The sequence below is a fragment of the Pararhizobium sp. LjRoot255 genome, from assembly GCF_964252905.1.
In the GTDB taxonomy this organism is placed as follows: Bacteria; Pseudomonadota; Alphaproteobacteria; order Rhizobiales; family Rhizobiaceae; genus Pararhizobium.
Window position 1 is genome coordinate 389,383 of record NZ_CAXUPQ020000001.1, and the last position, 109,793, is coordinate 499,175.

General features: G+C 62.2%; 117 protein-coding genes and 2 tRNA genes (2 of these 119 only partly in view). 57 read left to right on the top strand and 62 right to left on the bottom strand.

The genetic code is table 11. The features are described from left to right. Window positions 1–109, bottom strand: partial view of a PAQR family membrane homeostasis protein TrhA gene (gene trhA / locus ACSQ2W_RS01990; protein WP_436084731.1) — the 5' portion only. It extends 551 nt beyond the left edge of the window; 109 of the gene's 660 nt are visible here — the first part of the coding sequence; it begins with the start codon at window positions 107–109; the stop codon falls past the left edge of the window. Between the two features lie 489 nt (window positions 110–598). Here trhA and ACSQ2W_RS01995 point away from each other — a divergent pair, with 489 nt between their 5' ends. Both ACSQ2W_RS01995 and ACSQ2W_RS02000 read left to right on the top strand, forming a co-directional pair. Continuing rightward, entirely contained in the window at window positions 599–1,207 is a 609-nt protein-coding gene (locus tag ACSQ2W_RS01995; protein ID WP_436084732.1) for a DUF1801 domain-containing protein, read from the top strand. 181 nt (window positions 1,208–1,388) lie between these two features. Then, entirely contained in the window at window positions 1,389–1,850 is a 462-nt protein-coding gene (locus ACSQ2W_RS02000) for a DUF1801 domain-containing protein (protein WP_436084733.1), read from the top strand. Between the two features lie 85 nt (window positions 1,851–1,935). Here the strand turns inward: ACSQ2W_RS02000 and ACSQ2W_RS02005 are convergent, their stop codons facing one another. Beyond that, a complete protein-coding gene (locus ACSQ2W_RS02005) occupies window positions 1,936–2,358 on the bottom strand; it encodes a universal stress protein (RefSeq protein WP_436084734.1) in 423 nt (140 codons plus the stop codon). A gap of 440 nt (window positions 2,359–2,798) precedes the next feature. Here ACSQ2W_RS02005 and ACSQ2W_RS02010 point away from each other — a divergent pair, with 440 nt between their 5' ends. Then, window positions 2,799–3,668, top strand: coding sequence for a VOC family protein (locus tag ACSQ2W_RS02010; protein ID WP_436087650.1), 870 nt, complete (start codon window positions 2,799–2,801; stop codon window positions 3,666–3,668). 281 nt (window positions 3,669–3,949) lie between these two features. Here the strand turns inward: ACSQ2W_RS02010 and ACSQ2W_RS02015 are convergent, their stop codons facing one another. The 5 genes from ACSQ2W_RS02015 to ACSQ2W_RS02035 form a co-directional block, all read right to left on the bottom strand. Continuing rightward, on the bottom strand, window positions 3,950–5,212 hold the full coding sequence (locus ACSQ2W_RS02015; RefSeq protein WP_436084735.1) for an RNA polymerase sigma factor: 1,263 nt from the start codon (window positions 5,210–5,212) through the stop codon (window positions 3,950–3,952). A gap of 178 nt (window positions 5,213–5,390) precedes the next feature. Beyond that, window positions 5,391–5,813 (bottom strand): YciI family protein, encoded by a 423-nt coding sequence (locus ACSQ2W_RS02020; protein ID WP_436084736.1) that lies wholly within the window; start codon window positions 5,811–5,813, stop codon window positions 5,391–5,393. A gap of 233 nt (window positions 5,814–6,046) precedes the next feature. After that, window positions 6,047–6,781: a methyltransferase family protein gene (locus ACSQ2W_RS02025; protein ID WP_436084737.1), complete on the bottom strand. Its 735-nt coding sequence runs from the start codon at window positions 6,779–6,781 to the stop codon at window positions 6,047–6,049. Window positions 6,782–6,792: 11 nt separating this feature from the next. Next, a complete protein-coding gene (gene cmoA, locus ACSQ2W_RS02030; protein WP_436084738.1) occupies window positions 6,793–7,554 on the bottom strand; it encodes a carboxy-S-adenosyl-L-methionine synthase CmoA in 762 nt (253 codons plus the stop codon). Between the two features lie 196 nt (window positions 7,555–7,750). Then, window positions 7,751–9,664, bottom strand: a complete 1,914-nt coding sequence (locus tag ACSQ2W_RS02035) for a methyl-accepting chemotaxis protein (RefSeq protein WP_436084739.1) — start codon at window positions 9,662–9,664, stop codon at window positions 7,751–7,753. A 458-nt stretch (window positions 9,665–10,122) separates the two neighbouring features. Between ACSQ2W_RS02035 and ACSQ2W_RS02040 the strand changes: the two genes are divergently transcribed. Next, a complete protein-coding gene (locus ACSQ2W_RS02040; RefSeq protein WP_436084740.1) occupies window positions 10,123–12,216 on the top strand; it encodes a S9 family peptidase in 2,094 nt (697 codons plus the stop codon). Window positions 12,217–12,283: 67 nt separating this feature from the next. Beyond that, window positions 12,284–12,487 (top strand): hypothetical protein, encoded by a 204-nt coding sequence (locus ACSQ2W_RS02045; protein WP_436084741.1) that lies wholly within the window; start codon window positions 12,284–12,286, stop codon window positions 12,485–12,487. A 34-nt stretch (window positions 12,488–12,521) separates the two neighbouring features. On the opposite strand, the gene ACSQ2W_RS02050 is transcribed toward ACSQ2W_RS02045, so the two are convergent. Beyond that, on the bottom strand, window positions 12,522–12,785 hold the full coding sequence (locus ACSQ2W_RS02050; protein ID WP_436084742.1) for a ribbon-helix-helix domain-containing protein: 264 nt from the start codon (window positions 12,783–12,785) through the stop codon (window positions 12,522–12,524). A 225-nt stretch (window positions 12,786–13,010) separates the two neighbouring features. Here ACSQ2W_RS02050 and ACSQ2W_RS02055 point away from each other — a divergent pair, with 225 nt between their 5' ends. The 3 genes from ACSQ2W_RS02055 (at window position 13,011) to ACSQ2W_RS02065 (ending at window position 16,820) form a co-directional block, all read left to right on the top strand. Continuing rightward, on the top strand, window positions 13,011–13,538 hold the full coding sequence (locus tag ACSQ2W_RS02055) for a DUF1697 domain-containing protein (RefSeq protein WP_436084743.1): 528 nt from the start codon (window positions 13,011–13,013) through the stop codon (window positions 13,536–13,538). Between the two features lie 209 nt (window positions 13,539–13,747). After that, a complete protein-coding gene (locus tag ACSQ2W_RS02060) occupies window positions 13,748–15,070 on the top strand; it encodes a pilus assembly protein TadG-related protein (protein WP_436084744.1) in 1,323 nt (440 codons plus the stop codon). A 238-nt stretch (window positions 15,071–15,308) separates the two neighbouring features. Then, window positions 15,309–16,820, top strand: coding sequence for a protein adenylyltransferase SelO (locus ACSQ2W_RS02065; protein ID WP_436084745.1), 1,512 nt, complete (start codon window positions 15,309–15,311; stop codon window positions 16,818–16,820). 16 nt (window positions 16,821–16,836) lie between these two features. On the opposite strand, the gene ACSQ2W_RS02070 is transcribed toward ACSQ2W_RS02065, so the two are convergent. The 3 genes from ACSQ2W_RS02070 to bla all read right to left on the bottom strand — a co-directional run bounded on the left by ACSQ2W_RS02070 (window position 16,837) and on the right by bla (window position 18,573). Beyond that, complete coding sequence (locus ACSQ2W_RS02070; protein WP_436084746.1) at window positions 16,837–17,076, bottom strand: hypothetical protein; 240 nt, start codon at window positions 17,074–17,076, stop codon at window positions 16,837–16,839. A 134-nt stretch (window positions 17,077–17,210) separates the two neighbouring features. After that, entirely contained in the window at window positions 17,211–17,501 is a 291-nt protein-coding gene (locus tag ACSQ2W_RS02075; protein WP_436084747.1) for a DUF3175 domain-containing protein, read from the bottom strand. Between the two features lie 166 nt (window positions 17,502–17,667). Continuing rightward, entirely contained in the window at window positions 17,668–18,573 is a 906-nt protein-coding gene (gene bla / locus ACSQ2W_RS02080) for a class A beta-lactamase (protein WP_436084748.1), read from the bottom strand. 379 nt (window positions 18,574–18,952) lie between these two features. Between bla and ACSQ2W_RS02085 the strand changes: the two genes are divergently transcribed. From ACSQ2W_RS02085 to ACSQ2W_RS02095, 3 genes are all read left to right on the top strand, one after another. Next, window positions 18,953–19,456, top strand: coding sequence for an N-acetyltransferase family protein (locus ACSQ2W_RS02085; protein ID WP_436084749.1), 504 nt, complete (start codon window positions 18,953–18,955; stop codon window positions 19,454–19,456). 123 nt (window positions 19,457–19,579) lie between these two features. Further along, window positions 19,580–19,750, top strand: a complete 171-nt coding sequence (locus tag ACSQ2W_RS02090; RefSeq protein ID WP_436087651.1) for a type II toxin-antitoxin system HicA family toxin — start codon at window positions 19,580–19,582, stop codon at window positions 19,748–19,750. 4 nt (window positions 19,751–19,754) lie between these two features. Beyond that, the gene (locus ACSQ2W_RS02095) at window positions 19,755–20,159 is read left to right on the top strand and encodes a type II toxin-antitoxin system HicB family antitoxin (protein ID WP_436084750.1); all 405 of its coding nucleotides are present in this window, start codon (window positions 19,755–19,757) and stop codon (window positions 20,157–20,159) included. Between the two features lie 72 nt (window positions 20,160–20,231). Here the strand turns inward: ACSQ2W_RS02095 and ACSQ2W_RS02100 are convergent, their stop codons facing one another. The 5 genes from ACSQ2W_RS02100 to ACSQ2W_RS02120 form a co-directional block, all read right to left on the bottom strand. Further along, a complete protein-coding gene (locus ACSQ2W_RS02100; RefSeq protein ID WP_436084751.1) occupies window positions 20,232–20,570 on the bottom strand; it encodes a type II toxin-antitoxin system HicB family antitoxin in 339 nt (112 codons plus the stop codon). Further along, entirely contained in the window at window positions 20,567–20,821 is a 255-nt protein-coding gene (locus ACSQ2W_RS02105) for a type II toxin-antitoxin system HicA family toxin (RefSeq protein WP_436084752.1), read from the bottom strand. Before ACSQ2W_RS02105 ends, ACSQ2W_RS02100 begins: the two co-directional genes overlap by 4 nt. A 39-nt stretch (window positions 20,822–20,860) precedes the next feature. Then, on the bottom strand, window positions 20,861–21,778 hold the full coding sequence (locus ACSQ2W_RS02110; protein ID WP_436084753.1) for a c-type cytochrome: 918 nt from the start codon (window positions 21,776–21,778) through the stop codon (window positions 20,861–20,863). 101 nt (window positions 21,779–21,879) lie between these two features. Further along, window positions 21,880–22,323 carry a c-type cytochrome gene (locus ACSQ2W_RS02115; protein ID WP_436084754.1) on the bottom strand — a complete coding sequence of 148 codons (444 nt, stop codon included), beginning with the start codon at window positions 22,321–22,323 and terminating at the stop codon, window positions 21,880–21,882. Between the two features lie 184 nt (window positions 22,324–22,507). Continuing rightward, window positions 22,508–23,146: a LysE family translocator gene (locus ACSQ2W_RS02120; RefSeq protein ID WP_436084755.1), complete on the bottom strand. Its 639-nt coding sequence runs from the start codon at window positions 23,144–23,146 to the stop codon at window positions 22,508–22,510. A 131-nt stretch (window positions 23,147–23,277) separates the two neighbouring features. Between ACSQ2W_RS02120 and ACSQ2W_RS02125 the strand changes: the two genes are divergently transcribed. Next, window positions 23,278–24,003: a helix-turn-helix transcriptional regulator gene (locus tag ACSQ2W_RS02125; protein ID WP_436087652.1), complete on the top strand. Its 726-nt coding sequence runs from the start codon at window positions 23,278–23,280 to the stop codon at window positions 24,001–24,003. 194 nt (window positions 24,004–24,197) lie between these two features. Continuing rightward, window positions 24,198–24,482: a GIY-YIG nuclease family protein gene (locus ACSQ2W_RS02130; protein WP_436084756.1), complete on the top strand. Its 285-nt coding sequence runs from the start codon at window positions 24,198–24,200 to the stop codon at window positions 24,480–24,482. A gap of 472 nt (window positions 24,483–24,954) precedes the next feature. Here the strand turns inward: ACSQ2W_RS02130 and otnK are convergent, their stop codons facing one another. The 4 genes from otnK to ACSQ2W_RS02150 form a co-directional block, all read right to left on the bottom strand. Beyond that, entirely contained in the window at window positions 24,955–26,235 is a 1,281-nt protein-coding gene (gene otnK, locus ACSQ2W_RS02135) for a 3-oxo-tetronate kinase (RefSeq protein ID WP_436084757.1), read from the bottom strand. Window positions 26,236–26,238: 3 nt separating this feature from the next. Continuing rightward, the gene (gene otnI / locus ACSQ2W_RS02140) at window positions 26,239–27,015 is read right to left on the bottom strand and encodes a 2-oxo-tetronate isomerase (protein WP_436084758.1); all 777 of its coding nucleotides are present in this window, start codon (window positions 27,013–27,015) and stop codon (window positions 26,239–26,241) included. Window positions 27,016–27,028: 13 nt separating this feature from the next. Continuing rightward, on the bottom strand, window positions 27,029–27,973 hold the full coding sequence (gene ltnD / locus ACSQ2W_RS02145) for an L-threonate dehydrogenase (protein ID WP_436084759.1): 945 nt from the start codon (window positions 27,971–27,973) through the stop codon (window positions 27,029–27,031). 68 nt (window positions 27,974–28,041) lie between these two features. Next, a complete protein-coding gene (locus tag ACSQ2W_RS02150) occupies window positions 28,042–29,358 on the bottom strand; it encodes an MFS transporter (RefSeq protein ID WP_436084760.1) in 1,317 nt (438 codons plus the stop codon). A 242-nt stretch (window positions 29,359–29,600) separates the two neighbouring features. Here ACSQ2W_RS02150 and ACSQ2W_RS02155 point away from each other — a divergent pair, with 242 nt between their 5' ends. Continuing rightward, complete coding sequence (locus tag ACSQ2W_RS02155) at window positions 29,601–30,599, top strand: LacI family DNA-binding transcriptional regulator (protein ID WP_436084761.1); 999 nt, start codon at window positions 29,601–29,603, stop codon at window positions 30,597–30,599. Window positions 30,600–30,719: 120 nt separating this feature from the next. Continuing rightward, the gene (otnC, locus tag ACSQ2W_RS02160; protein WP_436084762.1) at window positions 30,720–31,388 is read left to right on the top strand and encodes a 3-oxo-tetronate 4-phosphate decarboxylase; all 669 of its coding nucleotides are present in this window, start codon (window positions 30,720–30,722) and stop codon (window positions 31,386–31,388) included. Window positions 31,389–31,588: 200 nt separating this feature from the next. On the opposite strand, the gene ACSQ2W_RS02165 is transcribed toward otnC, so the two are convergent. The 11 genes from ACSQ2W_RS02165 to ACSQ2W_RS02215 form a co-directional block, all read right to left on the bottom strand. After that, the gene (locus ACSQ2W_RS02165) at window positions 31,589–32,488 is read right to left on the bottom strand and encodes a carbohydrate ABC transporter permease (RefSeq protein WP_037124318.1); all 900 of its coding nucleotides are present in this window, start codon (window positions 32,486–32,488) and stop codon (window positions 31,589–31,591) included. A 9-nt stretch (window positions 32,489–32,497) separates the two neighbouring features. Then, a complete protein-coding gene (locus ACSQ2W_RS02170) occupies window positions 32,498–33,430 on the bottom strand; it encodes a carbohydrate ABC transporter permease (RefSeq protein WP_436084763.1) in 933 nt (310 codons plus the stop codon). Window positions 33,431–33,523: 93 nt separating this feature from the next. Next, the gene (locus ACSQ2W_RS02175; protein WP_436084764.1) at window positions 33,524–34,840 is read right to left on the bottom strand and encodes an ABC transporter substrate-binding protein; all 1,317 of its coding nucleotides are present in this window, start codon (window positions 34,838–34,840) and stop codon (window positions 33,524–33,526) included. 158 nt (window positions 34,841–34,998) lie between these two features. Beyond that, on the bottom strand, window positions 34,999–36,066 hold the full coding sequence (locus ACSQ2W_RS02180; protein ID WP_436084765.1) for an ABC transporter ATP-binding protein: 1,068 nt from the start codon (window positions 36,064–36,066) through the stop codon (window positions 34,999–35,001). 101 nt (window positions 36,067–36,167) lie between these two features. Beyond that, complete coding sequence (locus tag ACSQ2W_RS02185; RefSeq protein WP_436084766.1) at window positions 36,168–36,944, bottom strand: SDR family oxidoreductase; 777 nt, start codon at window positions 36,942–36,944, stop codon at window positions 36,168–36,170. A gap of 1 nt (window position 36,945) precedes the next feature. After that, the gene (gene denD, locus ACSQ2W_RS02190) at window positions 36,946–37,929 is read right to left on the bottom strand and encodes a D-erythronate dehydrogenase (protein ID WP_436084767.1); all 984 of its coding nucleotides are present in this window, start codon (window positions 37,927–37,929) and stop codon (window positions 36,946–36,948) included. 183 nt (window positions 37,930–38,112) lie between these two features. Next, entirely contained in the window at window positions 38,113–38,841 is a 729-nt protein-coding gene (locus ACSQ2W_RS02195) for a FadR/GntR family transcriptional regulator (RefSeq protein ID WP_436084768.1), read from the bottom strand. 407 nt (window positions 38,842–39,248) lie between these two features. Beyond that, entirely contained in the window at window positions 39,249–40,691 is a 1,443-nt protein-coding gene (locus ACSQ2W_RS02200; RefSeq protein WP_436084769.1) for a coniferyl aldehyde dehydrogenase, read from the bottom strand. Between the two features lie 21 nt (window positions 40,692–40,712). Further along, on the bottom strand, window positions 40,713–41,816 hold the full coding sequence (locus ACSQ2W_RS02205) for an NAD(P)-dependent alcohol dehydrogenase (protein ID WP_436084770.1): 1,104 nt from the start codon (window positions 41,814–41,816) through the stop codon (window positions 40,713–40,715). Window positions 41,817–41,874: 58 nt separating this feature from the next. After that, a complete protein-coding gene (locus ACSQ2W_RS02210; RefSeq protein WP_436084771.1) occupies window positions 41,875–42,699 on the bottom strand; it encodes a p-hydroxycinnamoyl CoA hydratase/lyase in 825 nt (274 codons plus the stop codon). A 42-nt stretch (window positions 42,700–42,741) separates the two neighbouring features. Further along, window positions 42,742–44,328 carry an AMP-binding protein gene (locus ACSQ2W_RS02215; RefSeq protein ID WP_436084772.1) on the bottom strand — a complete coding sequence of 529 codons (1,587 nt, stop codon included), beginning with the start codon at window positions 44,326–44,328 and terminating at the stop codon, window positions 42,742–42,744. 191 nt (window positions 44,329–44,519) lie between these two features. On the opposite strand from ACSQ2W_RS02215, the gene ACSQ2W_RS02220 reads away from it, so the two are divergent. Then, on the top strand, window positions 44,520–45,002 hold the full coding sequence (locus ACSQ2W_RS02220; RefSeq protein ID WP_436084773.1) for a MarR family winged helix-turn-helix transcriptional regulator: 483 nt from the start codon (window positions 44,520–44,522) through the stop codon (window positions 45,000–45,002). 213 nt (window positions 45,003–45,215) lie between these two features. Here the strand turns inward: ACSQ2W_RS02220 and ACSQ2W_RS02225 are convergent, their stop codons facing one another. Then, window positions 45,216–45,692, bottom strand: coding sequence for an Lrp/AsnC family transcriptional regulator (locus tag ACSQ2W_RS02225; protein ID WP_436084774.1), 477 nt, complete (start codon window positions 45,690–45,692; stop codon window positions 45,216–45,218). A 40-nt stretch (window positions 45,693–45,732) separates the two neighbouring features. Between ACSQ2W_RS02225 and ACSQ2W_RS02230 the strand changes: the two genes are divergently transcribed. Further along, window positions 45,733–46,395 (top strand): RBBP9/YdeN family alpha/beta hydrolase, encoded by a 663-nt coding sequence (locus ACSQ2W_RS02230; RefSeq protein ID WP_436084775.1) that lies wholly within the window; start codon window positions 45,733–45,735, stop codon window positions 46,393–46,395. Between the two features lie 58 nt (window positions 46,396–46,453). Here the strand turns inward: ACSQ2W_RS02230 and ACSQ2W_RS02235 are convergent, their stop codons facing one another. Then, complete coding sequence (locus tag ACSQ2W_RS02235; RefSeq protein ID WP_436084776.1) at window positions 46,454–47,053, bottom strand: superoxide dismutase; 600 nt, start codon at window positions 47,051–47,053, stop codon at window positions 46,454–46,456. 258 nt (window positions 47,054–47,311) lie between these two features. Between ACSQ2W_RS02235 and ACSQ2W_RS02240 the strand changes: the two genes are divergently transcribed. Together ACSQ2W_RS02240 and ACSQ2W_RS02245 are read left to right on the top strand one after the other, a co-directional pair. Beyond that, the gene (locus ACSQ2W_RS02240; RefSeq protein ID WP_436084777.1) at window positions 47,312–48,202 is read left to right on the top strand and encodes a dihydrodipicolinate synthase family protein; all 891 of its coding nucleotides are present in this window, start codon (window positions 47,312–47,314) and stop codon (window positions 48,200–48,202) included. Between the two features lie 222 nt (window positions 48,203–48,424). After that, the gene (locus ACSQ2W_RS02245; protein ID WP_436084778.1) at window positions 48,425–48,925 is read left to right on the top strand and encodes a hypothetical protein; all 501 of its coding nucleotides are present in this window, start codon (window positions 48,425–48,427) and stop codon (window positions 48,923–48,925) included. Window positions 48,926–48,953: 28 nt separating this feature from the next. On the opposite strand, the gene ACSQ2W_RS02250 is transcribed toward ACSQ2W_RS02245, so the two are convergent. Next, the gene (locus ACSQ2W_RS02250; RefSeq protein WP_436084779.1) at window positions 48,954–49,844 is read right to left on the bottom strand and encodes a branched-chain amino acid aminotransferase; all 891 of its coding nucleotides are present in this window, start codon (window positions 49,842–49,844) and stop codon (window positions 48,954–48,956) included. Between the two features lie 150 nt (window positions 49,845–49,994). Between ACSQ2W_RS02250 and ACSQ2W_RS02255 the strand changes: the two genes are divergently transcribed. The 3 genes from ACSQ2W_RS02255 to ACSQ2W_RS02265 all read left to right on the top strand — a co-directional run bounded on the left by ACSQ2W_RS02255 (window position 49,995) and on the right by ACSQ2W_RS02265 (window position 51,607). Beyond that, the gene (locus ACSQ2W_RS02255; RefSeq protein WP_436084780.1) at window positions 49,995–51,035 is read left to right on the top strand and encodes a zinc-dependent alcohol dehydrogenase family protein; all 1,041 of its coding nucleotides are present in this window, start codon (window positions 49,995–49,997) and stop codon (window positions 51,033–51,035) included. Between the two features lie 137 nt (window positions 51,036–51,172). Continuing rightward, window positions 51,173–51,340: a Thivi_2564 family membrane protein gene (locus tag ACSQ2W_RS02260; protein WP_436084781.1), complete on the top strand. Its 168-nt coding sequence runs from the start codon at window positions 51,173–51,175 to the stop codon at window positions 51,338–51,340. Between the two features lie 57 nt (window positions 51,341–51,397). Further along, complete coding sequence (locus ACSQ2W_RS02265; protein ID WP_436084782.1) at window positions 51,398–51,607, top strand: hypothetical protein; 210 nt, start codon at window positions 51,398–51,400, stop codon at window positions 51,605–51,607. A gap of 489 nt (window positions 51,608–52,096) precedes the next feature. Here the strand turns inward: ACSQ2W_RS02265 and ACSQ2W_RS02270 are convergent, their stop codons facing one another. Beyond that, complete coding sequence (locus ACSQ2W_RS02270; protein ID WP_436084783.1) at window positions 52,097–52,465, bottom strand: VanZ family protein; 369 nt, start codon at window positions 52,463–52,465, stop codon at window positions 52,097–52,099. A 261-nt stretch (window positions 52,466–52,726) separates the two neighbouring features. Between ACSQ2W_RS02270 and ACSQ2W_RS02275 the strand changes: the two genes are divergently transcribed. The 4 genes from ACSQ2W_RS02275 to ACSQ2W_RS02290 all read left to right on the top strand — a co-directional run bounded on the left by ACSQ2W_RS02275 (window position 52,727) and on the right by ACSQ2W_RS02290 (window position 57,068). Further along, on the top strand, window positions 52,727–53,302 hold the full coding sequence (locus tag ACSQ2W_RS02275; protein ID WP_436084784.1) for a phosphatase: 576 nt from the start codon (window positions 52,727–52,729) through the stop codon (window positions 53,300–53,302). Window positions 53,303–53,481: 179 nt separating this feature from the next. Further along, complete coding sequence (locus ACSQ2W_RS02280) at window positions 53,482–54,132, top strand: haloacid dehalogenase type II (protein ID WP_436084785.1); 651 nt, start codon at window positions 53,482–53,484, stop codon at window positions 54,130–54,132. Between the two features lie 98 nt (window positions 54,133–54,230). Then, window positions 54,231–54,998, top strand: a complete 768-nt coding sequence (gene tam / locus ACSQ2W_RS02285) for a trans-aconitate 2-methyltransferase (RefSeq protein WP_436084786.1) — start codon at window positions 54,231–54,233, stop codon at window positions 54,996–54,998. A gap of 108 nt (window positions 54,999–55,106) precedes the next feature. Continuing rightward, window positions 55,107–57,068, top strand: a complete 1,962-nt coding sequence (locus ACSQ2W_RS02290; protein WP_436084787.1) for an elongation factor G — start codon at window positions 55,107–55,109, stop codon at window positions 57,066–57,068. A gap of 13 nt (window positions 57,069–57,081) precedes the next feature. On the opposite strand, the gene ACSQ2W_RS02295 is transcribed toward ACSQ2W_RS02290, so the two are convergent. Next, the gene (locus ACSQ2W_RS02295) at window positions 57,082–57,807 is read right to left on the bottom strand and encodes a gamma-glutamylcyclotransferase (RefSeq protein WP_436087653.1); all 726 of its coding nucleotides are present in this window, start codon (window positions 57,805–57,807) and stop codon (window positions 57,082–57,084) included. A 242-nt stretch (window positions 57,808–58,049) separates the two neighbouring features. Between ACSQ2W_RS02295 and ACSQ2W_RS02300 the strand changes: the two genes are divergently transcribed. Further along, a complete protein-coding gene (locus ACSQ2W_RS02300; protein WP_436084788.1) occupies window positions 58,050–58,541 on the top strand; it encodes a histidine kinase in 492 nt (163 codons plus the stop codon). 41 nt (window positions 58,542–58,582) lie between these two features. Here the strand turns inward: ACSQ2W_RS02300 and ACSQ2W_RS02305 are convergent, their stop codons facing one another. Further along, window positions 58,583–59,476 carry a LysR family transcriptional regulator gene (locus ACSQ2W_RS02305; RefSeq protein ID WP_436087654.1) on the bottom strand — a complete coding sequence of 298 codons (894 nt, stop codon included), beginning with the start codon at window positions 59,474–59,476 and terminating at the stop codon, window positions 58,583–58,585. A gap of 167 nt (window positions 59,477–59,643) precedes the next feature. Between ACSQ2W_RS02305 and ACSQ2W_RS02310 the strand changes: the two genes are divergently transcribed. After that, the gene (locus ACSQ2W_RS02310) at window positions 59,644–60,840 is read left to right on the top strand and encodes an MFS transporter (RefSeq protein ID WP_436084789.1); all 1,197 of its coding nucleotides are present in this window, start codon (window positions 59,644–59,646) and stop codon (window positions 60,838–60,840) included. Between the two features lie 102 nt (window positions 60,841–60,942). Beyond that, window positions 60,943–61,779: an aldo/keto reductase gene (locus tag ACSQ2W_RS02315; protein ID WP_436084790.1), complete on the top strand. Its 837-nt coding sequence runs from the start codon at window positions 60,943–60,945 to the stop codon at window positions 61,777–61,779. 53 nt (window positions 61,780–61,832) lie between these two features. Here ACSQ2W_RS02315 and ACSQ2W_RS02320 read toward each other — a convergent pair whose 3' ends face one another. Beyond that, a complete protein-coding gene (locus ACSQ2W_RS02320) occupies window positions 61,833–62,435 on the bottom strand; it encodes a cysteine hydrolase family protein (protein WP_436084791.1) in 603 nt (200 codons plus the stop codon). An 86-nt stretch (window positions 62,436–62,521) separates the two neighbouring features. Between ACSQ2W_RS02320 and ACSQ2W_RS02325 the strand changes: the two genes are divergently transcribed. Further along, complete coding sequence (locus ACSQ2W_RS02325) at window positions 62,522–63,382, top strand: LysR family transcriptional regulator (protein WP_436084792.1); 861 nt, start codon at window positions 62,522–62,524, stop codon at window positions 63,380–63,382. Between the two features lie 80 nt (window positions 63,383–63,462). Here ACSQ2W_RS02325 and ACSQ2W_RS02330 read toward each other — a convergent pair whose 3' ends face one another. Beyond that, complete coding sequence (locus tag ACSQ2W_RS02330; RefSeq protein ID WP_436084793.1) at window positions 63,463–63,861, bottom strand: hypothetical protein; 399 nt, start codon at window positions 63,859–63,861, stop codon at window positions 63,463–63,465. A 289-nt stretch (window positions 63,862–64,150) separates the two neighbouring features. Between ACSQ2W_RS02330 and ACSQ2W_RS02335 the strand changes: the two genes are divergently transcribed. Further along, window positions 64,151–65,698, top strand: a complete 1,548-nt coding sequence (locus ACSQ2W_RS02335) for a helicase HerA-like C-terminal domain-containing protein (protein ID WP_436084794.1) — start codon at window positions 64,151–64,153, stop codon at window positions 65,696–65,698. Between the two features lie 141 nt (window positions 65,699–65,839). Here ACSQ2W_RS02335 and ACSQ2W_RS02340 read toward each other — a convergent pair whose 3' ends face one another. Beyond that, on the bottom strand, window positions 65,840–66,262 hold the full coding sequence (locus tag ACSQ2W_RS02340; protein WP_436084795.1) for an organic hydroperoxide resistance protein: 423 nt from the start codon (window positions 66,260–66,262) through the stop codon (window positions 65,840–65,842). A 136-nt stretch (window positions 66,263–66,398) separates the two neighbouring features. Here ACSQ2W_RS02340 and ACSQ2W_RS02345 point away from each other — a divergent pair, with 136 nt between their 5' ends. Then, window positions 66,399–66,878 (top strand): MarR family winged helix-turn-helix transcriptional regulator, encoded by a 480-nt coding sequence (locus ACSQ2W_RS02345; protein ID WP_436084796.1) that lies wholly within the window; start codon window positions 66,399–66,401, stop codon window positions 66,876–66,878. Between the two features lie 98 nt (window positions 66,879–66,976). Here the strand turns inward: ACSQ2W_RS02345 and ACSQ2W_RS02350 are convergent, their stop codons facing one another. Together ACSQ2W_RS02350 and ACSQ2W_RS02355 are read right to left on the bottom strand one after the other, a co-directional pair. Next, window positions 66,977–67,762, bottom strand: coding sequence for a L,D-transpeptidase family protein (locus tag ACSQ2W_RS02350; protein ID WP_436084797.1), 786 nt, complete (start codon window positions 67,760–67,762; stop codon window positions 66,977–66,979). Window positions 67,763–67,967: 205 nt separating this feature from the next. Next, window positions 67,968–70,271, bottom strand: a complete 2,304-nt coding sequence (locus ACSQ2W_RS02355) for a sensor domain-containing protein (RefSeq protein WP_436084798.1) — start codon at window positions 70,269–70,271, stop codon at window positions 67,968–67,970. A 228-nt stretch (window positions 70,272–70,499) separates the two neighbouring features. Here ACSQ2W_RS02355 and ACSQ2W_RS02360 point away from each other — a divergent pair, with 228 nt between their 5' ends. Then, on the top strand, window positions 70,500–71,870 hold the full coding sequence (locus ACSQ2W_RS02360) for a TIGR03808 family TAT-translocated repetitive protein (protein ID WP_436084799.1): 1,371 nt from the start codon (window positions 70,500–70,502) through the stop codon (window positions 71,868–71,870). A 99-nt stretch (window positions 71,871–71,969) separates the two neighbouring features. Further along, window positions 71,970–72,635: a glutathione S-transferase family protein gene (locus tag ACSQ2W_RS02365; protein WP_436087655.1), complete on the top strand. Its 666-nt coding sequence runs from the start codon at window positions 71,970–71,972 to the stop codon at window positions 72,633–72,635. 15 nt (window positions 72,636–72,650) lie between these two features. Here the strand turns inward: ACSQ2W_RS02365 and ACSQ2W_RS02370 are convergent, their stop codons facing one another. Beyond that, window positions 72,651–73,553 (bottom strand): LysR substrate-binding domain-containing protein, encoded by a 903-nt coding sequence (locus ACSQ2W_RS02370; RefSeq protein ID WP_436084800.1) that lies wholly within the window; start codon window positions 73,551–73,553, stop codon window positions 72,651–72,653. A 92-nt stretch (window positions 73,554–73,645) separates the two neighbouring features. On the opposite strand from ACSQ2W_RS02370, the gene ACSQ2W_RS02375 reads away from it, so the two are divergent. Next, window positions 73,646–73,843 carry a hypothetical protein gene (locus ACSQ2W_RS02375; RefSeq protein ID WP_436084801.1) on the top strand — a complete coding sequence of 66 codons (198 nt, stop codon included), beginning with the start codon at window positions 73,646–73,648 and terminating at the stop codon, window positions 73,841–73,843. 54 nt (window positions 73,844–73,897) lie between these two features. Beyond that, complete coding sequence (locus ACSQ2W_RS02380; RefSeq protein WP_436087656.1) at window positions 73,898–74,251, top strand: MmcQ/YjbR family DNA-binding protein; 354 nt, start codon at window positions 73,898–73,900, stop codon at window positions 74,249–74,251. 120 nt (window positions 74,252–74,371) lie between these two features. Here ACSQ2W_RS02380 and ACSQ2W_RS02385 read toward each other — a convergent pair whose 3' ends face one another. Together ACSQ2W_RS02385 and ACSQ2W_RS02390 are read right to left on the bottom strand one after the other, a co-directional pair. Continuing rightward, window positions 74,372–74,992: a glutathione S-transferase family protein gene (locus tag ACSQ2W_RS02385; protein ID WP_436084802.1), complete on the bottom strand. Its 621-nt coding sequence runs from the start codon at window positions 74,990–74,992 to the stop codon at window positions 74,372–74,374. Between the two features lie 91 nt (window positions 74,993–75,083). Then, a complete protein-coding gene (locus ACSQ2W_RS02390; RefSeq protein ID WP_436084803.1) occupies window positions 75,084–75,455 on the bottom strand; it encodes a DUF4406 domain-containing protein in 372 nt (123 codons plus the stop codon). Window positions 75,456–75,554: 99 nt separating this feature from the next. Between ACSQ2W_RS02390 and ACSQ2W_RS02395 the strand changes: the two genes are divergently transcribed. Beyond that, window positions 75,555–76,307: a DeoR/GlpR family DNA-binding transcription regulator gene (locus tag ACSQ2W_RS02395; RefSeq protein WP_436084804.1), complete on the top strand. Its 753-nt coding sequence runs from the start codon at window positions 75,555–75,557 to the stop codon at window positions 76,305–76,307. Window positions 76,308–76,328: 21 nt separating this feature from the next. Here the strand turns inward: ACSQ2W_RS02395 and ACSQ2W_RS02400 are convergent, their stop codons facing one another. Continuing rightward, on the bottom strand, window positions 76,329–76,799 hold the full coding sequence (locus ACSQ2W_RS02400) for a GNAT family N-acetyltransferase (protein WP_436084805.1): 471 nt from the start codon (window positions 76,797–76,799) through the stop codon (window positions 76,329–76,331). Between the two features lie 47 nt (window positions 76,800–76,846). Beyond that, window positions 76,847–77,854, bottom strand: a complete 1,008-nt coding sequence (locus ACSQ2W_RS02405; protein ID WP_436084806.1) for an asparaginase — start codon at window positions 77,852–77,854, stop codon at window positions 76,847–76,849. Between the two features lie 77 nt (window positions 77,855–77,931). On the opposite strand from ACSQ2W_RS02405, the gene ACSQ2W_RS02410 reads away from it, so the two are divergent. Next, window positions 77,932–78,669 (top strand): DUF3750 domain-containing protein, encoded by a 738-nt coding sequence (locus ACSQ2W_RS02410; RefSeq protein WP_436084807.1) that lies wholly within the window; start codon window positions 77,932–77,934, stop codon window positions 78,667–78,669. A gap of 279 nt (window positions 78,670–78,948) precedes the next feature. On the opposite strand, the gene ACSQ2W_RS02415 is transcribed toward ACSQ2W_RS02410, so the two are convergent. From ACSQ2W_RS02415 to choX, 3 genes are all read right to left on the bottom strand, one after another. Next, on the bottom strand, window positions 78,949–79,947 hold the full coding sequence (locus ACSQ2W_RS02415; protein WP_436084808.1) for an NAD(P)H-quinone oxidoreductase: 999 nt from the start codon (window positions 79,945–79,947) through the stop codon (window positions 78,949–78,951). A gap of 68 nt (window positions 79,948–80,015) precedes the next feature. Next, window positions 80,016–80,846, bottom strand: a complete 831-nt coding sequence (locus tag ACSQ2W_RS02420) for an alpha/beta fold hydrolase (protein WP_436084809.1) — start codon at window positions 80,844–80,846, stop codon at window positions 80,016–80,018. Beyond that, on the bottom strand, window positions 80,843–81,745 hold the full coding sequence (gene choX, locus ACSQ2W_RS02425) for a choline ABC transporter substrate-binding protein (protein ID WP_436087657.1): 903 nt from the start codon (window positions 81,743–81,745) through the stop codon (window positions 80,843–80,845). Before choX ends, ACSQ2W_RS02420 begins: the two co-directional genes overlap by 4 nt. 135 nt (window positions 81,746–81,880) lie before the next feature. On the opposite strand from choX, the gene betI (ACSQ2W_RS02430) reads away from it, so the two are divergent. Both betI (ACSQ2W_RS02430) and ACSQ2W_RS02435 read left to right on the top strand, forming a co-directional pair. After that, complete coding sequence (betI, locus tag ACSQ2W_RS02430; RefSeq protein WP_436084810.1) at window positions 81,881–82,468, top strand: choline-binding transcriptional repressor BetI; 588 nt, start codon at window positions 81,881–81,883, stop codon at window positions 82,466–82,468. A gap of 224 nt (window positions 82,469–82,692) precedes the next feature. Then, complete coding sequence (locus ACSQ2W_RS02435; RefSeq protein ID WP_436084811.1) at window positions 82,693–82,950, top strand: DUF1344 domain-containing protein; 258 nt, start codon at window positions 82,693–82,695, stop codon at window positions 82,948–82,950. A 220-nt stretch (window positions 82,951–83,170) separates the two neighbouring features. Here the strand turns inward: ACSQ2W_RS02435 and ACSQ2W_RS02440 are convergent, their stop codons facing one another. Continuing rightward, window positions 83,171–84,973, bottom strand: coding sequence for a GGDEF domain-containing protein (locus tag ACSQ2W_RS02440; protein WP_436084812.1), 1,803 nt, complete (start codon window positions 84,971–84,973; stop codon window positions 83,171–83,173). 159 nt (window positions 84,974–85,132) lie between these two features. Continuing rightward, the gene (locus tag ACSQ2W_RS02445) at window positions 85,133–85,681 is read right to left on the bottom strand and encodes an HdeD family acid-resistance protein (RefSeq protein ID WP_436084813.1); all 549 of its coding nucleotides are present in this window, start codon (window positions 85,679–85,681) and stop codon (window positions 85,133–85,135) included. Between the two features lie 144 nt (window positions 85,682–85,825). Between ACSQ2W_RS02445 and betI (ACSQ2W_RS02450) the strand changes: the two genes are divergently transcribed. The 4 genes from betI (ACSQ2W_RS02450) (at window position 85,826) to betA (ending at window position 91,331) form a co-directional block, all read left to right on the top strand. Next, window positions 85,826–86,428: a transcriptional regulator BetI gene (gene betI, locus ACSQ2W_RS02450; protein ID WP_436084814.1), complete on the top strand. Its 603-nt coding sequence runs from the start codon at window positions 85,826–85,828 to the stop codon at window positions 86,426–86,428. Continuing rightward, window positions 86,425–87,963 carry a choline-sulfatase gene (gene betC, locus ACSQ2W_RS02455; protein ID WP_436084815.1) on the top strand — a complete coding sequence of 513 codons (1,539 nt, stop codon included), beginning with the start codon at window positions 86,425–86,427 and terminating at the stop codon, window positions 87,961–87,963. Before betI (ACSQ2W_RS02450) ends, betC begins: the two co-directional genes overlap by 4 nt. Window position 87,964: 1 nt before the next feature. Beyond that, window positions 87,965–89,428 (top strand): betaine-aldehyde dehydrogenase, encoded by a 1,464-nt coding sequence (gene betB / locus ACSQ2W_RS02460; RefSeq protein WP_436084816.1) that lies wholly within the window; start codon window positions 87,965–87,967, stop codon window positions 89,426–89,428. 250 nt (window positions 89,429–89,678) lie between these two features. Next, complete coding sequence (betA, locus tag ACSQ2W_RS02465) at window positions 89,679–91,331, top strand: choline dehydrogenase (protein WP_436084817.1); 1,653 nt, start codon at window positions 89,679–89,681, stop codon at window positions 91,329–91,331. A 133-nt stretch (window positions 91,332–91,464) separates the two neighbouring features. Here betA and ACSQ2W_RS02470 read toward each other — a convergent pair whose 3' ends face one another. Both ACSQ2W_RS02470 and ACSQ2W_RS02475 read right to left on the bottom strand, forming a co-directional pair. Next, entirely contained in the window at window positions 91,465–91,944 is a 480-nt protein-coding gene (locus ACSQ2W_RS02470) for a DUF2214 domain-containing protein (RefSeq protein WP_436084818.1), read from the bottom strand. Next, window positions 91,944–92,330 (bottom strand): DUF6152 family protein, encoded by a 387-nt coding sequence (locus ACSQ2W_RS02475; RefSeq protein WP_436084819.1) that lies wholly within the window; start codon window positions 92,328–92,330, stop codon window positions 91,944–91,946. Before ACSQ2W_RS02475 ends, ACSQ2W_RS02470 begins: the two co-directional genes overlap by 1 nt. Window positions 92,331–92,639: 309 nt before the next feature. On the opposite strand from ACSQ2W_RS02475, the gene ACSQ2W_RS02480 reads away from it, so the two are divergent. Genes ACSQ2W_RS02480 through cysN form a run of 3 tightly spaced genes read left to right on the top strand, consistent with a single transcriptional unit; the run spans window position 92,640 to window position 95,927 of the window. Beyond that, window positions 92,640–93,425 carry a phosphoadenylyl-sulfate reductase gene (locus tag ACSQ2W_RS02480; protein ID WP_436084820.1) on the top strand — a complete coding sequence of 262 codons (786 nt, stop codon included), beginning with the start codon at window positions 92,640–92,642 and terminating at the stop codon, window positions 93,423–93,425. 40 nt (window positions 93,426–93,465) lie between these two features. Beyond that, window positions 93,466–94,419, top strand: a complete 954-nt coding sequence (cysD, locus tag ACSQ2W_RS02485) for a sulfate adenylyltransferase subunit CysD (RefSeq protein WP_436084821.1) — start codon at window positions 93,466–93,468, stop codon at window positions 94,417–94,419. Continuing rightward, window positions 94,419–95,927 (top strand): sulfate adenylyltransferase subunit CysN, encoded by a 1,509-nt coding sequence (cysN, locus tag ACSQ2W_RS02490; RefSeq protein WP_436084822.1) that lies wholly within the window; start codon window positions 94,419–94,421, stop codon window positions 95,925–95,927. Before cysD ends, cysN begins: the two co-directional genes overlap by 1 nt. A 185-nt stretch (window positions 95,928–96,112) precedes the next feature. Here cysN and ACSQ2W_RS02495 read toward each other — a convergent pair whose 3' ends face one another. From ACSQ2W_RS02495 to ACSQ2W_RS02510, 4 genes are all read right to left on the bottom strand, one after another. Next, complete coding sequence (locus tag ACSQ2W_RS02495; RefSeq protein WP_436084823.1) at window positions 96,113–96,373, bottom strand: hypothetical protein; 261 nt, start codon at window positions 96,371–96,373, stop codon at window positions 96,113–96,115. Window positions 96,374–96,431: 58 nt separating this feature from the next. Next, on the bottom strand, window positions 96,432–96,911 hold the full coding sequence (locus ACSQ2W_RS02500) for a DUF2938 domain-containing protein (protein WP_436084824.1): 480 nt from the start codon (window positions 96,909–96,911) through the stop codon (window positions 96,432–96,434). Window positions 96,912–97,387: 476 nt separating this feature from the next. Next, complete coding sequence (locus ACSQ2W_RS02505) at window positions 97,388–97,534, bottom strand: hypothetical protein (RefSeq protein ID WP_436084825.1); 147 nt, start codon at window positions 97,532–97,534, stop codon at window positions 97,388–97,390. 23 nt (window positions 97,535–97,557) lie between these two features. Continuing rightward, window positions 97,558–97,634 (bottom strand) — tRNA-Pro (locus ACSQ2W_RS02510). Window positions 97,635–98,062: 428 nt separating this feature from the next. On the opposite strand from ACSQ2W_RS02510, the gene ACSQ2W_RS02515 reads away from it, so the two are divergent. The 3 genes from ACSQ2W_RS02515 (at window position 98,063) to ACSQ2W_RS02525 (ending at window position 99,759) form a co-directional block, all read left to right on the top strand. Further along, on the top strand, window positions 98,063–98,473 hold the full coding sequence (locus tag ACSQ2W_RS02515; protein WP_436084826.1) for a hypothetical protein: 411 nt from the start codon (window positions 98,063–98,065) through the stop codon (window positions 98,471–98,473). A 155-nt stretch (window positions 98,474–98,628) separates the two neighbouring features. Then, entirely contained in the window at window positions 98,629–99,294 is a 666-nt protein-coding gene (locus ACSQ2W_RS02520; RefSeq protein WP_436084827.1) for a dihydrofolate reductase family protein, read from the top strand. Window positions 99,295–99,435: 141 nt separating this feature from the next. Further along, a complete protein-coding gene (locus tag ACSQ2W_RS02525; RefSeq protein WP_436084828.1) occupies window positions 99,436–99,759 on the top strand; it encodes a sunset domain-containing protein in 324 nt (107 codons plus the stop codon). Window positions 99,760–99,833: 74 nt separating this feature from the next. Here ACSQ2W_RS02525 and ACSQ2W_RS02530 read toward each other — a convergent pair. Further along, a tRNA-Gln gene (locus ACSQ2W_RS02530) sits at window positions 99,834–99,907 on the bottom strand. A 370-nt stretch (window positions 99,908–100,277) separates the two neighbouring features. On the opposite strand from ACSQ2W_RS02530, the gene ACSQ2W_RS02535 reads away from it, so the two are divergent. From ACSQ2W_RS02535 to ACSQ2W_RS02550, 4 genes are read left to right on the top strand one after another with little or no spacing between them, the layout of a single operon-like run. Further along, entirely contained in the window at window positions 100,278–100,574 is a 297-nt protein-coding gene (locus ACSQ2W_RS02535; protein ID WP_436082215.1) for a cupin domain-containing protein, read from the top strand. Window positions 100,575–100,585: 11 nt separating this feature from the next. Further along, on the top strand, window positions 100,586–101,524 hold the full coding sequence (locus ACSQ2W_RS02540) for an MBL fold metallo-hydrolase (protein WP_436084829.1): 939 nt from the start codon (window positions 100,586–100,588) through the stop codon (window positions 101,522–101,524). Window positions 101,525–101,526: 2 nt separating this feature from the next. Further along, a complete protein-coding gene (locus ACSQ2W_RS02545; RefSeq protein ID WP_436087658.1) occupies window positions 101,527–101,979 on the top strand; it encodes a thiol-disulfide oxidoreductase DCC family protein in 453 nt (150 codons plus the stop codon). After that, window positions 101,976–103,658 (top strand): DUF4166 domain-containing protein, encoded by a 1,683-nt coding sequence (locus ACSQ2W_RS02550; RefSeq protein ID WP_436084830.1) that lies wholly within the window; start codon window positions 101,976–101,978, stop codon window positions 103,656–103,658. The genes ACSQ2W_RS02545 and ACSQ2W_RS02550 overlap by 4 nt, the downstream gene beginning before the upstream one ends. 15 nt (window positions 103,659–103,673) lie before the next feature. Here ACSQ2W_RS02550 and ACSQ2W_RS02555 read toward each other — a convergent pair whose 3' ends face one another. Beyond that, entirely contained in the window at window positions 103,674–104,582 is a 909-nt protein-coding gene (locus ACSQ2W_RS02555) for a DUF1499 domain-containing protein (protein WP_436084831.1), read from the bottom strand. Window positions 104,583–104,931: 349 nt separating this feature from the next. Between ACSQ2W_RS02555 and ACSQ2W_RS02560 the strand changes: the two genes are divergently transcribed. The 3 genes from ACSQ2W_RS02560 (at window position 104,932) to ACSQ2W_RS02570 (ending at window position 106,572) form a co-directional block, all read left to right on the top strand. Beyond that, entirely contained in the window at window positions 104,932–105,321 is a 390-nt protein-coding gene (locus ACSQ2W_RS02560; protein ID WP_436084832.1) for a hypothetical protein, read from the top strand. A gap of 60 nt (window positions 105,322–105,381) precedes the next feature. Then, complete coding sequence (locus ACSQ2W_RS02565; RefSeq protein ID WP_436084833.1) at window positions 105,382–105,615, top strand: hypothetical protein; 234 nt, start codon at window positions 105,382–105,384, stop codon at window positions 105,613–105,615. A gap of 114 nt (window positions 105,616–105,729) precedes the next feature. Continuing rightward, window positions 105,730–106,572: an alpha/beta fold hydrolase gene (locus ACSQ2W_RS02570; RefSeq protein WP_436084834.1), complete on the top strand. Its 843-nt coding sequence runs from the start codon at window positions 105,730–105,732 to the stop codon at window positions 106,570–106,572. A 51-nt stretch (window positions 106,573–106,623) separates the two neighbouring features. Here ACSQ2W_RS02570 and ppdK read toward each other — a convergent pair whose 3' ends face one another. Together ppdK and ACSQ2W_RS02580 are read right to left on the bottom strand one after the other, a co-directional pair. Next, window positions 106,624–109,290, bottom strand: a complete 2,667-nt coding sequence (gene ppdK, locus ACSQ2W_RS02575) for a pyruvate, phosphate dikinase (protein ID WP_436084835.1) — start codon at window positions 109,288–109,290, stop codon at window positions 106,624–106,626. Window positions 109,291–109,424: 134 nt separating this feature from the next. After that, window positions 109,425–109,793, bottom strand: partial view of a diguanylate cyclase domain-containing protein gene (locus ACSQ2W_RS02580; RefSeq protein WP_436084836.1) — the 3' portion only. It continues 1,263 nt past the right edge of the window; 369 of the gene's 1,632 nt are visible here — the last part of the coding sequence; the start codon falls outside the window, past its right edge; it ends in the stop codon at window positions 109,425–109,427.

Sequence of the window (109,793 nt, forward strand, 5' to 3'; positions counted from 1 at the left end):
TCATCGCCGTGACGCCGATCAGCGCAAAAGCAAGGCCGATCCCATGGACGACGCCATCGGCTATCAGCTCGGAGCGATCATAGTTCCAGTTGACGCCCTTGATTTCCACAGAGCCCCTCGACACTTCATTGCAATTCGGCTTCACGATGCTGCCAACAAATGCCCACCATGGTTCGCAGCACCATACCGCCACGACACGAGCGCGGCAGCCATACAATTTGACACACGCAGGCGAGCCAAAAAAGGGCAGGAAAGATCAATCTTTGCAACAGATCGACTTCTTGGCGACGAGCACGCGCGTTGTTCCCCTGGAAACTTGCGAAAGCATCGCTTTTCAGAGAATGAAACCCGCAAAGGCGTTCGGGGAGACCATGCATGGCATTGAAACGGCATATCGTACATCCAGGCCCCTTGCCTGCCGCCACGCCGCTTGCTGCCGCGCTTACCCTGCCGTTTCCTGCTCTTGCCCAGATCGATCCGAACGACGTAGCTATGCGACGCCGCCGCAGAATATCCGGACCTGCACACCGACAGAATGGTCGACATCACTAAAAATCAAGTATTTGATTATTATCCGTCTATCAGCGGAGTGAACGTAATGGCCAACAAAACGTCCAAGAAGTCGGCGAAGGTCGCGATGAAGGCCAGCGCCAAGCGGGTTGCTGCGGAGGCGCCCAAGCCCGAGAGGTCAGTCGCCAAGTCATCAGCCCGCAAGCCCACCAAGGCCGCGACGAAGGAGCTGCCGGCGCACCATGCAGTGCCCAAAGCCACCGCAACCAAGAGCAAGAGCCCCGCGGTGGCCGCGAAGCCGACCCTCCTCGCAGGCGGCAACCCTCAGATCGCGAAGGCCGACGGCGACGCCCCCGTGCAGGCCTACATCGCGGCCATGCCGGGCTGGAAAAGCGACGTCGGGCGCCGCCTCGACGCGCTCATCGTGCGCACCGTCTCCGGCGTGCGCAAGGCAGTCAAATGGAACTCGCCCTTCTATGGCGTCGAGGGCCAGGGCTGGTTCCTCAGCCTTCATTGCTTCACGAAATACGTCAAGGTGGCGTTCTTCCGCGGCACGTCGCTGCGTCCTCTCCCTCCCGGCGAGTCCAAGCACAAGGACGTGCGCTACCTCGACATCCATGAGGACGACCAGATCGACGAGGATCAGTTCGCCGCTTGGGTGAAGCAAGCCAGCCAACTGCCCGGCGAACGCATGTGAGCGGGAAGTCGCGAGGTGCATGCGTGGCGTGGGACCTGGTGCGTGCCCGGGGTCGAAGTACCCGAAATCGAGACGAGACCCAACATGATAAGCTGGTTCGACAAAGACCCTGATGGAAACGAGATGCGATGGTACCAAGTGCTGACTAACGATACTCAGTGACGGGCGCGCGACAACAACCATGATGGAAGCGACAACAGCCATGAGCGAACCGAAGGAAGCGAAAGGAGGCGATTCGCCCTCCCAGCTGATAGATGCGAGAATCAAGGAACTGAGTGATTGGCGGGGCGAGACGCTCGCTCGGGTCCGAATTCTCATCAAGCAGGCCGACCCCGACGTGGTCGAGGAGTGGAAGTGGCGAGGGGTTCCGGTGTGGTCGCACGCCGGGATGATCTGCACCGGTGAAACCTACAAGACCGCCGTGAAGCTGACCTTCGCCAAGGGCGCTTCGCTGGAGGACCCTTCAGGCCTCTTCAACTCCAGCCTCGAAGGCAACACCAGACGTGCCATCGATTTCCATGAGGGCGACAAGATTGACGAAAAGGCGTTGAAGGCGCTCATTCGCGCCGCCGTGGCGCTGAACACGTCGGTGCGATCTGCCACTCGCCCCGTCCGCTCTCAGAGGGGGCCGAAGAGCGCTTGAAAAGCGCCGGGAATGACTGCAAAGAGCCGGACGCGCAGCCGCTGGCGGCGACCGGCCGCACCTTCGCTGCCGTCACGTTTTCGTCTCAGCGATCGATCAGCACCGCGCATTTGCAATGGCTGGCGACGCGGCTTGCGGTGGAGCCGATGAAATAGTCGATCAGCCCCGGCCGGTGCGAGGCGATGATCACCAGGTCGCCCTCCATCTCTTCCGCAAAGGCGTTGATGATGCCGGCGGCGCCGCCGACGCGGATTTCGACGCGGCCCTTGACGCCATGTTTCCGCTTGAGATCGGTCAGCGTCTGGGCCGCATGCTTGCGCGATGCCTCGATCATTTCCAGCGGAAAGTCGACAATCATGTAGCCCTGCGCATAGGCATTCAGATCCTCGACCACATTCAGCAGGATGATTTCGCCGCCCTCGTCGAGCAGCGACTTGGCGCGCTCCAGGACCTTCTCACCGTGCTCCAGCTGGTCCATGGCAATCGGGACGATGATTCTCGAATACATGACTGTCTCCTCGGGTTCGCCGCGCCGGCAGAGAGGCAAGACGTCCTGCCTCATGGCCGCTGTTTTCACCAACCCTCGCTGCCTGGTGCGGATAGATAGAATATAGGTGTGAGTGGGAAAAAGTCACAACTACAGCGCCGCGCGTCAAGTATGACGCGCAAACGGCGCTGTAGCTCTTTAAAGTTGCTGCATAATTTGATCCTTAAATCGATTCCGATTTAAGGAATTATGCAGTAGCCATGCGGTCGCAGGCGATTGTCAACAGGCTGAGAACGGTACTTCCCCAATCCGCCCCCTTTCGTGCACGCCGCGCGCGCGCCATATAGTTCTGCAAGAGTTTCAAACGGGACGCGCCCATGGCCAGCTTCGACAGACGCACCTTCATGAAGTTGTCGGCGACAGCGCTGGCAACGGGAACGGCCTCAGCCAAGGCAGAAAGCATGACGATGACAGAGCACGCCTTAACACACGCCGTGCGCATGCCGGCCTATATCGATCACTCGCATCTGGTGGTGCGCGACTTGGCCATGGTGTCGTCGTGGTATCAACAGATCATGGGCCTGACGCCGATGGAAAAGACGGCGAGCGGCGAGACGCTCGGCGTTGCCGGACGGCCGCTTCTGACGCTGACGACCGAAGGCAATGCCGCCGTTGCGCCGCGCAACGCGCCCGGCCTCTTCCACACCGCCTTCCTCGTTCCGGATCGCACCGAGCTTGGCCGCTGGCTCGCCCATGTCGCCCACAACAACGTGCCGCTGCAGGGCGCGTCGGATCATCTGGTGAGCGAGGCGATCTATCTCGGCGACCCCGAAGGCAACGGCATCGAGGTCTATCGCGACCGCCCCCGCGAGGAATGGAACTATATCGAGGACGGCATGGTGAAAATGGCGACGCTGCCGCTCGACCTGCAGGCACTCTACGACGCGGCGCCGAAGGACAAATGGGAGGGCATGGCGGATGGGACGGCGATCGGCCATATCCACCTGCAGGTGTCGGACATTCCGCAGGCCAACGCCTTCTTCCGCGACGTGCTCGGGCTCGACCTGATGGCCACCTATCCCGGCGCCAGCTTCTTCGCCTCCGGCGAGTATCACCACCATGTCGGCGCCAACATCTGGAATTCGCGCGGTGCTCCGAAGCGGCAGGGCAACATGACCGGCCTTGCCGACTACACCGTGCATTTCAACGATCCGGCCAAGCTGCAGGCGGCAGTCGCCAAGCTCGACGAGTTGGAAATCCCGGTGACGCGCAACGGCGCCACCGTCTCGCTGATCGACCCGTGGGGCATCGGGCTGAAGCTGGTGGGGTAGCCTCAAGGCTGGAGCACGATGCCGAAAGTGTAAGCGCCTTGTCCAGCCACAAAATGCTCACCCGCGTCCGACGTCGCAGCATTCCAAGGCCGTCCAGATTCAGGATCCATCCGGCAGGACGGCACGACAATTATGAGCCCCAGGTCAGAGGTGAGCCGTGTCGCAGTTGGCGAGGGAATGGGGGACGAGAGGACGTTGGACATCCTGCCACCAAACGCCCCTTCGGGTTCGGCATCTCGTGCGATCCAGAACGTGTGGCGGACGGCGCATAGGCGTTGAGGTCAGCCGCCGCAGGCCGCCGCCCGTGCTAGCAGGAAGGCTCGTTCGCGTTCATTGCGGGTGAGCGCGGCCGCGCGCGCGAACTCTGCCCTGGCTTCGGTCAGCCGGCCCGCCCGGAACAGGAAGTCCCCCTTGGCTGCCGGCAGCGGGGCATAGTCGCGCAGGGTCCCCGCCTGCTCGATCGCCTTCACGAGCGCCAGACCTGCCTCCGGCCCGAAGGCCATGCTGTGGGCCACGGCCCGATTGAGATCGACGACCGGTGACGGCATCACCTCAAGCAGCGTGTCGTAGAGCGCGGCGATCCTCTGCCAGTCGGTCTCCTCAGCCTTGCGCGCCCTTGCGTGGCAGGCAGCGAGTGCTGCCTGCAGGGCGTAGGGTCCGCCCGCACCGCCGAGCGCTTCGGCACGCGCCAATGCAGCGAAACCCCGGCGGATCAGGAGCTGGTCCCAGCGGGTGCGGTTCTGTTGGGTCAGCGGAACGAGCGATCCGTCCGGCGCAATTCGGGCGCTGAGACGCGAGGCCTGGATTTCCATCAGCGCGAGGAGACCGAAAACCTCGGGCTCACCGGGCGCCAGCCCGGCGAGGATGCGGCCAAGGCGCTGGGCCTCGGCGCACAGGGCCGGACGGATCAGGTCCTCGCCGGCGGTGGCCGCATAGCCTTCGTTGAAGATCAGGTAGATCACCTCGAGCACCGAGGCGAGGCGTTCCCTTCGGTCCGGCCCGCGCGGCACTTCATAGGCCAGGCCGGCCTTGCCGAGCGTCTTCTTGGCCCGGACAATGCGCTGGGCGATGGTCGCTTCGCTGGAGAGGAAGGCGCGGGCGATCTCGTCCGTCGTCAGCCCGCCGATCAGGCGCAGCGTCAACGCCGCGCGCGCCTCGGGCGACAGCATCGGGTGGCAGGCGGTGAAGATCAGGCCCAGCAGTTCGTCGCCAAGATCGTCATCCATGGCAGCCTCGATATCCGCGACGGGATCGACACTTTCGCCCTCAAGGCCCCGGCCGATCTCGGCATGCTTGCGCGCCAACATTTTCTTGCGGCGGAACCCGTCGATGGCGCGGCGCTTGGCAGCGGCCATCAGCCAGGCGCCTGGATTTCTCGGAACCCCGGTCTTCGGCCATTCAGAGAGGGCGGCCACGAGGGCGTCCTGCGCCAGGTCTTCGGCCAAACCGACGTCCCGCACCATTCGGGCCAGGCCCGCGATGAGCCTGGCCTGTTCGATCCGGAAGACCGTCTCGATCGTCTGATGGGTTTCGGTCGCCGCCATGTTTCCCGCTTACGGGAGATGCGAGGGCGGCGTCAAGCGGCGGCGGCGACGGAGGCGGCGCGGCGTTAGAGCATGATGCCGAAAAGTGTAAGCGGCTTTCGGACGACATCATGCTCTACTTCTTCGATTCTAGAGCGGATTCAGATTTCAGGTCGATTCGACCTAAAATCATCCCGCTCTAATGGCCGGCCAGCTTCTCGCGCTGACGCTCCTCCTGTTCGGCGAGCTCCGGCGTCAGCGCATCGCCGAAGTCGGCGGCCTCGAACACCTGGCGGATCTCGAGTTCGCTCGGGCCCGGCATCGGATTGGGGCAACGCTTCGCCCATTCCACCGCCTCGGCCATGTCCTTCACTTCCCAGATCCAGAAGCCGGCGACCAGTTCGCGGGTCTCGGCGAAAGGCCCGTCAATAACGGTGCGGCCGGGGCCGTCGAACGCCACGCGCTTGCCTTTCGAGGAAGGATGCAGCCCCTCGCCCGCTAGCATGACGCCAGCATTGATCAGTTCCTCGTTGAACTTGCCCATCGCCTCAAGAAGTTCAGTCGAGGGCATGATTCCCGCTTCGCTCTCCTTCGTCGCTTTCACCATAACTATAACACGCATCGTCTTTCTCCTCTGGTTGACGGAGGCCATATCGACCTTCCTGCTCCTACGACGAACGAGTGTCGGGAAAATCGACATGCCGGTGAAATTTTTTTCGAGAAAAGTAGCGACGCAGCGGCAATGGGCTGCAGCCGGCGTCAAGGATCATTGCCCTCAGGGAAGGAATGCGGCTGCCGATGGCGCGGTCGGGCTCCAGTCCACGGAAGCCCGAACGTCTCCATTCAAACCGTTTTCTATTCGCTGAAGACCCCGCGTTTCTTCAGCTGACTGATGAATGCGGTGGCGATGCCGGTCAGAACAATGAGTGTTGCGAGGATGGACACATAACGGGCATCGGGGATCGGAACCGAGCCGGCAACGTGCTCGTAAATTTCCGCCAGCAGCAAGGTGATCAGTGCGGCCGATGCGGTTGAATAATCCTTGGCAATAACCCGCTTGAAATTGAAGTCCATGCCCTCGGTGGCCTGGGAAAATTTGCCGAAGCGCGGCAGCCAACGCGGGACATCGGCGCAGTAGACCTTGTAGCCTTCCCCGAATTTCCCCTTAAGGAACGCCTCTTCGGCGTAGACGATGCACTGGTACATGAAACCGAACAACAGGATACCGATGACAGTCACCACCGGGTCGCCATGCAGAAGGAAGACCGCGCTGTAGATCAGGACGTTGCCGACATACAACGGATTGCGGCAGATGCCGAACATGCCTTCGGTGACAAGATTTTTGGCGTAGACCTTCTTGTTCAGGCCGCCCCGCTGAATGTAGGCATAGCCGATAACGATCGCGCGGAACGCCAGCCCGGAAAATGCGATAAGCCATGCGACCATGTCCTTGGCATTTTCGAGCTGCTTGCTGCCAAACATTTCCGTTTCCGGCGCGGCGGAGAGAAACAGCCCGACGATAATGACGGGGAATAGCTGGTTTCGATACCGGAACAGAAAGTTGCCGATGGAGATCATCAAGGATTTCATTTTTTTCTCAGCTATTTGACCGCGATGATGCCGCAGAAATTGTACCAGCGGAAAAACACCTCGACGTGCTTGAACCCTGTTTCCCTGAGAAGCTGGATATTCTCTTCCAGTCGATAGGGGATGAGAACATTTTCCAGCGCTTCCCGTTTCTTGGATATCTCGATCTCCGAATATCCGTTTCGCCGCTTGAAATCGTAATAATGCTGGATGAACAGGCGATTGAAGGTCGTGTCTTCGCTCGTCAGCTTTTCGATCAGGACCACGCAGCCCTGTTCGTTCAAGCCGGAGTAGATCATCCTCATCATTCGCTCGCGGTAGAGTGGACGAATGAACTGAAGTGTCAGCAGCATCGTAACGACGCTGGCATTCTCCATATAAAGGCCCTTGTGCAAATCGGCCGTCTGCAGCTCGATCGGCCTTTGCGTCCCGGTCTGGGCGATCTTCTGCCGTGCCTTCTCAAGCATATCGGGGGCGTTGTCGACGCCAATGAACTTGACACTGGGATCCAGAACGGGATCGAGGGCCAGCAGCGTGGTCGCAGTCGAGCAGCCGATATCGTACAAGCGGGTATTGGGACTGGCAAAATCCAGCGCCAGTTCGCAGACCATCCGCTGCATTTCTTCGTAGTGCGGCACCGAGCGGCTGACCATGTCGTCAAACACGTCAGCCACCTTGGCATTGAAGGAAAAATCGCCGACCGGCGGCTCGTCCTGACCGAAGACAGTGTCCCTCCGCTCGGTCTCAAGGACAATATGCAGTGCTTTCTTCGTCATGTTGTCCACTCTCTCCCGACAGGCCCGGCACGGCCGCCTGGCCGCACAGATGACGGAGAGGAAACCACAAAGCTGACACCCACCTGAACGGCGAGCCTGAAGGGACGAGGGCCAATGAAACGATCCAGCATGCGAAAACGGCCGCCTGTCGTTCGACAAGCGGCCGCTTCCGGTTGTTTCAGCTGTGAGTGGCCGCTCAGGCCGCGTAGCGGGTACGCAGCTGCGAATGCGACACGCGGCTTGCTTCCTCCAGCTTGAAGCGGGCAAGCAGGGTCTGGAGCTGGCGGCTCTCGTCGGCGAGCGTCTCGCTGGCGGCCGTCGTCTCCTCGACCATGGCGGCGTTCTTCTGCGTCATCTGGTCCATGTGGTTGACCGAGGTGTTGATTTCGGCAAGCGCGGTTGCCTGTTCGCGCGCCGCGGTCGCGATGCTGTCCACATGGTCGTTGACGCGCAGGACGAGCTTCTCGATTTCCAGCAGGGCATCGCCCGTTGCCCGCACCAGCGAGACGCCGCCCTCGACTTCCGAGGCAGACGCGCTGATCAGCGTCTTGATTTCCTTGGCGGCATTGGCGGAGCGTTGCGCCAGTTCGCGCACTTCCTGGGCGACGACGGCAAAACCGCGTCCGGCTTCACCGGCGCGAGCCGCCTCGACACCGGCGTTGAGGGCAAGCAGGTTGGTCTGGAAGGCGATCTCGTCGATGACGCCGATGATCTGGCTGATCCGGCTCGACGAACCCTCGATGCGGCTCATGGCGCTGACGGCGCTGCGGACGATCTCGCCCGACTTGCCGGCGCTCTCCTTGGTTTCGCGCACCATGTCGCGGGCTTCGTTGGCGCGCGACGAGGAGGCGCGGACGGTCGCGGTGATCTCGTCCAATGCCGCGGCGGTTTCCTCAAGCGCTGCGGCCTGCTGCTCGGTGCGCTTGGAGAGGTCGTTGGCGGCCGAGCTCAGTTCGGCGGAACTTTCCTTGATCGTGCCGGCAGCCCCGCGCACATTTTGCATGGTCAGGCGCAACGTCACCATCGTCGTATTGACGTTCTGCTGCAGCTCGGCGAAGGCGCCGTGGAACTGCCCTTCCATGTTCTGCGACAGATCGGCGTCGGCAAGAGCGGCGATGACCCGGCGCACTTCGGCGACGGCGTTGTCGATACTGTCGACCAGTTCGTTGACGCTGCCTGCGAAGCGGTTGAGATCGTCGTTCTGGTAGTCCTTGCCGATACGGCCGGTGAAATCGCCGGCGACCGCTGCGGCAACCACGGCGCTGATGCTCGACTGCAGATCGCTGCTGAGCGCATGAAGTGCTGCCTCCTGCGCCTTCATGTCGCGCATCGCCAGCGCGTTGCGGCGGAAGACTTCGACGGCGCGCGCCATTTCGCCGATCTCGTCCTTGCGGCCGGCATCCGTGCCGGTGCTGTCGAGGTTGCCTTCGGCAAGGCGGCTCATGGCGGCCGTCAGGCTGCGCACAGGTGCGGCGATCCCCCGGCGGGCAACGAGCAGGCTGACCACCGCACCAAAGACGATGCAGGCCGCGGCCGACGCTACGGCGATGACGAGTGCGAGCGACGAGGACTTGAGAGCGTCGGCGCGGGCCGTGGCGAGCGCTTCGCCCGAATAGGTGCTGTATTCCTTGACCGCGCTGGTGACGGTCTTTTGGGCGGCGAGCGCCTTGTCGAGCCCCGCCTTGATCGCAGCACCATCCTGGCTGTCCTTTTCGGCCACATCCACCATGGCGCGGATTTCGCCGAAGTAAGTTTCGAGCGTCGAGCGGATCGTCTGCAGTTGCTTGAGTTCGGTTTGGTCGGCGGTCGCTTCGATCTTCGGCAGGCGCTCGAGCATTTCGTTGGAGCGCTTCTCCGTTTCCGCGCGGAAATCGGCCGCCTTTTCAGGCTGGGCGGCGAGCTGGTAGGTCATGCGGCTGATGGCGATGATATCGACGCGCAGGTCCATCGCCTCGCGGGCAACTTCCTCTTTCTCGCCGACCGACACGATGGCCTGCTCCAGCGCTGAAATACCCTTCGCGCCGACGAAGGCGATGACCAGCGACGAGAGCCCCATGACGAACACGACGAGGCCGATCTTCTGGAGAATGGAGAGATTGCGAAAGGTCATGACTGAACTCCGGCAGGGCGAACGCCCGCAAGCTGAACGAAAAAGGGAGGTTCAAGGCATGATGCCTCTGACAGAGCGCACGGGGAAACGACATCGCGCCTGAGGCGCAATCTGAAGGAATTGCGCTAACGTACGGTTAAAGCTTTCCTATGTGAATTGCGGCCGACAACCGCAAACGGCCACAATATACGACAGCCTGGGGCATACCCCTCTGTGACTTCGTGACATCTCCCGCTCAACTGCAGGGCAATTGCATTGGACTCCCTCTTCTCCCCCGCGGGGAGAAGAGGCAGCAAGCCGTAAATCCATATGTGATAGCCCCGCCCTCAACCGGGGGAGATCGGCGCAAGGAGGCCGCCCATGCCGATCTCTGCAACAGCGCGCGCTTTTTCCTTGAACCTTGCGCACCCGGCCTCTATCTCCGGTGTACACCCCTCGCATTTTTCCCGGAGTCATCCTTGTCCATATTCAAGAATCTGCCCGCCGCTCCCGTTGCTTCAAAAAAACCGGTGACCGATACCCGCCATGGCATCACCCGCACGGACGACTATGGGTGGCTGCGCGCCGACAACTGGCAGGCGATGTTCAAGGATCCCTCGATCCTCGACCCGGAAATCCGCAAGCACCTGGAGGACGAGAACGCCTATATGAAGGCGGCGATGGCCGATACCGAAGCGCTGCAGAAGACGCTGTTTGCCGAGATGAAGGGCCGCATCAAGGAAGACGACAGTTCCGTGCCGATGAAGGACGGACCGTTTGCCTATGGCACCTTCTTCGTCACCGGCGGCGAGCAACCCCGTTATTTCCGCATCCCCCGCGATGGCGGCGAACGGACGGTCCTTCTCGACGGCGACAAGGAGGGCGACGGCAAGGCCTATTTTCGCCTCGCCGGCATCGACCACTCGACCGACCACAGCCGCGGCCTCTGGGGCTATGACGACAAGGGCTCGGAATATTACACGCTGCGCGTCCGCGACCTCTCAACGGGCGAGGACATGGCCGACGTCATCGAAAACACCGGCGGCGGCGGCGCCTGGGCGCCGGATGGCAAGAGCTTCTTCTATACCGTGCTTGACGATAACCACCGGCCGTCAAAGATCTTTCATCACATCATCGGCACGCCGCAGAGCGACGACCGCCTGGTCTACGAGGAGGAGGATCCTGGCTTCTTCATGGGCGTCGGCGGCTCGATGCTCGACGATTTCATCTACATCGACATCCACGACCACGAAACCAGCGAATACTGGCTGCTGCCGACCTCCGACCTGACGGGCAAGCCGCATCTGGTATCGGCGCGCGAAACCGGGCTCGAATATTCGCTGACCGAGGGCGGCGACGTCTTCTACATCCTGACCAACGCCGACGGTGCCAAGGATTTCAAGATCATGCAGACGCCGGTTGACAAACCTGGCCGCGAAAACTGGACCGACGTCGTACCGCACACGTCGGGCCGGTTGATCCTCTCGCACATGGCCTTTGCCCGCCATCTCGTCTGGCTGGAGCGGGAAAACGGCCTGCCGCAGATCAAGATCCGCGACCGCAGGAGCGGTGAGGAACACGCCATCGCCTTCGCAGAGGAAGCCTATTCGCTCGGGCTTTCCGGTGCCGGCGAATACGACACCGATGTCATCCGCTTCTCCTATTCGTCGATGACGACGCCGAGCCAGCTCTACGACTACAACATGGCGACGCGCGAGCGCACGCTCCTGAAGACGCAGGAGGTGCCGTCCGGCCACAATGCGGAGGACTACGTCACCCGCCGCGTCATGGCGCCGTCATGGGACGGCGTCGAAGTTCCGGTCACCCTGCTCTATCGCAAGGACGTGGCCCTCGACGGCTCGGCGCCCTGCCTGCTGTATGGCTATGGCGCCTATGGCATCAGCATCCCGGCAGGCTTCAACACCAATTGCCTGTCGCTCGTCGATCGCGGCTTCGTCTTTGCCATCGCCCATATCCGCGGCGGCAAGGACAAGGGCTTCCAGTGGTACGAAGACGGCAAGATGGGCAAGAAGACCAACACCTTCAAGGACTTCATCGCGGCGGCCGACTATCTGAATCAACAGAAGTTCACCTCCTACACAAACATCGTTGCCGAAGGCGGCTCGGCCGGCGGCATGCTGATGGGCGCCATCGCCAACATGGCGCCGGAGAAGTTCAAGGGCATCATCGCCGCCGTCCCCTTCGTCGACGTCTTGAACACCATGCTCGACGACACGCTGCCACTCACTCCGCCGGAATGGCCGGAATGGGGCAACCCGATCGAGAGCAAGACGGCCTATGAGCGCATGGCGGCCTACAGCCCTTATGACAACGTTTCGGCCAGGCCCTACCCGGCCATCCTGGCGCTCGGCGGCCTCACCGATCCGCGCGTTACCTATTGGGAGCCGGCCAAATGGGTGGCCAAGCTGCGCGAAAAGACGACCGGCTCCCAGCCGATCCTGATGAAGACCAACATGGACGCCGGCCACGGCGGCGCGTCGGGACGATTCCAGCGGCTGGAGGAGATCGCGTTCGAATATGCCTTTGCGATCAAGGTGGCGGGGAAGATGTAGGCGTCCGCATCAAGGCCTCATAGTCCCGGCTTCCCGACAGAATGTTCGTGATGCGGATGGTCTCCTTTTGAACGACGTAGAGCATGACGATACGACGCTCGAAGACAGCCATCCGCAATCCCGGCCAGATGTCAGGACGCTCCACATGGGCAAGTGGCGCGATACCGATCTCTTCGCATTTCCTTCGGATGCGTCGCACATAGTTCAGCGCGGTGTCACTACTGCCGCTTTTTTCCAGAACTACGAGAAGATCATGCGCAAATCCGCCTGAGCGGTTTTTCTGAAAACCACTTTGTGCGGTTTCATCAATGGCGATGTTCTTCGGCTAGTTTTTCCAGCCAATCATCCATCTCGTCCATACTGATGTCCGCAGAGCCATCCCCCAGCGACCCGGCAATTTTCGATCGGATCGATACCAGCCTGAGCTCATCGTCACTTTCACGTTGAAGCAACAGTTCCACGGCCTCCTGCAGCACATCACTGGTGGAGGCATAGCCGCCAGCCTTCACCCGGCTCTCAATAGAGTCCACCATCTCGGACGGCAATGATATCTTCAATATCTCGTTCATGGCCGATCTCCAAACCCGACAGTCAAAGTAAGGCGAGCGTGGCAAGTTGGCAATTCTTCAGCAGCAATTTCGGGAACGGATTGCGGCAGCTTGTGAGCAGACCGAGGCCGCATCCGGCAGTACGGCCTGATCAAAAAGCACCGCCTGGGGCCTGCGCTGCTTGATTGGCAAGGGCGCCTCTCCGCATTAATCTGCACCCGACATAGTAATGGAAAGAGAGAACACATGCCCGTCCACATCGCCCTTCTGCGCGCCGTCAATGTCGGCGGAACCGGCAAATTGGCGATGAGCGACCTCAAAGCGCTTTGTGAGAAGGTCGGCTTCTCGGACGTCAAAACCTATATCCAGAGTGGCAATGTGCTCTTCCGCTCGGACCTTCCGGCGGCTGAGGCGGCCAAGATTCTCGATGCGGCGCTCGCCAAATTCCTGGGCAAGGCGCCGGGCGTGATGGTGCGCAGCCGCAGCCAACTGGAAATGATCGCGAAGAACAATCCCTTTCCGGATGCCAAACCGAACTACCTGATGGTCAACTTCCTGCCGGAGAAGGCGCCTGCGGATGCGCTCGACAAACTCGTCGCGCCGGATGGCGAGGAGGTGCACGTGGCGGGCCGCGAGATCTACGTGCATTACCCGAACGGCTCCGGCCGCTCGAAACTGAAACTGCCGGCGCTGAAGCACGCAACATCGCGCAATCTCAACACGGTGCGAACACTGGCGGAACTTGCAACGGAGATGGAAGGCGCCGGCGGCTGAGAGACGATGTTGTCCCGGCGCCCGGCTCTCAGGCGCTGCGGACCAGATGGGAAATTGCAGCGCCTGCCCGGCAACAGACGATGGAAGGCGAAATCCGCAAAGAAGCGTTTGCGAAAACCCTTAAAATCTTAATTGTTTCTTTCATCTTTCTAACATTAGAGATCGGTAACATTCCCTCTTAATTGCCAGTCCATATAGAGGGGGTAGCTATGCGGCGGCCGTTCAAAGCGTACATCGATCATTTCCTTGGTGACGAATCGGGTAATTTTGCCACGCTGACTGCTATTGCATTCGTTCCGGTCATCGGAGCCGCTGCTGTGGTGATTGATCTTGGAGCCGCCTACGTCGAAGCGGCGAAACTGCAAGCGGCGCTGGACAGCGCGGCCCTTTCGGCAGTCCGGTCCTTCGGGGAAGGTTCCAGCGAAGACGAAACGACCAAGGAAGCAAGTGACATCTTCTTTGGCAATTTCACTGTTCCGGCGAATTCCGAGCCGCTGCCCGAGGAAGACGGCTTGTCGAGTTTCAGCCTGACGCTCGCTCACAGCGCCTTTGAGGATACGGCAACCGCGGCCTACGGTTTCAACTACAAACCCATGTTCCTGGAGCGGCTTCCCTTCGAAATCAGCAAACGCGCCATTGCCGCCCGGGTGCCTGGAATAGAAGCATGCATCCTTGCCCTGCACCCGACCCGATACAGGTCATTCGAGGTCAGCGGCAGCGCGGATATCGATATGAGCGGCTGTACCATCACGGCAAACTCCACCGACGCACAGGCGATCTATGTCGGCGGCTCGGGCAAGCTGAAAGCCGAGTGCCTTTATTCTGCCGGCGGCATATCGATCGATCCCGATGCGGTGCAACTGGCCTGTGCGGAACCGCATGAGAAATCGTCAAGGGTTCCGGATCCCTTCAAGTACAAGAAACTGCCGCCGGCCAGTTCGTGGACCAGTCTCTCGGGCTGCGGCCAGAATTTCGTCGGCGGCGGTGGCGGCAATGGAAATTGCAACGGCACGGGACGGACCCCGAACGGAAACACTGCCGGTTATGTCGTCACCTTGAAGCCGGGAACCTATGGCAGCCTTGACCTCAAGGGCAAGATAAATCTCGAGCCAGGCTCCTACATCATCGATGGCGGCTCCCTGCAATTGACCAGCCAATCGGTGGTGACCGGTCACGGTGTCACGTTTTTCCTGATGAACGGCGCCAGTCTCCTCATTCACGGCGGCGCCACATTCGATATCTCGCCATCGCTCTTGGGAGACTGGGCCGGATTTTCGATCGTGGCAGAGCATGGAAACACGGAATCAGCCGTGATCAACGGCAACAGCTCGTCCTCGCTGACCGGGATCGTCTACATGCCGGACACGCAGGAGATCCAGTATTCCGGAAACGGCGCCACGGGCGGAGAGTGCATTCGCCTGGTCGCACAGGAGATCACCCTGACCGGAAACAGCTATTTTAAGATGGATTGCGACCCGGAGCTGGCAAATACCACAATCAACAACCCGGGTGCGATCCGCCTCGTGCAATGACAAAGACGCGGCAATGCCGGCCTCTCGGCATCGAGGGGCCGGACCGCACGCTCGGCGTGACGCCGACACGCAAGCCCTGAACAATCAGGTACACGCGGCATGACCCATCGAACAGCGGCGGAAAACAAGGCCTTGCAATGCAAGCCCGCACGCACGATATCCGGCTCACCAACCGTCAGCGGATGGGATATCATCGGCAGCCGCTGACCGAGACGGTATTCGGTGGAGATCAGGAAGCATGGACCATAGCCAACCGAAATCCGAGAGAACCGCCGCGATTGCACCGATCCCCTTCGACAACAGCTATGCGCGGCTGCCGGAGCGGTTTTTCGCGCGCGTCCATCCGACGCCGGTGGTGGAACCGTGGCTGATCAAGTTCAACCGGCCGCTGGCTGAAGAGCTTGGCCTTGATGCGGATGCGCTGGAGCGCGATGGAGCTGCGATCTTTTCCGGCAACAGTGTTCCCGAAGGCGCCGAGCCGCTGGGCATGGCCTATGCCGGTCACCAGTTCGGCCAGTTCGTACCGCTGCTCGGCGACGGGCGGGCGATCCTGCTCGGCGAGGTGATCGACAAGAACGGCGTGCGCCGCGACATCCAGCTCAAGGGTGCCGGCAAGACGCCCTATTCACGCCGCGGCGACGGACGCGCGGCGCTCGGACCGGTGCTGCGGGAATATATCGTCAGCGAGGCGATGCATGCGCTCGGCATTCCGGCAACCCGGGCGCTGGCGGCCGTCGTCACCGGCGAGCCGGTCTATCGCGAGCGGGTGCTGCCTGGTGCTATCTTCACCCGCGTCGCGGCAAGCCATATCCGCGTCGGCACCTTCCAGTTTTTCGCCGCGCGCGGTGACGCCGAAGGCGTCAGGACGCTGGCCGACTATGTGATCGACCGGCACTATCCGGAGATCAAGGGACAGGAGCGCCCCTATCTGGCGCTGCTTGAGACCGTCGCCGAGCGGCAGGCTTCGCTGATTGCCCGCTGGCTGCATATCGGCTTCATCCATGGGGTGATGAACACCGACAATTGCGCCGTCTCCGGCGAGACGGTCGATTTCGGCCCCTGCGCCTTTCTCGACGCCTATGATCCGGCCAAGGTGTTCTCCTCGATCGACCAGGGCGGGCGCTATGCCTATGCCAGCCAGCCGGCGATCGGCCAATGGAACCTGGCGCGGCTGGCCGAAACGCTGTTGCCGCTGTTCGACCCGGACGCTTCCGAGGCCGTCAATCTCGCCAATGACGTGATCGCCGGTTATGGCCCACGCTTCCAGACCCATTGGCTCACCGGCATGAAGGCCAAGATCGGCCTGACGCAAGACGAAGATGGCGACCTCGATCTCGTCCAGGGCCTGCTGTCGCTGATGAAGGAGGGACAGGCGGATTTCACCCTGACCTTCCGGCGGCTTGCCGACGCGGCCGAAAGCGAAGCGCCACAGGAGGCGTTTACAATGAGCTTCAGCGACCCGGCGGCAGTAACGCCCTGGCTTGCCGACTGGCGCGCCCGGCTGGCGCGCGAGGCGCAGACGTCGCAACAACGGGCACAGGCGATGCGGCTGGTCAATCCGGCCTATATTCCGCGTAACCATCGGATCGAGCAGGCCATCCGCGCTGCCGAGGACGAAGGCGATTTCTCGCTGTTCGAGGCGCTGTTGAAGGTCCTTGCGAAGCCCTACGAGGATCAGCAGGGCTTTTCAGCCTATGCCGCGCCGCCAACGCCCTCCGAGGAAGTGGTGAGGACGTTCTGCGGCACGTGATGCCCATGTGGAAAGCCTATTCCCAGTCCGTGCTTCCGGTTGCCGCGCAGCCATAGGGCGGCAGACGATCGCGGAAATTCGCCTTCAACTGGGCGCATCCCCATTTGCGCAAGGGTTCCGGCATGCGGCTGTTCAGCTCGATGCCGACTTCGTCCAGCGGGTCGCTGGTATTGGTGACATAGATCCACCAGCGCCCGCCGATCACCGCGACAACGGCAACAACTGCAACCAAAAGCACAAACAGCAATCTCTTCATATCAGCCTCGTTGTGAATCACGATGCCGACGATTTACTGCATAACTTTCAAAATCGGAATCGATTTAAGGCGTTATGCGGCTGTTTCAAAGTGCTACAGCATCCTTTACACCTCATACGGCGCGGCGCTGCAGCCTATTTCGGATCGCGGCCAAAATCCTTCCGCAATTCGCCCTTGGCGTCTTCCAGAACCTTCTTCTGCTTCTTCGGCAAGTTCTTGCCGGCCCGGTTGATGTAGAAATTCAGCATCGACATGGCGGATCGAAACGGGTTCGATTTGCGCCGGTCGCTCTCCTCGGCCGAATGCTTCAGGGATCGCGCGATTTCTTCGGGATCATGCGACCGGAACACGTCCTTTTCCAGATCCAGGGCGTTGCTGGTCTCGGTCACGTGCCTGGACCATTTCTTCTGCTTTTTTTTCGGCATTGTCCGCTCCTTCGATCGTTTCGAAGAAAACCGGCAAGCGCCCTGGCTTGTTCCATCGATGCCCATGGTACACGGCAGTATGAGACCCCTCTGTCACTTCGTGACATCTCGGAGATGTTCGCCGGTTTACGAGACGGGCGCGGGAGAAATATCCCCGGCTGGTCCGTCACGCCATGGCGGCGATCAACTTGCCGACCTCGGCGAAGACCGGCTCGAGTTTCTTCACCGGCTTCGTCGCTTCGGCGATATAGACGGACGCCAGGATCGTGTGCCCCTCGCGCGGCCGCATGAAGCCGACATCGCCCGCTTCCCCATGGCCGCTGGTGCCGGTTTTCTCGCCGATCGTCCAGTTGGCGGGAAGCCCCGCCCTCAGCCGCCGGTCGCCCGTCCTGTTGGCGACGAGCCAGGCGGCGAACTGGTCGCGGGATGGCGGCGAAAGCACGTCTTCGAGCAGCAGTTTTCCAAGCGTGCGCATCATCGCAACCGGCGTCGTCGTATCGCGTGGATCGCCCGGCTTCGCCTCGTTGAGGGCGGGTTCGGTCCGGTCGAGCCGCGTCGTTCCGTCGCCGATCGACCGCAGCCAGGCTGTCAACCCGTCCGGTCCGCCGAAACTCGCCAGAATGAGGTTGGCGGCGGCATTGTCGCTGTAAGTGACGGCGGCGTCGCAGAGCTCGCCGACCGTCATTGCGTCGCCGACGTGTTTTTCGGCGACCGGCGAGTGGGCGTGGAGGTCGGTCTTCGCAACGGTAACGCGCCGGGCGAGCGTCTCCTCACCCTTGTCGACGCGTGCCAGCACGAAGGCGGCGGCCAGCGCCTTGAAGGTCGAGCACATGGCAAAGCGCTCGTCCTGGCGATGACCGAAGGAGGTGTTGCTCTTCGTATCGAGGATGCAAACGCCAAGACGGCCGCCGGTACGCTTTTCCAGCGCCGCAAGCTGCTTGTCGATATCGTTTCCCGCGGAAAAGGCAGGACCGGCAACAAGGCCGGCGCCAAGACCGGCACCAAGGCCAGCCATGGGCAGAAGCAGACCGGAACCGATGATGAAGGAGCGACGTTTGAGCGTGAATGGCATGCGGTGGGTTCTCCCAGGAATGGACGTGACTGCGACAGTAACCACTTGATAAGAATGACGAATATTAGCCATTCATCAGTAGTTGGCGCTGTCGCCGTTGATGACCGGTAAGCAGCGAATGTGGCTGCTCTTTGCTGGAAAGATGGCGCATGCCGATCTTGTTTCGACCATAAAAATTAACAGCGGCACGATTTCCGGTTGACAAAAATGCGGAAAAGACGAAATTGCCCGCCATGATCAGAACCGCAAACATCGCCCGTTGGTATTTTACGCTGCTCCCATAGGTGCGGCTGACTGATCTCGTTCAACAAGCCGCCATCAGGCGGCTTTTGTTTTTGGACGGCACCTGATGGCGGGAAAGCCATTCAGGAGCCTTAAAATGCTGCAGACCGCCATCCCGACACATCATGCCCATCCGGCCACGCGCGCGCCGATGGTGACGATCCGCGCCGTCAGGAGCCGCGACCTTACCGCGCTCAGCGAAATGATCGCCGAGCTTGCCGCCCATCACGGCGACGCCGCTGCCGTCACCCCGGAAAATCTGGAACGCGACCTGTTCGGCCGCATGCCGTGGATCACCGCGCTGGTCGCCGAAGCCGCGGGCGAACTCATCGGTTACGCCATCCTCGTGCCGCTCTACCGCGCCCAGCAGGGCGCGCGCGGCATGGAACTGCACCAGCTCTACGTCCGCCCGGCCCACCGCGGCACCGGCATCGGCCGCCATCTCGTCGCAAAGGCCCGCGAGCATGCCCGCATGGCAGGCGCCACCTACCTCTCCGTCAGCGCCGCCACCGGCAATTTCCAGGCGCACCGCTTCTACGAATCGGAGAATTTCACACCCGGCCCGGTGACCGGCATGCGCTATCTGCAGACGCTGGCGTGAGGGAGCGAAAGCCGGCATGCGGTTCTCGGAGCAACATCTTCCGCCGCTCGCTCCCAGGAATAACAGCGCTGATTTATACACATCGATGTGTATAAAATCAGCGCCTGCTGAGCTCCCGATGTTATCACCGCGCTGAGAAAAGACGGCGGGTTCGAGGTGGCGAGAAAAGGCAGCCATGTCCAGTTCAAGCATGCGGACAAGCCGGGTCGCGTAACGGTTCCTCATCCCAAGCGCGACATTCCTGTCGGAACGCGCAAAAGCATCGAAAAGCAAGCCGGCCTAAAACTGAGGTAGCTCCATGCGTCATTACATCGGACTGATCCATAAGGATACTGACAGCGACTACGGCGTCTCTTTCCCCGATTTTCCAGGCGTGATCTCGGCGGGGACCGATCTTGACGATGCCCGACGCATGGCGGAGGAAGCGCTGACATTGCATCTCGAAGGCCTCATCGAGGACGGGGGTGCGATTGTGGAACCCTCCAGCCTTGAAACCGTGATGGCTGACCCGGACAATAGGAAATGTGTTGCCATTCTCGTCGGGTTCAAGACAGACACGAAGAAGGCGGTGCGCGTGAACGTGACGCTGCCGGAAGACGTTCTACGACAAATCGACCGTTTCGCAGAGGCGAACGGGCTGACGCGATCAGGGTTCATCGCGCGCGCGGCGCTTCACGAGATCAACCGCAGCGACGCAGCCTGACGGGAACCGGGCATGTCCCCGGCTGCAAAGCCATTGCGAAATTTTAAGGCGACGACACCGTCAAAAGCCGGCTCAAGCCGCTTTCGACGCGGCCTTTGCCAATACCTCCGCCGCCCACTGGTTGAGGCTTTTGCCGGAGAGTTCCGCCGCCTTGGCTGCCTGGGCATGCACTTCCGGATCGACCCGGAACATCATCTTGCCGGAATAGGGCTTCTGCGGGTTCTTGCCGATCTTCGCACAGGTTTCGACATAGTCGTCCACCGCCTCATGAAACGCAGCCTTCAGGTCTGCCACCGTGTCAGCGTGAAAACCGATGCCATCGGTGATGCCCGCAAGCTTTCCGAAGAAAATCTCGTCCTCAGCGTCATATTCGATACGGGCTGCATAGCCCTTGTAGGACATAATATTCATGGCTTTACTCCTATACGAAGCAGCAAGTCCCGCGCCGCGCGCACGTGATAGCGCTTGGCTTCCTTCGCTGGATGCGGACGGTGAAAACTCTCCACCTCAGTAGCGAAGGAAAATCTTACACGCGACCCGTTGCCCTCGATGACGGTACATCCGACAGCGACAAGAAGGCTTTCGATGTCTGCCCAGTCGATCGTTCCGGATACCGGTTCCTTGAAGATCGTGGCAAGCGTCTTCCTGTGCTTGCTGTTCATGCTATCACTTTAATGAACGATAGCAGAAAATGCAAGCATCTACTGCCGCGCCGGCACCGCCTTCAGATACGCCGCGATCGCCTCGCGGTCGCCTGCCGGCAGTCTGGCGATGTTCTTCTGCACCTCGACCATCGAGCCGCCGACCGAATCGAAATCGGGCGTGAAGCCGGTTTCGAGGTAGTTGACGATATCGCTCTCGCTCCATCCGCCGATGCTCTTCGAGCCGGGCGTGATGTTGGGAATGCGGCCTTGACCTTCCGGGTTTGGCGCACCGGCCAGCCACCGGTCGGCCTCGAAGCCGCCGAGGGCATTGCGCGGGGTGTGGCATTCGCCGCAATGGCCGGGGCCTTCAACCAGATACTGGCCGCGGGCGAGCTTCGGATTGCCGGTGTCGACCGTCACCCGCGGCTTGTCGGTGAAGAACAGGAGTTTCCAGCCGCCGAGGACCACGCGGATATCGTAAGGAAACGGCAGTTCGTGCGGTGGCGCAATATTGGCGCTCTTCGGCAGGGTCTTCATGAAACCCCAGAGGTCGTTGATGTCCTTGTGCGGCAGCCGGGCATAGGAGCCATAGGGAAAGGACGGATAGAGATGTTCGCCGTTCCTGCCGACGCCGCGTGTCATCGCATTGCCGAAATCGGCGAGCGTCCAGCTGCCGATGCCGGCGGTTTCGTCCGGGGAGATATTGGGAACATGGAAGGTGCCGAACGGGCTCTTCAGCGGCAGCCCGCCTGCAAGCACCAGCCTGGCATCGCCTTCCGACTTCGGCACTGCATGGCAACTGGTGCACCCGCCCGCCCAGAAGACCTGTTCGCCATTGGCAAGATCCGGTTCGCCGAGGCTTTCCCAATGGGCGGCCGGCCAGGGCTCGGGTTTCATCAGGAACCAGGCGACACCACCGGTCATCGCGCCGAACAGCACCACCGCCGATACCAGTCTGCGAACCTGTGCGCCCATAAACCCCGCCCCCTGCTTTATCCGGAAAACACATTTGGCGCGCCAGACTCAGGCCCGGCGCGCCAAAGGATTATATATTGTGGGGGACGCGACCCGCCGCCTCATTTCTTGAGGCGATAGGTCTCGTGACAGTCGCCGCAATTCTTGCCGATAGCGCCGAGCGCTGCGCCGACAGCGGCCTGGTCGGCGGGAAGCTGCGCGAGTGTCGCATCGACATCCGTGCCAAGCTTGGCGGCCTTGGCCTTGAAGTCCGCCATGTTTTCCCAGATCTTCGGGCTGGCTTCCGATTCCATTCCGGTTTCCGATCCGTCCGGGAACTGATCGGCGAAGGCCTTGACGTTTTTGCTGATCGTTTCCAGCGACGCCGTGACCACGGCGCCGTCATAGGGTTTTTCCCCCTTGGCGATGGCGACAAGCGCGCCCATCGACCGGCCGACCCCCTTCATCAGCCCCTGGCGGACCTCCTGCGGCTCGCCAGCCGCCATGACGGCAGTCATTCCACAGCCCGCCATGGCAAGGGCAACAAATACGGTTCTCAGCTTCATGTCATTCTCCCGGTCCGACGAAGCCGCGGCAGGTCCTGGCGCGGCCAATCCTATCAATGCGCCGGCATGATTGCATTTTGCGTTCCCGAAGGAAGTAACATTTTTTTGAGACCGAGTTTACGACGGGCTGCAACAGATTGAATTAACAGGAGTTTTTTACTCAAGATTTCCGCGCGGCACCTCCCTATGCCGCGGACGTCCAGCCCTGCCAGGCGGTCAGAGCCGCCACGACGATCAGCACCAGACCAACCGATTTGCCGACTAGCGCCGTCGCGCGCGGGCTGGCGACCAGCATGTCGCGGCTGCGCCCGGCAGCAAGTGCAAGGCTGCCATAGACCGCCAGTTGGGTGACCGAGATCATGATCGCCATGATCAGCGCCTGCGACCACAAAGGACCGAACTGCGGTTTCAGAAACTGCGGATAGACGGCCAGCATGAACAGGTAGGCCTTGGGATTGAGAATGCTCGTCAATGCCCCGCGGCAAAAACTCGTCCAGCGCGACAGCCGGGCGCCCGGCTCGACCGAGCCGATGGCGATACTGCTTCTCACGAGAGACAAGCCGATCCAGGCGATATAGGCGGCACCGAGCAGGAGCAGCACGTTGAAAAGTTGCGGCACCATATGCAGGAGCAGGCCGACGCCGAGCGCCGCGTAGAGCGTATGGAAGACACCGCCTGCCATGATGCCCGCCGTCGCCGTCAGGCCCGACGCCCGGCCGCCCGTCAGCGCATTGGCCATGACGAAAACCATGTCCATGCCGGGAACAATGATGATACCGAAAAGAAGGGTGAAGAAGAGGCAGAGATTTTCCGCATAGGTCATGTCAGTTGTCCGTCTATCAAGAGATGTGAGCGATTGGCGCAGTGTTTGTTTTTCAAGCACTTGCGGACGTGCTATAGCGTCACCCAACTGACAGGGTTCTGTCAGGAGCGTTTCGTGGCATGAGGAAAACCATGCGCAAGGCATCGCGACTGTTCGAGATCATCCAGATCCTGCGGCTGGCAACGAAGCCGGTGACCGCGGCACAAATCGCCGAGAACCTCGAAGTCACCGTCCGCTCGATCTACCGCGACATCGCAGCGCTTCAGGCGATGCGGGTGCCGATCGAGGGCGGGCGCGGCATCGGCTATATCTTGAGGCCCGGCTTCGACCTGCCGCCACTGATGTTTTCGATCGAGGAGACGGAGGCGATCGTGCTGGCGCTGGCGCTTCTGGAGCGCACCGGCGACGAGGAACTCAAGGACGCTGCCAAACGCGTCAACCAGAAGATCGCCGGCGCCATGCCCGCGCCGCTCAGGCAAGCCATGCGCTCCAACGCGCTGCATGCCTGGGGCACGATTGCGCCGCCGCCCTCGGGGCTCGACCTCGCGATGGTGCGCCGGGCAATCCGCGACGAGCAGAAACTGCGCATCGACTATCGCGACGAATTCGGAAGGCCAAGCCAGCGCACCATCCGGCCGCTGGCGCTGATCTATTATTCCGCGACCGCCGTAGTGGTCGCCTGGTGCGATTTGCGCACCGACATCCGCAATTTCCGGGCCGACCGGGTGGAACGTTGCGCGGCGACGGATAGTTATTTTCGCGGCGAAGGCGACGGCTTGCGCGATCTGTGGATCAGGGGATGGCAGGTGAACAGTGCGGCGCCAATGGAGTTGGATGCCGCGGGATCAGAGGCTTGATAGACCGCCCGTGGGGTGGGATGGACCCCTCGGGTCAAGCCCGAGAATGACGACTTTTGCGGCGTCTCAGGTCCGGGGACGACCACTGGGGGGATCTAGCCAATAGCATCCTACCACTGGAGTGGCCTCGGCCCGCACCCCCTCCGTCATCCTCGGGCTTGACCCGAGGATCCACTCCCAAGCATCATCAGCGCATGGCGGGCTACGTCTACATCGTCACCAACCACAAGCGAGGAACGCTTTACATCGGCGTGACCTCCGATCTCGAACGCCGCATCTTCGAGCATCGTGAAGGCACGACGCCCGGATTCACCGCCAAATATGGCTGCAGGCAACTCGTCTGGTATGAAGAGCACGGATCGATTGGTACTGCGATCCAGCGGGAGAAGTCGCTCAAGCGATGGTATCGGCAGTGGAAGATCGAATTGATCGAGGCGATGAATCCGGACTGGCGGGATTTGTATTATGAGCTTTGGTAGGCTTGAGGATGGATCCTCGGGTCATCCCCGGGTTAAACCCGAGGACGAGGATGACGACCTTGAGGAGGGCGATGGGCCCTGACATTGGGGAGGGCGATGGGCACTCCTGACATTGGGGCATGGCGCGATCTGTATCGAGAGCTTTGGTAGGCTTGGGGATGGATCCTCGGGTCAAGCCCGAGGATGACGACCTTGAGTAATGACGGGCCGGAAGCCTTCGGGGTAAAATCAATAGAAAACGTCCGACCACCGGAGTTACTAAGTTTTCTGCGCCAAACCCCTCCCCTCCGTCATCCTCGGGCTTGACCCGAGGATCCATCTCCCCAGATGCCCCGGAGAATTTGCGTCGGCAGCGATTGCGTCTGGATCCTCGGGTCAAGCCCGAGGATGACGAGCAAGAGGCAGCAGCGACCTTCTCAAGCCGGATGAGAATGCCCTCAGACCGCTGCGGAGTGCCCGGCTGCCTCTCCTGTCAGTGCATCATCGCCAGCGCTGCGGTGAAGAAATCCTCGCCGCCGAAGTTTCCGGATTTCAGCGCCAGGAGCATGTCGCCCTGTGCATTGCCGACCGTGCGCAGCACCGGCACGCCCGGCGCGATCTCCGGGCCGATCAGGAAGGCGGGGATGGCGAGCCTGTCGACCGCGGCACCGGAGGTTTCGCCACCGGCAACAACCAGGCGGCGCACGCCTCTTGCCACCAGTTCGGCGGCGAGGACCGACGTCGCCGTTTCGATCGCGTGGCCCGAAGCCTCACGACCATATTGCGATTGCAGCCGCGACACGGTTTCCGGCGACGCGCTCGCGGCGACGGCGACGGGCCCGGCGGAAATGCGATCTCCGGCCCAGGAAATCGCCGCGGAAATCTCGTCCGGGCCGGCAAGCAGTTTTTCCGGGTCGAGCCGCAGGACGGGCATCGAGCGTTCGGCGACTTCGAGCTGCCGCAGCGTCGCCCTGGAGCAACTACCGGCAACGATCGCCGAAAGCCCGCCGACGGGGCGAATGGCGTCGGCCGTTTTTGCGGCTCCGGAAGGTACCTGGCCGGAGCGGACGAGCGCGCGGGCAAGGCCGAGGCCGAGGCCCGATGCGCCGGTGGATACCGGCGTTTCGAGCGCGATCTCGCCGAGCGTTTCAAGATCCCGTTCGAAGATCGCATCGGCGATGGCCGCGGTGACGCCGGTCGTGCGCAGGGTATCGAGCCTCGCCTTGACGGCGTCGGGTCCGGCCGCGACGGCACCAAGATCGACAAGCCCGATGGCGCCACGCGATTGTCGGGCGAGAACCCGCACCAGATTGGCGTCATGCATCGGGTTGAGGGGATGATCCTTGAGCGGACTTTCGTTCAGCGGCTGTCCGCCGACGAAGAGATGGCCGAAATAGACGGTGCGTCCCGTTTCCGGAAAGGCGGGCGTCACCAGCACCAGACCGCCGCCGGCAGCAGCGCTCAGAGCCTCCGTCACCGGACCGATATTGCCGGCATCGGTGGAATCGAACGTCGAGCAGACCTTGTAAAGCACATGGGCCGCGCCGCGCTCGCGCAGCCATCGGTCGGCTTGCGTCGCCGCAGCCACGGCGTCGGCGGCCGCAACCGAGCGGATTTTCAAGGAGACGACGACCGCGTCGACATCAGGCAACGCCAGGGACGAATCGAGAATGCCGACCGTCTGCACGGTGCGAAGGCCGTTCCTCGTCAGCGTGTTGGCAAGGTCTGACGCGCCGGTGTAATCGTCGGCAATCGATCCAAGCAGAATGGTCATCAGCTAGCTCCGTGCAAAAGGTCTGAACCAGTCGAGGCCGTCCAGCGTGTGGCCCCGGGGGATGTATTCGCAGCCGACAAAGCCGCCGTAACCGAGCCTGTCGATTTCCTCAAACAGATAGGGATAGTTCAACTCCTCCCCATCCGGCTCGTTGCGTGACGGCACGCTGGCAATCTGGATATGGCCGGTGATCGGCATGAGGCGGCGCAAGGCCATCGTTATGTCGCCATGGATGATCTGGCGGTGATAGATGTCGAACTGGAGCTTCAGGTTGGGCAGGCCGAGTTCCGCGATCAGCCGCTCGGCGGCGCCGAAATCATTGAGGAAATATCCCGGCATGTTTCGGCCGTTGATCGGCTCAAGCAGAAGGTCGATGCCTTTTTCCGCAAGCCGCCCGGCGGTGTAGGCGACGGAGCGGCGGTAAGATGAGGCGGCGTCCTGGTCGTGAGGATCGGCAAGACCCGCCATCAGATGCAATCGCTTCACACCCGTCGCTGCCGCATAGTCCAGCGCCCGTTCCACGTCCGACTTCAAACCGTCGAACCGTCCGGGAAGCGCCGCGATGCCGCGCTCGCCGGCTGCCCAGTCGCCCGGCGGCAGGTTGAACAAGGCCTGCTGCAGATTGTTGCGGGCAAGCCGTTCGGCGATTGCCTCGGGTGCGGCTTCGTAGGGAAAGAGATATTCGACGGCGGCAAAGCCGGCATCGGCCGCGGCGTCGAAGCGGTCGAGAAACGCCCATTCGTTGAACATCATCGTCAGGTTGGCGGCGAAAACCGGCATGGTGGCGTTCCTTTTACAGGCTCTGCGGCTCTTCGGCCGCACCGGGCAATGCTGCGCCCGAGAGCTGGGCGTAGAGGCGCGCGAGCGAGGAATCGTCATCACGGCCCATGCCGGCACCCGAGGCGGCGAGATACATCTGCAGGGCCGCGGCCGCCAGTGGCACCGGATAGCGCTCGGAGCGGGCCATGTCCTGGACAATGCCAAGGTCCTTGACGAAAATCTCGATGCTGCTGAGCGGAGTATAGTCTCCGGCCAGCACATGCGGCACGCGGTTTTCGAACATCCACGAATTGCCGGCCGAGGCGGTGATCACCTCATAGACCTTGTCGAGATCGAGGCCCTGCTTTGCAGCAAAGGTTATGGCCTCGCAGGCGGCCGCGATGTGCACCCCGGCGAGAAGCTGGTTGATCATCTTGAAGGCGGCACCGGTCCCCGCCGCGTCGCCGAGCTCGTAGACCTTGCCGGCCATGGCGTCGAGACCCGGACGGGCCGTGTCGAACGCCTGTCTGGAGCCGGATGCCATGATCGTCAGTGCGCCGCTCGCCGCCTTGGCCGCGCCGCCCGAAATCGGCGCATCGAGATAATACAGGCCGAGAGCCTCCACCCGTTGCGCCAGATCGCGCGCGACGGCGGGATCCATGGTTGCCGAGGAGATGAAGACGGCACCGGGCTTCATCGTGCCGGCGACACCGTCGGGGCCGAACAGCACTGCCTCGGTCTGCGCGCCGTTGACGACCACGGAGACGACAATGTCGGCGTCCTTTGCAGCACCGGCGGGTGTCGCTGCGCCACGACCACCCTCGGCGACGAAGCGATCCACCGCCGCGGGCGTGATGTCATAGCCAACGACGTCGAGACCTGCGCGCTTCATCGACCGGGCCATTCCGAGCCCCATGGAGCCAAGGCCGATGACGGCCGCGACAACAGCGGACCCTGAGTTTTCAGCAAGCGGTGACATGACGATGTTCTCCAGTCTTGTGAGGAAGGTCTGCGCCCCTCCGGGACGGCACCCGGAGGGGCTGTGGTTTAGCGATTGACGGTTTTCGCTGGAACCGTCAACACGGCCAGCGAACCAATGACCAGCGCTGCCGCCAGAAGATACATGCCGGCGCTGTTGGTGCCGGTGAGGTCTTTCAGATAGCCTACCAGGAACGGCCCGAGGAAGCCTGCAAGATTGCCGACCGAATTGATCCACGCAATGCCGGCCGCAGCCCCAGTACCCGCAAGAAAAGCCGTCGGAAGCGACCAGAAGAGCGGCGCGCAGCTGATGGCGCCGGCAGCGGCCAGCGAGAGGCAGACGATCGAGACCGTCGTGCTCGTTGCCATGGTCGCCGCGACAAAACCGCCGGCGGCGATGAGCGCGGGGACGACAAGGTGCCACCGCCGTTCGCGCAGCCGGTCGGCGGAGCGTCCGAGCGCCAGCATGGCGACGAAGGTGCAGATATAGGGGATCGCGGAAATCAGGCCGATATTGAGGTTTCCGGCGACACCCGAGGCCTTGACGATCGACGGCATCCAGAAATTCAGGCCGTATTGGCCAAGCACGAAGCAGAAATAGATCAAGCACATCAGCCAGACGCGGCGGTCCGTCAGGGTTCCGGCAATGCTGTGGGGACTAGAGACCTTGGCCCGGTTCTCCGCCTCGACATTGGCCGTCAGCACGCTTTTTTCCTCATCGCTCAGCCACTTCGCGCCGCGGATCGTGTCGTCGAGGTAGAAGAACGTGGCGACACCGAAGAGGATGGCGGGAATGGCCTCTATCAGGAACATCCATTGCCAGCCGGAAAGACCGTGCGTGCCGTGGAAGCTGTCCATCAAGAGGCCCGAAAGCGGATTGCCGAAAATGGCGGATATCGGGATCGCCGACATGAAGGTGGTGATGATCCTGGCGCGGCGATTAGCCGGATACCAGGCGGTCAGATAGAGTATGATGCCGGGGAAAAATCCGGCTTCGGCAACGCCCAGCAGAAAACGCAGGACATAGAAGACGGTTTCGGACGAGGTGAACATGAACCCGGCGGAAATGATGCCCCAGGTGATCATGATACGGGCGATCCACACCCGCGCGCCCACCTTGTTCATGATGACGTTGCTCGGCACCTCAAACAGAAAATAACCGATGAAGAAAATGCCTGCGCCGATGCCATAGGCCGCTTCCGAGAGGCCGAGTTCGCTCGACATCTGCAGCTTGGCGAAGCCGACATTGACTCGGTCGAGATAGGCTACCACGTAGCACAGCATCAAAAATGGCACGATCCGCCAAAATACCTTGCCATAGGCACGGTCTTCCAGCGCCTGTGCGGCGTACACGCCATCGACTGGCGCCTGCGTTTGCAGCGTCATGATTTTCTCCTCCAGTTGTTGCCGCGGCCTCCTGTCGGTCCTCCCGCGGTCACGCCAAGCCATGCTTTGGCAGCGCTGCCATATTCATTAATCCATTTTGGCAGCGCTGCCAACAGTAAATTGGTAGCGCTGCCAAAAAAACCTTGCTTCTTGGCTCGAGCGGTGAAAAATGGTCATGGCGCGGTCTTGGAGTGGTCATGCCGCCACTGAGGCAGCGTCCAGAGCTGAGTTCAAAAGTGACGATGGAATTCAAACATCAGGCGACGGTAACGCTTGCCGAGGTCGCAGAAGCGGCCGGCGTCGGCGAGAGCACTGTGTCACGCGTGCTGCGCAACCACGGCTCGTTTTCCGGCAAGACGCGCGACCGGGTGATGGCCGCGGTCGAGCGGCTGGGCTATGTGCCGAACCGGATCGCAGGAACGCTTGCCTCGACCGGTTCGCGTCTCGTCGCCTTCGTCATTCCCTCGCTGTCCAACATCGTCTTTCCCGATGTGCTGCGCGGCGCCAGCGCCATTCTCGAGGAAAACCGGTACCAGGCGGTTTTCTCCGTCACCGACTATGATCCCGACAAGGAGGAAGCGCTTGCCGCCGCGATGCTCGCCTGGCGGCCGGCGGCCGTGATGCTGGCGGGATACGAGCACACCGGCGGCACCGTGAAGATGCTGCGCGCAAGCGGTTGCCGAATCGTTGAAATGCTCGACGTCGACGGTGATGCGCTCGATCTGGCGGTCGGTTTCTCCAACCGTGCGGCCGGCCGCGAAAGTGCCGCCTTCCTGCTCAAGCGGGGCTATCGCCGGATCGGCTATGTCGGTCACGACCTGAACCGCGACACCCGCGCCGGCAAGCGGTTTTCCAGCTTTTGCGAAACGCTCGGCGCGCATGATGCCCCCCTCGCCGACCGGGAAATTCTCGCCGGGGCATCATCCGTGGAGAACGGCAGGCTGGGGCTGGAGCGGCTGCTCGCCCGAGCCCCCGAACTCGATGCGGTCTATTTCTCGAACGACGACATGGCGCTTGGCGGTTATTTTCACTGTCTGGCGCGGGGGATTTCGATCCCCTCCGAGCTTGCCATATTCGGCTACAACGGCCTCGATATCGGCCGCGCGACGCCGCAGCCGCTTTCGACCATCCGCACGCCGCGCGTGGCGACCGGTCAGGTGGCGGCACAGCTTGTCGTCACCAATGCGCCACCCCAGGTCGTCGATCTCGGTTTCGAACTGATCGAAGGGGCAACCGCCTGATGCATGTCGCCCAAAAGTGTGCAGCGGTTTTGGGGGAACGACATGCATGAAAACAAAGAGATAAAGCGCATCGCATGAATCTGTTTTAGTGCGATGCGCTTTAGTACTGGAGGAATTGTCATGTCCGACGCGCGTCTGCGTGAGGAAATCTGCCGCTACGGCCGCTCGCTGTTCGAACGCGGGCTGACGCCCGGTTCGTCGGGTAATATATCGCTGCGACTGGAGGACGGCGGCTGGCTGGTGACGCCGACCAACGCCTCGCTCGGTTTTCTCGACCCGGCCCGGATCTCACGGCTGGATGCTGGAGGCCGGCTCCTGTCCGGTGACAAGCCGACAAAGGAAATTCCGCTTCACACCGCGCTCTACGACACGCGCGGCAGCGCCCGCGCCATCGTCCATCTTCACTCCACCCACGCGGTGGCGCTGACCATGCTGCCGGAAATCGATCCGCGCGCCGCCCTGCCGCCGATGACGCCCTATTATCTCATGCGTGCCGGCGAGACCGCGCTGGTGCCCTATTACCGTCCTGGCGATCCGGCAGTGGCCGACGCGATCCGCGGGCTGGCGGGCAAATATTCGTCGGTGCTTCTGGCCAATCACGGGCCGGTCGTCGCCGGCGACAGCCTGGAGGCGGCGGTTTTCGCGACCGAGGAGTTGGAGGAGACCGCGAAGCTCTATCTGCTGCTGCGCAATCTCAACCCCCGTTATCTCAGCCCGGCGCAGGTCAACGATCTCACCAAGACCTTCGGTCTCGACCTGCCGTCGCATCACGACCACGACCACGATTGAACGCGCTACTGCACGACAGCATCGAAATACCCCCCTCTGTCACTTCGTGACATCTCCCCCTCAAGGGGGGAGATCGGGAGCAGGAGGCCAGCTCCACGCCAATCTCCCCCCTTGAGGGGGAGATGCCCGGCAGGGCAGAGGGGGGTGTGGCCGCCACCGTCATATTTGACGCGCGGCGCTGTATAGCCTGAAACGGGCACTCATTCCTTCACCGCCCCGGTCATGGACGAGACGTAATAATCGACGAAGAAGGAATACAGGATCACCACCGGCAGCGAGCCGAACAGCGCGCCCGCCATCAGCGCGCCCCATTCGAACACGTCACCGCGAACCAGTTCCGTCAGCACGCCGACGGGCACGGTCTTGTTTTCCGAAGACTGGATGAAGGTCAGCGCATAGATGAATTCGTTCCAGGACAGCGTGAAGGCAAAGATGCCGGCCGATATCAGTCCGGGGACGGCAAGCGGCAGGATGATCTTGATCAAGATCTGCCAGCGCGTTGCGCCGTCCACCAGTGCGCTCTCCTCGAGCTCGAACGGGATCGACCGGAAATAGCCCATCAGCAGCCAGGTGCAGAAGGGGATGAGGAAGGTCGGATAGGTGAAGATCAGCGCCAGCCTGGAATCGTAGATGCCGAACTTGAAGACGATGAAGGCCAGCGGAATGAACAGGATCGAGGGCGGCACGAGATAGGCGAGGAAGATCATCAGGCCCACCGGCCGCGAGCCCGAAAACCGTACCCGCTCGATCGCGTAGGCCGCAAACACGGATGCCGCCAGCGAAAGGAATGTCGCGCAGGTCGCCACCAGCATCGTGTTCCACAGCCAGCCCGGATAGGAGGTCTCGAACAGCAGGTACTTGATATGGTCAAGCGTCGGCCCGACCACCCAGAAGGGGCTGTAATTGTTGTAGTCGGTCAGCTGCGAATTCGGCTTAATCGCGGTGATCGCCATCCAGTAGAATGGAAAGAGCAGGACGAAAACGAACACCGCCATCGGCAAATAAACCATCACGATCCTGCGCGGCAGGCGGTTGAGATAGGTCATACCCTGTACGTCGTCGGTCAGAACGGCATCTTCGGATTTCACGGTCATCGTCATTCTCCCCAATCAATCCTGGCCGCCCTGCTGCCATTTGCGGCGTTGCAGACCGAAGAAGCTGAACATGATGGCGGCAAGCAGGAAGGGGATCATCGCGACGGCGATCGCCGCCCCCTCGCCCAGCTGTCCGCCGGGAATGCCGCGCTGGAACGAGAGCGTCGCCATCAGATGCGTCGCATTGACCGGCCCGCCCTTGGTGAGCACATAAATGAGCTGGAAGTCGGTGAAGGTGAACAATACCGAGAACGTCATGACGACGGCAATGATCGGCGTCAGCATCGGCAGCGTCACATAGCGGAAGCGCTGCCAGCTCGTCGCACCGTCCAGCGACGCCGCCTCCTGCAGCGAGGCCGGAATGGTCTGTAGACCAGCCAGCAACGAAATGGCGACGAAGGGAATGCCGCGCCAGACATTGGCGGCGATGACCGAGGCCCGGGCATTGATCGGATCGCCGAGGAAGTTGATCGGGCTGTCGATCACGCCGAGCTGCATCAGCGACCAGGAGATGATCGAGAACTGCGCATCGTAGATCCACCAGAAGGCCAGCGCCGAAAGCACGGTCGGAACCACCCAGGGCAAAAGCACGATCGCCCGGAAGAACGACTTGAACGGCAGGTTTTCATTCAACAGCAACGCCAGCCAGAGCCCGAAGACGAATTTCAGGATCGACGCCACGACCGTGTAGAGAAGCGTGTTGAAGACCGAGAGCCAGAAGACCGAGTCTTCGGCCAGGAATACGTAGTTTTCGAGCCCGATGAACACCCCGTCGCGGCCGATGCGCGTATCGGTGAAGCCGAGCCAGACGCCGAGACCGAGCGGATAGGTCAGGAAGCAGACAAGGAAGACGGCGGCCGGAAGCATGAACAGGAAACCGATCATGTTCCTGTTCTGCATGAGCGAGGCCATCGCGGATGGCGGCTTCCTGGATGACACTGAGGACATCGGACATCTCCCGTAAAGCGAATTGGGGAACGGCTATCGGCGGCATTTCCGCCGATAGCCAGTCTCAGCGGCCCATGCGGGCCGCCTTGGAATCTAGACCCTGTAGTAGCGGTTTGCCCGGCGCTCAGCCTCGACAATCGCCTCTTCCGGCGTCATCTGCCCCGTGACGGCGCTGGCGAACATGTCGACCAGCACATAGTCGGCCATCACGCCGGCGGACGCGTAGCCGAGCGGTCCGGCATAGCCGTTCGGCCGCAGCGTTTCCGAGGCGCGCGCATAGGGCGCGTGGATCGGGTCGGACGTCCAGACTGGATTGTCGGCGAAAGCCTTGAGGGGCTGGCAGCAATAGGCACTGGAGCCCGTGATCCAGGCATTCATCTGATCGGCCTCCATCATGAACTTGATGTAGGCCTTGGCCGCTTCCGGATATTTCGTGTGGTTGAACAAGAGCAGCGAACTCGTCTGGTGCAGCTCGACGCTCTGGCCGACCGGGCCTATCGGGAAGTTCGTCGTACGGATATCGGCCGAGAGTTCCGCCATCGCCGGGTCTTTTTTCGACGCATAATAGAGCGAGACGCCGTTTGCCGTCAGCGATATCTGGCCGGCGAGGAAGGCGCGGTTGTTGTTGATGTCGAGCCAGCTCTCGGTGCCCGGAATGAAGGTCTCGTACAGCGCCTTGGCATAGTTGATCGCCTTCAGCGTCTCGGGGCTGTTGATGGCGACCTTGCCGCCCTCGTCGACCATCTTGCCGCCATGGCTCCAGAGCAGCCAATGGGCATAGTTGTTGCCGTCGCCGACGGCCTTGCCGTGCGGGAAGCCGGCCGGCGTTCCCTTGGCCTTCATGGCCTTGCAGAGTTCGAGGAACCCTTCGGTATCCTTCGGGAACTCGCTGAAGCCGGCCGCCTTCATGTGACTGTCACGGTAGCAGACGGCATTGCCGATGGCCGTCAGCGGCATGGCGATGAACTTGTCGTCGCGCGTCGCATAACCCTTCACGCCATCGTACCAGCCGCCATATTTGCCGCCGAGATAATTGGCAAGCTCGGTCAGATCGACGAGCTTGTCGGGATATTGATGGGCGTCATCGAACCAGCACATCACCATATCCGGCCCGGAACCGACATTGGCGGCAACGGCCGCTTTCGGGCGAATGTCCTCCCAGCTTTCCTTGTCGATGCGGACCTCGACGCCGGTCGCCTCAGTGAATTTCGCCGTATTCGCCAGCCATGCATCCTCGTCCCCCTTGACGAAGGGTGTCCAGCGCAACAGCCTGAGGCTCGCCCCTTCCTCCGGCTTGTAGGCCGGCTCCGCACCTTGGGCGAAAGACGGGCGGATGCCGAAAGGCGAAAGGCCGGCGATGCCGGCGAGTGCTGCGGATGCGGTGAGAAATTCGCGTCTCTTGAAAGTCATAATGCTCCTCCTGTGACACGGGACATCATCCTTTCAGGCACCCGCCGTCCCGTTTTGGCGAATGCTGCAACAGAGGCTTCCGGCATTGCCGGAAACGTCGACCCGGAACCGGATGCGACAGGGCTCCTCTCCCGACGCAGCGGCAAAGCGGGGCGGTGTCAGTCGGTCAGCCGCACTCCCGTTTCTGCGTCGAACAGGTGCACGTGAGCGGCATCGATCGACAGATGGATCGCCTCCCCCGGTTTCGCGGTCACGCGCTCGCGGAAAACGCAGGTGACGTCGGTGCCGCCGAAGCGCACGATCAACTGCGTCTCGTAGCCGGTGGGCTCGATCACCGCGACGTTCACGGGAAACCCGTTCGGGTCGAGCGACATGTATTCCGGCCGCAGACCGTAGATCAGATCGCGCCCTCTTGCCGCCGACGGCGGCCGCGCGACCGGCAGTGCCATGCCGTCGGTTGCGATGAAGCTGTTCGGATTTTGCGGATCGAGCCTGCCCTTGATCATGTTCATCGCCGGCGAGCCGATAAAACCGGCGACGAAAAGATTGGCGGGACTGTCGTAAAGCTCGAGCGGCGCGCCGATCTGCTCGACGATGCCGTCATGCATGACGACGATCTTGTCGGCCATGGTCATCGCTTCGATCTGGTCATGCGTGACATAGACGGTGGTCGTCTTCAGCCGCTGGTGCAATTCCTTGATCTCGGCGCGCATTGCCACGCGCAGTTTCGCATCGAGGTTGGACAACGGCTCGTCGAAGAGAAACACCTGCGGATCGCGCACGATCGCCCTGCCCATCGCCACGCGCTGGCGCTGGCCGCCGGAGAGCTGGCGCGGATAGCGGTCGAGCAGTTTGGTAAGCCCCAGAATTCCAGCCGCGATGCCGACACGCTTGTCGATCTCGGCTTTCGGAGAGCCGTTCAGCATCAGCGAGAAGGCCATATTGTCGGCGACCGTCATATGCGGGTAAAGCGCATAGTTCTGGAACACCATGGCGATGTCCCGATCCTTGGGCGGCAGCGCGTTGACCACCTTGTCGCCAATGCGGATTTCGCCGGCGGAAATGTTTTCGAGACCCGCCAGCATTCTCAGAAGCGTCGACTTCCCGCACCCGGACGGACCGACAAGGATGACGAATTCGCCGTCCTCGATTTCGATATTCACGCCCTTGATGACGGGAAAGGCTCCGAATGATTTTCTGACATCGACGAAATCTACGCCTGCCATATGCATTCCTCCAATATGAATTTCATCTGAAATCGGCGGATTGTCCGGCGGCCTCTCCTCATGCCGTTCTCGGACATCCTCCGGTTCCGTCTCGACTGCCCTTAACCCCGCCCGACCAGCGGCATCTTCGTCGCCATCACCGTCATCGTCAGCACGTTGGCCTCCAGCGGCAGGCTTGCCATATAAACGACAGCCTCGGCGACATGCGCGACCGGGATCGTCGGCTCGCTGGCGGTCTCGCCATTTGCCTGCAATACCCCGGAATTCATCTTTGACGTCATGTCGGTCGCGGCGTTGCCGATGTCGATCTGGCCGCAGGCGATGTCATATTTCCGCCCGTCGAGGGCCGTCGACTTGGTAAGCCCGCTGATCGCATGCTTCGTCGCGGTATAGGGCGCGGAGTTCGGCCGCGGCGTCTGGGCCGAGATCGAACCGTTGTTGATGATCCTCCCACCGCGCGGCACTTGGGCCTTCATCAGCCGGAACGCCTGCTGCGTGCAGAGGAAGGCACCCGTCAGGTTTGCGGCAAGAATGCCGCTCCACTGGTCGAAGGTCACCTCTTCCAGCGGCACGGGCGGCACGTTGGAGCCGGCATTGTTGACCAGGAGATCGAGCCGGCCGAACTCGGTACGGATCGCTTCGAAAAGGCGGGCGACCGCATTGGGATCGCCGATATCGGCCCTGACCGCACGCACAGTGCCGCCCGTGTTCGACGCCATGTCGCTTGCGGCTTTCTCGAGCACCTCGGCGCGCCGGCCGGTGATGACGACGGTGTAGCCCTCCTCGCTCAGGGCTTGTGCGATGCTGCGTCCGACACCGGTGCCGCCGCCCGTCACCAATGCGATCTTGCCGTCGCCGGGCTTAAAACCACGCGCCATTTCAGATCTGTCCTCCGAGCTCGTCTTCGATATGGATCCTGATGATCTCGTCGAAGGTGGTCTCGGCCTTGAAACCGAGTTCGGCCGCGCGCCGCGCATCGAAATCGGCCGGCCAGCCTGACACGATGGAGCGGATAACCGGGTCGGGCTTGCGGCGGATCAACTTGACGGCCTTCTCGCCGGCGGCGCGCCGCAGCGCCTCGATCTCCTCGCCAACGAGGGCGGAAAGGCCGGGCATGGTGAGATTGCGCCTCGGTCCGATCACGGATGTATCCATCCGCGCGGCATGGATGAAGAAGCCGACCGCCGAGCGCGGGCTTGCAAACCAGTGGCGCACATCCTCGTCCACCGGCAACACCGCCTCCTGACCGGCGAGCGGCTCGCGGAGAATATTGGAAAAGAAGCCGGACGCCGCCTTGTTTGGTTTGCCCGGGCGGACGCAGATCGTCGGCAGGCGAATGCCGACGCCGTCGAAAATATCGCGCCTCGAATAGTCGGCGAGGAGCAGCTCGCAGATCGCCTTTTGCGTGCCGTAGCTCGTCAGCGGCGTGGTGAAGAACTCGTCGCCGATCTTGTCCGGGAAAGGCTGCCCGAAAACGGCGATCGACGAGGCAAAGATGACGCGTGGAACGTAGGGCTCCCGCAGCCCTTCATGGCGGATCGCCTCGAAGAGCGCTCGTGTTCCGTCAAGATTGACCTTGTAGCCCTTGTCGAAATCAGCCTCCGCCTCGCCGGAAACGATCGCCGCGAGATGGAAGATCACGCCGGGTCGCGAAGCGACGAGTTTCTCGGCGGCACCGTCCCTTGAGAGATCAAGCGCAAGCGTCGTCGCAACGGCCGACAGCGCCTGCGGCACAGGCGGCTCGATGACATCGACGAGCGTCAGACTGGAAATATCGTAGCCAAGCGCGCCCTCCTCCGCGGCGAATTTTTCCACCAGCTTGCGGCCGACCATCCCGGCTGCTCCTATTACCATGACATGCATTGTCGGCGAACCTCCCTGTCTGCCATCCGGCTATAGCGCCGCGCGGCAAACATGACGCGCAAAGGTCGCTGTAGCACTTTGAAACTGCTGCATAATCTTATCCTTAAATCGAAAGGAATGATGCAGTATGCCGTCCCAGCTTGTCGTCCCGCTCTTGCCTCTTTTCCCGCTTCGGCTGCCCGCTCACGCCAGCAGTTCCTTCGTCGTGTCGTAGATCCGCGTGAGATGGTGACGAAATGCGGCAATTACCGCTTCCCGGTCGCGCCGCTCCAGCGCCTCCACGATCTCGGTGTGATCGTCATAGCTGGCATCGATGGCGCCCGGCCGTGACATTGCGCTGCGCCGGTAGTTCATCATGTAAGTATAGAGATCGGTGACGAAATCAGAGAGCAGCGGGTTTCCGCAGGCCCGGTAGATCGCCACATGGAATTCGCGGTCGCAGATCAGGAAGCGCATGGCGTCATCGCCACAGAGCTTCTGCGCGTCGAGCAGGCTTCTGAGTTTGCTCACGGTGTCTTCATCGACCCTCTCGGCCGCATCGCCGACGATCTTCAGCTCGATATGCAGCCGGGCGGCATGAACATCCTCGAGACCGTAGCTGTCGATGGCATTGGGCGAAGCGATGGTAACGGTGAGATGGCTGAGATCGACATTGCAGACCCGCGTGCGGCTGCCCTGGGACACCTCGACGATGCCGCGCGCGGCAAGCGTCTGGATGGCGCCGCGCACCGTCTCCCGGCTGACATGAAGCACATTGGCGAGTTCGCGCTCACCCGGCAATTCGTCGCCGGGGCGCAGCATGTTGGTCGCAATCAGCACCATCAGCTTTTCGACGATGACATCGCGCGTCGTGCGCCGGTCAAGGCTCTGCCCGACCTTCGGCATCTGCGTGAGTATCGGACTGCCTTCCATCGCCGTCTCCGACTGTCCCACTGGTTGGTCCAGCAGATCAGTTGTGATGGAACTGCCAAAAGCCTGCCGCGTCAAGGCAACTTCGTCGCTGCACTGCATCAAAAATTTGCACGTATCACGTGTACCGCTCGTCGAGCCGGAACGCAAGTTCTTGTTGCGCCCTGGCGGAACGGGTCTGAAAGGCGCGGTCACTACTGCATAATTCGTTAAATCGGAATCGATTTAAGGATAAAATTATGCGGCAGTTTCAAAACGCTACAGCGTCCTTTGCGCGTCAGGTTTGACGCGCAAAGGACGCTGTAGCGCCGAAACCATCGGCCACGTGGCCGACGGCAGTGATCCAAGAGAAGCTCCGCCGCGCCGGACGTTTCAGCCAAGCGGCTCGATGTCCGGCGCGTATTTTCCGGTTACTTGCAGATCGCCGCGGCCAGGAAGCCGCGCATGGCGTCGCCGAAGGGCGGGCGCATCATGTACTCCGCTTCCACCATCTTGCTCTGGCGATAGACCGCGCGCGGATGCGAGAAGGCGAGGAAGCCGAACTTGCCGTGATAGGCTCCCATGCCGGAGTGGCCGACCCCGCCGAAGGGCAGGCCTTCGGCGGTGACATGGCTCATGCAGTCGTTGACCGTCACGCCGCCCGAGGTCGTATTGTTGAGGACGCGGGCCTCCTCTTCCTGATCCTGGCTGAAATAATAGAGAGCGAGCGGGCGCGGCTTGGCATTGATGCGGTCGATGACGTCGGCGATATCGCGGTAGGCAACGACCGGTAGCACAGGCCCGAAGATTTCTTCCTGCAGCACCTGCATCTCCTCCGTGGGGTCGAGGATCAGGGTCGGAGGTATGCGGTGGGCGGATTGCTGCGAGAAATTCTCACCCGCCGGATTGATCTCGATGACGCGCGCGCCCTTGGCGCTTGCATCGTCGATCAGGCCCACGACGCGGGCATGGTGGCGGGCGTTGACGATCGAGGTGTAGTCCGGATTTTCCTTCAGCGCCGGATACATCGCGCCAACCGCTGCGACCGCGTGTTCGGCAAAGGCCTCGACGCTTTCCTCGGGCACATAGACGTAGTCCGGCGCAAGGCAGATCTGGCCGGCGTTCAGCGTCTTGACCGTCATGACGCGGCGCGCCGCATCGGCGAGATCGGCCGAGCGGCCAATGACGACGGGCGACTTGCCGCCGAGTTCAAGCGTCAGCGGCGTCAGGTTCTCCGCCGCCGCGCGCATGACATGGTGGGCGATCGCGGTCCCACCGGTGAAGATCAGGTGGTCGAAGGCAAGGTTCGTAAAGGCCGTGCCGGTGGCCGGGCCGCCCTGGACGACGGCGATTTCCGTTTCGTCGAAAGAGCCGGCGATGAGCTCGGCCATCAGCGCGGCAGAGGCCGGCGTCACCTCGGACGGCTTGATCATGGCGCGGTTGCCGGCGGCGAGAATGCCGGCGAGCGGCGCCAAAGCGAGCTGATAGGGGAAATTCCAGGGGCTGAGGATCCCGACGATCCCTTTCGGCTGATAGACGACCTCTGCCACCGCGTCCGGGAACAATGCCTCGTGCTTTTCCGGCTTCAGCCATTCGGCGACATGGGCCTTGGCATATTTCAGCGAGCCGACGCAGGTGAAGACGTCGAGAAGCAGGCTCGCCTCGACGCTGCGGCTGCCAAAATCCTCCGAAAGGGCCGTGGAGATCGCGTCCTTGTTGTCGACGAGCAGGGCGATGACGCGGTCGATGCGGTCGACGCGGGTTTCGATGCTTGGGGGCCCTTCCTTGAGAAAGGAAGCCCTCTGCCGGGCAAGCAGCGTCTTCATGGCTTCACGACTGGTGTCGGCGGCAGTGATCTGGGTGACGGTGTTCATTGTTTCCTCCCTTGAACGGTGTCAGACGGCCGGCTGGCGCACGACCGGTTTCAGCACGATGCCTTTCTCCGAATCCGCGACCGCCTGGTTGATGTCGGCGAAATCATAGAATGTGACGAGCCTGTCGAAGGGGAAGCGGCCCTGCCGGTTAAGATCGATCAACAGCGGGATCAGCACATCCGGATTGGAATCGCCCTCGACGATGCCGCGGACGCGGCGTCCGCCGGACAGGATATGCGTGAGGTCGAGCGTCAGTGTCGCACCGGCGGGCGAAGCGCCAACGATGCCGCAGGTGCCGCGCGGCGCCAGCACGCGGACGCACTGGTCGATAACGGCGGGCACGCCGGAAGCATCGATGGAATAGTCGACGCCGGTGCCGGTGAGCGCCATGATGGCGGCGACCGCATCTGCCCTGCCGTTGACGATGTCGGTCGCGCCGAGCTCCGCGGCAAACGCAAGCCGCGTCTCGTTGACATCGACGGCGATGATCCGTGACGCACCGACGACCCGCGCCGCCATCACCGCGGCAAGCCCAACCGAGCCCATGCCGAAGACCGCCAGCACCTTGCCTGGCTCGACCTTGAGGGCATTCATCACCGCGCCGGCGCCGGTCTGGATGCCGCAGGCGAGCGGACCGAGCAGCGCCAGGTCGGCATCTTCAGGCACTTTCACGACATTGCGTTCATGGCAGAGAGCGTGGCTGGCGAAGGAGGATTGTCCGAAAATGTTGCCGTGGACCGGCACGCCCTCGCAGGAGATCCCGCTCGAACCGTCGGCGCGCGACCCGAAGAAATTGCGCGGGAAGAATTCGTGGCAATAGGTCTCCTCGTGATCGTTGCAGCTCGGGCAATGACCGCAGGAATTGAAGGTCATGACCACGTGATCACCCGGCTTCACCTTGGCAACGCCCGGCCCGACGCGCTCGACGATGCCGGCACCTTCATGGCCGAGCACGACCGGCTGCGGCACCGGCAGATGCTGGTCGCGCATGACGATATCGGTGTGGCAAACCCCGGTCGCCACGACGCGAACGAGGATTTCACCCTCGCGCGGTTCCTCGAGGTCGAGCCTTTCCAGCGTAAACGGCATATGCGGCGCGCGCGCCACGGCGGCGTGGATCTTCATAATCTTCCTCCTCCCGATGGTCAGCCCGCGAACGGCCCGGCGAGCCGGGCCCGTTTCCTCAGCGGGTACGTTTGTAGGCGCCCAGTCCTGGCTGATAGGTCTTGTCGTCGAGGAACTGCTTCAGCCCCTCGTCGCGTCCCTTGGTCTTGTCGAGAAACAGCATCTGCTCCAGCTTGGCGTAGATGTAGTCGTCGGCGAGATCCCACGGCAGGTCGCGCACGCGCTTGTAGGTGTCCTTGGCGGCCTTCAGGGTGACCGGGTTCTTTTCGAGCAGGCTGGCGCAGATCTTGCGGACCCTGTTTTCGAGGTCTGCAAGCGGCACGGCTTCGTTGACGAGGCCCATCTCGGCGGCCTTGCGCCCATCGAAGAGTTCACCGGTCATGATGTAATAGAGAGCGTCGCGATGGCGCATCACTTCGGCGACCGCACGGGTGACGTTGCCGCCCGGCAGGATGCCCCAGTTGATCTCGGAGAGGCCGAAATTCGCCTCCTCGGCGGCGATGGCGAGATCGCAGGAAACGAGCGGCGTGAACGCGCCGCCGAAGCACCAGCCGTTGACCATGGCGATCGTCGGCTTTTCGAAATACATCAGCCGGCTCCACCAGCCGCCCGATTGCCGCCGCGCCTTCAGCGTGGCGTCGCGCGGCTTGCCGTCGTTGTCGCGGAAATATTCCTTGAGATCCATGCCGGCCGACCAGGATTCGCCGGCACCCCGCAGGACGAGAACGCCGCAGCGGTCATCACCCTCGAGCTCGTCGAGCACTTCGAGCATCCGGGCATTCAGGGCCGGGTTCATCGCATTGCGCTTTTCCGGGCGGTTGAGGGTCACAAAGGCAATGCCATTGTCGAATTCGACCAGAACCGGCGATTTCATTTCAGTCATAAGGTTACTCCATGGGTTTCGGGGTCAAAGGCCGGGGCCGCTTCACAAAGCTTGTCGTTGAAGGATTTCGTCGGAATGGGACTGGCGCATAACATGTTTCTGCACCTTGCCGGAGGCCGTGCGGGGAATTGTCTCGACAAAGAGAATGCGGGCCGGGCGCTTGAAAGCGGCGAGCCGGGCCGCGCAATGACCGGCAATCTCGTCGCCCGTTGCCGTCGCGCCGGGCCGCAGCACGATATAGGCGACGCCGCATTCGCCCCACCGGCTGTCGGGAACGCCGACCACCGCGGCATCGAGCACGTCCGGATGGCTTGCGAGCGCCGCTTCGACCTCGGCGGGGTAAACATTCTCGCCGCCGCTGATATACATGTCCTTCAGCCGATCGACGACGCGGTAGAAGCCGTTCGCCTCGCGCCGGCCGAGATCGCCCGTGCGGTACCAGCCGTCGGTAAAGGCTGCGGCGGTTTCCCGCGGCTTGTTCCAGTAGCCAGGCGTGACCGCCGGCCCGCGCAGCCAGAGTTCGCCGATCTCACCTTCCTTCGCATCGTTGCCCTCTGCGTCGACGATACGAATGTCGAGCAACGGCGCGGGAAGACCGACGCTGCCGGGATTGTCCTTAACCGCGCGTCGGTCAATCGGCACATGCAGCACGGTTCCCGCCTCGCTCATGCCGTAGCCGTTGACCAGCGCAACCCCGTCGGCGAGATAGCTTTCGATCAGCGCCTGCGTGAGCGGCGCGCCGCCGACGAACAGCGCGTGAAGGCCGGCCAGTGCCGCGGCGCTATAGGCGGGATCGTTGCGCAGCGCGAGCGCGATCTGCGGCACGGCGAAATAGTGGGTAATGGCAAGCTCCCGGTCGGCAAGCGCCGCGAGCGTCCTGGCTGGCGTGAAGCGGTCGGAGATGACGAGTGTGCCGCCCAGCATCAAGGTGGTGCGGGCAACCGCGATCAGCCCGATCGTGTGGAAGAACGGCAGGTCGCACAGGGCAACCGAACCGGGACCGATCTCTCCGACGAAGGAAAAATTGACGGCGGCGAAAAAAGCGTTGCGGCGGGTGATGATGACGCCCTTCGGCTGTCCCGTCGTGCCCGACGTGTAGAGAAGGACGCAAGTGGCATCGGCATCGACGGGCGTCGGTGCGGCCGGATGACTTGCCTCGATCTTCGCGGCGAGACCCTCCGGCCCGTCGGCGGTGGATATCGTCGTCATCTGCGGGACGGCGTTCGCTACGCTGGCCGCAACCGCCGCAAATTCCTCATCATGGACCAGCAGAACGGGCGTGCAATCGGCAAGGATCGGCCGAAGCTCGGCGGCGTTGAGACGCCAGTTGAGCGGCACGTAAACGGCGCCGACGCGCTGGCAGGCCAACGCCAGCACTATCGAATCGATCGAGTTGCGCGCCAGCATGGCGACACGCGCGCCGTCCCGACGCGGCCCGAGTACCTCTTTCAGAAAGCCTGTGCAGCAGGCGATGCGCGCATCGAGCCCGGCATAGGTAAGCTGCCGGCCGGTGGCGATTTCGAACAGGGCCAGGCGATCCGGTGCGACGCTGGCGCGGTAAAGGATCGGATCGTCCTTCACCAGCCCGCAATCTGTCGGTGAAGCCATCCCGAAAAAGGATTCTGCCATTTTCTCCTCCCATGCCCGCCACCCCTCCGCGGCAGGCATCAAATTTGTATGTAACACATACTAATATTTTTTGGACGGAATGCAAGGGCTGCTGGATACAGCCGGGAAACATTCCTTTCCGTCTCGATAAATTATTGACGAAACCGCTCGTTTTGATGGTTATGATGGCTGGCAAGGCGAGGGGCAGAACGATGAGCAAAAAACCGCAGGACGGTGTCGAGAGCGACGACGCTCACGCAGTGCCGAGGCTCGACGTCGGTCGGCTTGGCAACCTCTTGGGTTTTCATCTGCGCATGGCGCAGGTCGCCATCTATCGCGACTTTGCCGAGACCGTGGCGGATCTCGCCCTGACGCAGAAGCAGCTCGCCGTGATGGAACTGATCGCAGCCAATCCGGGCACGTCGCAAATCGACCTCGCCCATACGCTCGGAACCGACCGGGCGACGATGATGGCTCTCGTCAACCGGCTGGCAGCCCGCGACCTGATCGAGCGCCGCCCCTCCTCGGCCGACCGCCGGCGTCAGGAGCTTCACCTGACGAAAGAAGGACGCGCAATGCTGACCCGGGCGCGCAAGCTGATCGACATCCACGAACAGCGTTTCGTCGACCTCTTTTCGCTCGCCGAGATGGATGCGTTACTGGCCGCCCTGAAACGGATATATGAAGAACACTGACCGGTCCTGCAGCAGTGCTGTATGTCGACAAGCGGCGGCGCGGCGATCCTCGTCCTGAATCATATGTCGACAGAATCGAATTTTGTCGACACGTCACGCGGACCTGTCGTCCCCATCGACATATCGGAATAATGTGTCGGCTTCGGCGTGGCCTATCTGCAGGCGCAGTCGCGGGCAGCAACGGGTGCGCGCCTGCCCCCGATAACGCTCAGTTCAAAGCCTTTGCAGCAAGGCGCGGCTGATGGTTTTGGGCGGCTCGCTGCGCAGGACGAGCGATGTCGTCACAGCCCCGTATCTGGCGATCGTGTCGACGATCGTCTCCAGTTCTCCCGGTGTCGGAACCAGCACCTTCAGGAGAAAGCAATCCTCACCGGTCAGGCGCAGAACCTCCATGACATGCGGCATTTCGGAGAAGAGCTTGAGGCAGGCGCGAATATGCTCATGTGTCGTGCGCAGGCGAATGACCGCCATCATCCCGAGCCCGAGGGCCGCCGCATCGATGCGTGCCGCGTAGCCGGAGATGATGCCTTTCTCCTCCAGCCGCTTGACCCGCTCCGATGTCGCCGGCTGGGAGAGCCCGACCCGGCGCCCCAGCTCCGAAATCGCGATGCGCCCGTTTTCCTGCATCACTTCGATAATCGCGATGTCGGTCGGGTCGAGGACGGATCGATCGGTTTCGGCAGTTCCCATGTTTCACCTTCAATCCATCGGCAATCGGCAGCTTTTTCCGATGAGTTCTCATTCAAAACCGCCGGCGTGTCCATCATCTTCGCACTGGTCCAGATATTTCATGGCCAGATATTTCAAGGCCAGATTTCAAGGCCAGATGTTTCAAGGAGAGACCGTGACGGACATCATTATTCTGCCGGGGATCGGCGGATCGGGCGAAAGCCACTGGCAAACGCGTTGGGAGAAGACAAATCCGCGGATGCGGCGCTTCCGGCCATCGGATTGGGACCGGCCGGACCTCAAGGACTGGATCGCCGCGCTGGAGCGCGAGGTCAAGCTGTCGGCGGACCCGCCGTTGCTGGTGGCGCACAGCCTCGCCTGCCTTCTTGTCGCACATTGGCAGCAGGCTTCGGCCCTGCCCGTCGCCGGAGCATTTCTGGTCGCGGTTCCTGATCCCCGCGCGCAAGCCTTCCCTGAGGAAGCGCGCGGCTTCGCCGGTCCGCCAGAAGGTCCGTTGCGCATGCCGTCGTTGATGGTTGCCAGCAGCAACGATCCTTTCGGCACCCCGAGCTATGCGAGGGAACGGGCAAAAGCGTGGGGGAGCGATCTCGTCGACATCGGCGCGGCCGGCCACGTCAACGGTCAAAGCGGCCTCGGCGACTGGCCGGATGGCAAGAACCTCTTGACTGCGTTCGCCGCCGGGCTTGCGGCGGCGCGTGGCTGATTGCAACAAAAAAACCCGGCATCGCTGCCGGGTTTCGTGGTCATCGCAAGGGAAAAGCTTATGCGGCGGCTTCGTAGAGCTCGAGCACATAGTCCCAGTTGATCAGGCTGTCGACGAAGGCTTCGAGGTACTTCGGACGGGCGTTGCGGTAGTCGATGTAGTAGGAATGTTCCCAGACATCGACGCCGAGGATCGGCGAGGCGCCATGGACCAGCGGGTTTTCGCCGTTCGGGGTCTTGGAGATTTCAAGCTTTCCGTTCTTGACCGAGAGCCAGGCCCAGCCCGAGCCGAACTGGCCGGTGCCGGCGGCGATGAGATCGGCACGGAACTTGTCATAGCCGCCGAGATCGGACTTGATGGCCGCGTCGAGCTTGGCCGGAAGCGCGGTGCCACCGCCGCCCTTCTTCATCCACTTCCAGAAATGCACGTGGTTGTAATGCTGGCCGGCATTGTTGAACAGCGGCTGGTTGGTGCCGTAGGACTTCTTGACGATTTCTTCCAGCGACAGGTCGGAGAGACCGGCTTCCTCGGCAAGCTTGTTGCCGTTGGTCACGTAAGCGAGGTGATGCTTGTCGTGGTGATATTCGAGCGTTTCGCGCGACATGTAGGGCGCAAGCGCGTCGTAGTCGTAAGGCAGGTTCGGCAATTCGAAAGCCATGATGGTATCTCCTCTTCGTGGCGGGGTCCATGAAAGCCGGGTTGGAATTCATGAAAGAAATCGGTGAGGCGGAACATAGGGACCACCGCGGAAACAGGCAACCGCCGCCATGCCAAATTTCGCTACAGGCATGGAAAATACTTCTCGCGCTTGATTGTTCCCTCTGGCGTCAACACCGGCGTTGCGCCCGTGTTGACGCCAGCGTGGCAAACCGTCATGTCTGGCGGCGGTGCCCTCGTCCTCCAAGGAGAATGACACATGTTGTTCCATGGTCTCTCTGCCTTCCCGATCACGCCTGCCGACCCCCACGGACGTGTCGACGAAACCGCTCTCAGCGCCTTGCTTCGCCGCATCGCCGATGCAGGCGCCGATTCCGTCGGCCTGCTTGGAAGCACCGGCTCCTATATGTATCTCAGCCGTGGGGAGAGACGCCGGGCCATCGAAACGGCTGTCGATTGCCTCGGCGGGCGCACCCCCGTCATCGTCGGCGTCGGGGCCCTGCGCACCGACGAATCGATCGCCCTTGCCCAAGACGCCCGGGATGCCGGGGCGCAGGGGCTTCTGCTCGCGCCGGTATCCTACACACCGCTTGGTGACGACGAAGTCTTCGAGCACTTCGCTGCGGTCGCGGCGGCGACGGACCTGCCCGTCTGCGCCTACAACAATCCGGGCACGACGCATTTTTCCGTCAGCAATGTGCTTCTCAGGCGCCTCGCCGAGGTCCCGACGATCGTTGCGGTGAAAAACCCGGCGCTGCCGGCCGCGGACATGCCCGCCGCTCATCGGGCGACGCAAAGCGCGCTTCCCGCCGATTTCGCGATCGGCTACAGCGGCGACTGGCTCGCGGCTGACGCCATCCTGTCCGGCGGCGTTGCCTGGTACAGCGTCATCGCCGGGCTGCTGCCGAAGCCGGCCGTCAAGCTGATGCGGGCGGCGCAAGCCGGCGATCGCGCAGAAACGCAGCGGATCAACACCCTTTTCGAGCCGTTCTGGGAACTGTTTCGCGAATTGAGCAGCTACCGTGTCGTTCACGCCGCGGCAAACCTGCTCGAGCTCAACCGCTTCGACCCGCCACGACCGATCCTGCCGCTTTCGCCAGCCGACCGGCAAAGGGTGAAGGCGGCGCTCGACAGGTTGTCGTCGATCTAGCCGCGCCGTCAGCCACGGCGCTGGCCGGCAACGATTGCCGGCGCACTACCATTTGCGCGGATAGTGCTCTAATTTCGATTGCGCAAACGCCTTGGACATATAAGTTCTATGCGGTTCCGGCCTGCATCACTTCGATGCGCGAGATCCCGGCACCAAGCGTTTTCAGGTCTGCATATTTCATTCGGCGTTCGAAGATCGTTCAATCACGCGAGGGGAATTTCCATGGCCAATCCGTTGTCCACGCTCGGCATCATCCATACCGTCATCAGCGTCGTGCCTGTTGTCGCCGGCCTCTACGGCTTTTCGAAATATGGGGCGATCGTTCCGAAAACCGATTCGGGGCGGATCTATGTCATCACGCTCGTGCTTTCAGCCCTCACCGCCTTCGGCCTGTCGAGCACCGGCGGCTTCAATGCGGGGCATGCGATCGGCATCCTTGCCCTGCTGTCCGTCGCCTTCTCGCTGATCATCGCCAGGCTCGGCTGGTTCGGCCGCCTCAACCGCCATCTGCAGGCGCTGTCGATGTCGTTCACCTTCTTCCTGCTGCTGGTGCCGGCGATCAACGAGACACTGTCGCGCGTGCCGCCCGCAAACCCGATCGGCAACGGCCCGGACTCGGCGCCGGTGCAGACCGTGACCGCCATCTGGGCAATGATCTTCCTGATCGGTATCTGTCTTCAGGCCTGGACGATGCACCGCCGGCCGGCCGCCATGCCGGTCTGACATAGCCGGGCTGTCGCCTGATCTTTCCTTACAAATCCGGCCGGCCCGCCGAGTGTGCCCAGTCCATGTACAAATCCTTCGCCTTGGCGGCGATCGGGCCTGATTGCAGGTCGCGGTCGTCGAGGCGGGTGACGGGCAGGACCTTGGAATAGTTGCCGGTGGTGAAGATTTCGTCGGCAGTTTCGAAGTCGGAGACGGTCATCGTCGTCTCGACCACCTGGAAGCCGGCGTCACGCAACAGCCCCATGACGCGCAGGCGGGTGATGCCGGCAAGGAAGGTCTTGTTGGCGGCAGGCGTGAAGACGACGCCGTCTTTCACCATGAAGACGTTGGAGGAACCGGTTTCGGCGATGTTGCCGAGCATGTCGCGCACCAGCGCATTGTCGAAACCGCGCGATTGCGCCTCGCGGATGATGCGGCCGTTGTTGGGATAGAGGCAGCCGGCCTTGGCGTCCGTCGGCATGCACTCCATCGTCGGCCGGCGGAAAGGCGAAACGGTAAGCAAGGAGCCGCCATGACCGTTGCCCATCGGCGCTTCGAACAGGCAGAGCGCAAAGCGGGTCGATTCCGGATCGGCGGCGACGACGCTGCCGGACGAGCCGTGCTCGGCCCAGTACATCGGCTTGATATAGAGGGCGGTCTTGCCGTCGAATTTCTTGCAACCCTCCCAGGCGAGGTTTTCGATATCCTCGGCGGTTACCACGGGCTTGAGGCCGAGCGCCAGCGCCGAGCGGTTGACGCGCTGGCAATGCAGGTCGAGATCGGGCGCAATGCCGTCGAACCAGCGGGCGCCGTCGAACACGGTCGAGCCGAGCCACATGGCATGCGAGGCCGGGCCGATCAGCGGCGGATTACCGGAAAGCCATTCGCCATCGACATAGGTCCAGGTGGTGCTGCGCGGGGATGTATCGACGGCCATGACGGTCTCCTGTTTCGTCTCTCGAATCCGCAATAGCCGGAAAATCGAGAAGTGGGGTAAATAGGTACATCAAAAAAAGTCATGCCGTCCAATCTGGATCGCACGGCACCGCTCGCATAGTCTGCCGCCCAAAGCACAAAGGACCCTGCAATGAAAGCCATGTATTACGACGCCTTCGGCAAGACGCCCGATATCCGCATGCTGCCAGACCCGACGCCGAGCAAGAATGGCGTCGTCATCAAGGTCGAGGCGACCGGGCTTTGCCGCAGCGACTGGCACGGCTGGATGGGCCATGATCCGGACATCGCCCTGCCGCATGTGCCGGGCCACGAACTGGCCGGCACCGTCGCCGCCAAGGGCAAGGGCGTCATGCGCTACAAGGTGGGCGACCGCGTGACCGTTCCCTTCGTCTCCGGCTGCGGCCGCTGCGGCGAGTGTCATTCCGGCAATGCCCAGGTCTGCCCGAACCAGTTCCAGCCGGGCTTCACCCATTGGGGCTCGTTCGCCGAATATGTCGCCATCGATTATGCCGACCAGAACCTCGTGCATCTGCCCGACAGTCTCGACTATGCCACCGCCGCCAGCCTTGGCTGCCGGTTTGCCACCTCGTTCCGCGCCATCGTCGACCAAGGCCGGGTGCGCGGCGGCGAGTGGGTGGCGGTGCATGGCTGCGGCGGCGTCGGCCTGTCGGCGATCATGATTGCGTCTGCGCTCGGCGCCAATGTCATCGGCATCGACATTTCCGAGACGAAACTCTCATTCGCCCGCGAGGTCGGCGCGGTCGCCACCATCGACGGCAGCGTCACCGGCGATATCGCCGAGGCCGTGCGCGAGATCACCAAGGGCGGCGCGCATGTGTCGATCGATGCGCTCGGCTCACCCGTCACCTGCTTCAACTCGATCAAGAATCTGCGCCGCCGCGGCCGCCATGTTCAGGTCGGCCTGATGCTCGGCGACCATGCGGCGCCGCAGATCCCGATGGCGCAGGTGATCGGCCACGAGCTCGAAATCTACGGCAGCCACGGCATGCAGGCCTGGCGCTATGAGGCGATGATGGCGATGCTCGAAACCGGCAAGCTCAACCCGCAAAAACTGATCGGCCGCCACATCAGTCTCGAAGAAGCGGTGCCGGCGCTGATGACGATGGACACGGCGCAGGACCTGGGGATCAGCGTGATCACGCAGTTTTAGCTCAAAGGGCAGAGCGGGCTATCGGCACGCGCGTATGGTCCCGGCGCCCAATCCGGCCTCCACAGCTTACATTCGGCGCAAAGCTCCCTATTTAACCATGGTGGCTGCAACGCGTCGTTGCTCATGGAGTGGGATAAATGGCATTATCCATGCTGATCAGTCTTCTGATCACGGTTCTCGTCATTGTGCTTGTCCTCTATCTCGTCGAACGGCTGCCGATCGACGGCCGGACCAAGCAGCTCGTCCAGATCGTCGTGATCATCATCGGCATTGTCTCGCTGCTGAAATACCTCGCGGTCTTTTAACGGCGGAGGGAGAGCAATCTCCTCTCCCTCCCTCAGCATTGAAAGCGAGTTCAAGGATTGACCGATAAAACCGACATCAAGGCTTCCGGCAAGGTCACGGCGCGACGCAGCCAGGACGAAACCTCGGCGGCCGCTCTTGCAATCATCAAGGCGGAACTGGTGGCGCGAAACAAGAAGACCGCCATGCTGAAAGCCTTGCGGCTCGCGCAGGAGCCCGTCGCGGAAAAGCCGGTCAAAAAGGCCGCCGCGAAAAAGAAAAAGAAGTGAGGTTTTTCCCGCCTTTCCAGAGCGCCGGTCACAGCAATCGATTTCCCCTGTTTCTGAAGTGCGCCGTGTCCACGGCGCGCAGACGTCGGGTCAATGGATCGAAGGCGATTTGCGACAAATCTCCCTCTTCTCCCCGGCGGGGAGAAGTGCCTAGCGCATGCGAGGCGATGAGGGGGGTTTTCTTAAGCGATTTCGGCGCCAGCCGCCCCCCTCATCCGGCCTTGCGGGCCACCTTCTCCCCGCTGGGGAGAAGAGGGAGCAAGCCGCAGAGGTAATCCGGCCGCAGCCAGCGGACGAGCCCGCGCTTTTCCTCACTTGCCCGCGAACGTCTCGACTACCTGCGCCAATGAATGCCATGCTGCCCTGTCGCCATCCTTTTTAAATCGGGCTGGCGATCTTGCAAGCGGCAAAACGTCGGCACTGTCGGCGGCGCGCGAGATCACCAGGACGGCGTGCATGTCCCCGATAGACGCGCTCGACAGGCGAACGCTACTTTGAAGGCGTGCTTGCCATCTCAACTGGCGGCAGAATCTGGCCAGCGGGCCGGCGCGAAAGAATGCCGCGCCGAACGGTCAGAGCGATCTTGCCGGCGATGATGCCGGCCACGGCCCCCACGGCCTTGACCAGGGCGTCGTCTAAACGCGCATGCCGGGTCGGGGAGAGTTCCTGCAGTATTTCAATTGCGAACGACGATGCGACGAGAAAGAGCGCCAGCGACATCCATCTTTTCGGATAGGCGATGGCAAAGACAGCGCCTGCCAGGAAAAACGCCACCGAGCGATCCAAGCCGACCGACACTATCGTGTGAGGGCGAAGTCCAATGGGCGAGACGGTCACAAACACCAGGGCCGCCAGCACAGCCCATGCCAGCCACTTGAAAAACTTACCTGTCATCATCCTGTCACAATAGCGGAGAGCATGCATATTGCAATGCACAACAGAATTATTGCGACGCGCAATTTGCCATACCAGGGACGCCGTCGCTGGCCGTCGCGTATCCGCTTCGGTGGATGGCGAGCCCGGGGCCCACTACCCTTGCGCGATGATCCGGTTTTTTCGCTTTCCCGTTCCCGCACGCGCCGCTATTTTCATATCGGCAACGGAATCAACGAGGCGACCATGGCACTTGCAGTTGAAGGGCGGGCGGCTGAGAGGCAGGCGGATGCGCTTTATGCACCCTTGCTCGACACCAATCCGGCCCATCCGAATGGCTGGCCGATCAGGCTGATCGTCGCGTCGCAGACCGAGGCGCGGCACAACCGCGCGCTCTGGGCGCCGAGCCACCTGATCTCGATCCGGGCGCCGGGAACCAAGCTTCTGTCGATGATCGACCTGCCTGCCGAGCGGCATCTGGAACTTCTGTTCGGCGATGTCACCGATCCGGACGAGCCGGATGCGGCGCGGCCAGACGCGGTCGAGCGCACCTTCGGCTTCATCGACGGGCTGCCGGAGGATGCGCATCTCTTGATCCATTGCCTGCGCGGCATCGGCCGCTCGACGGCTTTGACGCTCGGCATTCTTGCCCGCTACATGGAGCCCGAGGAAGCCGCGGCAGCGCTGCATGGCTTAAGGCCGGAAGCAAAGCCGAACCGGCATGTGACCGGCCTCTGCGACACGGTGCTCGGGCTCAAGGGGCGCCTGGCCAAGCAGGCGCTGCGGTTTCCGGCCAAAGTGTGGAAGCCCGCAAAGAGTTGATCCACCTCGTCATCAGGTTGATCCACTTCGTCAGAATGATTGACATCAGAATGATTGTGCAATGCACAAATTTTTGACATGATCCCGGCAAAGAACCGTATGCAAGCGGCGATCAGGGTGCTTCCGCCTCTTTCACATCTTGAAAGGGACCGGCGCGAAGGGAATAACGGGAGGTTTTGATGTCTCATGCGGCCTATGTCTTTGATGCCTATGGCACGCTGTTCGACGTCCATGCGGCGGTGCGCAAACATGCGGGCGCGATGGGGCCGGACGGCCAGGCGTTTTCCGACCTCTGGCGCGCCAAGCAGCTCGAATATTCCTGGATCCGCACCTTGATGGGCACGCACACCGATTTCTGGACGCTGACAGAACAGTCGCTGGACTACGCTTTTGCCCGGTTTCCCTCGGCTGACCGCAAGCTTAGGGCCGCACTGCTCGACGCCTACTGGCACCTCGACTGCTATCCGGAAGTGCCGGCCGTGCTGAAGGACCTCAAGCATCGCGGCGCGCGCATCGCCATCCTGTCGAACGGCACGCCGCAGATGCTGCAATCGGCGGTCAAGAAGGCCGGCCTCGACCTTATCATCGACGACATCTTCTCTGTCGAGACGGTGCGAGCCTTCAAGACCTCGCCCGCGGTCTACGACATGGTGACGACCACCTACCGGCTCTATCCGAACGCCGTCTCGTTCCAGTCTTCCAACCGCTGGGACGTTGCGGGCGCCACCAAATTCGGCTTCCGCACCGTCTGGATCAATCGCGGCGACATGCCAGACGAATATGCCGATTTCGGTCCGGCGCTGATCCTGCCGTCGCTGGAAAGCCTTTAAAGGCGCAAGACGCATTTTATTTTTGTCTTGCGCATGTCAGTTACCCCAAAACCGCCGCAGACTTGGGCAACATGCGATAGCGCCAAAGGAGACAGCCGATGGCCTGGTCCGCCGAACAATATATGAAATTCGAGGACGAACGCACCTGGCCGGCGCGCGACCTTCTGGGTCACGTACCCAATCTGCCCGAGGGCGCTCTTTATGATCTCGGCTGCGGGCCTGGCAATTCGACGGAGCTCGTCCAGGACCGCTTTCCAGCCTATCTGCTGACCGGCATCGACGGCGACGAGAACATGCTGGCGGCAGCGCGAAAGCGGATGACCCATACCCGCTTCGAAAAAGGCGATCTGGCGCGGTGGGCACCGCGCGAACCCGCCGCGCTCTTCTTCGCCAACGCCGTCTTCCACTGGCTGCCGGACCACCTCGATGTCTTCGACCGGCTGATGGATGACCTGATCGCCGGCGGCACGCTTGCCGTGCAGATGCCCGACAATCTCGACGAACCGGCGCATGCCCTGATGCGGGAACTGGCCGGGGATCGCCGCTTTTGCGAATTCTACGTCAACCGCGGCCGCCGCAACGCCCTTGCCGCGCCCGCCGTCTATCTCGACCGGCTGGCGCCGAAGTCGATCAAGATCGATGTCTGGCATACGATCTATTATCATCGCCTCGCCGATGCCGAAGCGATCGTCGAATGGGTGAAAGGTACCGGCCTTCGCCCCTATCTCGACGTTCTGCCGCCTGATGTGCGTGAGGCCTATCTTGCCGCCTATCTCCGACGGATCCGGGAAGCCTATCCGCCGCTCGCGGACGGTCATGTGCTTTTGAAATTCCCGAGGCTGTTTCTCGTCGCGGTCAGGCGGTAGGCGTCGCGCTTTAACCAATAAGAAAAATTGTCCCTCTGGCGCGGCGGGCCGGATCAGGGCATCCTGTGAGGGCCGAGAATTGTGCTTATGGCAGGTGGAGGACCGCCCATGCGCTGCTTTACTGTACTTGGACCCTCGCAAACCGGAAAATCGACGATCGTGGAGAAGCTCGGCTCGCTGGAGGGAGCGCCGAGAAAATCCAATTCCCCCTATGGATTGAACCTGACGGAATTCAGTTTCGGAGACGAAGCGTGGTGTGCGCTCGATGCGCCCGGGGGAAACGAAGCGCTGGTGCATGCGCAGCATGCGCTTCTTGCCAGCGACGCCTGCATCCTGTGTGTCTCGCCGGCACCCGACGAGGCCGTGCTCGCGGCGCCCTATCTGCGGGTGATCGAAGCCTCGGGGACGCCATGCATCCTCTTCGTCAACCGGATGGATGAGCCAAGGGGGCGGCTCAGGGACGTGATCGCCACGCTCCAGGACTATGCCAGCCACGCACTTCTCCTTCGCCAGATACCGATCCGCGAAGATGACAGGATCGTTGGCAGTTGCGACCTGATTTCGGAACGGGCATGGCGCTACCGGGAAGGCCAGACGTCAGCGCTGATCGCGATCCCCGAAAGTGCAGCCGAGCGCGAAAGCGAGGCGCGTACCGAACTGCTGGAACATCTGTCCGAATTCGATGACTGGCTTCTTGAGGAACTGATCGAAGACCGCGAGCCGCAAAGTGACGCTCTCTACGCCATCTCCTCGCGGGTTCTGAAGGAAAACCGGATCATCCCGGTGCTGATCGGTGCCGCAAGCCATGGCAACGGCATGATGCGGTTGATGAAGGCATTGCGCCATGATGCGCCGCCTGTCGACATGCTTCGCAAGCGCCTTGCCAGCGCCGGCACTGTCGACGAAGGCAAGCTGACGGCCGTGAGCTTCCACGCCTACCATCGCCAGAATGTCGGCAAGACGGTGCTCGTGCGCGCCCTTGGCGAGGGCTTGAGGCAAGGCGTATCACTGGGCGGCGCCAGTCTGGGCGCCGTGCAGGATCCTGCAAACGGCCGGTCCAACTCGGTGGTCTTGCCAGCGCCGGGGGAGGTTTTCGCAACCGTCAAGTCCGATCACCTGCCCGTTCCGTCGCTCCTGACCTCCGACGCGGCCATGGCGGCACCGGAGTGGACGGAACCACCGACGCCGATGCTGGAAAGAATCCTCGTGCCGGGCAGCGAACGGGACGAGAACAAGCTCTCCGAAACACTGGCAAAGCTTTCCGAGGCGGACCGCGGCCTCAAAGTCCGCCAGGAGGAAGGGACCGGTGCCCAGCTCGTCTGCGCCCAGGGACCGGTGCACCTGCGCGATCTCTGCCGGACCCTGTCCGACGTGTTTCACATCGCCGTCACCGACCGGACACCCAGCCCGATTTACCGCGAGACGATATCGAAACCATCGGAGGTTCACTACCGCCATCGCAAGCAGACCGGCGGCGCCGGGCAATTCGCGGACGTGAAACTGAGCATCCACCCCAACGAGCGCGGCCAGGGGTTCACCTTCGGCGAAACCGTCAAGGGTGGCGTCGTTCCGCGCAATTACATCCCGGCCGTCGAAGCGGGCGCGCGCGAGGCGATGGACAAAGGCCCGCTCGGCTTCCAGGTCATCGATGTCGGCGTGACGCTGACTGACGGGCAGCACCATACCGTCGACAGTTCGGAATACGCTTTCCGGACGGCGGCGAAAATGGGCGTGCGGCAGGCGTTGTCCGAAGGATCGGCCGTCTTGATGCAGCCGGTCTTCCGCAGCGAAATTCACATTCCGTCGGTCTATTCGGGCAGCCTCGTGCAGATCGTCTCCGCCCTCAAGGGGCAGGTGCTCGGTTTCGACCGGGATGAAACCGCCAAGGGATGGGACATCTTCCGGGCTCTCGTTCCCGGCGGCGCGCTCGACGAACTGGCCCGGGCGCTACGCTCGGCGACGCAAGGGATCGGTTATTTTTCCAAGACCTTCGATCATTTCGAGGAACTCTACGGCAAGGAAGCGGACGCCATCGTCAGAGCGCATGGGACGCAACGCGCCGAGCACTGAGGCGGATGCGGAACTACCGCGCACATCCGCAAGGTCCATCGGCCCTGTGAGCGGCCGATCCGTGGATCGACCTGATCTCGTCGGCCACAAGCTGTTGCAGGCGCCAGAGATTGCGGTCGCGAATGCCGAAATCCTCGAGATGAGAGACGGTGTTGTAGAGATATTCCGCGCAGGATCCGAAATGACCGCAGGCCCGCGCCAGAATGCCTGCGACCTCATCCAGCGGCCGGCGGGAGAGGATGCGCTCGCCCGTCGCCCCGACCCAGAACCCCAGTGCCCGGCACGGGCCGCTCTCGGATTTTACCGGCAGCCACCGGACAGCATCGATATTCTCGAATGAACTGACTTCTCGCCGCAGCATGCGTTCGATCTGCCCGACGCGATCACCGTCCGGCAAACGATAGATGACGCCGTCGCACCGCCCGCCGCGCTCCAGCGCCATCATCAGCCCCGGCTGCTCGCGCGAGCCGCGCCAGCGATTGATGTGCAGACAGAAGGACCGGTGCCAGCCGAACGCGGTCGCCCGTTGCCTATCGATCGCCTCGAACTCCGGCTTCCAGATCAGCGAGCCATAGGCGAATACCCAAAGCGGCTGCCCCAGGTTCTCCCGCTCGAGCCGTTCGGCGAGTTCCCCATAGCCTTCATCGCTGATGGCGGTCCAGCGTCCGTCAGGACCGGGATCGACAATGTCGCGGTGACAGAGCGCCACCAGATCGGGCGTCAGGGACATTTCTCGCAGCTTGGGCATGTCGTCGGGACTCTGGCATCGGCAAGGAAGCATCGGGAGGATCGTACCGCGTCAAATTGCCAGAGCCATCGTATTTCTAAGGCCGCGACACATCTGATTGCTTGATCCGGGCTCGGGGGACGGGGAAGAGGCGTCGCGATGCTCTGCAGCCGCGCTCAGCCGCGAGCTTTTTTCGAATCAAACTGACAACGGACATTTTCAGCATCAAACGCTGAACCCTAAGGAGGCACCCGATGAAAAAGACCTTTGCCGCGGCCGTCATCGCCGCATTCCTGCCGGCAATTTCGCACGCCGCAACCCTGAATTTTCCGAGCGATGCGCCCGTCGCATCGATCACGATCCCCGACAACTGGGGGCCGAAGGAGACCGAGACGGGTATTGACGCCACGTCGGACGATGACGCCATCTATATTTCCATCGACGTCGCCGGCAGCGAAACGACCGACAAGGTGGTGGAAGACGCCGTCGCCTTCCTTGAGAAGAACGGCGTCAAGATCGATGCGTCGACACAGAAGGAAAGCAGCGAGAAGCTCAACGGCATGGACATGACCAATCTCGACTGGTCCGGTAGCGACAATGACGGCGACGTCAGCGTCGGCCTTTCGTTCCTGTCGCCGAAGGCGGGCAAGCTTCTGGTCATTACCTATTGGGGCACGAAGGGAATGCAGGAACAGCATGGCGCCGAACTCCAGGCGATCATCACATCCCTGAAGGCTGCCGAATAGGGATTGAACCTCCGGCGGGCGGTGGGCGTCCAACTTTGTCGTCATACCCGCTCGGCCAGAAAGTCGATGAACGCCCGGATGCGGGCCGCGAGATGCTCGTGGCCTGCAAAGACGGCGTAGAACTGTTCCGGCTCGATCGGGTTGTAGTCCTTCAGCACCTCGACCAGGGCGCCGTTTTCGAGATCCCGCTCGACGTGGAACTTGCCGATGCGGGCGATGCCGAGCCCCTGCAGGCAGAGATGCCGGGCAATCGAGCCGCTCGCCGCCTGCACATTGCCCGCAGCCGGGCTCAGATACACAGAGCTGCCGCCGGGGTCACGGAACGGCCATTCGCCGGGCGTCCTGCCGAAGGCGAAGGTGATGCAGTTGTGGCCGGCCAGATCAGCGGGCGTCTTCGGCTCGCCGCGACGCGCGAGATAGCCGGGCGTGGCGACGGTGATGCGATGGCTGTCGAGCAGTTTCCTCGCCTTCAGGGATGAATCACGCATCGGACCGACGCGGATCGCCACGTCGGTTCGCTCCTCGATCAGATCAATGAGGCTGTCCGATAGCGACAGTTCGAGCCGGACCTCCGGATAAAGCGCCAGGAATTCGCCGGCAAGCGGCAGGATGTAGCATTCGCCGAAGCCGACGGAGGCGTTGACACGCAGCAGGCCGCGCGGCGTTGCCTGGCCGCCCTCGGCGACAAGCCGCTCGGTCTCGGCGATGTCTGCCAGGATGCGTTGCGCCCGGTTGAGGTAGATTTCACCTTCCGGCGTCAGGAGCAGCGAGCGGGTCGTGCGCACCAGAAGGCGCGTGCCGAGCCGGTCTTCAATGCGGGTGACGAGCTTGCTGACGGCTGACGGCGACAGCTTCAGCCGCCGCCCGGCTGCGGAAAAGCTCTGCAGCTGCGCCGCCGTGACGAAAACCTCCATCTCCCCTGCCCGGTTGTCCATCACCGCTCCCTTGTGAATTGGTTTCACAGGCATTTATCCATTCAACACAATTATCGCGCAAGTGCCTTTGGCCCATAGTCCGCCCAACGAAACCCAGCGACGGCCCGGAGATCCTGTGTGCCGCCACCAACCCGCCCGGCCTCCCACGGGCGACCAAAGGTGTTCCCATGCCTCTTGCCCTCTATGCACTGACGATCGCCGCCTATGCGATCGGAACCACCGAATTCGTCATTGTCGGCCTGTTACCGACGGTTGCTGTCGATCTCGGCATCACGCTGCCGCTCGCCGGGCTGATCGTGTCGATCTATGCGCTCGGCGTCACCTTCGGTGCGCCGATCCTCACCGCGTTGACCGGCCGGATCGAGCGCAAGCCGCTGCTTCTTAGCCTGATGATGCTGTTCATCGCCGGCAACGCGCTGGCGGGCTTGAGTCCCTCCTACGAGATGCTGCTGGTCGCCCGCATCCTCACCGCCTTCGCGCACGGCGTGTTCTTCTCCGTCGGCGCGACCATCGCCGCCGATCTCATGCCGGCAAACCGCCGTGCCTCGGCCATCGCGCTGATGTTCATGGGGCTCACGGTCGCCATCGTCACCGGCGTTCCGCTCGGCACCTTCATCGGCCAGACCTTCGGCTGGCGTGCCACCTTCTGGGCGGTTTCCGGCCTCGGTGCCATCGCGCTCACCGCGATTGCCGTGCTTCTCCCGTCCACGCTGTCCAAGGCCGCCCCGGCCAGCATTCTCGACCAGGTTCGCGTGCTCGGCTCGGGCCGCCTGCTTCTCGTCTTCGGCATGACGGCGCTCGGCTATGGCGGCACCTTCGTCACCTTCACCTTCCTTGCGTCGATGCTTGAGGACGTCACCGGCTTTGCCGCCTCTTCGGTCAGCCTGGTGCTCGTGCTCTACGGCCTGGCGATCGCTGCCGGCAACATCATCGGCGGCCGTATTGCCGACCGCAGTCCGGTGAAGGCGCTGACCGGGCTGTTTGCGGCGCAGGCCGCCGTGCTGGTGATCTTCACCTTCACCTCGGTCTCGGCGATCCCTGCCCTGATCACGCTTGCCGTCCTCGGCTTCCTGTCCTTTGCCAACGTGCCCGGCCTGCAGCTCTATGTCGTGCAGCTTGCCAAGCAGCACCGCCCCGGCGCCGTCGACGTCGCCTCGGCACTCAACATCGCCGCCTTCAACCTTGGCATTGCTGCCGGCGCCTGGATCGGCGGCCTGGTGGTCGCCTCGCCGCTCGGCCTGCAGGCGACGCCATGGGTCGGCGCGGTTGTGGTTGCCGGTGCTCTGGTTCTGACGATGGTCAGCAGTGCGCTGGACCGCCGACCGGCGCCATCGCTCGAGCCGCTTGATCCAAGGGCCGCTTGATCCAAAGGCGGCTTGACCCGGCCCCAGCCTGCCACATCTATAGATTTGACTCTTTCAAACGCCCGGCAGCGCTCGCCGGGCTGCCTCGAAAAGGAGAGCTTCATGCAACCGATCGTCAACGCCAACGGCGCCACCATTCCCGCCCTCGGTTTCGGCACCTTCCGCATGTCTGGCCCCGACGTGCTGCGCATCGTACCGGAAGCCCTGAAAATCGGCTTCCGCCATATCGATACCGCGCAGGTCTACGGCAACGAAGCGGAAGTCGGCACCGCCATCCGGCAATCGGACATCCCCCGTTCCGATATCTTCCTCACCACCAAGGTCTGGGTCGACAACTACAGGCAAGGCGCCTTTTCCGCTTCGGTCGACGAAAGCCTGCAGAAGCTGAAGACCGACTATATCGATCTCCTCCTCCTGCATTGGCCCGGAAGCCCCGTGCCACTCTCCGAGCAGATCGAGCGCCTCAACGCCGTCCAGCAGGACGGCAAGGTTCGCCATATCGGCCTCAGCAACTTCAACACCCGCCAGATGGACGAGGCCGCACGGCTGAGCGTAGCGCCGCTGGTCACCAACCAGGTCGAATATCATCCCTATCTCGATCAGTTGAAGGTGCTTGAGGACGCCGAACGGCTCGGCATGTCGATCACGGCCTATTATGCGATGGCCGATGGTCGGGTGCCGAGAGATCCGGTGCTCAACGATATTGGCAGCCACCACGGCAAGACCGCCGCGCAGGTCGTGTTGCGCTGGCTGATCCAGCAGTACGGCGTTGTCGCCCTGACGAAGACCGCGACGCAATCGCGGCTTGCCGAAAACTTCGACATCTTCGATTTCGTGCTGTCAGCCGACGAGATGAAGGCGATCCACCTGCTCGCCAAGCCGGACGGCCGCATCGCCAATCCGCAGGGTCTCGCCCCCGTCTGGGACCAGGCCGCCTGAACGGCAAAATGTTGCGGCCGCCGGGTATGATCCGGCGGCCGTTTTCCCAGACTCTATCGGACCAGATCGGCGACATCGGCAATCAAGCCGTGCGTATCGGCCAGGGCTGCCAGCGTCGCCCGATGCAGGTTAGCCGCTTGTACGACGCCCGACGGCAGCGGCAGGTCGCGCGTGGCGCAGGCGTCGCCCGCGACCGTGATCGAATAGTCGCGATCACGCGCGGCCCGGACGGTGGACGAGACGCAATTGTGGGTCATGAAGCCCGCGACGACGATCTTCCGGCCGGCCGGTCCGATGAGCGCTTCAAGCCGGGTTTCGGCAAAGGCATTGGCCCGGGTCTTTTCAACGACCGCCTCGCCTTCCACAGGCGCGACAGCCGGGATAAACGCACCCCTGAACGCGTCCCGGTCGAAGAGACCGTCCGCCTCGCCCCGATGGGCCACATGGATGATCCGCGACCCCGCCGCGCGTGCGGCCTGCAAAAGGATCGCCGCCCGCTCCACCGCAGCCCCCGCCCCAACCAGCGCCAGCGGCCCGGAGAGATATTCATTCTGGTAATCGATCAGGATCAGGGTCGCGTCCGAAAGGACAGGTGGCATCAAAACCACACCGGCGAGCGAGAGGATTGTGGTGGCGGGCATCGTCGTGTCGGTCATGAAAAACTCCCTTGCAGATTGGAATGGCCAAGACTACCAATCTGCAAGGACACAGGGTTACCCGAAATTTTCAAGGACAAAGCTGCATGAATGCAGGTTCATACTGGGCCGATCTGGAACTTCTCGATCACATTTTGCGGCATCGCACCTTATCCGGTGCTGCCGCTGCTCTCGGCGTCGACCAGACGACAGTGTCACGCCGGCTCGCAGCACTTGAGCGCCGCATCGGCAGCGCGCTTTTCGACCGCATCGACGGCAAGCTCGTTGCCACCCCGCCGCTTTCCGGCATCATCGACCGGCTGCGGACGATCTCTCAGGAGGCTTCGCTGTCGATCTCCTCGCTGATGCGGGCGACTGCGGAACTGAAGGATCATGTCCGCGTCACCAGCGTCGGCTTCGTCCTTTCAGCCTTTCTCGCTCCGGCGCTCGATATTTTCGTCAGGCGGAATCCCGGCATCAGCCTTGATTTTGTCGCTGACGATCAAGCCCTGAGCTTCGAGCGGCGCGAGGCCGACATCGCGCTACGTTTTGGCAGGACGGCAGAGCAGGACACGAAGATCCGCAGCCTCGGAACCCTGCGTTTCCATCTCTGCCGCCCATCTGGCGTCGACGAACAAACGGCTGGGCAGGCTGTGGTGCGCTATGGCGAGCGCCTGGCGCATGTTCCGGAGATGCAGGCGCTGGACCGATTGCGGCCGCATGCCCGCACGGCGTTGACATCAACCCGCCTCGACGTGCTGATTGCCGCTTCGCTGGCTTTGGGTGCCGATCTCATGCTGCCGGAGAGTTTTGCATGCCAGGACGCGCGATTCGATCTTGTCGTGGAGCCGAACGCCACCGCAGAGCGCCCGCTATTCCTGCTGACGCATCCGGAGCGCGCCAAGGTGCCGGCGGTGGCGCTGACGGCCGAATGGATCGCCGAGACCGTCAAGGCCTGGCAGAACTGATCAGCGCCGGTCTGGCACCGGTGGTGTTCACGGCCGCCTTCGCCTCGGCGACGCGGCCGTGAACGGTTTCAATTCTGATATCAGACGAACTGGCTGAGGCCCGGTACCGAAGCGACCACTTCGTCAACGACGTCGTCGCCGGCCTTTTCCTTGGCATAGCCGATGGTTTCCTTGGCGAGTGCGGTGATCTCGCCCATGCCGAGACCTTGCGACATCAACTGCTGGCCGAGCGCCATGACGCCACCGCCGGCACCGACGGCGCTGAGCAGTCCACCCAGCAGGCCGCCGCCATTGCCAGAGCCTTCGCCATTGAACTTGGCGACCATTTCGGAAGCGCCGGGAATGGCTTCGATCATCTGGGCGACCGGGCCGTCGGCTGCTTCGCGCTGCAGGAAGCCGAGCATCATGCCGATGGCCTTTTCCGCCGTTGCCGGGTCGATGCCGACGTTTTCCGCAACGCGGGTGACCAGTTCGTTCATGGGTGATTCTCCTCGTTCATTTGACGTTTACGTCAAGGTAAATTATCTCGAATGGAAACTCAAGCGCCGTTCGGATCGCCAGTCGACAGCACGAGCCGGAACATCGTTTCATGCATTGGGGGCTATTACAATGCGGCCATAGGGCACGCAACAGCGCCATGCGGCACCAATCCTCCTGTTGCCGGTTGTGAGCACTGCTCCTATAACAGCCTTGGGAAAACAATGTGATGAACGCTCGGCACCGTTCCGGCGGACCGGCGGTTTTCATTGCCAAAACGGAGACAAGCCCATGCTTGAGGACGGGAAGCTCTACATCGGCACGAGCCGGAAGCCGGACGACACGCTCAACAAGCCCGAATACCTGGATTTCAAGTTCGGCAACCGCCATGGCCTCATCACCGGGGCGACCGGCACCGGCAAGACCGTGACGCTGCAGATCCTGGCGGAAAGCTTCTCCAATGCCGGCGTGCCGGTCTTTTGCGCCGACGTGAAGGGCGACCTTTCCGGCATTGGCGCGATCGGCGAGGAAAAGGACTGGGTGCGGAAGCGGGTCGAGCAGATCGGCTTTAGCGATTTCAGTTTCCAGGAATTCCCGGTGATCTTCTGGGATCTCTACGGCGAAAAGGGCCACCGCGTGCGCGCCACCGTCTCGGAGATGGGGCCGCTGCTGCTCTCCCGCCTGATGAACGCCAGCGATGCGCAGGAAGGCGTCATCAACATCGCCTTCAAGATCGCCGACGAAGGCGGCCTGCCGCTGCTCGACCTCAAGGATTTTCAGGCGCTCCTCAACTACATGGGCGAGAACGCGTCCGAGCTTTCCAACAAATACGGCTTCATCTCGAAATCCTCGACCGGCTCGATCCAGCGCGAATTGCTGATCCTCGAACAGCAGGGCGCCGAGCACTTCTTCGGCGAGCCGGCGCTCAAGGTTTCCGACATCATGCGCACGACCCGCGACGGCCGCGGCGCAATCTCGGTGCTTTCCGCCGACAAGCTGATGATGAACCCGCGCCTCTACGGCACCTTCCTGCTGTGGCTGATGTCGGAACTGTTCGAGGAACTGCCTGAAGTCGGCGATCCAGACAAGCCGAAGCTGGTCTTCTTCTTCGATGAAGCTCATCTGCTTTTCAATGACGCGCCAAAAGTGCTGCTCGAGCGCATCGAGCAGGTTGTGCGCCTGATCCGCTCCAAGGGCGTCGGCGTCTATTTCGTCACGCAGAACCCGCTCGACGTGCCGGACACGGTGCTGGCGCAGCTCGGCAACCGCGTCCAGCATGCGCTGCGCGCCTATACGCCGCGCGAGCAGAAGGCGGTGAAGGCGGCGGCCGATACCTTCCGCCCCAATCCGGATTTCGACTGCGCAACGGTTATCACCAATCTCGGCACCGGCGAGGCGCTGGTCTCGACGCTCGAGGGCAAGGGCTCGCCGTCGATGGTCGAGCGCACGTTGATCCGCCCACCGTCGAGCCGCGTCGGGCCGCTGACCGAAGCCGAGCGCGCCAATGTCATGAAGATCAGCCCGGTGGCCGGCCTCTACGATGAGGATTTCGACCGGGAATCCGCCTACGAGCTTCTCGCCAAGCGCGCCGCCAAGGCAACGGAACAGGCGGAAGCCGCACGCGAAGCCGAGGAAGCGCCGACCTCCGGCGGCGGCCGCTGGACCCTGCCCGGCTTCGGCGACGACGAACCGGCTTCGACGCAGGCAAAGCCGAGAGCCCGCTCCGGCTACCAGCGCGAAACGGTCGCCGAAGCCGCGATGAAATCCGTCGCCCGCACCGTCGCGTCCTCGCTCGGACGCGCACTGGTGCGCGGGATCCTCGGGAGCTTGAAGCGGTAGCGGGCCATCGGGTTCTGGGAGATGAAAACGGCGGCCCCGGATAGGCCGCCGTTTTTGTTTGGCTTATTCGTCAGGAACCCCGACACGAAAAAGCCCGGCGGATCGCTCCACCGGGCTTGTCGGTTCGAGACGGTGGTTCGCTCAGGCAAGCGTTGCCGGGATTTCCGTCGCGGTGCGCAGCGCGTGGCTATAAGGGCAGACGATGTGGGCGGCTGCGACCAGCTTTTCGGCGACGTCGCGATCGACACCCGGCAGGTTCACGGAAATCGACGGGTCGATATAGAAGCCGGTGCCGTCCTCGCGCGGGCCGATGCCGACGGTCGCGGTCACGGTGGCGTCTTCGGGGACCTTCACCTTTTCCTTGCCGGCGACGAACTTCAGCGCTCCGAGGAAGCAGGCGGAATAGCCGGCTGCGAAGAGCTGTTCCGGGTTGGTGCCGGTGGCGCCATCGCCGCCGAGTTCCTTCGGAACGGTCAGCGTCACATCGAGGACACCGTTTTCGCTGACGGCGCGGCCGGCGCGGCCACCGGTTGCGGATGCCTTGGTGGTGTAAAGAATGGGCATGGTCTGTCTCCTTGGTTCCAGGCGGTTGATTGCGGGAGCAACTTGCTGCTGGTATTTTAAATAGCGCATAATTTAATCGGACGCAATATAATTTTGCAAATTGCAAAACGGCGACAAAACTGCGAAGATGCGAGGTATGATCGACGACAGTGACACGCATAAGGACGATCTCAAGGAAGCCGAGGCCCTGGCGCTCGGCCAGCAGCTTTGCTTTGCCGTCTATTCGGTGGCGCACGCGTTCAACCGCACCTACAAGCCGCTGCTCGACCGCTTCGGGCTCACCTATCCGCAATATCTCGTGCTTCTGGCGCTCTGGCAGCACGACAATATGACGGTCAAGGGCATTGGCGAGGAACTGGGGCTGGATTCCGGCACGCTGTCGCCGCTGCTCAAGCGGCTGGAAGCGGCCGGCTTCGTCAGCCGCACGCGCGACAAGGGCGACGAGCGGCAGGTGATCGTCGCGCTGACCGAAAAAGGCGTGACGCTGAAGACCGATGCCTTCGGGATCCTGATGGAAATCGGCAAGGCAACCGGATGCAGCATGAAGGAAGCCGCCGCCCTGCGCTCGGCGCTGCACGACCTCAATCGGCATCTCGACGAGCACAACGGGGTTTAGCGTCGGCTACATGGTTCAGAGGAATTATGTTGCAATTTCAAATATCTACCGCGCGCCACGAGCGGCGCCGGGCGCGCATGTCCGGGCGCGAAAAGGTTTCAAATCACCAGGATCGGCGCGCCGTTACGGACGCGATCGTAGAGATCGATGACGTCCTGGTTGATCAGGCGCACGCAGCCCGATGACACCGCCTTGCCGATCGATTGCCATTCCGGTGATCCGTGCAGGCGATAAAGCGTGTCCTCGCCGTTCTGGAAGATGTACATCGCCCGCGCGCCGAGCGGATTGTCGATGCCCGGCGGCATGCCGCCATTGGCGATCGAATATTGCGCCAGTTGCGGCTGGCGGGCGACCATCTCGTTCGGCGGCTTCCAGCGCGGCCATTTCTGCTTCCACTGGATCACGCCCCTGCCCGACCAGGCAAAGCCCTCGCGGCCGATGCCGACGCCGTAGCGCATGGCCGAACCATTGGACAGGATGAGATAGAGGAAGCGTTCGCCGGTATCGACGATGATCGTGCCCGGCTGTTCGCCGAAGGTATTGGGCACCTCCTGGCGATAGAAGCGCGCATCGATCTGCTGATAGGGCACCGCCGGTATATCGAAACCGTCATCGACCTTTGGCCCGTACATTTCGGCATAGTAGGCCGATTGCAGCGGCAGGCCGCTCGGGTCCCCGCCATAGACCGGCCCCTCCAGTTCCGCTCCATAGCGCGGGTCGCTGAAACGGCCTTCCAGCGCCGGATTGCGAAAATAGGGCGCTGTTTCGGCACGGAACCGGTCGGTGTTCATCGAGGAGGTGCATCCGGCAAGCCCGGCCGAGGCCACGGCAAGCCCGGAGATGTTGAGGAACTGCCGGCGGGAGAGAGATTTGGACAGTGTCATTGAACTCTATATATATCGTTGACGCGGATTGGCGAACACGCAGCCGAAGACGCCACGCAAAAAACATTGCTCCGGCAGTTATCCACCGGTCCCCGTCACAAGTATGGCAATTGCGGCTGGATCGGGGCTTGCGCCGATCAAGGCTGTTCACGACTATGAGAGCGTGCATCGACCGTGTCCAGTGCGCAACAGTCCGGCGGCGCGGTCACGCCAGTAGGGCGGCGAAGGCGGTCGGCGTCACCGGCCGGCTGACGAAATAGCCCTGGACGTCGTGGCAGCCGCTGGCCCGCAGGAAATCGACTTGCGCCTGGGTCTCCACCCCTTCGGCAATCACCTCGATCTGCAGCTTTTGCGCGAGCGAAATGATCGCGCCGGTGATCGCCTTGTCGTCGTCGTCGCCCGGAATATCCTGAATGAAGGACCGGTCGATCTTCAATCGCCGGACGGGAAAGCTCTTGAGCGCGCTGAGGCTCGAATAACCGGTACCGAAATCGTCGATGGCGAGATGGACGCCGAGCACCTGTAGCTCGTGCATGGTGGCGATCGCCGCGCTGACATCCTGCATGATCAGACTTTCGGTCAGCTCCAACTCGATATAACAGGCTTCCAGCCCGTTTTCCGCCAGCGCTTCCGCGACCCGCGATACCCAGTTGCGCTCCCGGAACTGGCGGGCGGATACGTTGACGCTGACGACGATCGGCGGCAGGCCGGCCTCCTGCCAGGCCTTGTTCTGCCGGCAGGCCTCGTTCAACACCCAATCGCCGATCGGCACGATCAAGCCTGTTTCCTCGGCCAGCGGGATGATTTCCGCGGGTGAGACCAGGCCGCGCTCAGGGTGTTGCCAACGCAGGAGCGATTCAGCAGCGAAAACCCTGCCGGTTTTCAGATTCATCTGCGGTTGATAGTGCAGCACGAATTCGCCGCGGGCGACCGCATCACGCAGTTCCTCGTAGCGCTGCAGCTTTTCACGCGCCTTCGCCGCCATTTTAGCGTCAAACACTTGCAGATTGTTGCGGCCCACTTCCTTGGCCCTGTACATGGCCGAGTCGGCACTAGCCAGCAACTCGGTCGCCGTCTGGCCATGGTCGGGATAACAGACCACGCCCATGCTGCAGCTGACCTGCAGGCTGCGCCCCGACAGAGCGAGCGGCGCGCCGATCGCCGTGCGAATATCCTCAAGCCGGGAGGTGACGACGCCGCTGTCCGGCGGCAGGCCGGTCAGGAGAATGATGAACTCGTCGCCGCCGACCCGCACGATCATGTCCGAGTTGCGCACGCAAGCCAGCATGCGGCCTGCGACGAGACGCAGGAGTTCATCACCGGCGTGATGACCCAGCGTATCATTGATCAGCTTGAAATTGTCCAGATCGAGAAAGGCGAGCGCCACCCACTGACCACTTGCCCGCGCCTGCTGCAGCGCGCTGGTGACACGTTCATCGAACAGCACCCGGTTCGGCAACCCGGTCAGCGCGTCGTGATGCGCCATGAACTGGATGCGCTCTTCCGATTGCCGACGCTCGATGGCGATGCCCGCCAGATGCGCCGCCATCGAGATCAGTTCGCTCTGTTCCGCCGAAGGAAGGCCGACCTCGCGCGAATAGAGCGCGAATGTTCCAAGCACCTTGCCTTGATAGGAGTGGATCGGCGTCGACCAGCAGGAGCGATAGCCGAACGGCCGGATGATATCGACAGCATCCTCCCAGAGGGGATCGGACAGGACGTCGGCGACCACGACCGGCTCACCGCGCCACGCGGCCGTGCCACATGAGCCGGCCTTGGGACCTATGGCGATGCCATGAACCGCCGCATTATAAGCCTCGGCGAGGCTGGGAGCTGCCCCCGTCAACAGATGCTGCCCGTCCGGCGAAAGAAGCAGGATCGAGCCGACAATGCCGGGCAGATGCCCCTCGATCAACAGGATCAATTCGTGGAAGAACTCGGTGAGCGGCGTGCTCTTGGCGATCAGTTCCAGCAGCCGGGCCTGGCCGATGAGAAGGCGCTCTGCCTTCTTGCGATCGGTTATATCGCGCGAGACGCCGACGATGCCGATGGTTGCGCCCTGCTTGTTGCGCAGCGGCACCTTCGACGTCATCAGCCAGCGCTCTTCCTTGCTGACCGCATTCAACTCCTCTATCCCGAACATGGGTTCGCCGGTTTCGATCACCCGGCGCTCAGCTTCGGCAAAATGACGGGCGTTTTCCGGCGTGTGGATATCAAAGTCGGTCTTGCCGACGATTTCATGGGCTTCCCGGAATCCGTTTTCCGTCACTGTCGCCTGGTTGGCGACCAGGAAACGACCTTCAAGGTCCTTGGCGTAGATGTAATCAGGAATGTGGTTGACCATCGTCTCGAGCCAATAATGGCGATCGGCGATGTCTGGCTCGGAAGCCAACATGCGCGAGACTTCCGTCGCCAGGCGCTGGCCTGCGGCCATCAGGCGCTGCGTGTCGTCGTTACCGGCGACCTTGGTTCGGCTATCCCTCCAAGAGTAGTCTAAGTTCTTTGTCAAGCAAGCCTCCGGAGACAGTTTGCCCGTCCAAGCCGTCGTTCATGATTTCCCGCCCAGATTTCTACCAGCCAGAGGTTATTCTTTGCTAAAGAAGTATTTGTAAATAGACGATACTGCCGCTGCCCTTCTGAATTCCAATGCCTCATCCAGTTTGCCGGCAACATTTCGTATCATTTCGGCAAATCGGACATTGGCATGATTCACACTTGTAAACGCAAGAGATTTGCCATGTTGAACCGGCGCCTGCTTCTGTCTTCGATTGTCTCGATGTTTTGTTGCCCGGCAGCCGGCACCGCCATGGCTGCAAAGTTGAAACCGGTGCCGGATGGCATGCGCGGCACGATCGATATCTCCGGCTATGGCGTCGGTCCCGATGCTGCCGCCGATCAAGGCAAGGCCCTCAGCCGTCTTTTCAAGGATGCGGCACAAACGGGCATGCCGGTCTTCCTGCCTGCCGGCGACTATCTGCTTTCCGGCATCACGCTGCCCGACAATCTCCGGCTGAGCGGCGTTCCCGGCCGGACGCGGCTGACCTATGCCGGTGGCGGCGGGTTTCTGAGCGCCGAAGGGCTGGAGCGCCTGACGTTATCGGATCTCGTTCTTGACGGCGGCGGCAAGGAACTCGGTGACAATGCCCAAGGGCTTCTCAACCTGCGCGGCGTCGCCAATCTGGCGATCGAAAACTGTACCGTCACCGGCTCGCCTAAACACGGCATCAATGCCGAGCAGTGCGGCGGCCGGATCGAGCGCAACAGCATCTCGCAATCCGCCGCCTCCGGCATCTATGCGGTGGAAAGCGAAAATCTCTCGATCGCGGCCAATACCGTATTCGACTGCGGCAATGGCGGCATCCTCGTGCATCGCTGGGAGGCCGCGGAAGACCGGACGATGGTCAGCGGCAACCGTATCTTCCGGATCGCCGCCAAGGACGGCGGCACCGGCGAGAACGGCAACGGCATCAATATTTTCCGCGCGGCAAACGTCATGGTGACGGACAACCACGTCTCCGACTGCGCCTTTTCCGCCATCCGCGCCAACAGCGCGACGGACGTGCAGATTTCCAACAACCAGTGCCTGCGCTCCGGCGAAACGGCCATCTACGCGGAATTCGGTTTTCAGGGCGCGCTCGTCACCGGCAACCTGATCGACGGCGCCGCCAACGGCATCCTGATCGTCAACTTCAACGAGGGCGGACGGCTGGCGACCGTCAGCAACAATATCGTGCGCAACCTGCATGTCGATGGCCCCTATATCCACGACGGCGCCGGTTTCGGCTTCGGCATCGCCGTTGAGGCGGATACGGCCGTGACCGGCAACGTCATCGAAAACGCACCGAAATGGGGGCTGATGCTCGGCTGGGGGCCTTACCTGCGCAATGTCGTCGCGACCGGCAATCTGGTGAGGAACGCCGGCGGCGGTTGTGCGGTGACGGTCGTCGAAGGCTCGGGCACCGCGCTGATCGCCAACAACCTGTTTCAGGACGTCCGGGACGGCGCCATTCTCGGCTATCGCTGGAACGAGAAGGCCACCGGGGACCTCATGAAGAGCGGAAGCGAAGCCTTCGCCCACCTCACCCTTTCCGGCAATCGCCTCAGCTAAACATCAAAAGATTTCATGGCTGATATCAACGGTCTCGGCTTCAAGCGCTGCCGTGCCTGCCGTAGCCTGCGGGGCATTTTCGGCGAAAGGGGAACAACCATGCTGACGATCTACGGCGTCTACTGCTCGCGTGCCTCGCGCAACTACTGGATGGCGGAGGAACTGGGTATTCCGTTCAAATCCGTGCCGGTGATCCAGGCGCGGCTGCTTGACGACCCGCTGGCGCCCGACGCCCGGCTCAACACCAAATCGCCCTCCTTCCTCGTCGTCAATCCGATGGGCCAGATCCCGGCGATCGACGACGACGGGCTGGTGCTGACGGAATCGCTGGCCAACAACCTCTATCTCGCCCGCAAGCATGGCGGCCCGCTGGCTGGCGCCGATGTCGAAGAGGAAGGGCAGATGCTGGCCTGGACGCTGTGGGCGGCGACGGAGGTCGAGCCCCATACGGTCAAGATCGTATTGACCTATGACAATGCCGCGGAAAATACGCCGGAGGGCAAGGCGGTCATCGAGGCTTCGGTCAAGGGGCTGGAAAGGCCGCTCGCACGGCTGGAAGCGCATCTTCAGGCGCGGGATTACATCGTCGGCAACCGCTTCACCGTCGCCGATCTCAATCTTGCGGAAGTTTTGCGCTACGCCATGAGCGAAACCTATCTGCTCGACAGGCATCCGCGCGTAAAAGCCTGGCTCAGCCGGTGCCATGCGCGGCCGGCCTTCGAGAAGATGATGGCGGGCCGGCGCAGGGAGGCGGAAGCGGCTTGAGCCTGCGCGCTCGCTTTAGGCAAAGCCGAGACGCTGCATGCTCTCGGCGATCTCATCGCGCACCCACTGCTTGAAGGCGGAGACCGTCTTCGTTTCACGGCGCGACGGCGGGGTCACGAAATAGTGCGCGAACCCCGTCTTCACCCGGATCGGGTATGGCATGACCAATCGCCCCTCGACGATCGAGTAACCGGCGAGCGTCTGCCAGGCGAGCATCACGCCCTGGCCGGCAATCGCCGCGTCGAGGCAGAGCGAGGCATCGTTGAACACATGCCGCGCGGTCATCTGTTTGCCGGAAAGACCGACTTCGCGCAGCCAGGTTTCCCAACTGAACATCGAGCGGCCGTCGATCACCGCCGGAACGTCCAGAATATCCTTCGGCTCCTTTAGTTTTTCTGCAATGGCCGGACAACAGACCGGAAATATCTCCTGTTCCAGCAGCAATTCGGCCCTGACGCCCGGCCAGTTGCCCGAGCCGACGCGGATGCCGATATCGACGCCGGATGTTTCGAGATTGGCGAGAGCCGTCGTCGCATCGATGCGCAGGCGGATATCCGGGTGTTTCTCGGTGAAATGATCCAGCCGGTGAACCAGCCAGCGTGCCGCGAAAACCGGGGCGACAGAGATCGTCAGGATCGTCTCGTCGCGCCTGCGGGCCGAGGCGACCGCGTGATCCAGCATTTCGAAACCGCCGGTCAGCCGCGGCAGGACGCTCTCGCCGAAAAGGGTCGGCACGAGGCCGCGCGGGCTGCGTTCGAAAAGGATGCGGCCAAGTTGTTTCTCCGTCTTGATGATCTGCTGACTGACCGCGCCGATGGTGACGCCCAATTCTTCAGCCGCCGCCTGCAGCGACCCGAGCCGACCGGCAGCTTCGACGGCGCGCAATCCGTTGAGATGAACGGCGTTCAGATTCTTCATATAGCTTTCCTATATTGCTGTCGCGGCAATCTCAATTGAAAATTGCACCATACGAGACGACTATCACCTCACCGACGAAGGATGGTGATGCCATGTTGAAGATTTTCTCCAGTTTCGGCCAGTTGCTTTCCGGCTCCGCAGCGGCAGACGAAGACACAGACACTGCCTGGGTCTGCGACTTGCTGCGCCACCCGGACATCGCCCGCATGGACGCGCGCGAACTCGGCGACCTGCCCTTTCCCGGCCTCCGCGCGACGCCGCAACTCTCGAGAGATCGTTGCGGCGCCTGATACTTGCCTTGAGGGTCGTTTCGTTCGAAGCTCCCGGATATCGCGAGCGTGACCATGACCGGCAGCCATGAGACGGATTTCGAGCGGATCGTGAGGCTCGCCCAAGCGGCGGGCCTTGCGGAGGTTGTGACCGGCACATGTTACGGGACGCCTGCCCTTCTAGTCCGGGGCAAGAGCTTCGTGCGGATGAAGGAGGCGGGCATTCTCGTCGTGATGTGCGCCCTTGAGGAAAAGGAGATGCTGATCGAACTGGCGCCCGATCTTTATTTCGAGACCGACCACTACAAGGGCTGGCCGGCCATGCTGGTCCGTCTTGGCGTCATCAGCGATCAGGAACTGACGCAAAGGCTGATCGCCGCCTGGCGGCAAAAGGCGCCGAAGCGGCTTGCCGCCAGCATCGCCCCCTGAGCGGCGCCTACAGCGCCGTGCGTCCTATCAGACGCGCGAAGGTAGCTGTAGCACTTTGAATTGCTGCATAATTTTTTATCCTTAGATCGAATACGATCCAAGAAATTATGCAGTAGAGGCTCAGCCCTCCAAAGCAGCCAAAACCTTCTTGACGGCCGGGCGCTCGGCCATGCGCCGGCGATGATCCAGCACCTTCGGGAAGCGCGCCGGATCGACGCCGTCGCCCTCCAGCCAGCCGGCAACGGTAAACAGGTAGGGATCGGCGATCGAATAGGTCTCGCCCATCACCCACGGACCGGCGAACATGCTCGTTTCGATCAGGTCGAAACAGTCGCCCATATTGCTCGCGACCTTCTGCGTCATCGCCTCGATCGCCGCCGGATCATCAGCCCAGCGGCTGGCGCGGCGCTTGTGCGCATGGGCCACATGCACCGTCGAGCAGAGGTAGGAATTGAAGGACTGGATGCGGGCGAACGCGAACGGATCGGCCGGCACGCCGATCGGCGATCCCGGAAAACTCTGGCCGAGATAGGCAAGGATCGCCGGGGTTTCGGTGAGCACGCCGCGATCCGTCACCAGCGCCGGCACCCGGCCTTTCGGATTGACGCGCAGGAACTCGGGCGAACGCTGCTCCTGCCTGGAGAAATCAACGCTTTGCGCTTCATAACGTGCGCCCGATTCTTCGAGCGCGATATGCGAGGCCAGCGAGCAGGTGGCCGGCGTGAAATAAAGCTTCAGCATCTCAATCTCCATCGCTGGCCAGCGGCAGGCGGGCTTTTCCGCGCAAGTAATAACAATCACGCCGGATGTTTGCCAGCCGGTTCAGCGCCGATCACGCCATTGTGGTCACGGCGCAGCCCGGCACGTCTTCCAGCCGGAAATAGACCGGAATTCCGCGCTCCCTGGCGATCCGGACATCATTGTCCGCTCCCATGGAGTCGCCGGGCAAGCGCAAGACGGCATCGCAAAGCTGCAGAAGCCGCCCGGCGACGGGATGAAAGATCTCCTCATAGAGATCATCCCCCACCTCGCGGCCTCCCGCCGTGCGCCAGACCGGCAACGCCACCCATTCGCCGATCATCGGCACATGACCCGCCTGAAACAGTGCATGAGACGGCGCCTCCAGACGCTCAAGATTGGCCGCCATTTTTTCAGGATCGTCACCAGTGCCGGAGCGATAGGGGCCCGCAATCAGAATAAGCATGTTTTCCTCCACAATCGCACGAACATTCCAGTTTAATCTGGATATTTAGTGATGAAACATGCAATATCGTGAAGAGTCAAGAATGATTTGGAGATCGAAATGCTGACTTCGCAGCGGCGGGCGCTGATTGCCGCGCGGCTTGCCAATGACGGGCAAGTGGTTGCCGGGGAACTGGCGGCGGAACTGAACCTCTCGGAAGACACGATCAGGCGCGATCTGCGCGACATGGCAGCAGCCGGTCTTCTGAAACGGGTACACGGCGGAGCGCTGCCGATCGCGCCGCCACTCCCCGACCTTGAGGCGCGGCAGACGATCTCCGCCGACGTCAAGAAGCGCCTGGGGCGCAAGGCGGCGGAACTGATCCGCGCCGGGCAGCTTATCTTCCTCGACGGCGGCACCACCAATGCCGAGATCGTCCGCGCCCTGCCCCGCGAGATGAAGGTGACGATCGCAACGCACAGCCCGGCAATCGCAACGCTGCTGGCAAAACACCGCGCCGAGGTGATCCTGATTGGCGGCAGCCTCTACAAACACTCGATGGTGGCGACGGGTGCTGCGGCGCTCGCCGCAATCGGCATGCTTCGCCCTGACATCTTCTTCCTCGGAGCGACCGCAATCCATACCGCCCACGGGCTCTCGACCGGCGACTACGAGGAAGCGGCCATCAAGCGCGCCATTGCGGCGCAATCGACGGAGACCATCTCGCTGCTGACGGAGGAGAAATTCGGTGCCGTCTCGCCGCACCATATCGCCGGCATCGACGAGATGGCAGGACTGATCGTGCCGGCCGGCATGGATCCGCACGTCCTTGCCCCCTACAGAGGTCAGAACGTGCAACTTATCGAGGCCTAAAATAATCGCGACGACCGGATACTACGGCTCGCCTATCCGCTTGCTCATGTTGATGCCCGTGGTCTGGAAGCCTGATGTCTTGTAGACGTGCTGGGCGCGCTCGTTGTCAGCAGCGACACGCAGGCGGATTTCCGCGATGCCGCTCTCGGCGAGGTGCGTTTCGAGCGCGTTCAGGGCCTGCCGGCCGTAGCCCCGTCCTTGATGCGCGGCGAGGATATGGAAATCGCTAATGAAGGCCGAGCGCTCAGCCGGAGCCGGCCGATACCAGAGATAGCCGACATGGTCGTCCGCCTCGTTCACAATGCAGAGCAGCACCTCGCCCGGCGTCTGCGGCCCGTCGGGCAAATGGTCGGCGATCTCGCGGCTTGCCCGCGCGAAGCCTTCTGTCTCCGAAAGCCCGTAGTTCGCCGCGATTTCAACAGCATAATCCGGGATGAAATAGGCCAGATAAGCGGCAAATTCCGTGGCTTTCATGGGCCGCAAGGCGATCATCGATCATTGTCCTGTCGCTTGGGGCCGATCGTCAAGGCAAACTCGGTTCAGTGGGAAAAGGCGTCCGTCACGCGGACATCGCCGACATGGATGCCGTTCCAGTTCCTCATCGAATGGTTGGCCTCAGCCATCAGAGTGGCGTGCAGCGCGGGCTCATCGCTGAAGAAGCGGGCAAGCGTGGCGGCGACCATCGCCTCGGCGGCGCGGGTGGTGCCGTCCTCGCATTTGAGCGCTATGGCGATCCCCATTTCCGGGATGGCTGCGCAGAACACGCCCTCGGCGCCGGTCTTGGCAAAAATGCGGCCGGGTGCCGTCTGCATCAGGCGGGTACAGGCACGTTTACTGCCGGCGACATAGAAAGGTTCGGCGGTGCAGGCCTCTATCAACCGTTTTGACGCCCTGGCGCGGACCGGTTCCAGCCCCTGGCCCGTGACCATCTTGGCAAAGCCATGGGCAAGGCTCTTCAATGGCACGGCATAGGTCGGGATCGAGCAACCGTCGATGCCGCAATTGTCGTGCGCGAGCGCTGCCCCGGTCAGACTTTCCATCACGCCGCGAATTTCCCGCTGCAGCGGATGATCGTAGGTGACGTAACCGGCCGTTTCCTCGCCGCTATGGCAACAGGCACAGACAAAGCCCGCATGCTTGCCCGAGCAATTGTTGTGGAGCTGCGTCGGGTGCTGGAGCGACCGCGCCTGATCGATGAGCGTGTCCTGACTGGGCGACCAGTGTTCGCCGCATTCGAGCGCCGAGACGTCCCTGCCGGCGGCCGCCAGCATCGCGGCGGCCAGCGCCACATGCTCCGGCTCGCCATTGTGCGACGAGCAGGCAAGCGCCAGTTCCCTGTTGCCGAATCCATAGGCGTCGGCGGCCCCCGTCTCCATCAGCGGCAGGGCTTGCATCGCCTTGCAGGCCGAGCGCGGGAAGATGGCCGCATCGGTGTCGCCCAACGAAAAGACGGTTTTACCGGAACCATCGACGGCTATCACCATGCCGCGATGACGGCTCTCCACCAAATTGCCACGGGTGACCTCAACAAGTACCGGGTTCGACATGCCTGTGCCCTCAAAAATCCAATTTCTGCCCGTGTCTTTAGACCAAGATCGCTCAACACAAAACCCCGGACCCATGCATGAAATTTCCTCGCAGGCTGATCCTCGCCATCCTGTTCATCTATCTGCTGCCTGCGCTTGCGTCGGCGGGGTGGTGGTATGTCAAGGAAAGACCGGGAGGCTGGCGGGAGGCAGATTGGTCGTCGGCCAATATCCTGCCGAAGCCGAGCGACGACAAGGCGGCGGCGATCCATGTCTTCTCCGCCACCACCGGCGGCATGAAGGGCGCGGTCGCCAGCCACTCCTGGATCGTCACCAAGGGACAGGGGGACAAAAGCTACAATCGCTATGACAAGGTCGGCTGGGGCTCGCCCATCCGCCGCAACGGCTACCCGGCCGACGCCAGATGGTATTCCAATACCCCGCATCTTGTCGTGAGCATAAGGGGCGAGGAAGCGGCCCGGCTGATCCCGAAAATCGAGAAAGCCATCCAGTCCTACCCTTATTCCAAACCCGGTGCCTACCGTATCTGGCCGGGACCGAACTCCAACACCTTCGTCGCCCACGTGCTGCGTTCCGTGCCGGAACTGGGCGCCGTTTTACCGCCTGATGCCGTCGGACGCGACTACTTGCCGGAAGGCAAGCTGTTTGCGATTGATGCCGATGGGCTCGACATGCATGCCACGCTTTACGGGTTGCTCGGGATTTCCGCCGGCGTCCGCAGCGGATTGGAGGTGCACGTCATGGGGCTGGTCGCCGGCATCGACGTTATGCGACCGGCGATCAAGATACCGGCGCTAGGACGGTTCGGGGTGTGAGGGCTGCACCCAAGCCCCGACAAACAAAAAGGGCCGCCCAGGGCGGCCCTCCATGAGTTTTGGCCAGGTAACAGGCCCGGACCGCATCCTTTGATGGTGCGACCCGCAGGAAGGTTGGGTTCAGATCGAGGGCTGCCTCGTCTCTGCCACCACAATTCCCATGTCCGTTACGAGGTTCGAAAGCTCATTAGACACTGGATCACCTTCCTTTCTTTACGTTGAAGATAGGCTGAAGGTAAATCCGATTCCTGGCGATTGCAAGGATGACGGCCTTAGACTTTAGAATGCCATGACGATCTTGCCGATGTGATCGCCGGCTTCCATCAGGCGATGCGCCTCGGCAACATTCGAGAACGGCACCACGGCGTGCATGACCGGGTGAACGTCGCCCGCGTCCAGGAGCGGCCAGACATTGTCCAGGAGATCGTCGCGGATCGCCTCCTTCTCGACCGCCGTGCGCGGCCGCATGGCCGAGCCCATGACATGCAGGCGCTTGGCGAGGATCGGCGCGATATTGGCCTTTTCCACTGTGGCGCCGCCGAGGAAGGCAATGATCGACAGGCGGCCGTCCTTGGCGAGCGAAGCGATGTTGCGATCAAAATAGGGCGCGCCGACCATGTCCAGAATGACATCGACGCCGTAGCCTCCGGTTTCCTCCAGGATGACCGCCTTGAAATCCTCTTCGCGGTAGTTGATCGCTCTCCTCGCACCCAGTGACACGCAGGCGTCGCACTTGTCCTTGGCTCCGGCGGTAACAAAAACCTCGGCGCCGAAGGCGCGGGCAAGCTGGATGGCGGTGGTGCCGATGCCACTCGAGCCGCCATGGACGAGGATCTTCTCGCCCTCCATCAGATCGGCCATCTGGAAGACGTTGGCCCAGACGGTGAAGAAGGTTTCCGGCAAGGCCGCAGCGCGGGCCGCGTCATAGCCCCTCGGCCAAGGCAAGGCCTGTGTCGCCGGCAAGGCGCAGAATTCGGCATAACCGCCGCCATTGGCGAGACCACAGACCTTGTCTCCGATCGCAAAACCCTCGGCGCCCTCGCCCAGGGCCACCACTTCACCGGCAACCTCGAGCCCGAGGATCGGGCTTGCGCCCGGCGGCGGCGGATAGTGGCCCTGCCGCTGCAGCACGTCCGGGCGATTGACACCGGCAGCCTCGACCCAGATCAGGATATCGCCGGGCTTTATCCCAGGCAGCGGGCCTCGTGCCAGCACCATCTTTTCCGGCCCGCCGGGAGACGGAAGATCGACATAGGTCATTTCAGTCGGAAGGGTCACGGGCGTTCTCCTCGCATTCTTCACGGCGATTTATCTAGCGCGGGAACGCAGAACGGCAAAGCGGCATCCTAAGCGTCCTGTGATCGCGTCTCGCGCCGCAGAAAGGCGACGATTAGGGCCGCGACCTTTGCCGGTTCTTCCCAATGCGGGTTATGACCGTGACCTTCGAGAACAATGCTTTCAGCGTTTTTGAAAGCATCCGCCAGCGCCCGCCTGTGGCCGGCATCGAACAGCGCATCATCGCTACCGCCGATGCAGAGTGCCGGACATGCTACCTGCCGCGCCATGTGGGTGAGGTCGGTGTCCGCAAACCCACGCAAAATACCGTGCCATATGGAAGCCGGAATCGCCGCCGCCTCGGAGCGCATCCGCGTCAGAAATACGGCATCGACTGCTCGCCGGCAGGCATGCCAATCGTCAAAGAAGGAATCGGCCGGATCGATCGGATCGGTCAGCGTTTCGATCTCGCGCGATATGCTGCTGTCAGGCGGAAATTGCGGCCGCAGCGTGCCGGAAATCGTCACCAGGCTTGTCAGCTCATTTTGAAACCGCGCGGCAAGATCAATCCCGATCATCGCCCCCATCGAATGGCCGACGATGGCAAAACGCTCAAACCCAAGCGCCTGCACCAAGGCACGGATATCCGTGGCAAAATCTGAGACACGCAACCCTTCGCCCGGTGCTGAACCGCCATGCCCCGGCATATCCGGAATGACCAGCCGATATCCGCCGAGCCGGGGGATCATCAGGGAAAAGCTGCGGCTCGAATCCGTATAGCCGTGGAGCAGCAGCAGCGCCGGTCCCGGACCGCCGCTGTCGACGTAGGCCAGCCGCCGGCCATCGGGCAAATGCATGACGTGCTTGCGTCCAGCCCAGCCTTCCAGATCGACGGCCGTCACGGAAGAAGCTTCGCCCTGACGGCGGCGAGAGCCGGCTGACCGTCAAAGGTCGTGACGCCGTCGAGCCAGGCGTCAAGCCGCGCGGCTTCGCCGGCAATTGCCTTCAGCCCGGCCTCTTCCGGCGGCAGACCGTCAGTCATCAGATAACCCATGCCCCTGTTTTCGAACGCTATGTCGAAAGAAAGGTTCTCGAGCAGCTTTGCCACATTGGGGCATTCCTGCAGGTAGCCCTTACGCACCTGCGTCGAGACAGTCGCTGCGCCGAAATCCGGGCCGTAGAATTTGTCGCCGCCGGTCAGATATTTCATGTCGATCACGGTGTTCATCGGATGCGGCGCCCAGCCCTGAAAGACGATGAAGGCCTTGTCCTTGATGTGGCGGTTGACCTCGGCGAGCATGCCCTGCTCGCTCGATTCCACCACTTCCCAATCGGAAAGACCCAAGGCCGGATCCTTGATGGCATCCAGCATCAGCTGGTTCGAACCCGGTTCGATGCCATAGAGCTTCTTTTCGAACTGATCGGGAAACTTCTGCAGGTCGACGAAATCCTTGACGCCCGCATCCCAGACATAGGCCGGAACGGCGAAGGTGTATTTCGCGCCGGTGAGGTTGGTCCGGACATCCTCGACCGAACCGTCCTCCTTGTATGGTTTGTAATAGGCGATCATCGCCGGGTCCCAATAACCGAGGAATACGTCGAGATCCTTGTTCTTCAGGCTGAGGTAAATCACGTCGATGCCGAGCAGCGTGCTTTGCGGCTCGTATCCCAGAGCCTTCAGGAGCGTCATGCCGACGCCGGTCGTGAAGGCGAGATCATTCCAACCGGGCTCTGCCATGCGCACGACCTTGCAGCTTTCGGGATCGGCGGCCAGCACCGGCGTGGCCGCGGCCAGGAGCATGAATGTAAGACCTGTTTTCAGATGTTGCGGCACATCGCGACTCCTTTTGACCATTTGGTCATGTAATTGACCCATTGGTCAATATTTGATCTTTTCGGTAAATTTGTCAATGTGGGAATCGAAGGAGACCCCGAAATGAAATTGACGAAGATCAGCGAGATCAGACGCAAGGAGTTGCGGCAGGCAGCCTTCGAGGTACTGCAGCAGGAGGGCATGGCCGGGGCGACACTGGAGAAAGTGGCGACCCATGCCGGCGCCTCCAAGGGCATCGTGCTGCACTACTTCCGCAACAAGCAGGACCTGTTCGAACAGGCGATGCGCGAGGCAAATGCGTCGCTCAGAGATGCGGTCAACGCGCGCCTCAACCGGGCAAGGACGCCGCATGAACGCCTGGAGGCGATCATAGAGGGCAATTTCGAGGAGCGCTTCTTTCGCCCCTCTATCTGCCATGCGTGGTTGTCGCTCTGCGCCGAGGTGCCGCGCGAACCGCAACTCGCCCGGATACAAAAGGTTATCCATGCGCGCATGCGCTCAAACCTGATGTCGGCCCTCGTCCATCTCCTGCCGAGAAACGAGTGCAATGCGGTGGCGCTTGCAATTTCGGCGCTGATCGACGGACTTTGGTTGCGGCTGGGCCTGCAATCGGAAGGCCTGACGCGGGAGATGGCACTTGCACAAATGAAGGATTATCTGACCCACCGTATTCCGCGCACCGGCGATTGAACACGATATCGACGCGGCAGATGCTGCGCTGCATCATGGCAAAATTACGCCATCCAAGGCCTTGCAAAAATTAAGTTTCTTTAATTTGAACGGCGCAGAAACCGGGTCTAGCTTCATCCTCGAAACCGGGAGACGCCGGCGGTTTTCCCAGCCGCGACACGACGGCTCCGGACGGTTTCGCGACAGGCGGTCCACCATGTCGGGACCAAACAAGGACGACACCCATGCGTGCTCTTCTGACCTCATTGACCATCATCTCCGCAATCTCCCTCTCGTCAGCCGCTTTCGCGGCCAACACCACAACCGGCACGATCCGCGCCCTCGACGCCAAGGCGATGACGCTGACGCTGAAGAACGGCACCAGCTACAGGCTGCCTGCCGGCTTCAAGGATCCGGGCCTCAAGGTCGGCGAAAAGGTCACGGTTGCCTATGAGATGATCGGCAAGAAACACCAGGCAACGGCCGTCACGCCGGCGCAGTGACGCGCGGATCGTCGCATGAGCCTTCCTGATCGCGACCACAGCGCCGCGCGTCTTAGAAGGCGCGCAAGGGTCGCCGTAGCACTTTGAATTGCTGCATGATTTCATCTCAGATCGAATACGATCCTAGGAATTATGCAGCAGACGCTTTGGGCTCATGCAAAGGGCTGGAATCCATGAGGGGTTCCAGCCCGTTTTCTTTTCAGTCGACCGCTACGGCCGATTACCGTGGCACCCGGCCAAACGTGTCGAAGACCAGGCCTGTTTCGCTTTCCTTTGCCCGGCTCTTGATTTCGGCGATACGGGCGCTGACGGCCTGGGCATCGGAAAAGACGAAGCCTTCCGGCAGGATCAGCACCGCGATCGAACAGCGCATCAGCGGGAAGCGCGTCGCTTCGCCGCTGCGGCCATGGCCGGTCATGCAGCCCGCCGCCTGATGCTCCCGGGAATAGAGCTGGCGGACATCGCTGCAGAATTCGGAGAGAACCCGCGTCAGCACAGCAGCGACCTCCTCCTGCGTCCAGCCGCTGACGCCGATGAAAAAATCGTCGCCGCCGACATGGCCGAGAAACTTTTCCTCGCCGATGAAATGCCGGCGCATCAGGGCTGCAAACAGCGAGATGGCCAGGTCACCTTTCTGGAAACCGTAATGGTCGTTGAAGGGTTTGAAGCTGTCAAAATCGCAATAGCAGAAATAGCGGGCCTCATCGCCGTCGAGCGCGGCGTCCTGCACGTAGTCGCGGATAGCGCGGTTGCCGGGCAGGCCGGTCAGCGGGTTCTGCTCCTGGGCACTCTTCAATTGCTTTTCGCTGATGATCTTCAGCAACGAGGAAGCCGACAGGATGCCGGCATAACGCATGTTCTCCGTCAGGATGACGCAGTCGCTGCCATCCATGCCGGCAAAGATCTTCAGCATCTCGTCGGCCGGCGTCTCGAGGTCGGCGATCGGCGCCGGGCTGACGAAATGCGAGATGTGCCGCTGGTACATGTGGTTCTTCAGGAGATCGCGGCCGAAGGGATGATAGATCATCTCCTTGACGTGATATTCGTGCAGCACGCCGCGCGGCTCGCCATTGGCGTTGAGCACCGGAAAGAAGCTGCGCTGCGGCGAGCGGCGGAACAGTTCGAACACTGAATCCAGGTCGTCGTTTTCCCTGACCGCCGGAACCTGCTCGATCTGCTTGCGGATCAGGATGCTGTCGAGCGAGGCCGACTGGCGCCGGGCGCCGGCGGTCTGCTCCAGATGCGGATAGGCGGGCTGCAGGTCGGCGAAATGCACCGTCGGACGGGCGACGAAATAACCCTGGACAAGGTCGCAGCCGAGGTCGCGACAGGTGGCAAATTCGGCCTCCGTCTCGACGCCCTCGGCAATGACGCGGGTGCCGAGCACATGGGCGGTGTTGACCGTGTGGCGCACGAGATGGCGCTTGCGCGGGCTGGCTTCGATGCCGGAGATGAAATGCCGGTCGATCTTCACATAATCCACAGGCTGGTCGCAGAGCAGCTTCAGCCCGTTGAACCCGACGCCGAAATCGTCGATCGCCAGCTTGAAACCGGCGAGCCGCAACCGCTTCACGAGGCCGGAAAAGTCCGGCATCTTGCCGCTGTCGAACCGCTCGGAGAGTTCAAAGCAGATCGACGACGGCGGAATGTTCGAGCGCTTCAGGTGATTGCAGAGCCGCTCGACGACACCGCCTTCCAACCCGATCAGGCGGCTGTCGAAATTGACGAACAGAGTGCGTGAGGCGAAATCCGGCAGGCTGGCAAAAGCGGCAAAGGCGCGGCTATTGACCATATGCTCCAGCGCCATCAGTTGCCCCGCCTCCTCGGCCTTGTCGAGAAGTTCGAGCGGCGACTGGAAGCCGAGCCGCTCGAAGCCGCGCATCAGCGTCTCATAGCCGAAAACAGCACCCGTCGCGATCTCGACGATCGGCTGGAAGGCATTCTCGATCACCAGCTTGGCGAGCGTGACGATCTGGTCATCGCCAAAGCGGCGCAGGGAGAGCATTTCGGCAGCGGCGGACATGCGTAAACTCCGGAAACGGACATGAGATTGCACGAAAGATCGCTTCCGGGGCTTAAATTTTCCGTTTCCCCAGCATGACAGATTTGTGAAAGTTCAATGACTGGGGGCGAGTTAGCCGCAGGGCACAACCACTTTTTCCAAGCAGCCAAAAAATCACCGTCAGCCCCTCGCAAGAACGCCGAAGGCGATCAGCGCGAGGCCCTGCATCACCAGGTCGATGGCGAGGAACAGGCCGAGGATCCACAGGCTGTCGAGCGGCCAGCCGGCGGCGATGACGAGGCCAGCAAGTGCCGTGACCACGCCGCCAAGGGCAATCCAGCCCCAGCCTTTGAGAGGCCGCAGGTTGAAGGCGGACCAGATGCGGAAGGCACCGGCGACCATCAGCGCGACCGCCATCAGCAAGGTCAGGATAGCGGACGCCAGGAGCGGATTGAGAAAGGCGAAAATGCCGGCTGCGGTGTAGCATGCGCCGCTCAGGCTCCAATATGCCACCCGCTCCCATCCCCTGACGCGGGAGGCATGGGCAAGATGCAGCAGGCCGCCTGCCAGCATGACGATGCCGACGGTGTAGACGGAGGCGACGGTGGCCGCGAGCACATTGCCGAAGGCGATCCCGCCGCCCATGATCATCAGCACGCCGAGCGCCACGAACCATCCCCATTTCTCGCTGGCAGCCTGGTTTCCGGCGGGATCGAATGCCTGGGTCATGACGCAGCCTCCAATTCCCTATGGTGATCTTTCGAGCGTAAATAGAGCTTCATTCTACGATGAAATCAAAGGGAAAGATTTGGAATATTTTTATTGATTGATGGATCAATCAAAAATACACTACCTTCATTAGAGGGATCGAAAATGCCGAAAATCGGGATGGAACCGGTGCGCCGCAAGGCGCTGGTGGACGCCGCACTTCGCGTGATCGGCGATCAGGGCACGCTGTCGGTGACGATGTCCGACATTGCCCGCAACGCCGGGGTTTCGGCAGCACTTGCGCATCACTATTTCGGCAGCAAGGAGCAGCTGCTGATCGAAACCATCCGCTCGCTCTTAAGGCAGTTGCGCGACGATGCGGTGACGGCGCTCACGGCAGCCAGAACCGCTCGCGAGCGGCTTTCGGCCATCGTGCGCGTTTCCTTCCAGGCCGACCAGTTCGCGCCGGAAACGATCGCCGCCTGGCTCGCCTTTTATTCCGAAGCCCAGTGCTCGGATGAAACCCGGCGTTTCCTCGTCATCTATGCCCGCCGGCTGCGTTCCAATCTCGTCGCCAACCTGAAGGCGCTGTGTGACGCGGATGATGCCGTGCGCGTCGCCGAGGGCACCGCTGCGATGATCGACGGGCTCTATATTCGCCGCGCGCTCGGTTCCTCCCCGGTGACGGCGGAAGCCTCCATCGCGCTGACCGACGACTACATCACGCTCAATCTGACCGCTCTTTCCGCACAAGGACATGCCGCATGACCAAGGGCCGGCCGAATATCCTGATCATCATGGTCGACCAGCTGAACGGAAAGTTCTTTCCGGACGGTCCGGCGGAATTTCTGCACGCGCCGCACATGAAGGCGCTCGCCAAACGCTCGGCACGCTTCCGCAACAACTACACCTCCTCGCCGCTCTGCGCCCCTGCCCGCGCCTCGTTCATGGCCGGGCAATTGCCGAGCCGCACGCAGGTCTATGACAATGCGGCCGAATACGTCTCCTCGATCCCGACCTATGCGCATCATCTGCGCCGCGCCGGCTATTACACGGCACTGTCCGGCAAGATGCATTTTGTCGGCCCGGACCAGTTGCACGGCTTCGAGGAACGGCTGACGACCGACATTTACCCGGCCGATTTCGGCTGGACGCCGGACTACCGCAAGCCGGGCGAGCGGATCGACTGGTGGTACCACAATCTCGGCTCCGTCACCGGCGCCGGCGTGGCCGAAATCACCAACCAGATGGAGTATGACGACGAGGTCGCCTTCCTCGCCAACCAGAAGCTCTATCAGCTTTCGCGCGAACAGGACGATGCGAACCGGCGCCCCTGGGCGGTGACCGTTTCGTTCACCCATCCGCACGACCCCTATGTGGCGCGCCGCAAATTCTGGGATCTCTACGAGGGCTGCGAGTACCTCACGCCCGAGCTTGGCGCGATTTCCTTTGCCGAACAGGATCCGCATTCGCAGCGCCTGATGCTCGCCTGCGACTACGAGAGCTTCGCCCTGACGGAGGAAAACATCCGCCTTTCGCGCCAGGCCTATTTCGCCAATATATCCTATCTCGACGAGAAGGTCGGCGAACTGGTCGACACGCTGATCCGGACGCGGATGCTGGACGACGCGCTGATCCTGTTCTGCTCGGACCACGGCGACATGCTCGGCGAACGCGGCTTGTGGTTCAAGATGAATTTCTTCGAAGGCTCGGCTCGCGTGCCCTTGATGGTCGCCGGCCCCGGCATTACCCCCGGGCTGCATCTGGCGCCGGTCTCCAATCTCGATGTCACCCCGACGCTCTGCGATCTCGCCGGCATTTCGATGGACGAGATCATGCCCTGGACGGACGGCGAGAGCCTCGTGCCTGTTATCAACGGCGCCGAGCGCACCGCGCCGGTCCTGATGGAATATGCCGCGGAAGGCTCCTATGCGCCGCTCGTCTCAATTCGCGAGGGCAAGTGGAAATATGTCCATTGCGCGCTCGATCCGGACCAGCTTTTCGATCTCGATGCCGATCCGCTGGAACTCACCAATCTCGCCAGGGATCCCACCGATCCGGTGGTCAAGACGACGCTCGACGCCTTCCGGCAAATGCGCGAGGCGCGCTGGGACATGGACGCCTTCGATGCGGCCGTCCGCGAAAGCCAGGCGCGGCGCTGGGTGGTCTATGAGGCTTTGCGCAACGGTGCTTACTATCCATGGGACCACCAGCCGCTGCAGAAGGCGTCCGAACGCTACATGCGCAACCACATGAATCTCGATAATCTCGAAGAATCCAAACGCTTTCCGCGAGGGGAATAAGATGAAAGCCCAACCGCCAGCCTCCCACTTCATCGACGGCGAATATGTCGAGGACACCGCGGGCACGCCATTCGACAGCATCTATCCGGCAACCGGCGAAGTCATCGCCCGGCTGCATGCCGCCACGCCCGCCATCGTCGAAAAGGCGATTGCTGCGGCCAAGCGCGCCCAGGGCGAATGGGCGGCAATGAGCCCGACAGCGCGCGGCCGCATCCTCAAGCGCGCTAGCGAAATCATGCGCGAGCGCAACCGCGAGCTTTCGGAACTCGAGACGCTCGATACCGGCAAGCCGATCCAGGAAACCATCGTCGCCGATCCGACCTCCGGCGCCGACGCCTTCGAATTCTTCGGTGGCGTCGCGGCGGCGGCGCTGAACGGCGACTATATTCCGCTTGGGGGCGATTTTGCCTTCACCAAGCGCGTGCCGCTTGGCGTCTGCGTCGGCATCGGCGCCTGGAACTATCCGCAGCAGATCGCCTGCTGGAAAGGTGCGCCGGCGCTCGTTGCAGGCAACGCCATGGTGTTCAAGCCGTCAGAAAATACCCCGCTCGGCGCGTTGAAGATCGCCGAGATCCTGTTTGAGGCCGGCCTGCCGAAGGGTCTTTACAACGTCATACAGGGCGACCGGACGACGGGGCCGCTGCTCGTCAACCACAAAGATGTTGCCAAGGTGTCGCTGACGGGCTCGGTCGAGACGGGCCGCAAGGTGGCGGGTGCTGCGGCCGCACAATTGAAGCACGTCACCATGGAACTCGGCGGCAAGTCGCCGCTGATCGTCTTCGACGACGCCGATCTCGAAAGCGCGATCGGCGGGGCGATGCTCGGCAACTTTTACTCGACCGGCCAGGTCTGCTCCAACGGCACCCGCGTCTTCGTGCAGAAGGGCATCAAGGACAAGTTCCTGTCGCGCCTCAAGGAACGCACCGAGAAGATCGTCATCGGCGACCCGATGGACGAGGCAACACAGCTCGGTCCGATGGTGTCGCGCGCCCAGCTCGACAAGGTGTTCTCCTATGTCGAGAAGGGCAAGGCGGAGGGTGCGACGCTTCTGACCGGCGGCGGTATTCCCAACAATGTGTCCGCCGAAGGCACCTACATCCAGCCGACGGTGTTTGCCGACGTCACCGACGAGATGACCATTTGCCGTGAGGAAATCTTCGGGCCGGTCATGTGCGTGCTCGATTTCGACAATGAGGACGAGGTGATCGCCCGCGCCAACGGCACCGAGTTCGGCCTTTCGGCCGGCGTGTTTACGAGCGACCTCACCCGCGCGCACCGCGTCGTCGATCAGCTGGAAGCCGGCACGCTGTGGATCAATACCTACAATCTGGCACCGGTCGAGGTGCCGTTCGGCGGCTCGAAGCAATCCGGCTTCGGGCGGGAGAATTCGCTTGCGGCGCTCGATCACTACACCGAGCTGAAGAGCGTCTATGTGGCGATGGGCAAGGTCGAGGCGCCGTATTGAGCTTTACCTCTCCCTTGAGTGGAAGTCGCAGCGAAGCTGCGGGTGGGGGTGATCCACTGCTCAGAGCATCACCCCACCCCGGACCTGCGGTCCGACCGGGAGGGTGAACAAGGCCCCTCATCCGGCCTGTCGGCTACCTTCTCCCCGTAAACGGAGAGAAGGGACATGCCGCAACCTCGGTCGTCCCCTCTCCCCGCTTGCGGGGAGAGGGCTAGGGTAAGGGGCAATCTTTTTGAACTGGGAACACGCCATGCAACAGGCAGACTACATCATCATCGGCTCCGGCTCCGCCGGCTCGGCCCTCGCCTACCGCCTCTCCGAGGACGGAAGGAACACTGTCATGGTGCTGGAATATGGCGGCTCGGATTTCGGGCCGTTCATCCAGATGCCGGCGGCCCTCGCCTGGCCGATGAGCATGAAGCGCTACAATTGGGGCTATCTCTCCGAGCCCGAGCCGAACCTCAACAACCGGCGCATCACCGCGCCGCGCGGCAAGGTGATCGGTGGCTCGTCCTCTATCAACGGGCTCGTCTATGTGCGCGGCCATGCGGAAGACTACAACCGCTGGGAAGAGCTTGGCGCGCAGGGCTGGGCCTATGCCGACGTCTTGCCCTATTTCAAGCGGCAGGAGACCTCCCAGGGCGGCGAGGCAGGCTGGCGCGGCACCGACGGGCCGCTGCATGTCAAGCGCGGGCCGGTAAAGAACCCGCTGTTTCACGCCTTCATCGAGGCCGGCAAGCAGGCTGGCTTCGAGCTGACGGACGACTATAACGGCTTCAAGCAGGAAGGCTTCGGCCATATGGAGCAGACCGTCTGGCAGGGGCGCCGCTGGTCGGCTGCCAACGCCTATCTGAAGCCGGCGCTGAAGCGGCCGAACGTTGAGCTCGTCCGCTGCTTCGCCCGCAAGATCGTCATCGAAAACGGCCGCGCCACCGGCGTCGAGATCGAGCGGGCTGGCCGGATCGAACTGGTGAAGGCCAACCGCGAAGTGATCGTCTCAGCCTCCTCCTTCAACTCGCCGAAGCTCCTGATGCTCTCCGGCATCGGTCCTGCCCAGCATCTGCAGGACTTGGGCATCGAGGTGAAGGTCGACCGGCCGGGCGTCGGCGCCAACCTGCAGGACCACATGGAGTTCTATTTCCAGCAGGTCTCGACCAAGCCGGTCTCGCTCTACTCCTGGCTGCCCTGGTTCTGGCAGGGCGTTGTAGGCGCGCAGTGGCTGTTCCTCAAACAGGGTCTCGGCATCTCCAACCAGTTCGAGGCCTGTGCCTTCCTGCGCTCGGCGCCCGGCGTCAAGCAGCCGGATATCCAGTATCACTTCCTGCCCGTTGCCATCAGCTATGACGGCAAGGCGGCCGCCAACACGCACGGCTTCCAGGCGCATGTCGGCTACAACCTGTCGAAATCGCGCGGCAACGTCACGCTGCGCTCCGCCGATCCGATGGCCGACCCGGTCATCCGCTTCAACTATATGAGCCATCCGGAGGACTGGGAGAAGTTTCGCCACTGCGTCCGCCTCACCCGCGAGATCTTCGGGCAGCAGGCTTTCGATCACTATCGCGGGCCGGAGATCCAGCCGGGTGATGCCGTCCAGAGCGACGAGCAGATCGACGCGTTCCTGCGCGAGCATCTGGAAAGCGCCTATCATCCCTGCGGCACCTGCAAGATGGGCTCGCGCAACGATCCGATGGCCGTCGTCGACCCGGAAACCCGCGTCATCGGCGTCGACGGACTGCGCATCGCCGACAGTTCGATCTTCCCGCACGTGACCTATGGCAACCTCAACGCGCCCTCGATCATGACCGGCGAGAAGGCGGCCGACCACATTCTCGGCAAGGGCATGCTGGCGCGTTCGAACCAGGAGCCGTGGGTCAATCCGCGCTGGGCGGTAAGCGACCGGTGATAGCCGCTTGGTAGCAATCATCCTCGCGCTGGTGACGCGGTGCCGTCGGCATTCACGTCGGTTGCTGTGATGGTGATCGTCATTGGAAGTACCCCAGAAAGTATGAACGATCGAGGGCCTCGAAACCGCAACGTTACAGAAAGCCGATCCAGCGGCCAGCGAGCAGCGCGCCGAGCCAGAGGGAAAAGGACAGGAAGGCACAGAGCCGGACGACACCGCCTACGGGTGCGCCGGATGCGACGGCATGCCACGCACCGCTCATATGCAGGAAGCCGAGATTGGCGATCGCGGCGGCAAGCAGCGCGATCTTGATGAGAAAGGCCTGATTGGCGATGTAGGCGGCCGGGCGCACGGTAAAGAGCCAAAACCCGGAAAGAACGGCAAGCACGACGCCACAGGCCGCCGCACGCGACAGGAAAGGTCCGACCGCTGCGACGGGCGGCGAGCGCACGAGGCCCATCAGGCGCAGATCAAGCGGCAGGATGGCACCGAGGATCAGCCCGATGCCGAGGATATGCGCGGCATTCACAAACAGATAGGCGACACTGGAGCGGCGCAGGAACACCGCGCCCGGCCACCCCGCCAGCCATTGCAGCAGGTCCGGCCCGCTCATCAATTCGTCCGTATCCGCTCCGGATAGATGTCGTAGACCTTGCCCGACACCGTGATCCGCACCGCTTTCATTCTCTTTTCCTTGGGATCGAGCGAGCGATTGCCGAGGGCGACGATCGGGTCGCCTATCTTGGCCACCCCCTCGACGAAGCCCGATTGTTCGGTCCGCCCGGGGTTGCCCAGTTCGACTAGCCAGACGCCGTCCGTTTCCGTGGCAACATGCAGCGTCGGATGCGGCGGCGCCATCGAGATTTCGCGGATCGTGCCTTTGAGCTCGATCTGGTCGGCCTCCGCCCAGGACCAGCCGTGATGCGCATAGGCGCCGGCGGCAAACGTCAACGCGATCAGGCCGCCCGCAATAACGCGCGCGAGAAATGTTCCATCCATCTCATGTCTCCTTTCTTGCGACAGATTTCAGACGAAACTGGCACTTACGAGGGACAGGGAAAGAGGATATCACCAATTCTTGAATGAAGTGGCTCACCAAGTCGCCGACAAGTATGGTCGAGACGCGTGAAGCTTCATCGTCCCGGTTGGCTGCAAAGCGGAAATAATCTATTAAATTACTAGGTTTTCTTAGAATTTTCCGCTTCGGAGAGATATTTGCTCTGATCCGCCGCGTTTAGAAATCCGTTTTTCTGTCTTTTGTCATAGAGGGCTGCGATATTCCGGACAACAAAACCAGGATTTCCTCCCATGACATCCGCGTCACTCGAAAATCGCGCCTCAGCGCTTAACAAGCAACTCGAAAGCCTCGATCTTGCCGGCCGGCTGGCTTTGGTCGACGGCCTCGAGGGCAAGGTCGTCTTCACTACCAGCCTTGGCATCGAGGATCAGGTGATTACCGCCGCGATCGGCTCGGACAAGCTCGGCATCGAAGTCTCGACGCTCGAGACCGGCCGCCTCTTCAACGAGACCGTCGCGCTGATCGACGAGACTGAAGAAACCTACGGCATCCTGATCAAGCGCTTTTACCCCGAGCAGGACGACATCGACGCCTTCGCTGCAAAATACGGCATGAACGGCTTCTACGACAGCGTCGAAGCCAGGCACGCCTGTTGTGGCGCGCGCAAGGTGAAGCCTCTTGCGCGCGCACTCGAAGGGGCATCCTTCTGGATCACCGGCCTGCGTCGCGGCCAGTCGGGCAATCGCGCCGATACGCCGTTTGCCGAAGCCGACCTCGACCGTGGCCTGATCAAGATCAACCCGCTGGCCGATTGGGATATCGAGACGATCCGCGCCCATGTGGAGAGCCAAGCCATCCCGGTCAATCCGCTGCATGCCCGCGGCTACCCCTCGATCGGCTGCGAGCCCTGCACGCGTGCCATCAAGCCGGGCGAGTCTGAGCGGGCCGGCCGCTGGTGGTGGGAAAACGACGAGAAGCGCGAATGCGGCCTGCACGTGCCGGAGGCCGCCGCTTCTGCCATCCCGCAACCGACACCTCTTGCAAGCAGCCCCCTTACCGGCGATGAGGCGCGATAACCCGCGCGGCTTGCCTCACAGATACCCTGGAGACTTGGAAATGCCCCATACCCTTCCGGAAACGGAACTGCATAACCCGCAAACGGCCAAGACACCGCTCGATCCGCATCTGAAAGCGCTCGAGAACGAAGCGATCCACATCTTCCGCGAAGTGGCCGCCGAGTTCGACAAGCCGGTGATGCTCTATTCGGTCGGCAAGGATAGTTCCGTGCTGCTGCACCTGGCGCGCAAGGCCTTCTATCCCGGCCGCGTGCCCTTCCCGCTCCTGCACGTCAACACCGGCTGGAAATTCGCCGAGATGATCGCGTTTCGCGACGAGACCGTGAAGAAGTACGATCTCGACTTCATCGAGCATATCAATCCGCGCGGTGCCGCAGAAAACGTCACCCCCTTCACGCATGGTTCGGCGCTGTTCACCGACATCATGAAGACGGAGGGCCTGCGCCAGGCGCTCGACGCCGGCGGCTTCGACGCCGCTTTCGGCGGCGCCCGTCGCGACGAAGAGGCAAGCCGCGCCAAGGAACGCATTTATTCGTTCCGCACACCGGAGCATCGCTGGGACCCGCGTAACCAGCGTCCGGAACTCTGGAACGTCTACAATGGCATGATCCGCAAGGGCGAAAGCGTTCGCGCCTTCCCGCTGTCGAACTGGACGGAAGTCGACATCTGGCGCTACATCCAGGTGGAAGAAATTCCGCTGGTGCCGCTCTACTATGCCAAGAACCGACCCTACGTCGAACGCGACGGCATGATGATCCTTGCCGAAGACCCGCGTCTGGAGCTTCTGCCCGGCGAAACGCGCAAGGAAGGCTCCATCCGTTTCCGCACCCTCGGCGACTTTCCGCTGACGGGCGCGATCCCATCTCAGGCCACAAACCTTGAAGAGGTCATTGCCGAACTGGAAATCGCCACGGTTTCCGAACGGCAAGGCCGCGCCATCGACCGCGACCAGTCCGGTTCGATGGAAAAGAAGAAGCGCGAAGGATATTTCTGATGACCGTTTCCGCAATCGCACAGGCAGCACTCGCTGAGGCAGCCACCGGCACTGTGACCGCCTTCCCGGCGATCGAGCCCGCGCGTCTGCCGCGCGACACGCGTCCGCTGCGCCTCATCACCTGCGGCAGCGTCGACGACGGCAAGTCCACGCTGATCGGCCGCCTGCTTTGGGACACCAAGGCTGTCAAGGAAGACCAGGCTGCGACGCTGCGCCGTGACAGCGGCAAGCAGAACGATCTCGGCCTGCCCGATTTCGCGCTGCTGCTCGATGGCCTCCAGGCCGAGCGCGAACAGGGCATCACCATCGACGTCGCCTATCGCTATTTCGCCACCGACAAGCGTTCCTTCATCGTCGCCGACACCCCCGGCCATGAACAGTATACCCGCAACATGGCAACCGGCGCCTCGACCGCCGATCTCGCCGTGCTGCTCGTCGATGCCCGCACGGGCCTGCTCGAGCAGACGCGCCGGCACGCGACGATCGCGACCCTGATGGGCATCAAGCAGTTCGTGCTCGCCGTCAACAAGATCGACCTGACCGGTTATGACCGCGCCCGCTTCGACCAGATTTCGCATGAATTCAAGGAACTGGCGCTGTCTCTCGGCGTTCGCCAGATCACCGCGATCCCGGTTTCGGCGCTGAAGGGCGAGAACGTCGTCTATGACGGCAAGGCCTCCATGCCCTGGTATGACGGCCCGACGCTGGTCGAGGTCCTGGAACTCGCAACCGTGCGCTCCGCCCAGACGGTAGGCTTCCGCCTGCCGGTGCAGCGCGTCTCCCGCCCCGGCGAAAGCTTCCGCGGTTATCAGGGCACGGTTGCCGGCGGTTCGGTGAAGCCCGGCGATTCGGTCGTTATCCTGCCGTCGGGCATGGTTGCCAACGTCACCAAGATCGTCACCTTCGACCTGGTGCGCAACGCCGCCGTCGCGGGCGACGCGATCACGCTGGTTCTCGACCGTCAGGTCGATGTTTCGCGCGGCGACATGATCGTTTCGCTCGAAAGCCAGCCGCAGACGGGCCTTGCCTTCGATGCGCAGCTCGTTGCCCTGCAGTCGGACGGCATCCAGCCCGGCAAGCGCTACTGGCTCAAGAGCGGCTCGCGCCGCCAGCGCGTCACCGTGCAGCCGTCCAGCCTGCTTGACCTGAAAAGCGGCAAGTGGAACCATCATTCTGACGCGCTTGCCATGAACGCCATCGGCAAGGTGCACCTCTCCTTCGACGAGCAGGCGGTGTTCGACAGTTACGAGCAGAACCGCACCACCGGCGCCTTCATCCTGATCGACCCTGACACCAACAACACGGTGGCCGGCGGCATGATCACGGCCAAGCGCTCCTCGCTCGGCGGCATCCACACCGAGGAGCGCCGCGTCATCCTCTCGCTGCCGGCCGATCTCGCCGATCAGTTGATGGCGACCGAACTCTTCGCCAACCGCCGCGAGGAAGCCGAAATCCGCCGCGTTTCCGCCGGCAAGGCAAGTGAAGTGTTCGACGACATCGACGGCTGATCGCAGCGTTTCCGATACGCCTATGAAAAGGGCCAGTCGTTCCGACTGGCCCTTTTTCGTTTCCTGCGGCTGCCGTCTGGTGCTCTGATATCAATTGGGGATACAGGTATGCCGGCCGAAACCGGGGAGCAGCAAAAGCAGCAGCGCGGCGGCCGCAAGCGCGCCGCCGAAAAGGGCAAGCCTTTTCATTCAGCTTTGAAATCCGGCCGATGCGCCTCGACAATCGCCTTCAGCTTCTCGATATCGGCGGCTTTCAACGCGTCCGGCTCCATGTCGCGCACCGGCTTGAACCAGGCCGCCGCCTCGCGCATCGGGGCGGCATAGGGCGGCGGGTATTCGCCAAGGCCAAGGGCCCATTCGCGCACGGTTTCGCGCTCCATGCGGCCGGCTTCGTAGCGGTCGTGGATGCTTTTGGCGGAGGCGATCAGGTCGTCTATCTTTTTCAATGCTTGTCCTCGAACGGCGGTGCACGAAGCCATAGCATCTCGGCCGTGAGAAATCTTCCTAGCGGATGAGAAGCGCCGTCCCGAACATGCCCGCCGCAAAAATCGTGTGGCTGACAAGATTGAGCACGCGCACCCGGTTGGCGTTCGGCAGCTTCGAAGCCGCCCAGCCGAGCCCGAGACCCGGCTGCAGCAGGAACCAGCCTGCGCCCACCGTGGCGATGCCGAGGATCCAGGCCGGCAGAAATGCCGGCGCAGCAAGCCAGGATGGGCCTGTGAAGACGATCAGAAGGATGCCGTAGAGGATGCCGACAGCATAGTGGCCGATCCACCCCAGGGCCAGTTCATGCTCATAGGGTGGGGCCTTGCCGATGTCCTCGTGGAAGACCTTTCCGGAGGAAAGATGCCAGAACCACCGCCCGACCGGCGCCCAGTTCGGCCAGCGCTGACCGGGCAGGAAGGACAACAGGATGCCCCAGAGATCCATGAGAACCGTGCCACCAAGACCGATCGCCACGCTGCGCCAGAAGATATCGAACATGTGCAACCCGGCTCCTGGTCAGTGCGCCGGGCACGCGAGCCACCTGTCTGAGGGTGCTCGTGAGCCGCGCGAAAATGATGGTGCGCATCTGCGGGCAGGCCTGAAATGCAGCTGCAAAGCCGTTGTAGTTCATCTCTGGTTTTTTGGTCAAGAAAGATGGGGCGGCAAGGGATGCTGGCACCGATGGTCATGTATATCGGGAGGTGCGCACCGCATGCCACCGCATGGGATTCATGCAGGGCCACGGGGATCGAGGGCTTCGCCACCGGGCATGGTTGACACTGTAGAGATTTTACCGGGCAAAGACGCTCCTCCCATGACGGGACGGTTGCGCCGTTGACGAGAGACATGCGGGATAAGGACGGCCACGTTCTTTCGTGGCAGCGGGAGAGACGTCAATCTGCCCACCCGGCCCTATTCTAAATTTAATAGCGGCCGCGTCCGGCCCTTGCAGGCGAGAGCCTTTTGGCAGATTTTCATTCCAATTGATACTGCTCGATTGTTCGGGCTGCCGGGATTGCCGCACAATAATCCGACGTTCCGGCAGTATGCCGCGCACCTACTGAAACCGCACGGCTTGCAAACGCCCAATCGCCAATCCGGCGATAGATTTTCGAGATCATTCAAGGATTTCCGGGAAGCAAGCTGGTCGGAGTGAGAGGATTCGAACCTCCGACCCCGTCGTCCCGAACGACGTGCGCTACCAGGCTGCGCTACACTCCGTGACCAGCGGCGCCTCTATAGAACAGCATTTTCGTTTGGACAAGCGGCAAAATCGAAAAAACGCAAAGTCGGCTAAAAACAATGCGGTAAGGCCGGCCTTGGCTGTGAACGGTTCCAGCGCGATCCAACAACGCCGCCGCTTTGGCCCGACCCTGACCCCGTCCCCGTCAAAACGGGGAGAAGGTGGCCGGCGGGCCGGATGATGGGCAATGGCACATATCGGCATCTAGCCTGGCCAGACGGCACGCCTGCTGGGGCGTTTCGGCAACGCTTGCGATTTTATGCGTGGACCTGCGGCTATAAGTCATTCTGGCGATTTTCTTTCATAAGCTTTGGCGCTAGAGGCAGGGTCGAAAGCCTTGGCTCCTCGCGTGTTGCGCCGCCTTGGCCGCGCCCATTTCAGAACGAACGCCAAAGGGACTTGAGACATGAATTTCCGCTTGATGACCGTCGCCGGCCTTGCGCTGGCGCTTGCCGGCTGCACGACGACGGGGCCGGCTCGAAATGCCGTCGAATCGCACTGGAACGGCCAGCCGGCCGGCACCTTCTTCGCCCGGTTCGGCCCGCCGCAGTCCGACGCCGAGAGCGGCGACATGACGGTCTATTCCTGGAAGGGCGGCTACAAGAAGCGCACGGTCCCGGCGCAGTATGCCGAGGGCAAGGACGGCAAGAAGGGCAAGAAGATCGCCTCTGCCCGCACCGAGTTCCTCAGCTGTTCCGTCCAGCTGACGGTCTCCTCCGACTACGTCATCCGCTCGGTGCATGTGCTCGGCGACCGCAAGACCTCGACCGGCACGAGCTGGTGCGACGAGTTCCTGGCCGGCGACAAGGCGAAGTAGCGCGCACCTCGCACAAACAGACGATGCGCCCGCCGGCCCTCCTCCCGGCGGGTTCGTTTTGTCCGGCTTTTTCATCCGGCGCGCCGCGATTGCCCTTGACCGGGCGGATATCCGGCCCACCTCTCCGCTCAAGGAGCAATCCAAGGGAGAGGAAGATGAGAAAGGTTGTTGCTGCAACATTCCTGAGCATCGACGGCGTCATGCAGGCCCCCGGAGGGCCGCAGGAGGACCCGACCGGCGGTTTTACCCATGGCGGCTGGACCGTCACCTACTGGGACGCGGTAACGCGCGAGGCGATGGCCGAGACCTTCTCCGAGCCCTTCGACCTTCTGCTCGGCCGCAAGACCTACGAAATCTTCGCCGCGCATTGGCCCTATGTCGGTAAAGACGACGCGATCGGCTCGCTGTTCAACCCGGCGACCAAGTATGTCGCCAGCCGATCGAGGCAGCCGCTTGCCTGGCAGAATTCCGTGGCGATCAAGGGTGATGTCACCGCCGAGGTGAAGAAACTGAAGCACGGCGATGGCCCGGTCCTTCTGCTGCAGGGATCGAGCGACCTCATCCAGACCCTGCTTGCCGCCGACCTCATCGACGAATTCAGGCTGCTGATCTTCCCGCTCGTGCTCGGCCGCGGCAAGCGCCTGTTCGGCAGCGGCGCCATGCCGGTTGCGCTGAAACTGACGGGCTCGAAGGTGTCGACGACCGGCGTGACGATCAACACCTATGTGCGCAACGGCGAGATCAAGACCGGGTCGTTTGCGCAGGAGGAACCCTCGGCGGCGGAAATCGAGCGGCGGGCGACGATGGCGCGGGAGGGGTGAAAGGTGGTGGATCAAGGCAGGTCGCCCCTATCCATGGACCGTTCGGAGTATCGCCGGCCTTATTGCCTTCACCAATAGTACAGATTTAACTAATATAAGCCCTCGGTTACTATTTGGCGCAGACCTTTGGGGGGAAGGATCATGCGTCGTCACCAGTTCTATCGCAAGCCGCAGCGCCGCTCCCTGCTCGCGTCCATGGCAGCCGCGCCGGGGATCGCGCTGGGCCTTGTTGCATTCGGGGCGGCTGGCATCATGAGCGCCGAGGATCTGCTTTCGTCCCTCAGCCAGACAGCGAAGGATTGCAATATCAAGGGCAACATCAGCATCAGCACCGGCGAACGTATTTTCCATGTTCCCGGACAGGAATACTACAGCGCGACGAACATCAGCCCGCAATATGGCGAGCGGTGGTTCTGTTCGGAGGCCGAAGCCTGGGCGGCGGGTTGGCGCAAGGCGCGGAATTGATAAAGGCCTAGATCTGCCCCGCCAAAAGCTTCTGGCCGTGGAGAACTTCTGTTGGAAATCAAGAAGACATAGAATGGCTGGGGCGCCTGGATTCGAACCAGGGATGGCGGTACCAAAAACCACTGCCTTACCGCTTGGCTACGCCCCAACGCTTGGCGCTCGGCAAATCGCCCGGCCAAATCGAGAGCCGGTTTAGCAAAGCCGCACGCAGGCGACAACGGCTAAGTTGGGGATGGGTGTGGTTTTTTCGCGCGAATGTGGAGGTTGTGGCGCGTTTACCCCCCTCTGTCCCCTTCGGGACATCTCCCCCCACAAGGAGGGAGATCATCCATTTCCCTCACTGCTTCGGCAATCTCGGCAAGGACGCACGAGGCTCGCGATTAATCTCCCCCTTGTGGGGGAGATGTCACGGAGTGACAGAGGGAGGTGGAGCGGCAACGACTCAAGCAATATGGCTCGCCCGACCCTTTTCATTCCCTCCCCCGCATCCTAAGGTCCGCTTCACAGTGGAGACCCTCATGAGCATTTTTCGCGCCCGCCCGCCTGCCAAGCCGACGCTGCTTCTCGATGACGAGATGGTGCGGATCACCCGATGGGATTTTGAGCCGGGGGCCGATACCGGCCATCATGTGCATGGCATGGGCTATGTCGTGATCCCGATGACCGATTGCCGGTTCCTGCTCGAGGAGCCGGGCGGCGAGCGGCGGGTGGATATCGCCAAGGGCGCGGCCTACCGGCGCGAGGCGGGTGTCGAGCACAATGTCATCAATGCCGGCCGCGAGTTCATGTCGTTCATCGAAATCGAGTACAAGTGAAGAGACGGCGCATGGACGGCCCGGATTTCAACCTTGATTTTCAACCCGCCCATGGCGAGGCGGTAACGGTGGCGGCCGGTGTCCAGCGCATCACCGTCAACAATCCCGGCCCCTTCACCTTCCACGGCACCAACTCCTATATCGTCGGCGGCAAGTCCGTCGCGGTGATCGATCCGGGACCGGAGGACGAGGCGCATTTCCAGGCGCTGATGGCGGCGCTGAAGGGCCGCGAAGTCACCCATATCGCCGTCAGCCACACCCACCGCGATCACTCGCCGCTTGCCCGGCGCCTGAAGGCCAAGACCGGCGCGCTGATTGTCGCCGAAGGGCCGCACCGGGCGGCAAGGCCCCTGCACGAGGGCGAGATCAACCCGTTCGCCGAAAGCTCCGACGTCGATTTTGTGCCCGATATCGCGCTTGCCGATGGCGACGCGGTGGAAGGCGACGGCTGGTCGCTGACGGCGCTTTTGACCCCCGGGCACACCGCCAACCACGCGGCCTTCGCGCTCGGTGGCACGGTTCCGGGGGATAGCGGCATCGTCTTTTCCGCCGATCACGTCATGGCCTGGGCGACCTCGATCGTCGCACCGCCGGACGGCTCGATGACCGACTATATGGCGTCGCTCGAAAAGCTGCTTGGCCGCGACGACCGGCTCTATCTGCCCGGCCATGGCGGCCCGGTGACGGAGCCTGCCGCCTTTCTCCGGGGCCTGCGGGCGCACCGGCGGATGCGCGAGCGCGCCGTTATGGAACGGGTGCGGGCCGGCGACAGGCTGATCGCCGACATGGTCAAGGTGATCTATCAGACCACCGATCCGCGGCTGCATGGAGCAGCCGCCCTTTCGGTCCTTGCCCATATCGAAGACCTGGTCGAGCGCGGTCAGGTCGAGACCGACGGCCCACCGTCGCTTGACCGCATCTATCGGCTGGCGCCCGGAGGTGCCGCCTGATGCTGTCGCGTCCGGCCTACAGCTATCGCGGCGATCCGGCAGTGCCCGCCTTTGCCGACGATCACCCGATCATTGTCTTCGACGGCGAATGCATCTTCTGCTCCGGCTGGGTGAACTTCGTGCTCCGGCATGACAAAAAGGGCCGCTACCGTTTCATCACCGCACAATCGCCGCTCGGCGAAGCGCTCTACCAACATTACGGCCTCGACAGCCGCAACTACGAGACCAACATGCTGATCGAGAACGGTCTTGCCCATGTGAAATCGCAGGGTTCGCTGCGCATGGCGGCGGGTCTCGGCTTGCCCTTCAGCCTCGTTTCCGCGCTACGCCTCATTCCGCGGGCGCTGCGTGACCCGTTCTATGAGCTGTTGGCGCGCAACCGCTACCGCATTGCAGGAAGGCGCAATGCCTGCTTCGTACCGACGCCGGAGCATCGCAGCCGGTTTATCGCATGAGCGCCGAGCGGTTGCGCGTCCTCATTCTCGGCGGTTACGGCACGTTTGGCGGCCGGCTGGCGCGGCTGCTTTGCGACGAGCCGCGGTTGACGCTGCTGATCGCCGGGCGGTCGCTCGCCAAGGCCAAGGTTTTCGCCACCGCCCTTCAGGCCAGGGCGGCGATCGAGCCCGTCATGATGGATCGCTCCGGCGATATCGCCACTACGCTGGTTGCCCTGAAGCCCGATCTCGTCGTCGATGCCTCCGGACCTTTCCAGGATGCCGGGCCTGAGCCCTATCGCCTCGCCAAGGCGTGCATCGCGCTGAAGATCTGCTATCTCGACCTCGCCGACGCAACGGCCTTCGTGGCAGGGATCTCCAGCCTCGATGCTGCGGCAAAACAAAGCGGCGTCTTTGCGCTCTCCGGCTGCAGCAGCTTTCCCGCCCTCTCCTTTGCGGCGCTGGAGGCCCTGAAACCGGAATTTTGCAGCATCGAGACCATCACAGCCGGCATCGCCCCCTCGCCCAAGGCGCGCATGGGACTGAACGTTATCAGGGCCGTTTCCAGCTATGCCGGCAAGAAGGTGGCGCTTGTCCGCGACGGCAAAGCCGCGACTGGCCATGGCCTGATGGACGGCATGGCGAGAACGATCGCCCCGCCCGGTTGCGTGCCGCTCAGGCGCCGCCGCTTTGCGCTCGCCGATGCGCCGGACCTTGCCCTGCTGCCGCAGGCGATACCGGGACTGCAGTCGGCCTTTACCGGCGCCGGCACCGAGCCGCAGATGCTACAACGGCTTCTCGGGGTTTGGGCATGGCTGGTGCGGTTGCGGGTCGTCCGGTCGCTGTCGCCGCTTGCACCGTTGTTTCACGCAGCGTCGCAATGGCCGAGCTTCGGCGAGCACCGCGGCGGCATGTTCGTGGCAGCCACGGGCAAGGCCGCCGATGGAAGCGCGCTGGAGCGATCCTGGCACCTGATCGCTGAGGGCGACGACGGCCCGTTCATTCCGGCGATGGCGTCGGAGGCGATCATCCGCGGCTGGCTCGCTGGGACCAAGCCGGCGCCCGGCGCCCGCCCGGCCGCGGGCGCAGTGACGCTCACGGATTTCGAACCGCTGTTTTCCCGGTTTTCCATCCGCGCCGGCATCCGGGAAGAAACCGCTGCGGAACATACCAAGCCGCTCTACCGGTGCATGCTCGGCGCGTGCTGGGCCAACTTGCCGACTGCCATCACCACCATGCACGACAGCACGGCGACACGAACCGCCGAAGGGCGGGCACGGGTGGAACGCGGCACCGGCCTGCTTGCCAGGATCACGGCCGCAATCATCGGCTTTCCAGCAGCGGACGCCGATGTTCCGGTCAGCGTCCGCTTCGAGTGCGACGGCAGGCGGGAAACATGGATCCGCACCTTCGCGGGAAAATCCTTCCGCAGCATCCAGTCAGCCGGCATTGGCCGTGACGAACATTTGCTTGCCGAGGATTTCGGGCCGTTTCGCGTGCTGATCGCGCTGGTGTCGGACAATGGTCGCTTGCGGCTGGTGATCCGCGGCTGGCGCTTCCTCGGCCTGCCGCTGCCGCTGTTTCTAGCGCCGGGCGGCGATACCTTCGAGGAGGAACGCGACGGGCTGTTTCGTTTCCACGTCGAAATCAAAAGCCCGATCACCGGGCTGATCGTGCGCTATAGCGGCTGGCTTGCCTGATAGTTCGACGAACCGTCAATCCCCCGCAATGCCGAGCAATTCCGCGTCGAGCGCATGCAGGAACTGGTTGGCAAACGCGGCGCCGAGGCCGAGGTCGTGCGGGCCGTAGCGGGAGGCCACGCGCATGTCGACAAAGGTCGTCTCGGCCTCTTCCCGCAACCGGATCAGCACATCGAAGCGGAAGCCGGCGACCAGGGTGCGCCATTCGCCCTGCAGCAGGATATCGGAGGAGCGCCGCCCGGGGCTCATCTCGCCCGGCATCGTCTGAGGGCGCGACAGCGGGATCGGCACGTCGCCCGGCTCGGCGTCGGCCGGCGACGCATCGTCCGGTCTGACCGCCATGTCCTCCAGGTCAGGCTTGGCGTTTTCGACGCCCTCCTCATCGACGATGCTGATGCCGGTTTTTTCGGCAACGATCTTCACGCCCTCGAAGACGCGGTCGAGGGCGCCGTCATAGCGGCGGCCGGTGAGCCCCGGATAGGCGGATATCTGGGCTTCACGGTCCTCCGGCGTCACGACGGCCGGGCGTTCGAGCCAGCCCTGCACCGCATCCGGCGGCTTGATCCAGGCCGGCGGCGTCACGGTGTCGGTGCTGACATCGTAGATCGCCGGCTTGGAGAAATATTCGTTGAGCGCGAAGCCGGCAGCGCCGATCGGGATAGCCGCATACACAAGCGCGACGAAGGAGGCGACGCCGCCGACGGCCGCGACCTGCCAGAGCCGGACGAAGCCGATGGCGGCAAGCACCACGGCAAGAGCCGCCAATCCCGCCGAAAACACCGCGAGCGCCATGAAATGCGGCGTGATCAGCGGGCCGAAACGATGCGCCAGCAGCGCGACGGCGAAGAGACCGAAGGCAAAGCGGGCGATCCTGCGCGCCCAGCGGGCGGCATGAGACGTGGGGCGCTCATACTTGATCATCATCTGGCAGAATCAATCCCTTGACCCGGACGCGGCAACTTCTTCTTCTGTTTAGAGCATCATGGAGAAAAGTGTGAAGCGGTTTTCGGCAAGATCGCAACGCAGCAGCGAATGAAGCGGACAGGTGCCTGCCAAGTGCCTGCCAAGTGCTTGCCAAGTGCTTGCCAAGTCCTTGCAAGTATTGGCATCGCCGCTCTCGCCGCAAATTCGCCATTCTCGTTAATCATGTCTTGGGAACGGGGATCAGGCGTGTTTCCCGGTCCTCAAGTCACTGGACCGGTTTGCACAGACATCAAATTTTCAAAGCCAGCCGGGAAGCGGCCGCTTTCCGGCGCTTGAAAGGAGAGAGAGCATGCTGTCATCCGAACCCAAACAGGCATCCACCGCTGCCCAGGCTACCGTGCCGCCATCGGATGCGAGCCTGACGATGGAACTGCTGGAGCTTGAACTCTCGCTGGACGGATTTACCACGGGCGCCGAGGGTTTTGCTGCCCATGTCCGTGCCGCAGCCGCCGCGATCGACGGCGCCTTGCTCTTTGAACTGCCGGCATCAGGCCTCATTGCCGATTGCGACCGGATCGCCGTCCTGCGCATTCCACAGGATGGCAGCGCAGCGACGACCACCGTCTTTGCCTGCCTGGAGAGCGACGGAACGACGATCCGCATCGAAAAGCCGAATGACGAGACGGCGGACCTGAAAAATTTCGCGGAAGCTTTTGTGGATGTACTGCAGCGCATCTGATAGTTGATCGGATCTCGCAGCACATCACAGGGACTGATCATGCATATTCGGAGTTTCGTGATGCTGGCCGCTCTTGGAACGGTCCTTTCCGGTTGCGCGACGATGACGCCGGAAGAGCGCCGCGCCGCCGACGAGAAGACCTGCCTATCCTACGGCTTCCGCCGCAATACCGAAGCCCTTGCAACCTGCCTGCAGCGCATCGATCTCGACCGCCGGGCCGAATCGCGTGCCTTCCGCTATGGAAACGATGCCATGATATGGGGCTGGGACAGGCCGGCCGTCGTCCGCCGATAATTTAGGCGACATCTACCCAGACAAGAAAATTTCCCGTTCAACGCGAAAAGGCGCTTGCTTCGGCACGCGCATTTCGCGCCTATTATGCACGCGACATCGAACGGGAGATTTTTCATGACAGCCGTACTGAAAATATTCTGCGCCCTCCTCCTTCTCTCCGCAGGGCCTGCACTTGCTGTGGAACGCTGGCAGAAACTGCCCGAACCTGTCCCGCTGCCGCAGGCGGCGAAGATCGGGAAAGCGCCCGTCAACGACATAGAACTCTATTACGCTATCTACGGCTCCGGACCGCCGGTCCTTTTGATCCACGGCGGACTTGGCTACAGCGAGGTCTGGGGCGCGCAGGTGGCCGACCTCTCAAGGGACCATACCGTTATCGTCGCCGACAGCCGTGGCCACGGCCGCTCGACCCGCAATGCCGAACCCTACAGCTACGACCTGATGTCGTCGGACTACCTTGCCCTGCTCGACTATCTGAAGATCGAGAAGACGGCGCTGGTCGGCTGGAGTGACGGCGGCATCATCGGCCTCGACATCGCCATCCACCATCCCGAACGGCTGACGAAGCTGTTTGCGCATGCCGCCAATTCCAAGGTGAATGGGGTCAATCAGCCCGGGATGGAGAGCGCGATCTTCAAAAGTTACGTCAAAAAGTCAGGCGCGGTGTACAAGGAGATTTCGCCAACGCCGACGGAATACGACGCCTTTGTCACCCAGATCGACAAGATGTGGAAGAGCCAGCCGAACTGGAGTGATGACGACCTGAAGAAGGTCACGACGCCGACGGCTATCGTGCTTGGAGATCACGATGAGGTGATCTGGCGCGAACACACGGACTATCTGGCAAAGACTATCCCCGGCGCAACGCTGGTGATCCTGGAAAATGCCAGCCATTTCGCACTGCTGCAGGACCCGGAAGGGTATAATAACGCTGTGCGGGATTTCATTGACAGGTAAGTAAATCGTCTGATCCGGCGGGCTTGAGTCCCGCCGGACCGGATCGGCCGTTCACCCCTTGCCGTTGATCGCCGCCTGCGCGGCTGCAAGCCTTGCGATCGGGACGCGAAAGGGCGAGCAGGAGACGTAGTCGAGGCCGGTTTCCTCGCAGAAGCGGATGGATTCCGGATCGCCGCCGTGTTCGCCGCAAATGCCGAGCTTCAGGCCATTCTTGGTGCGGCGGCCGCGTTCGGCGGCGATCTGGATCAATTCTCCGACGCCGTCGAAATCGAGCGAGACGAAGGGGTCCTTCTCGACGATGCCTTTCTGGATATAGGTATTGAGGAACTGGGCGGCGTCGTCGCGGGAGATGCCGAACGTGGTCTGCGTCAGGTCGTTGGTGCCGAAGGAGAAGAAATCGGCGGATTCGGCGATCACATGTGCGCGCAAGGCCGAGCGCGGCAGCTCGATCATGGTGCCGACGAGATATTCGATCTCGATCCCCGATTCGCCGATCACCTCCTTCGCCACCGCATCGATGCACGCCTTGACATAATCGAGTTCGGTCTTGAGGCCGACCAGCGGCACCATGATTTCCGGAACGACCGCAGCCCCGGTCTCGCGGGCAGCCTGCACCGCCGCCTCGAAGATGGCGCGCGCCTGCATCTCGGCGATCTCGGGATAGGAGATCGCCAGCCGGCAGCCGCGATGGCCGAGCATCGGATTGAATTCGTGCAGCGCATCGACACGCTCGCGCAGTTCCGACGGTTTCAGATTGAGAACAGCCGCGACATCGGCGATCTCCTCGTCGGTCTTCGGCAGGAATTCATGCAACGGCGGATCGAGCAGGCGGATCGTCACCGGCAGACCGTGCATGATCTCGAAGAGTTCGGTGAAGTCCGATCGCTGCATCGGCAGGAGCTTGGCAAGCGACGTGCGCCGTCCGGCCTCGTCAGTGGCAAGGATCATTTCGCGCATGACGTTGATGCGGTCGCCCTCGAAGAACATGTGCTCGGTGCGGCAGAGACCGATCCCTTCGGCACCGAAGGAACGGGCGGCACGCGCATCCGCCGGCGTCTCGGCGTTGGTGCGCACGGTCATGCGGCGACTGGCGTCGGCCCAGGCCATGATCTTGCCGAAGTCGCCGGAAAGCTCCGGTTGCAGCATCGGTATTTCGCCTTTCAGCACCTGCCCTGAGGAACCGTCGATGGTGATGACGTCGCCCTTCTTCAGGGTAATGGAGGGAGCGAGCAGCAATTCGTTGCGCGCATCGACACGCAGGTTTCCGGCACCGGAGACGCACGGAATGCCCATGCCGCGTGCCACGACGGCCGCATGGCTGGTCATGCCGCCGCGCGATGTCAAAATGCCCTCGGCCGCGTGCATGCCGTGAATATCTTCGGGGCTCGTCTCAACGCGCACGAGGATGACCTTGCGGCCTTCCTTTTGCGCCATCACGGCTTCCTCCGAGGTAAAGACGATTTCACCCGTCGCCGCTCCCGGCGAGGCGGGCAGGCCAGAGCCGATGATATCGCGCCGGGCATGCGGATCGATGGTCGGGTGCAGCAGCTGGTCGAGCGAAGCCGCATCGATGCGGGCCACCGCCTGCTCCTTGGTGATCGTCTTTGCTTCGGCCATATCGACAGCAATCCTCAGCGCCGCCTTGGCGGTGCGCTTGCCCGAGCGGGTCTGCAGCATCCAGAGCTTGCCGCGCTCGATGGTGAATTCCAGATCCTGCATGTCGCGGTAGTGCGCTTCCAGCTTGTTGCAGATGGCCTGGAACTCCTCGAAGGCCTCCGGCATCAGCTTTTCCAGCGACGGCTTGTCGGAGCCGGAGGCGATGCGCGCAGCCTCGGTGATGTTCTGCGGCGTGCGGATGCCGGCGACGACGTCCTCGCCCTGCGCATTGACGAGAAACTCGCCATAAAGCTCGTTCTCGCCGGTCGAAGGGTTGCGGGTAAAGGCAACGCCGGTTGCCGACGTGTTGCCGAGATTGCCGAAGACCATGGCCTGCACGTTGACGGCGGTGCCCCACCCGGCCGGAATATTGTGCAGATGACGATAGGTGATGGCGCGCGGATTCATCCAGCTGGCAAAGACAGCGCCGATCGCGCGCCAGAGCTGCACTTCCGGATCCTGCGGAAAGGGTTCGCCGAGTTCCTCCTCGATCATGCGCTTATAGAGCGAGATGACATGCTGCCATTCGACGGCGGAAAGCTCGGTATCGTTTTCATGGCCGAGGCGCCCCTTCTCGTCTTGCAGAATTTCCTCGAAAACCTCGTGATCGAGCCCCATCACCACATCGGCATACATCTGGATGAAGCGGCGGTAACTGTCCCAGGCGAAACGGGCATCGCCGGCATCGTGGCCGAGCGCCTCCACCGTGTGGTCGTTCAGACCGAGGTTCAGAACCGTATCCATCATGCCCGGCATCGAGGCGCGCGCGCCGGAACGCACGGAAAGCAGCAGCGGGTGTTGCGTATCGCCGAAAACGCGGCCGGTAACCGCCTCCATCTTCTCGATGCCGGCCTTGACCTGCCTCCTCAATTCCTCGGGAATGATGCGACCGTCGTCATAATAGCGCGCGCATGCATCGGTCACGATCGTCAGTCCCGGAGGCACCGGCAGGCCGAGATTGCACATCTCCGCCAGATTGGCGCCCTTGCCACCCAGGTGATCGCGATCGCTCGCACTGCCTTCGGCTTCTCCCCCACCGAAGGTGTAAACCCATTTTGTCATATTAATTCTCCACCCATACGGCTCCCACCTGACGCTACATTATCCTCTTCACGTTTAAAATGCATCGGTGGCGGAAATTTGCTGCATTGCAGCAAATCTTGAGACAAAAGTGTGATGGACGAAGGAAGAAGGGATCAAGCCGCGGCGCGGCTGCGGCGCCACGTGCTCTTTCCGGACGCCTTTGCCTGATAAAGTGCCGTGTCGGCTGCACTCATCAATTCGTCGGGATCGAAGCCGTTTTCGGGCGCCATGGCGATGCCGATGCTGACGCTGATGCCGATCTCGCGGTTTTCTATGCCGAAAGGTTTTCGAAGCGCATGGATGCAGCGAAGCGCGACCTCGTCAGCCCCCGCCGCCGAAGCGTGTTGCAGGATGGCGAATTCGTCGCCGCCGAGCCGCGCGACGAGGTCGCCGGCGCGCAGCACCGATTTCAGCCGCTCGGCCACCTGCTTCAACAGGATATCGCCGGCGGCATGGCCGAGGGTATCGTTGACCGGCTTGAA

Coding starts and splice junctions, on each gene's coding strand:
- ACSQ2W_RS01995 (WP_436084732.1), top strand. CDS start 599: ATGGCCAACAAAACGTCCAAGAAGTCGGCGAAGGTCGCGATGAAGGCC.
- ACSQ2W_RS02000 (WP_436084733.1), top strand. CDS start 1,389: ATGATGGAAGCGACAACAGCCATGAGCGAACCGAAGGAAGCGAAAGGA.
- ACSQ2W_RS02005 (WP_436084734.1), bottom strand. CDS start 2,358: ATGTATTCGAGAATCATCGTCCCGATTGCCATGGACCAGCTGGAGCAC.
- ACSQ2W_RS02010 (WP_436087650.1), top strand. CDS start 2,799: ATGACGATGACAGAGCACGCCTTAACACACGCCGTGCGCATGCCGGCC.
- ACSQ2W_RS02015 (WP_436084735.1), bottom strand. CDS start 5,212: ATGGCGGCGACCGAAACCCATCAGACGATCGAGACGGTCTTCCGGATC.
- ACSQ2W_RS02020 (WP_436084736.1), bottom strand. CDS start 5,813: ATGCGTGTTATAGTTATGGTGAAAGCGACGAAGGAGAGCGAAGCGGGA.
- ACSQ2W_RS02025 (WP_436084737.1), bottom strand. CDS start 6,781: ATGAAATCCTTGATGATCTCCATCGGCAACTTTCTGTTCCGGTATCGA.
- cmoA (WP_436084738.1), bottom strand. CDS start 7,554: ATGACGAAGAAAGCACTGCATATTGTCCTTGAGACCGAGCGGAGGGAC.
- ACSQ2W_RS02035 (WP_436084739.1), bottom strand. CDS start 9,664: ATGACCTTTCGCAATCTCTCCATTCTCCAGAAGATCGGCCTCGTCGTG.
- ACSQ2W_RS02050 (WP_436084742.1), bottom strand. CDS start 12,785: ATGAACGAGATATTGAAGATATCATTGCCGTCCGAGATGGTGGACTCT.
- ACSQ2W_RS02055 (WP_436084743.1), top strand. CDS start 13,011: ATGCCCGTCCACATCGCCCTTCTGCGCGCCGTCAATGTCGGCGGAACC.
- ACSQ2W_RS02060 (WP_436084744.1), top strand. CDS start 13,748: ATGCGGCGGCCGTTCAAAGCGTACATCGATCATTTCCTTGGTGACGAA.
- ACSQ2W_RS02065 (WP_436084745.1), top strand. CDS start 15,309: ATGGACCATAGCCAACCGAAATCCGAGAGAACCGCCGCGATTGCACCG.
- ACSQ2W_RS02070 (WP_436084746.1), bottom strand. CDS start 17,076: ATGAAGAGATTGCTGTTTGTGCTTTTGGTTGCAGTTGTTGCCGTTGTC.
- ACSQ2W_RS02075 (WP_436084747.1), bottom strand. CDS start 17,501: ATGCCGAAAAAAAAGCAGAAGAAATGGTCCAGGCACGTGACCGAGACC.
- bla (WP_436084748.1), bottom strand. CDS start 18,573: ATGCCATTCACGCTCAAACGTCGCTCCTTCATCATCGGTTCCGGTCTG.
- ACSQ2W_RS02085 (WP_436084749.1), top strand. CDS start 18,953: ATGCTGCAGACCGCCATCCCGACACATCATGCCCATCCGGCCACGCGC.
- ACSQ2W_RS02095 (WP_436084750.1), top strand. CDS start 19,755: ATGCGTCATTACATCGGACTGATCCATAAGGATACTGACAGCGACTAC.
- ACSQ2W_RS02100 (WP_436084751.1), bottom strand. CDS start 20,570: ATGAATATTATGTCCTACAAGGGCTATGCAGCCCGTATCGAATATGAC.
- ACSQ2W_RS02105 (WP_436084752.1), bottom strand. CDS start 20,821: ATGAACAGCAAGCACAGGAAGACGCTTGCCACGATCTTCAAGGAACCG.
- ACSQ2W_RS02110 (WP_436084753.1), bottom strand. CDS start 21,778: ATGGGCGCACAGGTTCGCAGACTGGTATCGGCGGTGGTGCTGTTCGGC.
- ACSQ2W_RS02115 (WP_436084754.1), bottom strand. CDS start 22,323: ATGAAGCTGAGAACCGTATTTGTTGCCCTTGCCATGGCGGGCTGTGGA.
- ACSQ2W_RS02120 (WP_436084755.1), bottom strand. CDS start 23,146: ATGACCTATGCGGAAAATCTCTGCCTCTTCTTCACCCTTCTTTTCGGT.
- ACSQ2W_RS02125 (WP_436087652.1), top strand. CDS start 23,278: ATGCGCAAGGCATCGCGACTGTTCGAGATCATCCAGATCCTGCGGCTG.
- ACSQ2W_RS02130 (WP_436084756.1), top strand. CDS start 24,198: ATGGCGGGCTACGTCTACATCGTCACCAACCACAAGCGAGGAACGCTT.
- otnK (WP_436084757.1), bottom strand. CDS start 26,235: ATGACCATTCTGCTTGGATCGATTGCCGACGATTACACCGGCGCGTCA.
- otnI (WP_436084758.1), bottom strand. CDS start 27,015: ATGCCGGTTTTCGCCGCCAACCTGACGATGATGTTCAACGAATGGGCG.
- ltnD (WP_436084759.1), bottom strand. CDS start 27,973: ATGTCACCGCTTGCTGAAAACTCAGGGTCCGCTGTTGTCGCGGCCGTC.
- ACSQ2W_RS02150 (WP_436084760.1), bottom strand. CDS start 29,358: ATGACGCTGCAAACGCAGGCGCCAGTCGATGGCGTGTACGCCGCACAG.
- ACSQ2W_RS02155 (WP_436084761.1), top strand. CDS start 29,601: ATGGAATTCAAACATCAGGCGACGGTAACGCTTGCCGAGGTCGCAGAA.
- otnC (WP_436084762.1), top strand. CDS start 30,720: ATGTCCGACGCGCGTCTGCGTGAGGAAATCTGCCGCTACGGCCGCTCG.
- ACSQ2W_RS02165 (WP_037124318.1), bottom strand. CDS start 32,488: ATGACGATGACCGTGAAATCCGAAGATGCCGTTCTGACCGACGACGTA.
- ACSQ2W_RS02170 (WP_436084763.1), bottom strand. CDS start 33,430: ATGTCCTCAGTGTCATCCAGGAAGCCGCCATCCGCGATGGCCTCGCTC.
- ACSQ2W_RS02175 (WP_436084764.1), bottom strand. CDS start 34,840: ATGACTTTCAAGAGACGCGAATTTCTCACCGCATCCGCAGCACTCGCC.
- ACSQ2W_RS02180 (WP_436084765.1), bottom strand. CDS start 36,066: ATGGCAGGCGTAGATTTCGTCGATGTCAGAAAATCATTCGGAGCCTTT.
- ACSQ2W_RS02185 (WP_436084766.1), bottom strand. CDS start 36,944: ATGGCGCGTGGTTTTAAGCCCGGCGACGGCAAGATCGCATTGGTGACG.
- denD (WP_436084767.1), bottom strand. CDS start 37,929: ATGCATGTCATGGTAATAGGAGCAGCCGGGATGGTCGGCCGCAAGCTG.
- ACSQ2W_RS02195 (WP_436084768.1), bottom strand. CDS start 38,841: ATGGAAGGCAGTCCGATACTCACGCAGATGCCGAAGGTCGGGCAGAGC.
- ACSQ2W_RS02200 (WP_436084769.1), bottom strand. CDS start 40,691: ATGAACACCGTCACCCAGATCACTGCCGCCGACACCAGTCGTGAAGCC.
- ACSQ2W_RS02205 (WP_436084770.1), bottom strand. CDS start 41,816: ATGAAGATCCACGCCGCCGTGGCGCGCGCGCCGCATATGCCGTTTACG.
- ACSQ2W_RS02210 (WP_436084771.1), bottom strand. CDS start 42,699: ATGACTGAAATGAAATCGCCGGTTCTGGTCGAATTCGACAATGGCATT.
- ACSQ2W_RS02215 (WP_436084772.1), bottom strand. CDS start 44,328: ATGGCAGAATCCTTTTTCGGGATGGCTTCACCGACAGATTGCGGGCTG.
- ACSQ2W_RS02220 (WP_436084773.1), top strand. CDS start 44,520: ATGAGCAAAAAACCGCAGGACGGTGTCGAGAGCGACGACGCTCACGCA.
- ACSQ2W_RS02225 (WP_436084774.1), bottom strand. CDS start 45,692: ATGGGAACTGCCGAAACCGATCGATCCGTCCTCGACCCGACCGACATC.
- ACSQ2W_RS02230 (WP_436084775.1), top strand. CDS start 45,733: ATGAGTTCTCATTCAAAACCGCCGGCGTGTCCATCATCTTCGCACTGG.
- ACSQ2W_RS02235 (WP_436084776.1), bottom strand. CDS start 47,053: ATGGCTTTCGAATTGCCGAACCTGCCTTACGACTACGACGCGCTTGCG.
- ACSQ2W_RS02240 (WP_436084777.1), top strand. CDS start 47,312: ATGTTGTTCCATGGTCTCTCTGCCTTCCCGATCACGCCTGCCGACCCC.
- ACSQ2W_RS02245 (WP_436084778.1), top strand. CDS start 48,425: ATGGCCAATCCGTTGTCCACGCTCGGCATCATCCATACCGTCATCAGC.
- ACSQ2W_RS02250 (WP_436084779.1), bottom strand. CDS start 49,844: ATGGCCGTCGATACATCCCCGCGCAGCACCACCTGGACCTATGTCGAT.
- ACSQ2W_RS02255 (WP_436084780.1), top strand. CDS start 49,995: ATGAAAGCCATGTATTACGACGCCTTCGGCAAGACGCCCGATATCCGC.
- ACSQ2W_RS02260 (WP_436084781.1), top strand. CDS start 51,173: ATGGCATTATCCATGCTGATCAGTCTTCTGATCACGGTTCTCGTCATT.
- ACSQ2W_RS02275 (WP_436084784.1), top strand. CDS start 52,727: ATGGCACTTGCAGTTGAAGGGCGGGCGGCTGAGAGGCAGGCGGATGCG.
- ACSQ2W_RS02280 (WP_436084785.1), top strand. CDS start 53,482: ATGTCTCATGCGGCCTATGTCTTTGATGCCTATGGCACGCTGTTCGAC.
- tam (WP_436084786.1), top strand. CDS start 54,231: ATGGCCTGGTCCGCCGAACAATATATGAAATTCGAGGACGAACGCACC.
- ACSQ2W_RS02290 (WP_436084787.1), top strand. CDS start 55,107: ATGCGCTGCTTTACTGTACTTGGACCCTCGCAAACCGGAAAATCGACG.
- ACSQ2W_RS02300 (WP_436084788.1), top strand. CDS start 58,050: ATGAAAAAGACCTTTGCCGCGGCCGTCATCGCCGCATTCCTGCCGGCA.
- ACSQ2W_RS02305 (WP_436087654.1), bottom strand. CDS start 59,476: ATGGACAACCGGGCAGGGGAGATGGAGGTTTTCGTCACGGCGGCGCAG.
- ACSQ2W_RS02310 (WP_436084789.1), top strand. CDS start 59,644: ATGCCTCTTGCCCTCTATGCACTGACGATCGCCGCCTATGCGATCGGA.
- ACSQ2W_RS02315 (WP_436084790.1), top strand. CDS start 60,943: ATGCAACCGATCGTCAACGCCAACGGCGCCACCATTCCCGCCCTCGGT.
- ACSQ2W_RS02320 (WP_436084791.1), bottom strand. CDS start 62,435: ATGACCGACACGACGATGCCCGCCACCACAATCCTCTCGCTCGCCGGT.
- ACSQ2W_RS02325 (WP_436084792.1), top strand. CDS start 62,522: ATGAATGCAGGTTCATACTGGGCCGATCTGGAACTTCTCGATCACATT.
- ACSQ2W_RS02330 (WP_436084793.1), bottom strand. CDS start 63,861: ATGAACGAACTGGTCACCCGCGTTGCGGAAAACGTCGGCATCGACCCG.
- ACSQ2W_RS02335 (WP_436084794.1), top strand. CDS start 64,151: ATGCTTGAGGACGGGAAGCTCTACATCGGCACGAGCCGGAAGCCGGAC.
- ACSQ2W_RS02340 (WP_436084795.1), bottom strand. CDS start 66,262: ATGCCCATTCTTTACACCACCAAGGCATCCGCAACCGGTGGCCGCGCC.
- ACSQ2W_RS02345 (WP_436084796.1), top strand. CDS start 66,399: ATGATCGACGACAGTGACACGCATAAGGACGATCTCAAGGAAGCCGAG.
- ACSQ2W_RS02350 (WP_436084797.1), bottom strand. CDS start 67,762: ATGACACTGTCCAAATCTCTCTCCCGCCGGCAGTTCCTCAACATCTCC.
- ACSQ2W_RS02360 (WP_436084799.1), top strand. CDS start 70,500: ATGTTGAACCGGCGCCTGCTTCTGTCTTCGATTGTCTCGATGTTTTGT.
- ACSQ2W_RS02365 (WP_436087655.1), top strand. CDS start 71,970: ATGCTGACGATCTACGGCGTCTACTGCTCGCGTGCCTCGCGCAACTAC.
- ACSQ2W_RS02370 (WP_436084800.1), bottom strand. CDS start 73,553: ATGAAGAATCTGAACGCCGTTCATCTCAACGGATTGCGCGCCGTCGAA.
- ACSQ2W_RS02375 (WP_436084801.1), top strand. CDS start 73,646: ATGTTGAAGATTTTCTCCAGTTTCGGCCAGTTGCTTTCCGGCTCCGCA.
- ACSQ2W_RS02380 (WP_436087656.1), top strand. CDS start 73,898: ATGACCGGCAGCCATGAGACGGATTTCGAGCGGATCGTGAGGCTCGCC.
- ACSQ2W_RS02385 (WP_436084802.1), bottom strand. CDS start 74,992: ATGCTGAAGCTTTATTTCACGCCGGCCACCTGCTCGCTGGCCTCGCAT.
- ACSQ2W_RS02390 (WP_436084803.1), bottom strand. CDS start 75,455: ATGCTTATTCTGATTGCGGGCCCCTATCGCTCCGGCACTGGTGACGAT.
- ACSQ2W_RS02395 (WP_436084804.1), top strand. CDS start 75,555: ATGCTGACTTCGCAGCGGCGGGCGCTGATTGCCGCGCGGCTTGCCAAT.
- ACSQ2W_RS02400 (WP_436084805.1), bottom strand. CDS start 76,799: ATGATCGCCTTGCGGCCCATGAAAGCCACGGAATTTGCCGCTTATCTG.
- ACSQ2W_RS02405 (WP_436084806.1), bottom strand. CDS start 77,854: ATGTCGAACCCGGTACTTGTTGAGGTCACCCGTGGCAATTTGGTGGAG.
- ACSQ2W_RS02410 (WP_436084807.1), top strand. CDS start 77,932: ATGAAATTTCCTCGCAGGCTGATCCTCGCCATCCTGTTCATCTATCTG.
- choX (WP_436087657.1), bottom strand. CDS start 81,745: ATGCTCCTGGCCGCGGCCACGCCGGTGCTGGCCGCCGATCCCGAAAGC.
- betI (WP_436084810.1), top strand. CDS start 81,881: ATGAAATTGACGAAGATCAGCGAGATCAGACGCAAGGAGTTGCGGCAG.
- ACSQ2W_RS02435 (WP_436084811.1), top strand. CDS start 82,693: ATGCGTGCTCTTCTGACCTCATTGACCATCATCTCCGCAATCTCCCTC.
- ACSQ2W_RS02440 (WP_436084812.1), bottom strand. CDS start 84,973: ATGTCCGCCGCTGCCGAAATGCTCTCCCTGCGCCGCTTTGGCGATGAC.
- ACSQ2W_RS02445 (WP_436084813.1), bottom strand. CDS start 85,681: ATGACCCAGGCATTCGATCCCGCCGGAAACCAGGCTGCCAGCGAGAAA.
- betI (WP_436084814.1), top strand. CDS start 85,826: ATGCCGAAAATCGGGATGGAACCGGTGCGCCGCAAGGCGCTGGTGGAC.
- betC (WP_436084815.1), top strand. CDS start 86,425: ATGACCAAGGGCCGGCCGAATATCCTGATCATCATGGTCGACCAGCTG.
- betB (WP_436084816.1), top strand. CDS start 87,965: ATGAAAGCCCAACCGCCAGCCTCCCACTTCATCGACGGCGAATATGTC.
- betA (WP_436084817.1), top strand. CDS start 89,679: ATGCAACAGGCAGACTACATCATCATCGGCTCCGGCTCCGCCGGCTCG.
- ACSQ2W_RS02470 (WP_436084818.1), bottom strand. CDS start 91,944: ATGAGCGGGCCGGACCTGCTGCAATGGCTGGCGGGGTGGCCGGGCGCG.
- ACSQ2W_RS02475 (WP_436084819.1), bottom strand. CDS start 92,330: ATGGATGGAACATTTCTCGCGCGCGTTATTGCGGGCGGCCTGATCGCG.
- ACSQ2W_RS02480 (WP_436084820.1), top strand. CDS start 92,640: ATGACATCCGCGTCACTCGAAAATCGCGCCTCAGCGCTTAACAAGCAA.
- cysD (WP_436084821.1), top strand. CDS start 93,466: ATGCCCCATACCCTTCCGGAAACGGAACTGCATAACCCGCAAACGGCC.
- cysN (WP_436084822.1), top strand. CDS start 94,419: ATGACCGTTTCCGCAATCGCACAGGCAGCACTCGCTGAGGCAGCCACC.
- ACSQ2W_RS02500 (WP_436084824.1), bottom strand. CDS start 96,911: ATGTTCGATATCTTCTGGCGCAGCGTGGCGATCGGTCTTGGTGGCACG.
- ACSQ2W_RS02505 (WP_436084825.1), bottom strand. CDS start 97,534: ATGATCTCGAAAATCTATCGCCGGATTGGCGATTGGGCGTTTGCAAGC.
- ACSQ2W_RS02515 (WP_436084826.1), top strand. CDS start 98,063: ATGAATTTCCGCTTGATGACCGTCGCCGGCCTTGCGCTGGCGCTTGCC.
- ACSQ2W_RS02520 (WP_436084827.1), top strand. CDS start 98,629: ATGAGAAAGGTTGTTGCTGCAACATTCCTGAGCATCGACGGCGTCATG.
- ACSQ2W_RS02525 (WP_436084828.1), top strand. CDS start 99,436: ATGCGTCGTCACCAGTTCTATCGCAAGCCGCAGCGCCGCTCCCTGCTC.
- ACSQ2W_RS02535 (WP_436082215.1), top strand. CDS start 100,278: ATGAGCATTTTTCGCGCCCGCCCGCCTGCCAAGCCGACGCTGCTTCTC.
- ACSQ2W_RS02540 (WP_436084829.1), top strand. CDS start 100,586: ATGGACGGCCCGGATTTCAACCTTGATTTTCAACCCGCCCATGGCGAG.
- ACSQ2W_RS02550 (WP_436084830.1), top strand. CDS start 101,976: ATGAGCGCCGAGCGGTTGCGCGTCCTCATTCTCGGCGGTTACGGCACG.
- ACSQ2W_RS02555 (WP_436084831.1), bottom strand. CDS start 104,582: ATGATGATCAAGTATGAGCGCCCCACGTCTCATGCCGCCCGCTGGGCG.
- ACSQ2W_RS02560 (WP_436084832.1), top strand. CDS start 104,932: ATGCTGTCATCCGAACCCAAACAGGCATCCACCGCTGCCCAGGCTACC.
- ACSQ2W_RS02565 (WP_436084833.1), top strand. CDS start 105,382: ATGCTGGCCGCTCTTGGAACGGTCCTTTCCGGTTGCGCGACGATGACG.
- ACSQ2W_RS02570 (WP_436084834.1), top strand. CDS start 105,730: ATGACAGCCGTACTGAAAATATTCTGCGCCCTCCTCCTTCTCTCCGCA.
- ppdK (WP_436084835.1), bottom strand. CDS start 109,290: ATGACAAAATGGGTTTACACCTTCGGTGGGGGAGAAGCCGAAGGCAGT.